The organism is Methylobacterium sp. PvP105 (genome assembly GCF_017876975.1).
Lineage (GTDB): Bacteria > Pseudomonadota > Alphaproteobacteria > Rhizobiales > Beijerinckiaceae > Methylobacterium > Methylobacterium radiotolerans.
Genome location: NZ_JAGIPA010000001.1, coordinates 951,072 through 1,064,971, shown reverse-complemented (window position 1 = coordinate 1,064,971; position 113,900 = coordinate 951,072). Strand labels below are relative to the sequence as shown.

General features: G+C 69.6%; 101 protein-coding genes, 4 pseudogenes and 1 other annotated feature (1 of these 106 only partly in view). Of the genes and pseudogenes, 40 read left to right on the top strand and 65 right to left on the bottom strand.

The genetic code is table 11. The annotated features are described in order from the left end of the window. Positions 1–375: 375 nt before the first annotated feature. From J3A75_RS05000 to J3A75_RS04980, 5 genes are all read right to left on the bottom strand, one after another. Positions 376–2,433: an AAA family ATPase gene (locus tag J3A75_RS05000; RefSeq protein ID WP_122160795.1), complete on the bottom strand. Its 2,058-nt coding sequence runs from the start codon at positions 2,431–2,433 to the stop codon at positions 376–378. Beyond that, positions 2,430–2,960, bottom strand: a complete 531-nt coding sequence (locus J3A75_RS04995) for a hypothetical protein (RefSeq protein ID WP_122160796.1) — start codon at positions 2,958–2,960, stop codon at positions 2,430–2,432. The genes J3A75_RS05000 and J3A75_RS04995 overlap by 4 nt, the downstream gene beginning before the upstream one ends. Further along, positions 2,960–4,243, bottom strand: coding sequence for an SIR2 family protein (locus J3A75_RS04990; RefSeq protein WP_122160797.1), 1,284 nt, complete (start codon positions 4,241–4,243; stop codon positions 2,960–2,962). The genes J3A75_RS04995 and J3A75_RS04990 overlap by 1 nt, the downstream gene beginning before the upstream one ends. Before the next feature lie 312 nt (positions 4,244–4,555). Next, positions 4,556–5,224 carry a uracil-DNA glycosylase gene (locus tag J3A75_RS04985; RefSeq protein WP_050735148.1) on the bottom strand — a complete coding sequence of 223 codons (669 nt, stop codon included), beginning with the start codon at positions 5,222–5,224 and terminating at the stop codon, positions 4,556–4,558. Then, entirely contained in the window at positions 5,221–6,372 is a 1,152-nt protein-coding gene (locus tag J3A75_RS04980; RefSeq protein WP_209649745.1) for a nucleoside triphosphate pyrophosphohydrolase family protein, read from the bottom strand. Before J3A75_RS04980 ends, J3A75_RS04985 begins: the two co-directional genes overlap by 4 nt. A 204-nt stretch (positions 6,373–6,576) precedes the next feature. Between J3A75_RS04980 and J3A75_RS04975 the strand changes: the two genes are divergently transcribed. Then, entirely contained in the window at positions 6,577–7,104 is a 528-nt protein-coding gene (locus J3A75_RS04975; protein WP_122160799.1) for a hypothetical protein, read from the top strand. A gap of 7 nt (positions 7,105–7,111) precedes the next feature. Then, positions 7,112–7,705, top strand: a complete 594-nt coding sequence (locus tag J3A75_RS04970) for a hypothetical protein (protein ID WP_122160800.1) — start codon at positions 7,112–7,114, stop codon at positions 7,703–7,705. Between the two features lie 617 nt (positions 7,706–8,322). On the opposite strand, the gene J3A75_RS04965 is transcribed toward J3A75_RS04970, so the two are convergent. The 3 genes from J3A75_RS04965 to J3A75_RS04955 form a co-directional block, all read right to left on the bottom strand. Further along, positions 8,323–11,616 carry an efflux RND transporter permease subunit gene (locus J3A75_RS04965; RefSeq protein WP_122160801.1) on the bottom strand — a complete coding sequence of 1,098 codons (3,294 nt, stop codon included), beginning with the start codon at positions 11,614–11,616 and terminating at the stop codon, positions 8,323–8,325. A 3-nt stretch (positions 11,617–11,619) separates the two neighbouring features. Next, positions 11,620–12,846, bottom strand: coding sequence for an efflux RND transporter periplasmic adaptor subunit (locus tag J3A75_RS04960; RefSeq protein WP_122162802.1), 1,227 nt, complete (start codon positions 12,844–12,846; stop codon positions 11,620–11,622). A 70-nt stretch (positions 12,847–12,916) separates the two neighbouring features. Further along, a complete protein-coding gene (locus J3A75_RS04955) occupies positions 12,917–13,228 on the bottom strand; it encodes a hypothetical protein (protein WP_122160802.1) in 312 nt (103 codons plus the stop codon). Positions 13,229–13,335: 107 nt separating this feature from the next. Here J3A75_RS04955 and J3A75_RS04950 point away from each other — a divergent pair, with 107 nt between their 5' ends. Continuing rightward, a complete protein-coding gene (locus J3A75_RS04950; RefSeq protein ID WP_122160803.1) occupies positions 13,336–13,608 on the top strand; it encodes a metal-sensing transcriptional repressor in 273 nt (90 codons plus the stop codon). Positions 13,609–13,616: 8 nt separating this feature from the next. Then, entirely contained in the window at positions 13,617–14,951 is a 1,335-nt protein-coding gene (locus tag J3A75_RS04945; protein WP_122160804.1) for an MFS transporter, read from the top strand. Between the two features lie 299 nt (positions 14,952–15,250). Here the strand turns inward: J3A75_RS04945 and J3A75_RS04940 are convergent, their stop codons facing one another. Both J3A75_RS04940 and J3A75_RS04935 read right to left on the bottom strand, forming a co-directional pair. Next, positions 15,251–16,375: a nickel/cobalt efflux transporter gene (locus J3A75_RS04940; RefSeq protein WP_122160805.1), complete on the bottom strand. Its 1,125-nt coding sequence runs from the start codon at positions 16,373–16,375 to the stop codon at positions 15,251–15,253. A gap of 13 nt (positions 16,376–16,388) precedes the next feature. Further along, complete coding sequence (locus tag J3A75_RS04935) at positions 16,389–16,667, bottom strand: metal/formaldehyde-sensitive transcriptional repressor (protein WP_050735140.1); 279 nt, start codon at positions 16,665–16,667, stop codon at positions 16,389–16,391. A gap of 45 nt (positions 16,668–16,712) precedes the next feature. Between J3A75_RS04935 and J3A75_RS04930 the strand changes: the two genes are divergently transcribed. After that, on the top strand, positions 16,713–16,958 hold the full coding sequence (locus J3A75_RS04930) for a DUF1289 domain-containing protein (protein ID WP_306424667.1): 246 nt from the start codon (positions 16,713–16,715) through the stop codon (positions 16,956–16,958). A 93-nt stretch (positions 16,959–17,051) separates the two neighbouring features. Here the strand turns inward: J3A75_RS04930 and J3A75_RS04925 are convergent, their stop codons facing one another. From J3A75_RS04925 to J3A75_RS04850, 16 genes are all read right to left on the bottom strand, one after another. Then, on the bottom strand, positions 17,052–17,267 hold the full coding sequence (locus J3A75_RS04925) for a hypothetical protein (RefSeq protein ID WP_122160807.1): 216 nt from the start codon (positions 17,265–17,267) through the stop codon (positions 17,052–17,054). Between the two features lie 233 nt (positions 17,268–17,500). Then, the gene (locus tag J3A75_RS04920; RefSeq protein ID WP_245364368.1) at positions 17,501–19,495 is read right to left on the bottom strand and encodes a TniQ family protein; all 1,995 of its coding nucleotides are present in this window, start codon (positions 19,493–19,495) and stop codon (positions 17,501–17,503) included. 123 nt (positions 19,496–19,618) lie between these two features. Further along, a complete protein-coding gene (locus J3A75_RS04915; RefSeq protein WP_122160808.1) occupies positions 19,619–20,749 on the bottom strand; it encodes an ATP-binding protein in 1,131 nt (376 codons plus the stop codon). A 10-nt stretch (positions 20,750–20,759) separates the two neighbouring features. Further along, positions 20,760–22,994, bottom strand: coding sequence for a DDE-type integrase/transposase/recombinase (locus J3A75_RS04910; RefSeq protein WP_245364369.1), 2,235 nt, complete (start codon positions 22,992–22,994; stop codon positions 20,760–20,762). Positions 22,995–22,996: 2 nt separating this feature from the next. Beyond that, positions 22,997–23,218 (bottom strand): hypothetical protein, encoded by a 222-nt coding sequence (locus J3A75_RS04905; RefSeq protein ID WP_122160809.1) that lies wholly within the window; start codon positions 23,216–23,218, stop codon positions 22,997–22,999. Further along, a complete protein-coding gene (locus J3A75_RS04900) occupies positions 23,215–23,910 on the bottom strand; it encodes a TnsA endonuclease N-terminal domain-containing protein (protein ID WP_122160810.1) in 696 nt (231 codons plus the stop codon). Before J3A75_RS04900 ends, J3A75_RS04905 begins: the two co-directional genes overlap by 4 nt. Next, positions 23,910–25,109: a hypothetical protein gene (locus J3A75_RS04895; RefSeq protein WP_122160811.1), complete on the bottom strand. Its 1,200-nt coding sequence runs from the start codon at positions 25,107–25,109 to the stop codon at positions 23,910–23,912. Before J3A75_RS04895 ends, J3A75_RS04900 begins: the two co-directional genes overlap by 1 nt. 108 nt (positions 25,110–25,217) lie before the next feature. Further along, complete coding sequence (locus J3A75_RS04890) at positions 25,218–25,388, bottom strand: hypothetical protein (RefSeq protein ID WP_163006047.1); 171 nt, start codon at positions 25,386–25,388, stop codon at positions 25,218–25,220. Positions 25,389–25,852: 464 nt separating this feature from the next. After that, positions 25,853–26,362, bottom strand: a complete 510-nt coding sequence (locus tag J3A75_RS04885) for a hypothetical protein (protein ID WP_122160812.1) — start codon at positions 26,360–26,362, stop codon at positions 25,853–25,855. Positions 26,363–26,906: 544 nt separating this feature from the next. After that, the gene (locus J3A75_RS04880; protein WP_245364370.1) at positions 26,907–28,532 is read right to left on the bottom strand and encodes a hypothetical protein; all 1,626 of its coding nucleotides are present in this window, start codon (positions 28,530–28,532) and stop codon (positions 26,907–26,909) included. Positions 28,533–28,822: 290 nt separating this feature from the next. Beyond that, a complete protein-coding gene (locus J3A75_RS04875) occupies positions 28,823–29,698 on the bottom strand; it encodes a 3'-5' exonuclease (protein ID WP_245364371.1) in 876 nt (291 codons plus the stop codon). Between the two features lie 68 nt (positions 29,699–29,766). Continuing rightward, positions 29,767–30,747 carry a hypothetical protein gene (locus J3A75_RS04870; RefSeq protein ID WP_122160815.1) on the bottom strand — a complete coding sequence of 327 codons (981 nt, stop codon included), beginning with the start codon at positions 30,745–30,747 and terminating at the stop codon, positions 29,767–29,769. Beyond that, entirely contained in the window at positions 30,744–32,687 is a 1,944-nt protein-coding gene (locus J3A75_RS04865; RefSeq protein ID WP_122160816.1) for an AAA family ATPase, read from the bottom strand. The genes J3A75_RS04870 and J3A75_RS04865 overlap by 4 nt, the downstream gene beginning before the upstream one ends. Before the next feature lie 84 nt (positions 32,688–32,771). Then, complete coding sequence (locus J3A75_RS04860; RefSeq protein WP_053620337.1) at positions 32,772–33,557, bottom strand: metallophosphoesterase; 786 nt, start codon at positions 33,555–33,557, stop codon at positions 32,772–32,774. Between the two features lie 54 nt (positions 33,558–33,611). Next, the gene (locus J3A75_RS04855) at positions 33,612–34,043 is read right to left on the bottom strand and encodes a hypothetical protein (RefSeq protein ID WP_122160817.1); all 432 of its coding nucleotides are present in this window, start codon (positions 34,041–34,043) and stop codon (positions 33,612–33,614) included. An 89-nt stretch (positions 34,044–34,132) separates the two neighbouring features. Continuing rightward, positions 34,133–35,161: a hypothetical protein gene (locus J3A75_RS04850; RefSeq protein WP_122160818.1), complete on the bottom strand. Its 1,029-nt coding sequence runs from the start codon at positions 35,159–35,161 to the stop codon at positions 34,133–34,135. A 645-nt stretch (positions 35,162–35,806) separates the two neighbouring features. Here J3A75_RS04850 and J3A75_RS04845 point away from each other — a divergent pair. From J3A75_RS04845 to J3A75_RS04820, 6 genes and pseudogenes are all read left to right on the top strand, one after another. Further along, a complete protein-coding gene (locus tag J3A75_RS04845) occupies positions 35,807–36,592 on the top strand; it encodes a hypothetical protein (protein ID WP_122160819.1) in 786 nt (261 codons plus the stop codon). Positions 36,593–36,720: 128 nt separating this feature from the next. Further along, a complete protein-coding gene (locus J3A75_RS04840; protein WP_122160820.1) occupies positions 36,721–36,942 on the top strand; it encodes a hypothetical protein in 222 nt (73 codons plus the stop codon). A 617-nt stretch (positions 36,943–37,559) separates the two neighbouring features. Beyond that, entirely contained in the window at positions 37,560–37,865 is a 306-nt protein-coding gene (locus tag J3A75_RS04835; RefSeq protein WP_122160821.1) for an ArsR/SmtB family transcription factor, read from the top strand. A gap of 217 nt (positions 37,866–38,082) precedes the next feature. Further along, a pseudogene (locus tag J3A75_RS04830) lies at positions 38,083–38,605 on the top strand (transposase); the annotation flags it as partial. Beyond that, positions 38,360–38,476, top strand: a sequence feature (AL1L pseudoknot). (Overlaps the previous pseudogene by 117 nt.) Positions 38,606–39,079: 474 nt before the next feature. After that, a complete protein-coding gene (locus J3A75_RS04825) occupies positions 39,080–39,730 on the top strand; it encodes a sigma-70 family RNA polymerase sigma factor (RefSeq protein ID WP_238248293.1) in 651 nt (216 codons plus the stop codon). 168 nt (positions 39,731–39,898) lie between these two features. Next, positions 39,899–40,162: a hypothetical protein gene (locus tag J3A75_RS04820; protein ID WP_163006048.1), complete on the top strand. Its 264-nt coding sequence runs from the start codon at positions 39,899–39,901 to the stop codon at positions 40,160–40,162. A 466-nt stretch (positions 40,163–40,628) separates the two neighbouring features. On the opposite strand, the pseudogene J3A75_RS36375 reads toward J3A75_RS04820, so the two are convergent. Next, positions 40,629–41,118 (bottom strand): annotated as a pseudogene (locus J3A75_RS36375) (transposase); the annotation flags it as partial. Positions 41,119–41,619: 501 nt separating this feature from the next. On the opposite strand from J3A75_RS36375, the gene J3A75_RS04815 reads away from it, so the two are divergent. Beyond that, positions 41,620–42,405: a GGDEF domain-containing protein gene (locus J3A75_RS04815; RefSeq protein ID WP_163006049.1), complete on the top strand. Its 786-nt coding sequence runs from the start codon at positions 41,620–41,622 to the stop codon at positions 42,403–42,405. Positions 42,406–42,946: 541 nt separating this feature from the next. Here the strand turns inward: J3A75_RS04815 and J3A75_RS04810 are convergent. The 6 genes and pseudogenes from J3A75_RS04810 to J3A75_RS04785 all read right to left on the bottom strand — a co-directional run bounded on the left by J3A75_RS04810 (position 42,947) and on the right by J3A75_RS04785 (position 50,011). Next, a pseudogene (locus J3A75_RS04810) lies at positions 42,947–45,072 on the bottom strand (catalase). Positions 45,073–45,150: 78 nt separating this feature from the next. Next, entirely contained in the window at positions 45,151–45,801 is a 651-nt protein-coding gene (locus J3A75_RS04805) for a cytochrome b (protein ID WP_209649743.1), read from the bottom strand. Positions 45,802–45,810: 9 nt separating this feature from the next. Further along, a complete protein-coding gene (gene mbfA / locus J3A75_RS04800) occupies positions 45,811–46,767 on the bottom strand; it encodes an iron exporter MbfA (protein WP_122160826.1) in 957 nt (318 codons plus the stop codon). 79 nt (positions 46,768–46,846) lie between these two features. Further along, positions 46,847–47,758 carry a Dps family protein gene (locus tag J3A75_RS04795; protein WP_122160827.1) on the bottom strand — a complete coding sequence of 304 codons (912 nt, stop codon included), beginning with the start codon at positions 47,756–47,758 and terminating at the stop codon, positions 46,847–46,849. A 127-nt stretch (positions 47,759–47,885) separates the two neighbouring features. After that, positions 47,886–48,365, bottom strand: a complete 480-nt coding sequence (locus J3A75_RS04790; RefSeq protein ID WP_163006050.1) for a HAMP domain-containing sensor histidine kinase — start codon at positions 48,363–48,365, stop codon at positions 47,886–47,888. A gap of 542 nt (positions 48,366–48,907) precedes the next feature. Next, on the bottom strand, positions 48,908–50,011 hold the full coding sequence (locus tag J3A75_RS04785) for a glycosyltransferase (protein ID WP_122160829.1): 1,104 nt from the start codon (positions 50,009–50,011) through the stop codon (positions 48,908–48,910). Between the two features lie 398 nt (positions 50,012–50,409). On the opposite strand from J3A75_RS04785, the gene J3A75_RS04780 reads away from it, so the two are divergent. Both J3A75_RS04780 and J3A75_RS04775 read left to right on the top strand, forming a co-directional pair. Then, a complete protein-coding gene (locus tag J3A75_RS04780; protein WP_163006052.1) occupies positions 50,410–50,706 on the top strand; it encodes a hypothetical protein in 297 nt (98 codons plus the stop codon). Between the two features lie 219 nt (positions 50,707–50,925). Next, a complete protein-coding gene (locus J3A75_RS04775; RefSeq protein WP_122160831.1) occupies positions 50,926–52,248 on the top strand; it encodes a type II restriction endonuclease in 1,323 nt (440 codons plus the stop codon). Between the two features lie 424 nt (positions 52,249–52,672). Here the strand turns inward: J3A75_RS04775 and J3A75_RS04770 are convergent, their stop codons facing one another. After that, entirely contained in the window at positions 52,673–53,797 is a 1,125-nt protein-coding gene (locus J3A75_RS04770; RefSeq protein ID WP_122162804.1) for a DNA-binding protein, read from the bottom strand. 485 nt (positions 53,798–54,282) lie between these two features. Here J3A75_RS04770 and J3A75_RS04765 point away from each other — a divergent pair, with 485 nt between their 5' ends. Beyond that, positions 54,283–55,719 (top strand): transposase, encoded by a 1,437-nt coding sequence (locus tag J3A75_RS04765; protein WP_281035523.1) that lies wholly within the window; start codon positions 54,283–54,285, stop codon positions 55,717–55,719. On the opposite strand, the gene J3A75_RS04760 is transcribed toward J3A75_RS04765, so the two are convergent. The 4 genes from J3A75_RS04760 to J3A75_RS04745 all read right to left on the bottom strand — a co-directional run bounded on the left by J3A75_RS04760 (position 55,703) and on the right by J3A75_RS04745 (position 59,856). Next, complete coding sequence (locus J3A75_RS04760) at positions 55,703–56,437, bottom strand: DUF4396 domain-containing protein (protein WP_122160832.1); 735 nt, start codon at positions 56,435–56,437, stop codon at positions 55,703–55,705. The genes J3A75_RS04765 and J3A75_RS04760 overlap by 17 nt on opposite strands. A gap of 8 nt (positions 56,438–56,445) precedes the next feature. Then, positions 56,446–58,869: a heavy metal translocating P-type ATPase gene (locus tag J3A75_RS04755; protein WP_370877500.1), complete on the bottom strand. Its 2,424-nt coding sequence runs from the start codon at positions 58,867–58,869 to the stop codon at positions 56,446–56,448. Between the two features lie 101 nt (positions 58,870–58,970). Continuing rightward, entirely contained in the window at positions 58,971–59,441 is a 471-nt protein-coding gene (locus tag J3A75_RS04750; protein WP_238247508.1) for a DUF305 domain-containing protein, read from the bottom strand. 82 nt (positions 59,442–59,523) lie between these two features. Further along, a complete protein-coding gene (locus J3A75_RS04745; protein WP_122160835.1) occupies positions 59,524–59,856 on the bottom strand; it encodes a four-helix bundle copper-binding protein in 333 nt (110 codons plus the stop codon). A gap of 787 nt (positions 59,857–60,643) precedes the next feature. On the opposite strand from J3A75_RS04745, the gene J3A75_RS36985 reads away from it, so the two are divergent. Beyond that, entirely contained in the window at positions 60,644–60,772 is a 129-nt protein-coding gene (locus tag J3A75_RS36985) for a hypothetical protein (RefSeq protein WP_281035524.1), read from the top strand. A gap of 36 nt (positions 60,773–60,808) precedes the next feature. On the opposite strand, the gene J3A75_RS04740 is transcribed toward J3A75_RS36985, so the two are convergent. The 7 genes and pseudogenes from J3A75_RS04740 to J3A75_RS04710 form a co-directional block, all read right to left on the bottom strand. Further along, positions 60,809–61,021 carry a heavy-metal-associated domain-containing protein gene (locus J3A75_RS04740; RefSeq protein WP_122160837.1) on the bottom strand — a complete coding sequence of 71 codons (213 nt, stop codon included), beginning with the start codon at positions 61,019–61,021 and terminating at the stop codon, positions 60,809–60,811. A 55-nt stretch (positions 61,022–61,076) separates the two neighbouring features. Continuing rightward, positions 61,077–61,386 (bottom strand): annotated as a pseudogene (locus J3A75_RS04735) (nickel/cobalt efflux protein RcnA); the annotation flags it as partial. A 144-nt stretch (positions 61,387–61,530) separates the two neighbouring features. Further along, on the bottom strand, positions 61,531–62,007 hold the full coding sequence (locus J3A75_RS04730; protein ID WP_122162805.1) for a DUF411 domain-containing protein: 477 nt from the start codon (positions 62,005–62,007) through the stop codon (positions 61,531–61,533). A 20-nt stretch (positions 62,008–62,027) separates the two neighbouring features. Next, on the bottom strand, positions 62,028–65,189 hold the full coding sequence (locus J3A75_RS04725; protein WP_209649741.1) for an efflux RND transporter permease subunit: 3,162 nt from the start codon (positions 65,187–65,189) through the stop codon (positions 62,028–62,030). Then, on the bottom strand, positions 65,186–66,748 hold the full coding sequence (locus J3A75_RS04720) for an efflux RND transporter periplasmic adaptor subunit (RefSeq protein WP_122160839.1): 1,563 nt from the start codon (positions 66,746–66,748) through the stop codon (positions 65,186–65,188). The genes J3A75_RS04725 and J3A75_RS04720 overlap by 4 nt, the downstream gene beginning before the upstream one ends. Next, the gene (locus J3A75_RS04715; protein ID WP_122160840.1) at positions 66,745–67,140 is read right to left on the bottom strand and encodes a FixH family protein; all 396 of its coding nucleotides are present in this window, start codon (positions 67,138–67,140) and stop codon (positions 66,745–66,747) included. Before J3A75_RS04715 ends, J3A75_RS04720 begins: the two co-directional genes overlap by 4 nt. An 81-nt stretch (positions 67,141–67,221) precedes the next feature. Further along, complete coding sequence (locus tag J3A75_RS04710) at positions 67,222–67,626, bottom strand: hypothetical protein (RefSeq protein WP_122160841.1); 405 nt, start codon at positions 67,624–67,626, stop codon at positions 67,222–67,224. Positions 67,627–68,000: 374 nt separating this feature from the next. Between J3A75_RS04710 and J3A75_RS04705 the strand changes: the two genes are divergently transcribed. Further along, positions 68,001–70,484: a PAS domain S-box protein gene (locus tag J3A75_RS04705; protein ID WP_238247620.1), complete on the top strand. Its 2,484-nt coding sequence runs from the start codon at positions 68,001–68,003 to the stop codon at positions 70,482–70,484. Between the two features lie 412 nt (positions 70,485–70,896). Here J3A75_RS04705 and J3A75_RS04700 read toward each other — a convergent pair whose 3' ends face one another. The 3 genes from J3A75_RS04700 to J3A75_RS04690 form a co-directional block, all read right to left on the bottom strand. Further along, positions 70,897–71,130, bottom strand: coding sequence for a hypothetical protein (locus J3A75_RS04700; protein ID WP_163006053.1), 234 nt, complete (start codon positions 71,128–71,130; stop codon positions 70,897–70,899). Between the two features lie 171 nt (positions 71,131–71,301). Beyond that, complete coding sequence (locus J3A75_RS04695) at positions 71,302–71,952, bottom strand: NrsF family protein (RefSeq protein ID WP_122160843.1); 651 nt, start codon at positions 71,950–71,952, stop codon at positions 71,302–71,304. Continuing rightward, positions 71,949–72,503, bottom strand: coding sequence for a sigma-70 family RNA polymerase sigma factor (locus J3A75_RS04690; RefSeq protein ID WP_163006228.1), 555 nt, complete (start codon positions 72,501–72,503; stop codon positions 71,949–71,951). The genes J3A75_RS04695 and J3A75_RS04690 overlap by 4 nt, the downstream gene beginning before the upstream one ends. A 524-nt stretch (positions 72,504–73,027) precedes the next feature. On the opposite strand from J3A75_RS04690, the gene J3A75_RS04685 reads away from it, so the two are divergent. The 11 genes from J3A75_RS04685 (at position 73,028) to J3A75_RS04635 (ending at position 82,986) form a co-directional block, all read left to right on the top strand. Beyond that, entirely contained in the window at positions 73,028–73,786 is a 759-nt protein-coding gene (locus tag J3A75_RS04685; protein ID WP_122160845.1) for a DUF2231 domain-containing protein, read from the top strand. Between the two features lie 209 nt (positions 73,787–73,995). Next, positions 73,996–74,442: a hypothetical protein gene (locus J3A75_RS04680; RefSeq protein WP_238247621.1), complete on the top strand. Its 447-nt coding sequence runs from the start codon at positions 73,996–73,998 to the stop codon at positions 74,440–74,442. A 172-nt stretch (positions 74,443–74,614) separates the two neighbouring features. Further along, complete coding sequence (locus tag J3A75_RS04675; RefSeq protein ID WP_122160847.1) at positions 74,615–74,911, top strand: hypothetical protein; 297 nt, start codon at positions 74,615–74,617, stop codon at positions 74,909–74,911. Between the two features lie 47 nt (positions 74,912–74,958). After that, the gene (locus J3A75_RS04670; protein WP_122160848.1) at positions 74,959–76,497 is read left to right on the top strand and encodes a TolC family protein; all 1,539 of its coding nucleotides are present in this window, start codon (positions 74,959–74,961) and stop codon (positions 76,495–76,497) included. 41 nt (positions 76,498–76,538) lie between these two features. Beyond that, complete coding sequence (locus tag J3A75_RS04665) at positions 76,539–77,957, top strand: multicopper oxidase family protein (RefSeq protein WP_122160849.1); 1,419 nt, start codon at positions 76,539–76,541, stop codon at positions 77,955–77,957. Between the two features lie 164 nt (positions 77,958–78,121). After that, positions 78,122–78,412, top strand: coding sequence for a copper-binding protein (locus J3A75_RS04660; RefSeq protein WP_122160850.1), 291 nt, complete (start codon positions 78,122–78,124; stop codon positions 78,410–78,412). 76 nt (positions 78,413–78,488) lie between these two features. Then, positions 78,489–79,199, top strand: a complete 711-nt coding sequence (locus J3A75_RS04655; RefSeq protein WP_122160851.1) for a copper-binding protein — start codon at positions 78,489–78,491, stop codon at positions 79,197–79,199. After that, positions 79,199–79,909 (top strand): transglycosylase SLT domain-containing protein, encoded by a 711-nt coding sequence (locus J3A75_RS04650; RefSeq protein ID WP_122160852.1) that lies wholly within the window; start codon positions 79,199–79,201, stop codon positions 79,907–79,909. The genes J3A75_RS04655 and J3A75_RS04650 overlap by 1 nt, the downstream gene beginning before the upstream one ends. A gap of 121 nt (positions 79,910–80,030) precedes the next feature. Beyond that, the gene (locus J3A75_RS04645) at positions 80,031–80,897 is read left to right on the top strand and encodes a GNAT family N-acetyltransferase (protein WP_122160853.1); all 867 of its coding nucleotides are present in this window, start codon (positions 80,031–80,033) and stop codon (positions 80,895–80,897) included. Beyond that, positions 80,894–82,198: a multidrug ABC transporter ATPase gene (locus J3A75_RS04640; RefSeq protein WP_122160854.1), complete on the top strand. Its 1,305-nt coding sequence runs from the start codon at positions 80,894–80,896 to the stop codon at positions 82,196–82,198. The genes J3A75_RS04645 and J3A75_RS04640 overlap by 4 nt, the downstream gene beginning before the upstream one ends. A gap of 332 nt (positions 82,199–82,530) precedes the next feature. Continuing rightward, positions 82,531–82,986: a MerR family DNA-binding transcriptional regulator gene (locus J3A75_RS04635; RefSeq protein ID WP_122160855.1), complete on the top strand. Its 456-nt coding sequence runs from the start codon at positions 82,531–82,533 to the stop codon at positions 82,984–82,986. A 90-nt stretch (positions 82,987–83,076) separates the two neighbouring features. Here the strand turns inward: J3A75_RS04635 and J3A75_RS04630 are convergent, their stop codons facing one another. The 3 genes from J3A75_RS04630 to J3A75_RS04620 form a co-directional block, all read right to left on the bottom strand. Further along, the gene (locus J3A75_RS04630) at positions 83,077–83,355 is read right to left on the bottom strand and encodes a hypothetical protein (RefSeq protein ID WP_163006054.1); all 279 of its coding nucleotides are present in this window, start codon (positions 83,353–83,355) and stop codon (positions 83,077–83,079) included. A 194-nt stretch (positions 83,356–83,549) separates the two neighbouring features. After that, entirely contained in the window at positions 83,550–84,344 is a 795-nt protein-coding gene (locus J3A75_RS04625) for a copper resistance protein B (RefSeq protein WP_122160857.1), read from the bottom strand. Beyond that, complete coding sequence (locus J3A75_RS04620; protein WP_245364373.1) at positions 84,344–86,098, bottom strand: copper resistance system multicopper oxidase; 1,755 nt, start codon at positions 86,096–86,098, stop codon at positions 84,344–84,346. The genes J3A75_RS04625 and J3A75_RS04620 overlap by 1 nt, the downstream gene beginning before the upstream one ends. A 607-nt stretch (positions 86,099–86,705) precedes the next feature. Between J3A75_RS04620 and J3A75_RS04615 the strand changes: the two genes are divergently transcribed. Continuing rightward, entirely contained in the window at positions 86,706–87,371 is a 666-nt protein-coding gene (locus J3A75_RS04615) for a hypothetical protein (protein ID WP_122160859.1), read from the top strand. A gap of 13 nt (positions 87,372–87,384) precedes the next feature. On the opposite strand, the gene J3A75_RS04610 is transcribed toward J3A75_RS04615, so the two are convergent. The 3 genes from J3A75_RS04610 to J3A75_RS04600 all read right to left on the bottom strand — a co-directional run bounded on the left by J3A75_RS04610 (position 87,385) and on the right by J3A75_RS04600 (position 89,573). Beyond that, positions 87,385–87,561, bottom strand: a complete 177-nt coding sequence (locus J3A75_RS04610; protein ID WP_163006055.1) for a hypothetical protein — start codon at positions 87,559–87,561, stop codon at positions 87,385–87,387. Between the two features lie 375 nt (positions 87,562–87,936). Further along, positions 87,937–88,389, bottom strand: coding sequence for an ImmA/IrrE family metallo-endopeptidase (locus J3A75_RS04605; protein WP_281035528.1), 453 nt, complete (start codon positions 88,387–88,389; stop codon positions 87,937–87,939). 42 nt (positions 88,390–88,431) lie between these two features. Further along, positions 88,432–89,573, bottom strand: a protein-coding gene (locus tag J3A75_RS04600) for an IS3 family transposase (RefSeq protein ID WP_122160860.1) whose coding sequence is annotated in 2 segments (ribosomal slippage) — positions 88,432–89,306 and positions 89,306–89,573 — 1,143 coding nt in all. Because the reading frame shifts where the segments join, the coding sequence is not laid out codon by codon here. A gap of 123 nt (positions 89,574–89,696) precedes the next feature. Between J3A75_RS04600 and J3A75_RS04595 the strand changes: the two genes are divergently transcribed. From J3A75_RS04595 to J3A75_RS04575, 5 genes are all read left to right on the top strand, one after another. Next, complete coding sequence (locus J3A75_RS04595; protein ID WP_238247510.1) at positions 89,697–89,834, top strand: hypothetical protein; 138 nt, start codon at positions 89,697–89,699, stop codon at positions 89,832–89,834. 152 nt (positions 89,835–89,986) lie between these two features. Next, positions 89,987–90,226 (top strand): hypothetical protein, encoded by a 240-nt coding sequence (locus J3A75_RS04590; protein WP_122160862.1) that lies wholly within the window; start codon positions 89,987–89,989, stop codon positions 90,224–90,226. A gap of 72 nt (positions 90,227–90,298) precedes the next feature. After that, positions 90,299–90,523: a hypothetical protein gene (locus J3A75_RS04585; protein ID WP_122160863.1), complete on the top strand. Its 225-nt coding sequence runs from the start codon at positions 90,299–90,301 to the stop codon at positions 90,521–90,523. 258 nt (positions 90,524–90,781) lie between these two features. Then, entirely contained in the window at positions 90,782–90,973 is a 192-nt protein-coding gene (locus J3A75_RS04580; RefSeq protein ID WP_122160864.1) for a hypothetical protein, read from the top strand. Further along, complete coding sequence (locus tag J3A75_RS04575) at positions 90,973–91,371, top strand: response regulator (protein ID WP_122160865.1); 399 nt, start codon at positions 90,973–90,975, stop codon at positions 91,369–91,371. Before J3A75_RS04580 ends, J3A75_RS04575 begins: the two co-directional genes overlap by 1 nt. A gap of 10 nt (positions 91,372–91,381) precedes the next feature. Here J3A75_RS04575 and J3A75_RS04570 read toward each other — a convergent pair whose 3' ends face one another. The 3 genes from J3A75_RS04570 to J3A75_RS04560 all read right to left on the bottom strand — a co-directional run bounded on the left by J3A75_RS04570 (position 91,382) and on the right by J3A75_RS04560 (position 93,891). Next, positions 91,382–91,615 (bottom strand): hypothetical protein, encoded by a 234-nt coding sequence (locus J3A75_RS04570; protein ID WP_122160866.1) that lies wholly within the window; start codon positions 91,613–91,615, stop codon positions 91,382–91,384. A 200-nt stretch (positions 91,616–91,815) separates the two neighbouring features. Then, positions 91,816–93,540 carry a sensor histidine kinase gene (locus J3A75_RS04565; RefSeq protein ID WP_122160867.1) on the bottom strand — a complete coding sequence of 575 codons (1,725 nt, stop codon included), beginning with the start codon at positions 93,538–93,540 and terminating at the stop codon, positions 91,816–91,818. 51 nt (positions 93,541–93,591) lie between these two features. Further along, entirely contained in the window at positions 93,592–93,891 is a 300-nt protein-coding gene (locus J3A75_RS04560; RefSeq protein ID WP_122160868.1) for a hypothetical protein, read from the bottom strand. Between the two features lie 49 nt (positions 93,892–93,940). Here J3A75_RS04560 and J3A75_RS04555 point away from each other — a divergent pair, with 49 nt between their 5' ends. After that, the gene (locus J3A75_RS04555) at positions 93,941–94,144 is read left to right on the top strand and encodes a hypothetical protein (protein ID WP_122160869.1); all 204 of its coding nucleotides are present in this window, start codon (positions 93,941–93,943) and stop codon (positions 94,142–94,144) included. A 54-nt stretch (positions 94,145–94,198) separates the two neighbouring features. Here the strand turns inward: J3A75_RS04555 and J3A75_RS04550 are convergent, their stop codons facing one another. After that, on the bottom strand, positions 94,199–98,227 hold the full coding sequence (locus J3A75_RS04550; RefSeq protein ID WP_245451062.1) for a PAS domain S-box protein: 4,029 nt from the start codon (positions 98,225–98,227) through the stop codon (positions 94,199–94,201). Positions 98,228–98,755: 528 nt separating this feature from the next. Then, positions 98,756–98,956, bottom strand: a complete 201-nt coding sequence (locus J3A75_RS04545) for a hypothetical protein (protein WP_163006056.1) — start codon at positions 98,954–98,956, stop codon at positions 98,756–98,758. Positions 98,957–99,157: 201 nt separating this feature from the next. On the opposite strand from J3A75_RS04545, the gene J3A75_RS36370 reads away from it, so the two are divergent. Next, entirely contained in the window at positions 99,158–99,526 is a 369-nt protein-coding gene (locus tag J3A75_RS36370; RefSeq protein WP_238247513.1) for a hypothetical protein, read from the top strand. 308 nt (positions 99,527–99,834) lie between these two features. Here the strand turns inward: J3A75_RS36370 and J3A75_RS04535 are convergent, their stop codons facing one another. The 4 genes from J3A75_RS04535 to J3A75_RS04520 form a co-directional block, all read right to left on the bottom strand. After that, a complete protein-coding gene (locus J3A75_RS04535) occupies positions 99,835–100,209 on the bottom strand; it encodes a response regulator (protein ID WP_122160872.1) in 375 nt (124 codons plus the stop codon). Positions 100,210–100,306: 97 nt separating this feature from the next. Then, on the bottom strand, positions 100,307–102,544 hold the full coding sequence (locus J3A75_RS04530; protein ID WP_209649739.1) for a PAS domain S-box protein: 2,238 nt from the start codon (positions 102,542–102,544) through the stop codon (positions 100,307–100,309). Between the two features lie 1,032 nt (positions 102,545–103,576). Then, on the bottom strand, positions 103,577–105,028 hold the full coding sequence (locus J3A75_RS04525; RefSeq protein WP_122162806.1) for an ATP-binding protein: 1,452 nt from the start codon (positions 105,026–105,028) through the stop codon (positions 103,577–103,579). Next, positions 105,021–105,698, bottom strand: coding sequence for a response regulator transcription factor (locus J3A75_RS04520; RefSeq protein ID WP_122160874.1), 678 nt, complete (start codon positions 105,696–105,698; stop codon positions 105,021–105,023). The genes J3A75_RS04525 and J3A75_RS04520 overlap by 8 nt, the downstream gene beginning before the upstream one ends. Before the next feature lie 277 nt (positions 105,699–105,975). On the opposite strand from J3A75_RS04520, the gene J3A75_RS04515 reads away from it, so the two are divergent. From J3A75_RS04515 to J3A75_RS04505, 3 genes are all read left to right on the top strand, one after another. After that, positions 105,976–107,238, top strand: coding sequence for an efflux RND transporter periplasmic adaptor subunit (locus tag J3A75_RS04515; RefSeq protein ID WP_209649737.1), 1,263 nt, complete (start codon positions 105,976–105,978; stop codon positions 107,236–107,238). 4 nt (positions 107,239–107,242) lie between these two features. After that, a complete protein-coding gene (locus J3A75_RS04510) occupies positions 107,243–110,380 on the top strand; it encodes an efflux RND transporter permease subunit (RefSeq protein ID WP_122160876.1) in 3,138 nt (1,045 codons plus the stop codon). Between the two features lie 103 nt (positions 110,381–110,483). Then, positions 110,484–110,708, top strand: a complete 225-nt coding sequence (locus tag J3A75_RS04505) for a hypothetical protein (RefSeq protein WP_238247514.1) — start codon at positions 110,484–110,486, stop codon at positions 110,706–110,708. A gap of 439 nt (positions 110,709–111,147) precedes the next feature. Here J3A75_RS04505 and J3A75_RS04500 read toward each other — a convergent pair whose 3' ends face one another. Next, on the bottom strand, positions 111,148–112,512 hold the full coding sequence (locus J3A75_RS04500) for a sensor histidine kinase (protein ID WP_122160878.1): 1,365 nt from the start codon (positions 112,510–112,512) through the stop codon (positions 111,148–111,150). Further along, on the bottom strand, positions 112,505–113,185 hold the full coding sequence (locus J3A75_RS04495) for a response regulator transcription factor (protein ID WP_122162807.1): 681 nt from the start codon (positions 113,183–113,185) through the stop codon (positions 112,505–112,507). Before J3A75_RS04495 ends, J3A75_RS04500 begins: the two co-directional genes overlap by 8 nt. Positions 113,186–113,749: 564 nt before the next feature. Here J3A75_RS04495 and J3A75_RS04490 point away from each other — a divergent pair. After that, positions 113,750–113,900 carry the beginning of a hypothetical protein gene (locus J3A75_RS04490; protein WP_209650961.1) on the top strand. The gene runs 254 nt beyond the window's last position, so the window shows 151 of its 405 coding nt (coding positions 1–151); the start codon lies at positions 113,750–113,752; the stop codon falls past the right edge of the window.

Sequence of the window (113,900 nt, the reverse complement as noted above, 5' to 3'; positions counted from 1 at the left end):
CCTCACGCCCGGGATGTGCTTGAACCCGGTGGCCTCCGCAGAGGGGCGCCCGTGACCGCGCGCCCCTCTGCGGACATGATGATCCCCGTGTCGGGCTTGAGCCAGGACCGCTGGCCGGGACGAAACCTTTTCGATTTCGCGGCCTGATCGGGCATCCACTCCCCGGAATTGCCGCGCGCAGGAATGCTCTCCGCTTTCGGCGGGCAGGGCGCCACCCACGTCGGACGCGGTCTGCGGAGAGCGGGGAGCGTTTGCGAGGCGGTCGTCGAGCTCCCTGCCCTCTTCCCTCGTCGAGGTCACGAAATCGGGGACCGCGGGTCGAAACACCGGTCCGGGGCGGGCACAGTCCCGACGCCGTCGGTAATCAAGGCCGTTTCAGCTCGCCGCGCTCAGGTCCCTTGCCCTCCTGAGCACGCCGACCATGGCTGGTGCGATGTCCGTCGAGCGAGTGACCGAGGCACCCCCGCCGGGAACAAGATCCAGGTCGTGGCGGCGACCGAGCGCCGTGGGCTCGCTCATGAGGCGCCGGCACAGCAATTCCGCCAACGACGGATCCTCGACGGCACAGACGATCTGCCGCCCCGACCGCTGCAGGGCCGACAGGACCTCGACCAAGTGCAAGGCCCGGAAATCATCGATGTGCTGGACCGGATCGTCGAGCATGAGCGTCCGCCAATTGCACCAAGGCCGGGACAGGTGAACGGAGAGGAGGAAGGCCAGCCCGGCCGCGCGCCTCTGCCCGCTGCTGAACACGAATTGCGGGTTCAAGCCGTTGCCGACCCGCAGGCTCAGGAAACGCCTGACGTCGCCGCGTATGCCGTAATCGATGGACCGCCACTCGGAATGCGGGCGAAGCCGCTGGTACAGCTCGTTCAGCAGCGGGCTGATAACCGCCAGGCGCTCGTCGATGATCTCGGCATTCGTCCTGCGGACCGTACGGTCCAGCGTCCGGGTGGTCCTCACCGCAGCGTGGGCGCGCGCGAGCCGGTCGCTCGCGTCGTCGGCCTCTGCCCGGAGCGCTTCGAGGCGCGCTTCGAGCTCCGTTACGCGTTCCACCGCCTGCGAAGCTTCCAAGGTGAGGATGCTTCGTTCCAGGTCGATCAACCGACTCCGTTCGGCCTGCACCACCTCCTCCAGGGCCTCTGGGTCGTAGGCCAGCCCTCCATCCAGGGAACGTCGCACGAGCTCGGCCGAAAGCGCCTCTTCCCGGGCTTCCAGTTCGGCTTGGGCGGACGCGAGCCGATGGACGACCGTCTCGGCCTGCTTCAGGATCTCGCCGGCATCCTCGACCCGGGTTCGGGCCGCCGCGACCTCGCCGCGCGCCTCCGGCACTGCCGACCGCCGGGCGGCGAGGCGCTCGCGCGCGGATGCGAGCCCCTTCTCGAACTCGGGGGCGCCCTGCGGCGCGCGGCATAGCGGGCAGCGGTCGTCATGCAGGCCGATCCGGCTGCCGTGATCGACCAGGATCGCGAGCGACGCGGCGAGGCCGTCGCTTTCCTGTTCCCGGTCCAGGCGCGCCTCGGCGGCCTGCAGCTGGCGGCGGGCTTCCTGGACCGCGATCTCGGCTTCGGCCACCGCCGCCGCGTCACGGCCTGCGCTGTCGCCGTGTCGCGCGACCGTGTCGCGCAATGCGGCCACCGCGCGAGCCTCGTCGGCGACCCATCCCATCTCGCCGAGGTTCGACCGGCGCCTGGCCAGCGCCTTCCGGGCTGCCGCGACCCGAGCTCCCAGGTCGGGGCCGGCCCCGGGCGTTAGCTCGTCCAGGGTGGTAAGGACGGCCGCGACGTCCCCGGCCTGCAGGGCGACGTCCCGGATCTGCTCCAGGTCGGTCAGCGCCGCAGTCAGACGTGCGCGCGCCTCCTCATAGGACTGCGCGGCGGCATTGTGCACGGCCTCGGCGGAGGACAGGGCCTCGCGAGCCTTGGCGGCGTAATCCGGACCCTCGATGGCGCCCAGCGCCGCGCGCACGAACTCGAACCGTTGCGTTTCCGTCAGGTCGAGGCTGAGCGCAGCGATCCATTCGTCGCGAATGATGGATGTCCTGCAGACCTGCTGGAGCGCCCGCTCGGGCTTCGCGCCCGGAACGCAGAGCATCGCCTCGATGCGTGCCGCGTCCCGGTCGGCGCCGGTCTCGCGCGAGCGCGTCACCGCGAAGCCGCTCCCGTCATCGGCGCGGAATCCCACGGTGACGAAGTGCGCCTCCGGGTGGCCTTCGCCGCGCCACCAGACGTAGTCGTCGAGGCTTTCCTTCGCCGCCTTGTCGACGAGGTACTTGTCGATTTGGCCGGTGAGGGCGAATTCGACCGCGTCGCACAGCGTGCTCTTCCCGACGCCGTTGCGTCCGCAGATCACGGTGAAGCCAGTGCCGAAATCGACCCGTTGGCGCTCCAGGAAGCCCCGGAAGCCGCACAGTTCGAGGTAGTCGAGCCTCATGGCGCATCCACCAGGATGCGCGCCACCTCGGAAGCGCTCGCCGCGCCCAGGAACGCGGCCACCGCGTCGTCCGGAAGGTCGCTCAACCGCGCCCGCAGACGGGCCCGGTAATCGGCCCCGCCGATTACGGGTGCGCTGAGGACCGGCAGGAGGGGCAACAACGTCCTTCGCAAGTCGGCCACCGTGCGCAAGTCGCCCCGCGCGATCTTGCGGGTCATGGAGAAATCCTCCTCGATCCGCTCGATCCGCCGCGCGAGGGCCGGTTCGGAGCCGCAAGCCAGGAACAAGGCGTAAACGTTCCAGGCCTTCGTGCCTGCAGAGCGCAACGAGGCCGCATGCCGGCCGAGCGTGGTCTGCTGGATTTGCTGCCAATCGGCGAGCAGGCTCTCGCCGCTCGCGAAGACGTGCAGGAAACCGACGACCGTTGCGTTCTCGAAGCAGACGACCGGCACGCTGCCGCCCGGCCAGGTCCACGTCTCATAACCTGCCGACCGAAGGAGCACCTCGGACTGGGTCGCTATGTCCATCACACGTCGAGCTCCCTGCGGGCGGCAGAAAGGTCGAGCCATGCCGCGGAGGCGCTCGGCCGGATTATGTCGCCCGGTCGCCCTTCCCGAACGACGTTCAACGGCAGGCCGACGTCGGTGGCTCCGGCGCAGACCACGATATCGGCGACCTCGAACGGCGTCTCCCTGAACCGGTCCTGCACCGTCTGGAGCAGCATGCCCGAACCGTTCACGACCCTGATCCGGCGGCCCGCGAGATCATAGCCGACGGGGGTCTGGCTGGCACCGGCACGCCTCAGCAACAGGTGCGCGTAGCCCAGGACCTCGGACGGCCCCGGGTTCCGCAAGGTCGCCGCGGCGGTGGCCGGCACGCCCTCGGCGTCCCGTCGAAGGTCGTAGAGTTCCTCGCTGCCCAGGTCGGGCGGATCGAGCCAGCCCGCCTCGCACTCCGCCCCGAGCTCGCTCTCCAACGCGGCGCGCCCGGCGTGCAGGACCTTGCGTAGGTACGCCTGGGAAAACGCCCTCCGGAGTTCGTCCAGGACTTCGGCCCCCGAACGCTGGACATGCGTGAACCGGACGTTCTCCGAATTGGCCAGGGTCCAGAGTTCGGGCGCCTTGGCCTGCAGGACGTCCTCGGGCGCCAGGTCGACCAGCGTCACCGACAGCGGCGCGACGCCCGTCAGCGCCTCGGCGAGAACGGTGTTGAGATAGGACCAATCCGACCAGAAGCCGACCACGAGCAGGTCGCTCTCGCGGAGGTGGTGGGCCATCCACGTCTTCGTCTTCTCGATGCGCGCGGCGATCACCCGGTCCTCGGTGAGCTGCGAGGCCGTCCAGACCGTGGCTCGCCGCTCGCGGACGGAGCAGCCATGAAACTTGAGCAGGGGCGCGTGCTTGCGGGCCTGGACCTTTGCCTCGTCGCCGTCGAGGGAGGCGAGGAGATCGAACCCGTATTCCTGCGCGCGGCGCTCGATCAGGGTGTCGTAATTCGCCGACACGACACCGGCGGCCAAGCGCGTGATCAGGAAGTCCGCCACCGCGGCGTGCCCGACGTTGGGCGGCCGGACGAAATCCTCCCAGGGCACGAGAGCGTCGATGAAGACCGACCCGAGCATGTCCTCCTTGGCGAAGATCTCCGCCAGGGACTCCAGGTCGCCGCGCAGTTCCTGCGGGCACGCCGGATCGATGCTCATGACATAGCGGTCGTAGCACCTGGCGGCCACGGTCCAGGCCGACGGCAGGGAACTCGGCGGCGCCATCGACAGGCCGGCGCCGCAGAGGAGGACGAGGCGCCCGGCTTCCATGGAGGCGAGCAATCGCGCACGAACCGCCGCGTCCAAACCGCCCCCCTTCGTCCGCCGGATCTTCGCCAAGGCGATAGACCGGAGGCACGCCTAAGGTAAAGCAAGGTGATCCGGCTTCCCCTTGCCCACTCCTAGGGTTCACCGGTGCGTCGCACCCTGGAAGTCTCGCCGGCATAGGTGCGCGTGGCCGCCGGCGCGATGGGAAGGTTCGAGGCGTCTCATCCCGGGCCAGCATACGATCACGTACTGGTGCATCATGCCTGACCTGGAGGCCCGCCAGACCAACGTCGGGAAGACCCGGCTGCGGTTTCCTTACGGCAGCGTGAGTTGCACCGCGTGCGGAGCTTTGGCGGGTAGGCCGTACAACTCGCCCATCCGAGCGACGAACTCGGTCTGACCTCCGTAGCTGGGGTGCCGGACCCGCTCGGCCGCCATACCCAAGTCCGCCAACGCCGCCTCGGCATCCCTCCCGATGGCGACCAGGACCCGGGGCCGCAATTCCGACACCAGCCATTCGAGGAGGTGGCGGGACGCCTGCCGTTCCCGACGGGTGTGGCAGCGATTGGACAGCGGGTCGCCCGACGCGTGCGGATGGAGCGGGAAGACGTTCCAGAGGAAGATCGGACGTCGCAGGTCCCGGAGAACCTGCCAGATCACCGTCGCCGTGCGCTCGGTCATCGCGGGGCCGCGGGTTGCCCGCGCCAGCGGCAATTGACCGTAGAGGCCGGCATGGGCGGAGAGGTGGGCCTCGTCCGTGAGCGCCAGGCCCGTGCGCCGCCCGCCACGGTACCCGAGGTCGCGCGCGATCCAGATCGAGTCGACGCCTCCGGCGAGGGCCGCCTCCAGCACGAGGCGCAGGTTCTCACGCCGGACCTGGGGCGCACCGACGCCGTCGTGGTCCGGGCAGGCCTCGGCGTAGGGGTTGAAGGTGTCGCTGAAGCGAAGCGCCGCGAGGGCCTCGATGAAGGCGCCAGGTGTCATGTCGGCAGGTCCTCGACCAGCATCTTCCGCCCGACCAGATCGAGCCGAAGGCGCCCGCGGCGTTTCTCCCGCAAGAAACGAAACGCTTCGTTACCGGCGAGGATGGCCTCTTCCCAAAGCCAGAGCGGGCAGGCCTCGACCTCGTAGCCGCGCACGAATTGCCTCACCGATTTCAGGAAGGCGAAGCCCAGGTCGCCCGGGCGCTGTCCTTCGAAGAAGCCGAGCTGCTTCGCCTCACCGAAGACGAACGTCGCCACGCCCTCCTCGATCAGGATCGCGCGCGCTCCGTCCTGCCCCTCGTCGACGCGGGCCTCGCTTTTCCTCTTCAGGCGGAACAGCGCGCGCGTCACCGGCGACCAGCCGAGGACGGCGGCGTAGGCATAGTGGAAGGCGTCGTGGAACCGGTAATCGTCCGGCTTCATGATGTTGTCGGTCAGGCGGTCGCCGATGAAGATGCCGTTGCATCGCTGCACGACGTACCGCGTGTCGTTCCCGCCGGTGCGCTCGAAGATGTCGATGGTCAACGCGCGGGGCAGGCGTTCCTCGTCCGGGAACGCCTCGTCGAACAGCGGCGGGGCGACGCGCGTCGCCGGCCAACGGTCCTCGGCCTTCGCGAGGTTGCGCATGGCGGCCTGCTCCAGGGTGACGCCGGCCTCGTTCGCGGCCGAGACGAGAAGGCCGAACACTGCGGAGAGACGCTCCAGGAGGTCCGGGCTTCCCGCGAGGTCGCCCCGCGCCCCCAGCGCGGCCAGCCGGCCGACGGCCCCGGCCAGCTGTAGCAGGGTGTGCTCGAAGGCGACGGTCGGGACGTGCAAAGGCAAGGCACGCTGTGGCTGCACGTCCGCGAAGGTCGGCTCGGGTCCCCCGGCGAGGTCCCGGCCGGCGAGATCCCCCAAGCGCAGCCCGGCGTGATCGGCGATCACCGCCAGGTACCAGAGCGCGTCGCCCATCTCCTCGACGACGCTCGCCTCGTAGCCGAGATAGGACCGCGCGTCGCGCTGCTTCTTCTTGGTCTCGCTCAGCAGGCTGCCCGTCTCGCCGAAGAGGCCGAGCACGGCCAGGTCGAGGCCGGTGCCCTTCCCTCGCGTCCGGTCCGTCCGGATCGCCGCGGCTTGATAACCGTTCAGGCTAAGCGGCGCCGTATCCATGTCCCCTCCCCGCTCCGGGTTGGCATATCCTCAGGTTGCCATCGTCGGACCTTTCCGGCGCTCAGTCCAGGGTTGCCTGTATCCACACACGCGGCGGACGCACCCTTGCCATACCGACCGCGGCTGACCACCTAAGCTTTACTGAGCCAGGCTCCCGGGCGGAATGCGCGACGGAAGGACCTGGGCACCGGGGAGAAGCCGCACATGCCGAAGGTTTGCGTGCTCGGTCCTGTCGACGACGAGGAACGCACGGCCCTGCTCAAGCTCTTGGCCGAGGCGGGCTGCGAGGTCGTGGACGAGGAGGTCGCCGTTGTCGAGCCCGACGAAGAGGAGGACGACGAAGGGGAAGACGGCGAGCACGTCGAGGATCCCGTTGCACCGGAAGACGACGAGCCCGTACCCGCAAATGACGAGGCGCCGGCCGGTCACGCCGAGACGCCGGACGAGGACTTGGGGGTGATCGTGCTGTCTCCCGATTGCCTCGCGGACGAGGAGCTGGGGCGCGTGATGCAGCGGGCCGCCGCCCAGGGTCGTCGCGTGATCGGGATCTGGCCTCCTGGAACCCAGGACGAAACGCTGCCGCGCGCGTTCGAGGATTACGGCGGGGATACCGTTCCCTGGGATGCGGGCAGCCTGCGCGGCGCCCTACCGCGGAGGAACGCGAAGCCCGAGTGGTTGAAGCCCGACGCCCAGCCGCGGGCGGAGCGCCAGACCAAGCGGAACAAGTGCTGAGGCCGGCGTGCGCGTCCACTCCTACGTGATCGACCACGACCTCGGGTTCGCGCCCAATCCGTTCCACCGGGTGTGCACGCTGAGCGCGTGCAAACCGCTGATCCGGCAGCACGCGAGCGTCGGGGACTTCGTGGTCGGGACCGGCTCGATCCCGAACGGGATCAAGGACCGTGTCGTCTACTGGATGCGGGTCGACGAGATCCTCACCTTCGACCGGTACTGGGACGACGCTCGGTTCGGCGCCAAGCGACCCGTGATGTCCGGCAGCCGCATGCAGATCTACGGCGACAACATCTATCGCCGCTCGGCCGACGGCACCTTCGTCCAGGCCGATTCCTTCCATAGCGAGCCGGGGGGCGTCACCAGCCTGCCGAACCTGGTGCGCGACACCGGTCGGACGGACAGGGTGCTTCTCGGGCGCGAATACGCCTACTGGGGCGGGTCGGGCCCGCTGGTCCCCCAGGAACTGCGCGATCTCGTGCACAGCACGCAGGGCCATCGAAACCAGTTCACGCCCGAGCGGGTGAGCGCCTTCGTGACATGGCTCCGCGGCATGCCAGGCCGCGGCTTGCTGGGTCGGCCGGCGAACTGGCCAGCCTGAGAGCCGAGCGCCCCGGCGGCCCCACCGCCGGCGAGGACGGCCGGCGAACCCGGCCACGAGGCCATGGGCGTGACTCGCGGCGAGGTGGCCTCACCCCGGTCCTTCTGCGACATCGACGCCGCGCGCCGGCTGCCCCCGACGGGCGGCTGGGAAGGCGCGGCGCCTGCCGGAATGAGCCTGGCTCAGAAGCCTCTACCGCCGAGTTGTCCCGTGCGATGCCCAGGGGCTTTCGAGTAGGGGCGACGGACGGCGACCTTTCATCCAAGCCGGTCGGAAGCCCGGGCGGACAGCCGCTCGTGGCCCCCGATCTGGCCTCGATCCGTCGAGCCACGGTGGCGGCACGCGATCAGAGACAGGGCGTTCCCAAAGGCGAAGAATGACGGCGGCACGCATCGGGTTACGCCGTCCCGCCGCTTGGGCGCCGTCTCATTCGGTCCGGGCAGCCTCGGTGATGCCGATCCATCCGCGCGGCTGCGCAGGACACGCTCTCATGAAAGCTTGTCCCGTTTTCGGCTCCGCGACAGCGCCGCTCTCAACACAGCTTGTCCCGATTTGCCCGGGACCTTGTCCCGCCGTGATGCGGTCGCCCAGATCCGACCGCTCACGAGGTCGTCCGGCTAAGGTGTTGGTGGGTCGGTCCACGACACGACATGGCCTCGTGGAGCGGACCGGAAGGACGTCTTGGCCTTGCCGAACCGGACGTAAAGCGCCGGAAGAACAAGCAGCGTCAGGACGGTCGCGCTGGCCAAGCCGCCGATGACGACGGTCGCCAGCGGCCGCTGCACCTCCGCACCCGTGCCCGTCGCCAGGGCCATCGGTACGAAGCCCAGGGCGGCGACCAAGGCCGTCATCGCCACCGGTCGCAGCCGGGTCAGGGCGCCCTCGCGGACGGCATCCGGAATCGCCGTTCCCTCCTCCACGAGCGCGCGGATGTGGTTGAGCAGCACCAAGCCGTTCAGAACCGCGACGCCCGAGAGCGCGATGAACCCGACCGCCGCCGAGACCGAGAAGGGCATGTCGCGCAGCCACAGGGCCGCCACGCCGCCGGTCAGGGCCATCGGCACGGCGCTGAACACGATCAGCGCGTCACGCCCGGACCCGAGCGCCCCGAGGAGCAGGATGAAGATCAGCGCGAAGCAGGCCGGCACGACCACCGCCAGGCGCTGGCGAGCGGCCGTCAGGTTCTCGAACTGCCCTCCCCACTTCACCTCGTAACCGGGCGGCAGCCGCACCTCGGCGGCGATGCGCGCCTGCGCATCGGCCACCAGCGAGCCGATGTCGCGCCCGCGCACATTCGCGGTGACTACGACGCGGCGGCGTCCGTTCTCGCGGCTCACCTGGTTCGGCCCCTCGCCGAAGGCGAACGAGGCGAGCTGCCGCAGCGGCACGCTCGTCCCGCCGGCCGGCCCGGGAGCGGCCGGGCCCCCGGTGCCCGCCCGTGCGGGCGCGGCCTGCGAGGGCGGTAGCGGCACCGGCAGGTTCCTCAGCGCCTCGACATCGCCCCGGACGTCGTCGGCCAACCGGACCACGATGGCGAAGCGACGGTCGCCCTCGAACACGAGCCCGGCGTCCTTTCCGCCGACCGCCGTGCCGATGACGTCCTGCACGTCCGCCATGCTCAAGCCGCGCCGGGCGATCTCGCGCCGGTCGACCTTGATCTCCAGGAACGGCAGCCCGACCGCCTCCTCGACCTTCACGTCGGCGGCGCCCTCCAGGCCGCGCAGGATGCCGGCGATCTTGCGGGCGCCGTCGACCATCGGGCCGAACTCCTCGCCGAACACCTTCACCGCGAGGTCGTCGCGAACGCCCGCGATCAGCTCGTTGAAGCGCATCTGGATGGGCTGCGAGAACCCGAGGAGCGTGCCCGGGATCAGCTTCGCCTCGGCGTCCATGCGGGCGATCAACGATTCCTTCGCCTCGGACGGGTCCGGCCACTCCGCTTGGGGCCTCAGGATCAGGTAGGTGTCACAGGCGTTCGGCGGCATCGGGTCGGCGGCGATGTCGGGCGTGCCGCAGCGCGAGTAGACGAAGGCCACCTCCGGGAACTTGCTCATGGCGTCCTCGACGCCGAGCTGCATGGCCTGCGACTGCGTGATGGCCGTCGAGGGGATGCGCCGCGCCTCCATGACGATGTTCTTCTCGTCGAGCGTCGGGGTGAACTCCTGGCCGAGCCGCGTCGCCAGGGCCCCGGCCAGCCCGAGGACGACCACCGCGCCGCCTATGAAAGCCAAGGGCGTCCGAATCGCCCCGCCCATCACCGGTCGATAGGCCGCCTTCAGTCCTCGGATCAGCAGGTTGTCGCCCTCGCCGACCCGCCCGGTGATGAAGGTCGCGACCATCGCCGGGACGAAGGTCAGGGACAGCACGAAGGCCGCCACGAGCGCGATCAGCACCGTCAGCGCCATGGGTGCGAAGGTCTTGCCCTCCACGCCGGTGAAGGTCAGCAGCGGCACGTAGACCAGGATGATGATGGCCTGCCCGTAGACGCTCGGCTTGATCATCTCCTCGGCCGAGACGCGGACGGTCTCCAGCCGCTCGTCCAGGCTCAGCTTCCGTCCCAGCGCGTGCTGCCGCTCCGCCAGGTGCCGCAGGCTGTTCTCGGCGATGATGACCGCGCCGTCGACGATGAGCCCGAAGTCGAGCGCGCCGAGGCTCATCAGGTTGGCGCTGATGCGGCCCGCCAGCATGCCGGTGGCCGTCAGCATCATGGCGATCGGGATGACCAGGGCCGTGATGATCGCCGCGCGGATGTTGCCGAGCGCCAGGAACAGCACCGCGACGACCAGCAGCGCGCCCTCGGCCAGGTTCCTGGACACCGTCCGGACCGTGGCGTCGACGAGGTCGGTCCGGCTCAGCAGCGTCCGAGCCTGGATGCCTGGCGGGAGAAGCTTGTTGATCTCCTTGATCTTGGCGTCCGCGGCCGCCGAGACGGTTCGGCTGTTCTCGCCGATGAGCATGAGGGCGGTGCCCAGCACGACCTCGCGGCCGTTCTCGCTGGCCGAGCCGGTCCGGAGCTCGCGGCCGATCCCGACCTCGGCGACGTCCCTCACCAGGATCGGTATCCCGGCCCGGGTCGCCACGACGACGTCGCGGATCTGGTCGACGTTCTCGATCAGCCCTCTGGCCCGGACGACATAGCCCTCGCCGTTGCGCTCGACGTAGTTGGCGCCCCGGGTCACGTTGTTGGCTCCGATGGCCCGGGTCAGGTCGGCGAAGCCCAGGCCGTAGCCGACGAGCTTCATCGGGTCCGGCTTGACCTGGTACTCCTTGACGAAGCCGCCGATGGCGTCGGCGCCGGCCACGCCCGGCACGCTCTTCATCTGTGGCCGGATGATCCAATCCTGGACCGTGCGCAGGTAGACCGTGCGCTCGAAGTCGGACCTCAGCCGCTCGCCCTCGGGCGTCAGGTAGCTGCCGTCCGACTGCCAGCCCGGCAGGCCATCGCGGACCGGGGCGCCGTCGCCGGCGGCCTGGTACTCGACCGCCCACCAGTAGATCTCGCCGAGGCCGGTCGAGATCGGCCCGAGCCTGACCTCGACCCCGGGTGGCAGGGTGTTGCGCACCTCGCCCAGGCGCTCGTTCACCTGTTGCCTGGCGAAGTAGACGTCGACCTTGTCGCTGAACACGGCCGTGAGCTGGGCGAAGCCGTTGCGCGAGAAGGAGCGCAAGCTCTCCAGGCCCGGCGTGCCGGCGAGCGCCCGCTCGACCAGGACCGTGACCTGCTTCTCGATCTCGACCGGCGTCAGCGCCGGCGCTATGGCGTTGACCTGGACCTGGTTGTTGGTGACATCCGGCACCGCGTCGATGGGCAGCCGCGCGAGCGACCAGGCCCCGAAGGCGGTGGCGATGAGCGTCACCAGGATGACCGCGTAGCGGTTGGCGACGGAGAAGGCGAGGATCGGGCGGATCACGGTTCAGTCCTCCGCCGCGGCCTTGCCGAGCTCGGACTTCAGCGTGAAGGTGTTGGCCACCGCCACGGCCTCGCCGGGCTCCAGCCCCTCCGTCACCTCCACGGCGGCGTCGTCCGACCGCCCGAGCTTCACCGGCCGCGCCTCGAAGCCCGCGGCCACCCGCACGAAGACGTTCGGTCTGCCCTCCAAGGTCTGGATGGCCGAGCCCGGGATGAGCACCCGCACCGGCTTGTCGGAGATCACGATCTCGGCACCCACGAAAGACCCGGGCCGCCAAGTCTCGTCCGGGTTGGCCAGTTCCGCGACGACCCGCGCCGCGCGCGTGGCCTGGTCGAGGACGGGCACGATGATGACGATGCGACCGCGCGCGGCCTCGCCGGTCGCCTCGGCCCGCACGGCCACCGTCTGGCCCTCGCGGACCAGCGGCAGGTCGCCGGGGCTCACCGCGAGATCGACCCAGACCGTCGACAGGTCGACGACGCTGTAGAGCTCGGTCTCCAGGTTGTCCCGGCCGACGGCCGCCCCGAGGTCGACGCGCCGCTCCACGACCTTGCCACCGAGCGGCGAGCGGATCTCCTGGCGCTCGAACTGCGCCTCCGGCTGGTTCGGCAACGCCTGGATCTCGGCTTGGCTGAGGCCGAGGAAGGTCAGCTTGCGGCGGGCCGCGTCCTCCTTGACCTTCAGGTCCTGGTAGCTCGCCTGCGAGCGCAGGTACTGCTGCTCGGACGAGATGCGCCTGTCCCAGAGCTCCTTGTCGCGCTCGTAGAGCGTCTTCTGCAGGGCGGCCGACACGCGTGCCGCCAAGTATTCCCCCTTGGCGTCGGCGATCTCGCGGCTGTCGAGGAGCGCCACGACCTCGCCCTTGGCGACCTTGTCGCCGAGCCCCTTGCGCAGCTCCACCACCGTGCCGGTGGTCTTCACCGCGATGCGGGCGGTCAGGTTGGCGTTCGGGACGATTGTGCCCGGCACGTGCAGGTGGCGCGAGAGGTTCCCGCCACCGACCCAGTCCGTGCGGATGCCGGCCTTGCCGACTTGGTCGTCCGTCAGCTTGACGAGGCCGGATCTCTCCGGCTCCGGACCGGCCGCCGCGTGCGGTTCGGGCTTGGCGGGCGCGGCCCCCCTGGCGGCCGCCAGCATGGCGCGGACCGCATCGGGAGCGCCGGGCCACCAGGTCGCGATCAGGACGCCGCCGGCGAGGGCCAGCAGAACGGGAATGAGACGTCTGGACATGTCGGTGCCATGGACGGGCGGCCGCACGCGCACGGCGCCGTCGTTCGAGGATGGGAAGAGGCGGAAAGCCTCAGGCCCTCGGAGGCTCGAACGGTCCCTGCGCCCCGCCCCCGACTCGGAAGACGTCGTCAAGGCGGGCGAACGACCGCGCCGCCGACGTGGCCACGCTCGCGGGAGCCTTGGCGGCGACGGGCATCACGCCCTGCGCGTGCGATTGCGCGTGGTGGACCAGGTCATCGGCATCCTGGTGGGCCTTGGCGTCGTCCTGTCCCGCCACCGGCGGTATGGCGAGCGCGATGGAACCGGAGGCCGCGTGCCGGGCCTCGGCGAGCAATGGCATCACCGTCACGGCCGCCAGGAGCAACGCGACGGCCACCGTCATGAGACGCCGTCCGAATGACACCCGACACCCTCTTCCCGGCGAGCGCCGTCCATCCCGGCGCGTCGAACACCCTTCCCTTATCCCCTCCGGGGGGATAGCATGTCAACATGGATCACGTGCACGCCTCCCACCCGGAGATCATCAAGCGGCTGAAGCGCGCCCACGGCCATCTCGCCGGCGTCATCGCGATGATCGAGGAGGGCCGCCCCTGCGTGGACCTCGCTCAGCAGTTGCAGGCGGTCGAGAGCGCCATCGCCAACGCGAAGCGCACGCTGATCGAGGACCACATGGAGCACTGCATCGGCGACGGCGTCGCGGACGGCGGCAAGTCCGCCAAGGCGGCGCTGGCCGAGTTCAAGGCGCTGGCCAAGTACCTGTGAAGGCCCCGATGCTGAGCGTCCTCGCGAACCGCACCTACCGGCACCTGTTCGCCGCGCAGGTCATCGCCCTGATCGGCACCGGCCTGCTGACGGTGGCCCTCGGCCTGCTGGCCTACCGGTTGGCCGGGGCCGAGGCCGGGGCGGTGCTGGGCACGGCGCTCGCCATCAAGATGGTCGCCTACGTGCTGGTGGCGCCCATCGCGAACGCCTTCACCGGGCAGTTGCCCCGCCGCGCTTTCCTGGTTGCGACCGACCTCGTCCGGGCCGGCGTCGCCCTGATCCTGCCCTTCGTCGACCAGGTCTGGCAGGTCTACCTGCTGGTGTTCGTTCTGCAAGCCTGCTCGGCGGCCTTCACGCCGACCTTCCAGGCGACCATCCCGGACATCCTCCCGGACGAGCGTGACTACACCCGGGCGCTGTCGCTCTCGCGCCTCGCCTACGACCTGGAGAACCTGCTCAGTCCGACACTGGCCGCCTTGCTGCTGACGGTCATCGACTTCCACTGGCTGTTCGGCGGCACGGTCGTCGGATTCCTGTGTTCGGCCGCCCTGGTCGTCTCGGTGGCGCTCCCGTCCCCGACGCCGCCCGAGCGCCGGGCGGGGGTCTACGAGCGCACCACGCGCGGTCTGCGGATCTACCTCGCCACGCCGCGGCTGCGCGGGCTTCTCGCCCTGAACCTCGCGGTGGCGGCGGCCGGCTCCATGGTCATCGTCAACACGGTGGTGATCGTGCAGGCCCTCCTGCAACGGCCCCAGAACGACGTCGCGGTGGCGCTCGGTCTGTTCGGGGGCGGCTCGATGCTGGCGGCTCTGCTGCTGCCGCGGGTGCTCGACCGGCTGCCCGACCGAACGGTCATGCTCCCGGCGGCGGCGTTCCTCGGCGTCGTGCTGCTCGGCTTCGCCGCCACGACCTGGGGCGGCGTCATCGGCTGGCCCATGCTGCTGGCCGCCTGGCTGGCGCTCGGGATCGGCTACTCCGCCGCGCAGACCCCGACCGGACGGCTGCTCCGGCGCTCCGCGACGCCCGGCGACCGCCCGGCCGTGTTCGCCGCCCAGTTCGCGCTCTCGCACGTCGCCTGGCTCTTGACCTACCCGCTGGCCGGCTGGCTCGGCGCGAAGGCGGGCATGCCGGTCACGCTGGCGGTGCTGGGCGCACTGACCTTGGTCGCCATCGCCGCGGCGGCGGCGCTCTGGCCGGCCTCGGACCCGGACGTCGTCGAGCACGCGCACCCCGACCTCGAATCTGGCCATCCGCACCTGGAAGGCGTCGGGACGCGCCGGCATGCCCACGCCTTCGTCATCGACGACCTGCACCAACGCTGGCCCGCGGCCCGGCCGGGTTGAACCGAGCCGGATGTTCGTCGGGCGCTTCGGTCACGAGGCCGTGGACGCCACGCGCCGCGGCTTCGACCGAATGGCGAAGGTGCGGCGCGATGCGCCGCCGGAACCCCGCCATGCGGGTCTTCGCGGTGGCAGCCCGGTCAGTCCGTCGGCTTGACCCACGCGTACTGAGGCTCGACCGGCTCGCTCCGAGCGGGCAGCCGCGTCCATCTCGCCCACATCCGCCGATGCACCGGCGCCTCGACGGCTGTGGGCTTTCGCGGCGAGGACCGGCGGGGCGACCAAGCCCGCCGGGACCGCGCTTACGATGGGCTGACCGACGGGGCGATCCCGACCGCGTACGCCGCGGGGTCGGGATGGATGCCCTGCCAGCCAAGCCAGCCGGTGTAGAGGCCGACGAGCACGATCAGGGCTGCCGAGGCGTAGGGCGCCCGACGGGCGAAGGCACCGAACCCGGACCACCGCGACGCGACGTGCTTGACGCTGAGGGCGGCCAGCACCCCGGCCGAGACCATCGTGACCGCGAGGCCGATGCCGAAGCAGACGACCAGCGCGAAGCCGAGGCTGAACTGCTTGAGCTGGATGCACAGGAGCAGGACGGTGATGGCGGCCGGGCACGGGATCAGGCCGCCGGTCAGCCCGAACAGCACGATCTGTCCGGTCGTCGCCTGACGCCCGGCGAAGCGTCGCCGAATGTCCTCCGCATGCGCCCGGGCATGGGCGTCGTCCTCGTCGCCCAGGTTCATATGACCGTGGTCGTGATCGTGCTCCTCGAACGCGACCTCGTGGGTTTCCGCACCCGCGGACCCGTCAAGGTGCAGTCGCGCCGTGAAGGCGTGCGGCTCGGGGATCTCCTCCAGGCTCTCCAGGAAGTCGCCCCCATCGGCGAAGGCGAACGTCTGCCGCCCGCCGTCCGGACGGACCGTCTCGACGGTGACCGCACCCGGCGCGGGCAGCGGACCCGTCCCGGCCCGGAGGCGCCAGCGCGGCGGCACGTCGTCCTCGTACACCTCCAGCGTCAACCGGCCGTCGCCGGTCACGACGTGCCGGTGCTCGCCATGGTGATGATGGTGACCGTGGTGCTGCTCGCGCCAGGTCCGCCACGCCATCCAGAGCGCGATGCCGACGATGAGAACCGCCGACGCCAGCTGGAAATACGGCTCGGCCGTCTCGCCACCCCATTCCTGGCCGAGATACTGTCCGCCCAGCGCGATCACCCAGACGACCGCGGTGTGCGAGAGCGTCGCCGCCAGCCCGAGCAGGACCGCCTGCGTGACCGTGCCCCGGACCGCGATGATGAAGGCGGCCATCATCGTCTTCGAATGGCCGGGCTCCAGGCCGTGCAGGGCGCCGAGCAGGATGGCGCTCGGCACGAACAGCCAGGCATGCGCGGTCCCCTGCTGCAGCAGGTCGGCGAACGGTGTCATGGGGCGGCTCTCGTCATTTGAGGTAGGTCCGCACCACCTCGATCAGCTCGGCGGCGCCCCGGGCGCGCTCGGCGTCCGGCTCGGCGTCCGGGTTCACGACGTGGTGGCGGATGTGGTCTTCCATCAGCTCGGCGGTCAGCCCGTTGATGGCCCCGCGCATCGAGGCGACCAGCATCAGCACGTCGGCGCAGCCGTGCTCGGCCTCCAGGGCCCGTTCGACGGCTTCGGCCTGTCCCTTGATCCGGCGCACCCGCGCCAGCAGCTTGGTCCTGTCCTTGATCGTGTGAGCCATGAATGGCGTCCTCGTCCTCGCAATACATAGGGGGGTACCCTATTTATGTCCAGCGGCCGATGCGTCGCGTGGCGGGGAGGCCCTAACATGAGGAAGGACGACCCCTGCATAGGGGTTTGCCAGTGGGACGGGCGGACCGGCTGGTGTCTCGGTTGCGGCCGCACGGTCCCGGAAATACGCGCGTGGCGGAAGATGACGCCGTACAGGAAGGCCGCCCTCGCTCGCGAATTGCCGCGTCGGATAAGGCTGGTCGCCATGGCGCAGACCGAAGCCGAGCCTGGCAAGTCTTGAAGCCGCTTGTAGATCGCAGGGTCCGCACCGCGGAACGGGGCCACCGCAAGCCTATCGCGACGTGATTTCCGTCGAGCCGGCTTGGACGCCCCGTCAGGCCGCGCCGGGATAGGCAAGCCAGAGGAAATAGACGCCGTAACCCGTGACCATCACCGCTGCGATACCGTCCAGCACGTCAGGCGACCCGCGCCGGAAGTTGACCGCATTCCTCAGCAGCAAGCCCAGCGAAGCGGTGACAGCATGCCCCGCCCCAACTCCGGCGGTCGCGGTCGCCGACCCCTCGCGCGGCGACATGCCCATCCAGACCACGAGGATCTCCAGCCCCTCCGATGCCGATGCCCAAGCCGCGACCCCGCCCCGCAGGCATTGACCGGCAGGCGCCAGCCTGTACCGCGAGGCCGGACGTCGGAACCGTGTCGTTCTCGCAAGCCGGTGACGAACCCATAAGCGAGGCAGAGGCCGCCCCGACCAAGTGCAGGGCGGCGATCCAATCCAGTCAATGCAGGGCGATCCGATAGGCCGCCACCCGCAACAGCGTCACGTCATTCCTCCGTCGACGCCGCGCGCAGACCCTCATCACTCCGGGCATAGCCTGGCGCCGACGCCGCTTGTGCGGCACGGCGGTCTCGTATGTACTCCCAGGGCTGCGGCGCATGCGTCCTGGTGATGCGGCGCCGAAGGTCCATTGGGACATCCACTCGGCGCCATACCGTCGTAGTCTTTCGGCCCGTGATCGCGAAGGCCGGCTCGACCGCGGCCCGGTCCAGGGCCTCCCGCACCCACCGCGCGCCGGATGCCATCTCCCTGGCGAGCGCACCCGTGGTGACGTACTCGGCCTCGTAAGCCGCGAGCGCGTCGTCCCTGACGAGGATTTCCCCGCACGGCATCGCCGTCCCCGCCATGAGGCCTGCCCGGACGATCAGGCCGACGCTGTCCGTCGGGACCCTGAGCCGTCGGCCGACCTCTTCGAGAGTGAGGCCCCCGCCTTCGCGTGAACGCCGCGCGGCCCTGATGTCCTCCGGGTCGACGAGGAAGCCCGCGAGGCCTGGCACGTCCCGCAGCACCGCCCTGACCCGAACCTGACCGGCCAGGATCATGTCGCAGGTGCCGCGCACGCCGTCGACCTTGCCGTGCTGGCTGGCGCGCGCGAGCGGTAGGAGGCCTGCGGGGGTGGCCTCGACGGTCGGCGCCGAGCCGCGGATCCGGGATAGCACGGCGGCTACGGCATCCCGGTCGAAGACGTCGGCCTTGATGCCGGCGCGCGTGTGGATCTCGGCGGTCGGGACGATCCGCGCCGCCACCAGCATCCTCGTCTGGCGCTTCGCCAGCCCGAGCGCCGCAGGCAGATCCTCGGCGCGGACCGCGCGGTCGAGGATCGCCCGGATCTCGGCGGCGGTCCCGCGGGCGATGCCGATGGGCGTGCCCCTCTTGGTTCGTTCCGGCCAGGCCCCCAGGGCCTTGACGTAGCCGGCGATGAATTCCGGCCGGCGGCCGCATTGCACAGCGATGTCGGCGAGGCTGACCGAGGGGACGTCGGCATGCCGGATCACCACGGAGGTCTTGTGAACCGGACCCCGGCCGGCGTGATGCGCGTAAAGCGCCGCCCTGACCGCGTCGCCGCTCGCTCCTGCCGGCAATCGCTTCGCCCAGAGATACAGGTAGCCATAGACCTGTTCGGCGCCCCAGGCGCCGAGCCCGACATGGTCGGCTCGGGCCATCCCGTCGAGCAGAGCGTCGAAGGCGTGCGGCCAGTCCCGGGCGGTGGCGAGACCAGCCGAAAACACCTCCGGATGGCGCTCCGCCGGAAACTTCGAGAGGGCCCCGTCGGCGCCCCCGAGGAGGGCGACGCCCAGCCGCTCCATGGCATCGCAGGCCTCGGCGAGCGTCAGGCCGTCGAGGAGGGGCACGCTCGTCCGGGCCGTGCCGCCGAGGCGGCCGACCACGTAGGCATCCGCCAGCGTCGTCGCTGGTGGGACCGGGACGCCGTCGCAGGCGAGAAGGGAATGGCCGTTCTTGCAACGCGTCAGCGAGCCGGCTTCCCAGGTGACGCCCGTCCCGCAACTCAGGCACGAGGTCGCCAGACGGACATGATGAAGGGGGCAGGTGCCGACAGCGGCCACGTCCCACCAGAAGCGCCGGTGGATGTTCCAATGCGCGTGTCGTCCAGACGGCGCCCTGCGGAGATCGTCCTGCCAACAGCAGGGACACCACCGCCGCACGTTCGTCGTCCAGTCATCCCGGTGGATCACCTCGCCCGCGATCACGACTCTCCTCTTGGTGATCTCGGTGGGCGTCCAACTCCGGAAGGCGTCCTCGCCCCGACCGAGCCGGTCCGCGAGGGGGCCGGCGGCGCGGCCGTGCAGGATGTCGCTCATGGAGTGGCCCGCGGTCCTGAGGCGTTCGCGGCTCCACGGCTCCCCGTTGACGTCGAAGGCGCGCAGCAGGTGCGCCGCGGCGGATTCCCCGTCGATGACGGGCGGAATGATGGTCAGCCGCACCGTTGTCCTCCGAGTGGGCAAAGTCCGACGGCAGAACATGCCGTCTGAGCATTTCGAGCTTGGTTTCCCCTGCGCTCATCGGGGCAGCATAGCCGACCCGCTGCCAAAAATCCCGGCATCCCCCGCCCGCCGTCGAGGCGGGTACCGAGCGTCAGGTTCGAGCTACTGGGCGTCATCGTCTTGCGTCTCCGCCCCGGCTTCGGCGGTCCCCATCAAGCGCGTGAGCTTCTCGAACTCGATCTCCTTCATCTTCGGCAGGGTCGAGATGTCGGTGACCAAGAATGGGTTCCTGCGCGGGCCGAGCTCGAAGATCTCCTCGAAGACGAAGCCGAGATGCTCGACCTGCCCGATGCTCGGTGCGCCCGCCTGGATGGCGCGGAAGGCCGCCTTCTTGACGAAGTGCATCATGCGACCGGTGTAGCCGTTCGAAGCCTTGAGCATGCGCTGCACCATATCGTGCTCCGAGAGGCCGCACGGGGCCGGGAAGCCGAGCCTCGGCTCGACCAGCGCCAGGAATTTGGTGGCCTTCTTCACGCAGGCGTTCGAGTGACCCAGCGGCGTGATCGGCTTGAAGACGCAGCGCCGGAGAAGCTGGAAATCCTCCTTCAGCACCCTCTTGAGCCAGGGCATGCCCGAGAGCACGAGCGAGATCGGGCGCAACTCCGCGCCGGGCGGCCGAAGCGGATCGTTCGGATCCGGGATGACGAGGTTCTTGAGGGTCTCGACCAGGGTGCGCCGCTCGTCGCTGGTCCGTCCGCGGAAGGCATGGTGGAACTCGTCGATCATGATGATGGACACGAGCTGGGCGTGCATCTGGTGGCGCACCCTGGTCCAGATGTCGTGCTCCTTCAGGTTGGCGCTGAGCTCCTTCTCCGTCATGGCGAAGTACAGCGCGAGCCCCAGCGTCTTCAGCGTGCAGGGGCTCGGCGCCTTGATGTAGACCAGCGGGCGCACGGGGCCGAACTCGTCGCGGAACGGCACGAGCGCCGGGCGTAGCTGCAACCGGGCGAGCAGGTGCGACTTGCCGGCCCCGGAAGCGGCCGGGATGACGAGGCACTGACCCTCGACATCGTCGCCGAGGTCCTTGAGCATCTCGTCGAAGCGCGCGACGGTCTTGATCACGACGTCGGTGTTGACGTGGATCGTATCCACCCTCCGCTTCCAGGCCCGCCGTTCGAGGTCCAGCGGGCTCAGGCGGATCGCGAACCGCTCACGCCGGACCGGGACGGCCTGGGCGACCGGGAGGATGGTGACGTCGGGGCGGAAGATTTCCCCGTCCTGGCTTTGCGGCATGCAATGGCCCTCACTCGGCAGTCCAGTTGTCGGGATCGTCGGGGTCGAGCTCGGCGCCGCCGTCCGCCGTCACGCTCGGCGGATCGGCCTCGGCGGCGAGGGGCGTCGAACCGGCCGGGCGGGCCGCCGGCGCGGCGTCCTCCGCGGCGCGGACCGGGCGCGGGGCGGTCTTGCGGCCACCCTGCCCGACCCGGGGCGCGCGTGCCGGCTCGGCCTCGGCCGCAGCCGTTGGCGTGGCCCTCCGCGGGCGTCGGGTCCGCAGCCGCTCTTCCTCGTGGGCGCCCTCGTCTGCGACGTCCCAGGCCACCTCGAACATCGGGTCGTCGGCATGGTCGCGGAACCAGTCGACGTCGGCGCTGGCCAAGCGCTGTGGCTTGACGCCGGCCTTGCGGCATTCGGCGCGCAGCAGCTCCATCGCACGGACGAGTGTCGCGCGAGCGACGCGCTGGCCTTCCTGCGTCATCTGACGCGCCGTACGGACCACGTCGCGCCATTCCGCCAGGGACGTCCCGTCGGCCAACCCGTCTTCGCAGGGAACCTTGATCCAACCGGCCTGCTCGTCCACCAGGACGAGGAGGTGACCGAGGTCGGACGCGTCGGCCTTGACGAGGAATTCCTCGCCGAAGTGGAAGCCCTTCCTGCGACGGACGCCCTTCAGTTCGTCGGACTGGTAGGTGAGGCCGAGGAAGGTGATCCCGTTCCGCTGGATGGTCCGAGGGACCACCAGGGCGATGAGCGGGTCGAGGTCGTCGGCCGATGGCGGGAGGCGCGTGCCGTAGCCCGCGAGGTCAAGCCAGCGCAGCAGGGGCGTGCGCCCGAGCAGGCCGCCGTGCTTGCGGTTGTGGTAGATGTCGACCACCCAGATCGTGAAGAACTCGATGAGTTGGGCTAGGGTCAGGGCGGCCTGCGCGACGCTGTCGTAGTCGCCGCGTTCGCGCACGTCCCGGAAGGTCCGGCCGGGAAGGTAGGCGCAGAAATCGCGCGCGATCGTGCCGAGCGCGCGCTCGACCTTGCCCTTCAGGTGGGGCTTGCGCCGGGGCATGTAGCGGAGCTCGAACCGCAGCTGCCCGGCTGCCGCCTTCATCGACCGGGAGTGGAATTCCTTCCCGTTGTCGAGCTTGACCACCTCCGGCACGCCGAACACGGGCCAGGTCGTGTCGACACGGATGCCGGTCAGGTCCTTCGGCAGCACCGCCATGCGCAGGCAGTGCATGACCGATGTCCAGGACGGGCGCTCGTCGCTGAGGTGGAATCCCACGATCATGCGGGTCGCGGCGCAGATGGCGATTGTCAGCCAGACCCGCTTGGTGCGCTTGTCCTTGCGACGCCGGTCACGCGCCGGCGTGCCGTCGCCCTCCAGGACGAGCACGTCGAGCGGCGTGTGGTCGATCTCCACGATTTCGAGCGGCCGCGTCGCCTGGGGGGCCTTCTTGACGTGCCGGAAGGCCTGCTCCGCCGCCGCGGGGCCCTCACGGTGATAGATCACGTCGAACTGGCTGACGTTCGCCTTCACCCAGCGCCGGATGGTCATGCCGTCGGGCACGTCGAACGGCACGATGCGCGTCTTGTTCTCGCGCTCGATCCTGCCCTGGACGAAGAGGATGACGTGGCTCAGCGGCGGACCGTTCCGGGTGAGCCAGTCCTCGCGCACCCGCTCGGCGATGATCATCTCGACCTCGGGGTCGAGGCGGAAACCCGCCCGCCCCTTGAGGTCGTCGAGCGGGATCAGCGCCACGATGGACTTGCCGCCCTTGCGCCAGCGCCCGTACCAGCCCTTCAGCGTGGACCCGCTCACCCGTTCGAGCGGCACGTCGTCGGGATGGGAGCCCTCGTCCTCGATGGTCCGCTGCCGGCGCTCGGTCGCGACGAGCTTGGCGATGTCGGCGTAGCCCGTCGGGACCTTCCTATGGGTCCGCTCTGCGAAGCACCGGTCGCAGGCCTGCACGTAGTCGAGGCGCATCAGCGCCGCGTCCTGCTGGCGGACGTCGAAGGTGTCGATGCTGCGCAGGAGGTTGTCCACGACGCCTTGGGGCAGCCCGGCGGTGGTGTCCTCCACCAGTTGAAGGCGCCTGGGCTCGCCGAAGTAGAGGTCGGCCAGCTCGGCGTGGGTCTTCGTGACCGTGACCGGCCTCGCCCCGAGGGTGCGCAGGGTGACGCCGCTCTCGTCGCGCGAAAGCACCTTGTGGTAGACGCCCTCGACGATGACGAGCGCGCCCTCGTGGACGCGGATCTGGCACGCGCCCATGTTCAGCGCCGCCCCCCGCAGGCATCGGGTTCCGCCATGCGCATCCTCCCGCCACGGTGGAGGTCCAGCAGGACGGCGTCGCACAGGACGACGGTCTCGCAACCGCCCGCGAGCCGGCGCAGGGTAAGGCCCGCCCGTTCGCGGGTGACGAGCGCGTAGGGGACGCCGTCGATGACGACGACTGCGTCGGTCGGAAGGTGGAACTGCTGGGCGATCCTGTTCAAGGTGTCCTCCTGGGGTTCGCGGGACGGCGGATCACGGCGTGGTCGTCGAAGGGCCGGCCGGGGTCGGCCAGCTCGGCCTCGCCGCGGGCGACCAGGGCCACGACGGCCCGGAAGGCGCGGTCCTGGAGCCCCGACGCCGCTCGGAGTTCCCGGACGCGACCCTGGCCGCCGCAGCGGTCAAGGACGACGCGCATGGTGTGCTGCTCCGCCTCGTCGACCACGAAGGTGCGCTCGCTCGCGAGGAGCGCGGCGTTCGCGACGCGGAGCGCGTCGATCTCGGCCTCGGTCCAGAGCTCGAAGCCGTCGTAGCCGGCAGCCCTGGCGCCGGCCTCGATGCGGGGCCGGATCCCGTCCCAGCCCAGCCTGATGACCCGTTTCCGCGGCTTGACCTCGACGGAGATGCGCCGCCCGTCGTCGATCTCGACGGCGAAGTCGGGCGTGTAGCGGCGCCACCGGACGCCGTCGTGCCACCGGAAGGGAACGGGCTCCTCCTGGTAGCGCAGGACGGCATCGTCCTGCTCCAGGATCAGGATGAAGTCCCGCGCGAGCAGTCCCTCGTAGGCCACCATGCGGTAGCCCATCCCGACCTTGCCGGAGGGGACCTCGCCCGTGATGCAGTCCCGCCGGCCGGTGACGATCCGGCGCGACGGGGTCGGCTTGCCGACGTGGCGACTTCGAAGGGTCGGCGGCATCAGGGCCTCCGCCGAGCATCGCGGCCGCCAGGCCCCTCGGCGCCGTCGGCGCCACCCGATTCCTCGCCGGTCTGGATCGCGGGAGCGACCCCCGGCGACAGCCGAATGGGATAGCGCGCGACCCCCTCCTGCCAGCGGTCGAGCGGGGTCCGCCGGTCCGCTCCGGAGCGGCGGAAGTCCAGATCGGCGAGCCAGGCGTGCGCCCCCGCCATCAGGCCTCCTGCGTCCTCGACCGCCTCCCCCCGGGCCGTCAGCCAGCGCTGCAGGCCCGCTGCCCGGCAGGGAGCGCCCGGATGGTCGACCCCGGCGAAGTGCAGCCGGATGCCGAGCGCCGCCGCGGAATGCTGGAACGTGGCGCCGAGGAAGGCGGGATCATGGTCCAGCACGATCACCTCCGGCAGCCCCATGCACAGGCGGGCGGCGCCGAGCGGCTCCGCGGCAGCCGTCGCGGTCCGCGCCCCGAACAGGCCGAGCAGGTCCTCCCCGTCCGGCGGCGCAATGCCGAGCGCCGCCGCCACGATCACGCCGCTGTAGCTGTCGCGCGCGGTGACCAGGTGGACGCGGTCGGCGCCGAGTTCCGGGATGGCGAGCCGCAGGACTTCCCGGGCGACGACGACCGCGGCGAGAGGACGCCCGCACGAGAGCTGCCGGTACCGATACGCCTGCTGCAGGGAACGCAGACGGTCGCCGACCATCCGCACGAGGGTCCGGAAACCGGGAACGTGGGCGGCCGCGCCGCCCCGCGCAGGCGCCGCTTCCAGGCACCTCGCCTGTGCGAGGCGGGCCATGGCCGTCAGCGTGACGCCCAGGCGCGGGTCGGCCTCGGCCACGACCTGGTCGACAAGCTCGCCGATCCACGGGGCCCAGTGGGTCTGCTGCCGGGGCAACCGCGCCATCCGCCGGTCGGCGAGGCCGGCCGGGTTGCCGCCGGCCTCCCTAAGCCGCGCTTCCCATGTCCTGACCTGGCGCGGCGTGGGCGGATCGACGTCGCCGCTCAGCTCGCAGACGGCGCGGATCGCGGCCCGCAGGTGGCGGTCACCCCGCCGTCCCTGCGGGAGGTCCTGGACCGCCCGCACGTAGCGGTGGCGGCGCAGCGCGGCGGCGCGCTCGCGCTCGGTCATCTCGTCGAGGGCCTGGATCTCGGCCCGGAGCCGGTCAGCGTCGGCAGTCGTCGACGGAAAAAGTTCGAGCTGCTTCATGGTCGTATGGGTCCTTGAAAGGCGGACGGGGCCAGCCTTGTTGATGGGATGGGATGGGATGGGATGGGGCGGTGGCCCCGGCCCGGAGGCCGGGGCTTCGTCGGCGGCTCAGATCTCGGTGGGCTCGCTGGCCTCGGTCTCCGGCTCGAACGTCTCCCGCGGGACGCCGAGCAGCGCGGCGACGTCCCCGTCCCAGGCATCGAAGGCCCGGTCGATCAGGGGGGCGAGGGGCGGCTGGAAGTCGGCCGTGAGGGGCTCGACGCGGTACGGCTCGTTCATGATGCTCTCCTCGGATGGGGTCGCGCGGGGCCGGTCCGGATCCGTCGCGGGGACGGTCCGGGCGCGGCCGGCTTGGGCCGGCGGATCCCGAGGAGGCGGAGCGCAGCCTGCTTGCTTTCGCAGGCGAGAGCTGGCATACGTCGTCGGTCTCGAATGTCGGCCTTGATCCCGGTGGTTGGCCGGTCTGGTTTTCGGCAATCGTGATCACGAGGTCTGGCAATGACGCGGTTGAGAGGGCTCAAGCTCTCGGCCGACGGGCCAGTCCTAACCTGCTACGGCTTCGCAGCTCGGTTGCGGGCAAGCTCAAAGCGTGCGGTCCGGATCGGACCGTGCGCTTTTATTTTGCCGCTCCGATCACTTCCCGACCCGGTGGCTCGCGCGAGCGCGCGCGGAGGGCTGCGCGAGATATGTTGCGCATTGCCATTCTCCTCGATGATTGATGAGTTGTTGGATCTATACTGGTCTTATGACGCCGGGGCCTTCGTTGGATCTTTCAGATACCAATGTTGTGCCTTGCGATCATGGTAAACGAGGTTTTTATTCTTAAGGCGGGTTTTGTTTTTCTCCGAGGCATCGAGCGTGAAGCCGGCGTCCCGAACCGCGTCATTGACTTCACTTCCCGACAGTCCCTTGGCGCCCGCCCGCGCAAGTGCGTCGACGATCACCTGGGCGACCAGGCCCGAGACTTGCGGCACCGGCATCTGTTCGGCCCCGCCCGAGACCTGATCGTCGGCCGGCGCCAGCCGGACCGGCGCTTCCTTCTCGGCCGGGGCCGCCCCCTGGGTCGGTTCCGGCGCGTATGCAGCCCCTTGCTGCAGCGTCGCGATCACCTGGTCGAGGCGGGCCGCCTTGGCGGTCTCCGCCGCGATGGCGCCCACGTATTCCGACACGAGCTCCTGAAGCTGCCGCGTCTTGTCCGCGGCGGCTTGCCGTGCCCGGTCACGCTCCTCGCGCATCTGGGTGATCACATCCACTTGGCACCCCCGACCAGGTCCAGGTCCTCGCTCAGGTCCGGGAGAACCCCGCGGCCTGATGATCGGACCTTAGACCCGGTCCGCTCCATGCCGCAAGTTCTTTCGCCCAGGTCCACCGGACGTGGTAAACGGAAGCTGACCCGGTTGCCCCGGCCGATCGAGGCGCCTCGGCGGGCCAGGACCGGGTCGACTTCCGGGCCGCACCAGGCCCTGCCCGTCCACGGTGCGGACCCCCGGTCGAGTGCGGCGCAGGACGGGCGGCTGGCGATCAGTGACGTCACCACCGACGCCCGTCGGCACGAAGCCCTCGCCCGAAAGCGGCCTTGTCGAGGGGGTCCTAGATCGTATGACGGCTCCCGGTCCGAAGCTCGGCCTGCGTCGTCGGCCCGCGTTCTCGCCGAGACTGAGACACCGGCCCCGATATATCAGGCTGCGTCTCAAGGGTCTGCAGAGGTCGGGGAAATCCCACTGGCCGAGCGGCCCTGACGGAGACCTGGTCGCCGACACGGACGCCAACCTGGTCGGGACATGCCGGACCGGGTTGTCATGGGCCCGGCCGCCTAGTGGGCTCGACCGGGGTGCGTAGGAGGTACCGCCGACCGGCGGGCCCGTCTTGCCACGCGAAGCCGAGCTCGACCAGGCTGGACGCCAGCACCAGGTCGCGGACGGGATCGAACCTGATGGCGCTTCCCTCCTCGTCGGCGGTGCGAACGAGCTCCTCCAGCAGCCCGGCATCCTGCTCCCGACCGGCCTCGGAAGCGACCTGGAGCTCCCCGGTCCCGTTGACGTGCATGTGGGGAACGGGCGCGCCGTCCCGCCGCGAGAGGCGGCGCATCGCGCGATGGGCGGCCGTGTCGAGTGTGCCAGGGATGGCGGCATCGAGGATCGCATCGGCGTCCTCGGGCGCGAGCGCCGTCACAGCGCCGTCCTGCGAGACGACGGCGGACGATTGCTCGAACCGCCCGGCGGCGATGTCGAAGCGGACCGACAGGAGCAGCCTGACGCCGGCGCGGGACAGAGTGAGGTCCAATCGGCCTCCGTGTCCCTCGCCCCGCACATAGCGCGCATCCCCGATCTCCAGGCCGGCATGCCGGCGTAGCACGCGACCTGCGGCCGGCGCGAGCGCCTCGTCGACCAGATCGCGTGAGAGCGCGTTGGCGAGGCTCCGGCGCCATTGCGGACCGCCGCGGTCCGATCGCCGGCCGCCGCGCGCCGGCGGCGCGAGGAGCGCGGCGGCCGTCCATCGTAGCGCGGGGATGTCGGCGCCGCCCAAGGGGCCGCGATAGACCAGGTCGGCGAAGTCCCGGACCAAGGACGGAAGGCCAGGCGACAGCGCCGCCTTGAGCCGGCTTCGGACCAGTGCGGTGGCGGCGGCGAGGTCCGCGGGGCCGGTTTCGGATGCGGGGCGGCCCGCTCGGGCGGCGCCGGGCGCGAGCACTTCGAGATCGGCGAGGGCCTGAAGGATGAGGGGCAGCATCCGCAGGTAATCGAAGGCCCGCCCGAGGTGCTCCCGTGTCCCGTCGGCATCCTCGGGGACCCATCGGGCGATCCGTTCCAGGGCGGCCTGCACCTCGGCGTGGGCCTTGAGGGCGAAGTCCTTCGGGATCGCGTCGAGCACGGCGCGGTCGGCCGGATGGCGCGACCGGGCAAGGGGGGCGATGATGCCATCCATCCAGGCCTGCCTGACGTGCTTGCGGATGGCGCTCTGCAGCCCGGGGATCTTGGAGACCTGGAGACCGCCTCCGGACAGCGCCGCATGCAGGGTGCCCATGGCCGTGTCGACGATCGACCGGGTGTCGGGGTGGGTCAGTGCGGAGAGGGCCTGCCGCGCCCTGGCGAGTTCGCGCACGTCCGCGCGCACCGGAGGGACGTCGGCGGGGGAAGCCGGAAGATCGGGGGTGGGATGCATGGCCGGACGGTGCCCCAGGCGCGCGGGCGTCCGGTCGAGGCGCGCGACACGGCCTCGCGCCGCGACTGCGCGCGGAAGCCGGGCCGGGTCGGTCCTGCCTTTGGACGGCGCCCGGGAATCGGACGCACAGCCCATTGTGCGAGGCGCGGGGCAAGGCACAAACGCCGCCCCCGGCCCTCCCGGAACGTGCCGCCGCGCCGCCGCAGGCCGCGACGTTCCCGACGGCGAGGCCGGTGAAGTTTCGCTCGCGCGTTCCGCCATGTCCTTCCTCAACCTCCACGAGTTCCCGACGACAGGGCCGCCCCAGGCGGCACGGCGCGAACGCACCGGGCGCCGAACCCCGGCGCGCAGCTTCGGCATCCGTCGCACGACGGCGCTCCCGGCGGGCGCCGCGGGTCCCGGTTCGCCCGTCGCCCTGCCGCTCGCAACGTGGCCGGTCCGGTGTGGCGGCTAGCAGGGCGGGCCCATGGCGCGATGATCCGGACCGGGACCCGAACCTGATGCGGATGCCCCCCAGGTCGGGAAACCAGGCCTGGACCCGAAGGCGACGGTCATCCGCGCCGGCGGTCCCGGTCGGCGACGAACGCCGGCCGCGTGTCGGACAGCCGTCGCCAGGCGTCGAGGTACGTGCCGAGATGCGGACGGCGGGTCCGCTCCCGCTCCAGGTAATCCTGAAGGCCCGCGATCGCCCTGTCGTGGGCCGCGGCGTCGGTCCGGCCGGCGAGATACGCATGACGGACGTAGATGCCGAAGGTGGTCATCGTGTCGGTCTCGCAATACGCCCGGACGCGCCCGATCTGGCCGGAAGCGACCATGTCGGCCACCAGCGACCCGTGCTCGCCCAATTTGCCCGGCATGCCGACCAGCGCGGCGGCCTCCTCCAGGGTGAGCCGGTTGGCGCAACCGAACCCCGACATCTCGTCCATGAGGTCGACGTGGGCGCCGCCATACCGGTTGCCGTAGCCCGACCATCGCGTGCCGCGCCGGAACCAGGCTTCCGCCGAGATGCCGTGGAGCATCGTGCGGTGGAGCAGCGTCGGCATATCGAAGCCCCTGCCGTTCCAGGTGACGAGCCGGAAATTGCCGGACGCGAAGTGCCGCCAGAAGCCGCGCAGGATGCGGGCCTCGTCCCAGCCCTCCTCGCCGCCGCTCCTGCAGGCCACGACCCGGTATTCCTCCAGCCCGGTGTCGGCGTCGCGCAGGATGTCCGCCTGCACGAAGCTGACCGCCACCACGGCGTGCCATGCGTTTTTCGGGAACTTGTCCCGGGGCCACGCCGCGGGAGGCGGCATCAGGGATTCGTCCGGCACGGTCTCGATGTCGACGACGAGGAGCGCGTCCGGAACCGCGCCGGGTTCCGCCGCCGGCCGGCGGTCGTGGCGGGCGGCGGCGCGCGCGCCGGCCGCCGGTGCGTTCGCGGCGGGCATGGAGGGGAGCCGAAGCCGGGGCGACGGGGAGCGGGTTTGGTGCATGGGGTGGTTCTCCAGGGCGGCTTTCAGACCAGGATCGTGCGGCGGGCGTCGTACCCGTTCGTCGGATCGCCCGGGTCGTAGGGATTGCTCACCACCCGCGTGCGTCCGAGCCGGAGGTCGCAGGCCTGCGGCACGTTCCCGTGGATCCAGACGACCGGGGCGCCCCAACCCTCCATCACGGCGTCCAGGGCGGAGGCGTGCCAGCAGACCCGCCACGGGTCGAGCACGGGCCGGGCCAGGGTCGGTGGCAGGCAGGACCGCGATGGCGCGAAGCCGGTGACGACCGCGGCCCGGTCGCCCGGGCCGATATCGCGCAGGACCGGATTCGGCATATGGCCGTACAGGCCGGCACCGACGGCGACGGCGTTGAGCCCGTCCTCGATGAAGGCCCGCGAGCGGGCGTGCGCGCCGGCCGCATCGTGCGGGTAGAAGGGCACCCCGGGCGCGCTCGCCGCCTTGTCCGTCACCGTCCAGCGGCTCCGGGCGTGCGCGCGGGCGGCCCGGGCGTTCTCGACGCCGTCGAGGGCGAAGTCCGTCCAGAGCGTCGCTCCCAGGATGACCAATCCGGGACTGAGCGGATCGCCGAGGCGAACGGCGCCGTCGTGGAGCACGGTGATGCCCAGCGCCGCCCCGAGCGGCAGGGCCTCGGCGAGCGCCTCGCCCACGGGTTCGCCGTCGAGGTACTCCGCCGGTCCCGGGACGAGGACGACCGGCCGCCGACCCTGGCGGCCGCCGAGCGCGTCCGCCAGCCAGCGCACGGACCGACACAGGCCGGGTGCGATCCCGCCCGGGACGAGCAAGGCGTCGAAGTCCGGCAGTGGGTCCGGCAGCACGTGCGCCGCCCGGTCGACCCTGAGGTCGGACAGGATCCATAGACGGAACGGGGCGGGCCCCGACGGGGCGGACCGCGCCGCGAGGGCGGCCGGCACGGCGGCCGGGCCTTCCGGTCGTGCCGGTGCATGCACCTCGGCCCGGGCCTCTGGATCGGGAACGTGGAGCGTCATGCGTGGCCTCCGTTCGGGGCCGCATCGGCGGGCGTTGTGTCGGCGAGCAGTTTTCGGAGCGCGTCGCCCGACACCAGGCGCCGCTCGATCAGCAACTCGGCGACGGCCTGGACGGCGGTGCGGTTTGCCTCCATGACGGCCAAGGCCTGGCCGCTCAGCCGGGCGAGGTCGCGCTCGACCGCTTCGAGGAGCCTGGTGTCGAGCGACAGCGCGACCGCGACTTCGTGGGGGGCGCCGCGATACGCCAGCCGGTCGCCCAGGCCGAGGGAGGCATGGGCCCCGGCGATCAGGGTCGTCACGCGCGCGAGGTCCGAGCGGCTGTCGCCGCCCGCCCCGGCGCTGGGCTCCCCGAGGAACAGGATCTCGGCGGCCCGTCCGCACAGGAGCGCGACCGCGAGGCCCTCGATCTCCGCGCGGGTCGGCGACTGGCCGATGTGGGCCGCCACGGATGTGGCCCCCAGCGAATCCCTGCGCGGGACGAGGTCGACCTGGGCGACGCGAGCGCCGATCCGCTCGAACGCCACGGCGTGCCCCGCCTCGTGGAACGCGCTTCGACGTCGGTCGGCCGGGCTCCCCTGATCCGGCGGCGCGACGCGGCCGAACAGGTCCTCCGGCCGCATCGGTCGTCCGGCGGCACGCGCGTCGGCACGGGCCTCGGACACCCACCCGGCGACCTGCGCGCCGCTGGCGCCGAGCGCGAGCTCGCCGAGCGGCGCGAGGTCCATGCCGGGCACCTCGCCATCGTCGAGGTGGTGCCGGAAGATGACCGCTAGGTCGGCGGCCGAGGGCGGCTTGATCTCGATCACCCGGCTCAGCCGTCCGGGCCGGACGAGGGCGGGGTCGAGCCTGTCGCCGTGGTTCGTCGCCGCGATGATGCACACCTCGGGGGCGCCGGGCGCGTTGAGCGCATCGAAACCGAGCAAAATGCTCGTGCACAAGGGGGTCCACCACTCGCGCGCGTGGTTGTCCATCGTCGCCCTGTTAGGAATACTATCAGCCTCGTCTAGGAATAAAATGCTAGGCGCCAGCGCGCACGCGTGCGTGTACGCGGCATCCCAGGCGCGGAGCACGCCACCCAGGTGTCCGTCGGATCCGGTGAACCAGGCGCCGACCGAGGTCGCGACCAGCGGCAGGCCCGCGGCCTTCGCGAGCGAGCGGACGAAAGAAGACTTTCCTAGTCCTGGAGCGGAAGTGAGGGCGACGTGTCGGTCGAGCCTCTGGAATGCGGTCGTGCCGCCGGAGGCGCGCCAAGTTGCGAGTTCGTCGATGAGGCGCGTGCCCCAGGCATGCGCCTCGCCGTAGCCGACCAGGGTGGCGAAGTCGGGCGCCGACCCGACGGTCGGATCCGCGGTGGCCTTCGAGCGCGCCGCCGCGGCGAGACGCGCCACGCAGGCCCGCGCCGTCGTCCCGCGCACCGCGGCGGCGATCTCGAAGTAGTCCAGACCGCGCGCGATCCCGGGCGGCAGGGTCGGACGCCGCCCGGTGGCCGCCCGCACGACGCGCGCGACGACCGCGTCGGTCGCGCCCGGAAGCCGCACGTGCAGGTCCGCCGCGGCGACGAGGGCCGAAGGCAGGTACCGCGTGGGCGATTGCGAGACGCCGAGCACCCGGTCGCCGCGGGCGAGCCGGTCCGCCACCCGGTCGTTGCCACGGTCCGGACGATCTTCGGTTCTCGACCCGCCGGAGCGCGCCGCCACGAAGCCCCAATCCGCCAAGCGCCCGCACGCCTCGCGGATCGGTTCGACCCAGTCGGCGGCCGGGACCTGGACGACGAGGGCGAAGGCGGGATCGGCGGCGATGCGGCGGCGCTGGGCGGGCGAGAGCGCCGCTTCGAGCGCGAAGGCCGCGAGCGTCTCGGTCGCGGGACGGCGCTCGTCGGCGGCGACATCCCCGGTCTCCGCCTCGTTCAGGTCGTCGCGCAGGAAGGTCAGGTGGGGCATGGTCGCCTTGCTCCGAGGGGGGGTCGGGGTCCGGGTCCGGGTCGCGGCGGGTCCCGTTTCGCGGCACGCATCCGCGGGGGCGGCCTACGACGGCACCTCGACGACGCAGGCCGGGTCGAAGGCGGGGTTCTCGCCGTCGTAGCCGAGGGGGTTGCACAGGATCCGGGTCGGGCCGATCCGGTGGTCGCGACGGGCGTGGACGTGGCCGTGAAGCCAGAGGTCCGGGCGGCCGGCGGCGATGAGGTCGCCGAGGTCGCTCGCGAAGGCCGGGTTCAGCACGCTTCCGGCAAAGCTCGGGTCGAGTGAGGCACGGGCCGGGGCGTGGTGCGTGACCACGACGTGCGGTCGCGCCCGCGCGTCCGGCGGGTCGACCTCCAGCAGCGCGCGGTGCAGGAAGCCGCGGGTGGTGGCGTGCAGGGCAGCCGCATCCCCCGGCCGGAAGGTGCGCCAACCCGGATTTCGGGTCGTCGCCACGCAGCGGTGGTCGTTGAGACCGGCCTGCGCGGCCGCCATGGCCCGCCGGCGGTCGCCGTCGAGGCCGTAGTCGGTCCAGAGCGTGCCCCCGGAGAAGGCGACGCCGCCGATCTCGACGGTATCGTCGTCGAGCAGGGTCACGCCGTGCCGTTCCGCGGCCCGGCGCCCGAGCGCGCGCTCCTCGTCCACGGCCGAGCCGTAGAATTCATGGTTTCCCGCGACGACCAGGACCGGCATGAGCGGACGGATGGTTTGGCCCAGCCAGAGGACGGTGTCCGCCAGGCCCTGCCCGACGTCGCCCGCGACGACGGCGACGTCGGCGTCGGGGATGTGCGCGGGTGTCCAGGGCGCCCGCGACAGGTCGCGGTGCAAGTCGCTGAAAGTCCAGATTCGCACGTGTTTGGCTCCTGGGTTCTCAGGATCGTCTCGCTGTTCGGGAGGCGGCGGCGGTCACCGCCGCGGCGGGGGGCGGCGCCTGGGCCGCGACCTTTCGCGTCGGACTGGACCACCGCCGCGCCGGTCGGGCGACAGCCTGGCGAGAACGTGGGCGAGGACGGTGCGCGCCGCCGCATCCCCCCGCCAGGCGGCGACGAGCACCGCTGAGAGCGCGAGGTCCACGACGGCGGGATCCGGTTCGGTGCCCCGGGTGAGGTCGAGCGTGACGGCAATGGCGGCCGCGGCCTCGCCTCTCCGGGCCGCGGGCCAGGACTTGTGATGCAGGCAGACGCCACCGGCGAGGGCTCGGCGGACCTCCTGGATCGCGGCGGCCGCGATGTTCGGAAGCGGTTCCGTGCGCCAGAGCGCGAGCGGGTGGCATCCCCGGGCCAGCTCGCAGCGCAGGGAAGTCGGGTCGGAGGGCTGGGTGTCGTCGCTCGGGCGCATGCGTCCTCCGGGCTCGCGATGGGCAAGACGGCCCCGCTCCCGCGTGCCGAGGCGCGCGGGCGGGGTTCGTCGGACGGGATGTCGGAGGGCTAGTGCCGGTCGAGGCGCTCGGCGCCGGCGTCGGGGTGTCCCAGGACGAAGTACCTCGACAAGGTGCGCGCCCAGCGCCGGCCATCGGAGGCATACAGGTCGCTGGTCGTGATGCGCCGCCCATCGGGGAAGTTCGGATGGCCGTAGACGTCGCCGGTGAGCACCCTCACGGACCGGGTGGCAGACCGCCACCGCTCCAAGCGTGGGGCGCCCTGCAAGTCATCCGGCGTCGGCTTGACCTGATCGCGGATGCCCTGGAGTTCGTCGGCGAGGTCGCGCAGCCGATCGCCGGCCTCCCGTTCGTCCGGGCTTCGTGCCTGCTCGGCGTCGACGCCGAGGGCGGCGGCGTAGGCGGCGGGGTCGACCGCGTCGGCGCGCGGCTCCTCGGCGGCGGCGCGCAGGGCCGCGAGCAGGGCCACGGAGGCCACGAGGCTGCGGCTCGTGCGATCCCCTTCGGCGATGCGCTGTGCCTCCCCGCGGCCGAACGCCGGCACGACCATCGGCAGAGTCCGGACACGACCTCGACCCGGCACGAGCGCCTCGTGCCCGCGCATGACGCGGCCGAACGCGTCGGCGGCCGAGGCGCCGCCGCTGCGGCCGCAGCCGAGAAGCCAGGGCGTCGAGACGACGTCCAGACCGAAGTCCTCCGACGGGTTCATGCCCGCGAGCGCCGACGCCGCGGCATGCTCCTCGAAGGGGGTCGGACCAACCGGCAGAACCGGCGCGTCGATGCGCGCCCTCAGCCCGAGGTTCCCCAGGCACGCCGCGGGCAGGTCGAGGACGAGATCATCGTCCCGCCCCACGGCCTCGGCCGCAATCTCGCCCGCCTCGCGTGCGTCGCGCGCCTCGCGCTCGATCACGGTGAGGCCCTCCTCCGTGACGGTCCGGACCGGCAACGGCGCCTCCTCGGGGAACCTGACGCGGAGGAGCGTGACGGGCCGGCTGAGAACGCCATAGGCGTCGGCGAGGAGGAGCGCGGCGTAGGCGGCATGGGTCCGGCCGGCGGAGCCAAAGAAGGCAGAGATCAAGGGCAATCTCCATGACGGAATCCGGACGTCGCACGCCCGGTGGAATGGCCACCGGGCGCGCGACGTCGGACGGGTTGTGATTGATCCGTGAATCGTAAGGCAAAAGAGCGGAAATGAACAGCATATTCTGCTCGTTATCAAGAGCCTGATTTCCGTCATGGTTAACGGCAGCGTAGTCTTACTGATTTGGGTCCGCAGGATTACTTACGCATGTGCGCGAGGTGGCTCGGTGCCGCCGCTCCGGGGATACGCTCGCCACGACCGGCACGAGGCAGGTCCGCACCCTCCGAACGTGCAAGGCGGCGGCATCGGCTTATCCCGCGCGAAGTACGCCGGTCCTTGGAGCTTCACGCGCCATGCATTGTCGCACGGATGACCCGGAGCGCCGGCGAGAGGCGGCTCCGTCCGGCATGCCGGTGCGGCGGGCGCCCGGAACCGAGCCGGTGCCGGGACGGGCCAGCGGTGCGACACAGGGGGAGAGCGGGACGATGACGGTGATCGGCACGACCGTGGGAACGCGAGTGACCCGATAGACTGTCAGCGAGCGCGGCCAGGGATCCGATAACCAGTAATTTCGGTATTTCTAGACTTACAGAAATAAGGATGGCAGGATTCCCTCGATGCATCGGCCCAAAGGAGGACGCCGTGATCGCGACCATCCATTCCAACGACCGCACCGGCCTGCTGGCCGCAGCGCTGGTGGCCGGCGGCCTGACCGCCGCCGGTACCCGTCCGACCGTCGTCGCGGTCGGCGCCAACGGCGCCCAGGCCTGTGGCCTGGCACGCCTCTCGGGATCGTTCGACCTGCTCCGCCCCGATCCCCGCGACGCGGCGGCCGTCCTCTCGGGACTGGCGGCACGGTCGGAAGGCGACGTGATCGCCGTCCTGCCGACGGACCTGCTTCGCGAGGGCGGTCCGGGCAAACCCGGACACCTGCGCGTCGTGGCCACGGCGTGCCGGCTGACCGCGGCCCAGGCCCTGCACGCGACCGCGTCGGGGGCGTGGCACCTTCGGTGCGACAGCGAGCTCGGCCAGCCAGCCTGGCGGATCGCCCCGCGCGTCCTGCCGCTCAGGCTGCCGAGGCTCTCGCCGCTGGAACAGATGCGGCTGCTCGCGGGCGATCTCGGCGAGGGCATGCGGTACGCGGCGGTCGCGCTCGCGGCCACACTCCTCGCCGTCTCGGCGGATCCGGACGCCGAGCGCTTCGAGGCGGGTGACCTGACCGCGCTCATGTCGCCGCTCTCCCCGGCTCGGGACCGTGACCTGCACGAGCGGCTCCTCGACTGTGCCGCCGCCCTGGGCGACCCGGCCCTCCAGGGCGCGGCCGTCGGGACCACCGTGGCCGCCGGCGGACGCCTCCGCAATGCCCGCCCGACGCCGGTGGCGACCGCTCGCCTCCGCGCCACGCAACCCGCCCGCCTCCGCGCCTGACGGAAAGGACCAGAGCGATGTTGAACCGCACGAAGCCGAACCGCGTCTCGCTGGCTCCCCGGCCGCGCGTCGCCTCACCCGGGACCGGTCGTCCCGGTCGCTCCGGAAGCGCCCGGCGAGCGCGCGCGGTGGCGAGTTCCCCGCGGGCCCGGATCGGCCGGGGGAACGTCCCCCGGGACGAGCCGCCGACGGCGGCCCCGCGCTGGGACGCGAACCCCTACGAGGCGTTCTACGCCTTGTCGGCGGACGGGGTGGGCCTGCTCGATCCCGGGTTCGACGACTGGGACTTGGACCCGTGCGTCCTCGTCGGCCTGGCGCCGAACGGTGGCGACGAGCGGGACGACACGTGACCGTTCTTCCGAGCGGCCCGTGCGACCGGCGCCCGGACGCGGCGGGCCGGGACAGGCCGGCTTCCGCTTCGCCGCGGGAGCCGCGGCCCGGCGAAGGATCAGCCTTCCGGGTTCCGGAATCCGTATGGCACCCGTAACGGGTATCGCTACGCGTAATCCGTTATGGGTCGCGATCCCCGGGCATGATCCGAGAGCCGGAGACTGGGAAATTTGCCGCGAGCGGAGAGCGCTCGGTCGTGCGGCCCGAGCCGTCCCCATAAGGGCACTTCGGGGTCGCCGCGTCGGGATTGCCGCTATGCCGCCAATAATCGAAGTAAACGGTGGAACCGGCGACGGTTCGAGTCCGCCCGGCGTGCCGGAGGATGGAGCCGGGCGGCGTGGTCACGCGTCGCCTCGCGGCCGATCTCGACGCCGATGTCGGTGGATCCGACACCCTCACGACGTCGCGCCGAGCTGATGGGGCGAGACTTCCGAACGCGAAGGAGCCCCGCCGCGGTCGCGAAGGATCGCACCCTCCGGCATCGACGCGCCTCGCCGAATGCCGATAGCGGTGCGGTCGTGCTCGACGCATCGAGTCAGGGGTTGCGCGGCCCGTTACGCTTCTTCATGCTAATTCCATGGAGATCGAATTAGCGGCACGACAATTGGAGGCGCTCGGCAATCTGACCCGCCTAAAGGTGTACCGTACGCTCGTCCGGGCGGGCCATGACGGTTTGCCGGTCGGTGCCCTCCAGCAGCGCGTCGACGTCCCGGCCTCGACGCTCTCCCATCATCTGCACCGTCTGATCCATACCGGACTGGTCGTTCAGGAGCGCCGAGCCACGACCCTGATTTGCCGGGCGGCCTATCCGGCGATGACCGATCTGGTCGGCTTCCTCGGCGAGGGAGGGCACGGCGGGGGATCGGCCGGATCCGCATCGTGAGGACGTGATAATTACGAGACGACGACGGGGCATGGAAGCGTCGTTCGGACGGCGCTGTTCGACCCCGGTGGCCCGTCGTGGCCCGCGCAATTTCGCGCGCTGGCGGGCGGCCCGAACCTTGCCCGGCGCGAGATGCTCGCAGCGGGGGTCGCAAATCCCGAGGCCGAAGCGGTCCGCGCCGAGATCGAGCACGCCGACCGTCGTCGGGCCCATAGCCATGACGAAGCGTACCCCACCCTTCTCCCTTCAGGCTCGCGAGCGGACCGTCCGGCTGGTGCGGGAGCACGAGAGCGAGCACGGCTCGCGATGGTTTGCGGTCCCGTCGATTGCCGGCAAGATCAGCTGCTCGGGTGAGACGCTGCGCAACTGGATCCGGCAAGCCGAGCGGGGCCAAGGCGGGCCGGTCCCACGAGCGAAGAGCGCGAGCGGATCAAGGTGCTGGAGCGGGAGGTGCGCGAACTCCGGCAAGCCAACGAGATCCTGAGGAGGGCATCGGCGTGTTTTGCCCATTCGAAGCTCAACCTCCGGTTCAAGCGATGATCGCCTTCATCGACGGTCACCGCGCGCTCTACGGGGTCGAGCCGATCTGCAGGGTGCTGCCGTTCGCCCCGTCGACGTACCACGCCCATGCCGCGCGGCGGGCCGATGCCGGAAGGCTGCCGGCTCGGGCCAAGCGGGACGCAACGCTCGTGGTCGAGACCCGGCGTGTGCACGCGGCCAAATTCGGCGTCTGCGGGGTTTATGGCGCGCCGTCTGTTCCGGAGGGGCGCCTCTTCGTACGCTGGAGGATGGTGCGGATCGCGGGCGCGCCGCACCTGCTGATCGAGTTGGCCGAGAACAGCGGCCCGCCCGTCACGCTGCCTACACCGGGGGGCGGCTCCCGCCTGGTACAGCGTGGCCTCGCGCAGGAACTCGGGGGCGAGATCAAGCTCAACTTCGCAGCCGCCGGCCTGTTCTGCGTCATCACCGTCCCGCTCGGCGGGACGGCCGTGCCGGAAGCCGGGGGCGCAGCCATCCCCGCGGCGCCGGGGCCGTGACGCCCGGCAGGGTGCCGACCTGAACGGCGGCCTCAGTCTCCGTTCATCGACGCGTCGCCAGAAGGTCCCGGCTTGATTGCCGCCTCCGAGAAAGGCCGGCAGGCGTCAGGAGGGGGCTCTTCGATGCGTTCCGGGAAACACTGTCGCCGACCCGTCGCGGGCGAAGACGCGTCTGCGATGTCGGCTCGCAGTTTGCCTGCGTCGGTGCGCGACCACATCGGCGCCGAGTTGCGGGCAGCCTACGCCGGCGTCGAAGCGGGCGACCTCCCGGGCCGCGTGCTCGACCTGCTTTCCCGTCTCGACGGCGCCCTCGCGCGCGAGGCGGCGGCGGCCGGAGCCGCCTTCCGGAACGGGCTCATGAGCGCCGTTCCGGGCTTGCGGGCCTTCGCGCTATCGCTCGGGGTCGACCCGACGCAGGCGGAGGACCTCGTGCAGGAGACGCTGCTGAAGGCGTGGGCCAACCAGCACCGGTTCCAGTCCGGCACGAACCTGATGGCTTGGCTGTGCACTATCTTGCGCAACCATTTCTACACGGAGTGTCGCAGGCGCAGGCGCGAGGTCGAGGATGCCGACGGTGCCATGGCCGCGCAGCTGACGGCGCCAGCCGCCCAGGAGCACGGCTCCGACCTCAGGACGGTCTGGAAGCACCTCGGCGGGTTGCCCCCGTTGCAGCGTGAGGCTCTGATGCTGGTCGCGGCCCGGGGCATGACCTACGAGGCCGCGGCCGAGGTGATGGGGTGCCAGGTCGGCACCATGAAGAGCCGGGTCAGCCGTGCCCGCTCGTTCCTCGTCGAGTCTCTCGGCTTGGCGGAGACGTCCGCCGCGTAGGCCCTGGACGCACCATCAGGCCAGGCTCGCCCGCGGTCAGAGTTCCCCCCACCGAGCCGGGCATCTGGCCGCACAGGCTCGCCGGGTGGCCCCGCTGCGGTCCGCGATGTCGATGCCTATCTGCCACCGGCCGCCAGCCAGCCCTTTCCCTCAACCCGTGTTATGCGAATGACCGAGAATGCCGACGACGAGATCACGTGGCTGGTGCTGACCCTGGCCGAAGAGGCAGACGTCTCCGGGGCAGCCGTAGGCCTGATGGTGGAGCGGCTGCGCCGCATGGAGGACGAGGCCCGCCTGGGTGGGGCCGACAGCCAAACGTTACAGCGGATCATGTCCGGTCGCCGCGTTCTGGGTGACAGGGTGGATTTCGGGCTGGCTCCGCGGGTACCGGGCGACCGACAGGGAGTCGCCGAAGGGCGGCGTGGATCCTGAACCGGCCTCAAGGCACGGGAGGTAACGAGTCGTCGACACCCGCAAAACCGACTGCTCGACGTCAGACGTAGGGGTAGAAAACCGGACCGTAGTCATAGCCCACCGGGCGATGCCCGAACCGTCGTGGCCCATGATAACCGCTACGCTCTTCCGCAACCTCGCGGACCACTCGACCAGGCCGGTAGTTGGCCCGGGTCGCCTCCAGGGGCTACGTGGGGTGCCGGCTGGTCTGCATCAGGCAGCCCACCCCTGCCGCCACCAGCAGCGGTAGCCGGCCGCCTTCGAATAGCTTCAGGGTGTAAGCGCTGAAGAAGGTTAGGTTTACAATCAGTCAGAAGCCATTGCATCCCGGCTCGAACAATGGGTTCAAGCTCCAGCGCAAGGCGATCAGCCCCGCCAAAACGCTTTTGATCGTCATCATGAGCGACACCGCAATGCCGTAGGCGCCCGAAACTGCAGGGCCCGATCAGCCGGAACAACAAGCATGATCCTCGGAGACGGCAGCCGTGAAGTGGTTGCGGTACTTCTCCGCCTGGAAGCGAAGAAGGCTTTGTGGATCGTCTCACGAAGATCGCCGTCGGTCTCGGTCGCCGCGCTGCGCAGGAGCGCTTCCGGTTTCTCGCAGGTACATTCAATCGGTTTGAACTCAGGGGAGTATGGCGGGAGTACAGGAGCCAGGCTTCGGCTGCCTCGATGGCCTCGCGTACGCCCGCGACCTTGTGAGCGCCGAGGTTGTCCAGGATGAGTGTGTCGCCGCGTCAGGCTTTGGACCAGCGTGTCGGCCCCGTAGGCGCGGAAGCGCTCGCCCGCCACGGGCCCGTCCGGTGACGAGACCGCCCTTGGCCCACTCGTGCGCAGCCATCCGATGACAGTGGCGGTTCCAAGTGCCCGGCTGGCGCCGCGATCCGGCAGTGTTCGCAGCGCGAAGCCCAGTCGTAACGGCGAACCATGCCGGTCAGCGGTCGGATTGCTCCAAAATCCGTCCTGAGCGACGCCGTGGCTTTCGATTCATCGCTGCGTGGGTGCACCACGGTTCGACGACCATTCGCCTAGCCGCTCGCCGCTCGCCGCCGAACAAGCGCGTCCGGAGACGTGCCCGTTCCGGCGGGTGACCAAGGTGAGATCCCGAACACGGGCCGGAATCGGGACGGCGGTCGCGGGCGGCCTCCAGGACGGATCGGCGCGAGGATCCGAAAGGCCAGGTAAAAGGCGCGGGTCCGGGCCGTTCGGCTGATGCGCCCAGGATTACGTTAAGATTTCGCTCCGATCGTCGTGTCGCGATGGCGGGTGCCGCCAAGGATGATCCAGCGGGAGCGGCAACCATGCCCGGCAGAGAACCGACGCCACGAGATCCGCTCGACACGCTCCAAGCTTGGCGGAAGGCAGGGATGTGGGCCGCGCTGGTTGCGGCCTGCTTGATCCTCGCCGCCGCCGACCGAGGCGTCCCGGAGGCGGGGATGGCGGCGCTCTTCATCCCGCTCATTACCTTCGCGGGCTGGCGGCTCGGTCCGCGCGAGGCCTGCAGCGTTGCGCTCGCCGCGGCGCTGCTGAACGTGTCCACGCCGCACGCCGGCGACGCGGGGCTACCACCGGTCCTTGCGATCCTCCGGGGCATCCTGCGCCTGGGCACGAACGCGTTCGTCGTCTGGGCTGTCTGCACCCTGCGCTCGGCATACGACCGCGAGCGGACCGCGGCCCGGCACGACGGACTGACGGGTGCGCTGAACAGGGCGGCCTTCGAGGAGCATGCGCGGTCGATTCTGGAGGCCGAGCCGTGCGATCAACGCGTCACCGTACTGGCGCTCGCTGACATCGACGACTTCAAGGTCGTCAACGACACGGGCGGGCATGCCGCGGGCGACGCGGTGCTGAGGGCGTTCGCTGAAATCGCCGCAGCGTCTCTCGACGGCCGAGAACGGCTTGGGCGGCTGGGTGGCGACGAGTTCGTGCTGCTGCTGGAAGCCGATACGGCGGAGGCCGCGCGGTCCAGGATCGAGGCCGTGCACCGGCGATTAACGGATGACCTGTGGTCCGCGCCCGTTCCTGCGACCGCCAGCATCGGTGCGCTGGTCCTGCAACCGGAACGTCGTCACGACTGGGTCTCTGCGCTGAAGGCAGCCGACCATGTCATGTACGCGGTGAAGGCGTCGGGCAAGAACGCATTGCGGGTCGAGATCTCCGGCATGGTTGCCGCCTCCCCGGATATGTCGCGCCTACCGGCTCGGGCCTTCGCGGTCGCTTGATCGTCGGGTCCGAGCGAACGTGTCGCCCGGCGGCTTTGGGCTGGCATAAAGGTAGGCTGTAACACCATCCATCCGCACGCCGGCCTGCGCATGCTCTTGTCCAAGAGTTGCTCAGCCGAAGTGCATCGCTCCACCCCACCGTCAGACCGGTCAAACAAGGTGCATCCCGGTCACGTGCTGTGTTCGTCGTGAGCCAGCACGGCGGAGCTTGAGCGCATTCCGGATCAGACTGGAGTCGTTCTAACCCGTTTTACTCACGAGGGCAGTGGACCTCGGGTGGCGAGCGTAGCGTAAGGCATTGATAGGGCTTAGGGGTTGGGTGCTGACGCCAAGTCCTCAAACCAGATCGAGCCCGCCACGCCCGCCATGTCCGACCCTACGGTGCTCCCGTTCCCGTTTCGATCCGTAGCCAATTTTCGAAGGTCGTTCGGGCGGGTGTCTCGCGGCCCCAGCTATGGCCCTCGCTAGCCAAGGTCTCACGAACGGACGGGACCGGTTCGGAGGGGCCGACGGCCTGCTGCCGATGGGCCTGCTGCCGATGTCACGGACAGCCGGCATGCACCACCGGCTCGCGTTCCCAGTACCGCAGCTTGCCACACCGCAGAACGAACGCCGTGATGTCGCTGGGACTTTTCAACTCGATGCAACCGTCATCCAGCTCGGTGACACCCGCCTTCTCGAAGAGCGGCTGTGCGGTCTCTACCCAAGCGATGAACTTGGCGTGCGCGAAGGCATCGCTGACGAAATCTCGCGCTGTGGCCTCCTGCGCCAGCAGCGTTCCGCCCGCACCGGAGGGTAGAAGTGCCACGGCATCGTACAGAACCGAAGGACCGCCGTTGATCTTCTGCTGCGTTGCAACGGTACTACCGTCGCTCGCCGTTACACCGCCGACGGTCGGCGCGACGAGTTCCAGCATTGCGCCCTCCGCCGCGAGAGCCTTCTGCAAGGTCTTCAACAGTTCGGCATCGACCCCGTCCGTGACCAGAGCTCCCACCTTGCGTCCCTTGAGGTGCGTCGGTCCGTTCTGAACGATGCTCAGGGCCGGCGAGGCCGGAAGGTCCTTTCGAACCGGACGCGCCGGTTCCGCCGCAGATGGCAGCGTCTTCAGCCCAAGACCGTCGGCAACCTTCCTGGCCAGTTCCTCGTCGACATTCAGTAGATGTGAGATCATCCTCGCACGGATGGCGGGTGTCTCGACCTTGCTTAGTTCGAACACGAATGCATCCTTGATGTGGGTCTGCTCCGGCAGCGTCTGACTTACGTAGAACTGCCGCGCCTGGCTGTAATGGTCGGCAAACAGCTCGGCCCGGATGCGCAGTTTGTGGCCACTCTCCTCAACCGGAGCGCTGCGGAAGCCGCGATCCGGGGCCTCCCGGGGCCCGCCCGCCGTCCCGCCCCAGGAATTCGGCTCGTAATTTGCCCGGCCCTTCGGTTGTGCAGGGCCATGTGACCATCCTGCTGGAACGTATGGAACGGGCACTTGGGCGCATTGATCGGGATGTGCGTGAAGTTCGGGCCACCCAGCCGCTTCACCTGCGTGTCAAGATAAGAAAAGTTACGCCCCTGTAGGAGCGGGTCGTTGGTGAAATCGATGCCGGGCACGATGTTCTGCGTGCAGAACGCCACCTGCTCGGTTTCGGCGAAGAAGTTGTCCACGTTTCGATCGAGGACGAGCCGTCCGACGCGCTGGATCGGTACGAGCTCTTCCGGAATGAGCTTCGTGGCATCGAGGACATCGAAGGCGAACGACTTGGCGAAATCCTCGTCGAAGAGCTGAAGGCCGAGCTCCCATTCGGGAAAATCACCGGCCTCAATCGCATTCCACAGATCACGGCGGTGATAGTCGAAATCTGCTCCATTTACTTTCACGGCCTCATTCCAGACCACCGACTGTAGGCCGAGTTTCGGTTTCCAGTGGAACTTGACGAACGTGGATTTTCCCGTCCCGTTCACCAGCTGGAAGGTATGGACCCCGAATCCTTCCATTAAGCGGAAGGAGCGCGGGATCGTCCGGTCGGACATGATCCAGAGAGCCATATGCATGGCCTCCGGGCTCAAGGAGATGAAATCCCAAAAGTTATCATGCGCCGTCTGTGCCTGCGGAAAGCCGCGGTCCGGCTCCTGCTTGGCGGCATGCACCATGTCGGGGAACTTGATCGCGTCCTGGATGAAGAAGACCGGGATGTTGTTGCCGACGAGATCCCAATTGCCTTCCTTGGTGTAAAACTTGACGGCAAAGCCGCGCACGTCACGCGCAAGGTCGGAGGATCCCTTGTTGCCGGCGACCGTGGAGAAGCGCACGAAGACCGGTGTGCGCTCGCCGACACGCTGGAAGAGATCGGCACGCGTGATCTCAGACAGCGTCTCGGTGGTCTCGAAGTAGCCGTGTGCGCCAAAGCCCCGAGCGTGCACGACGCGCTCCGGAATGCGCTCGTGGTCGAAATGGAAGAGCTTTTCGCGAAAGTGAAAATCCTGCAGCAGGGTTGGGCCGCGGGCGCCGACCTTCAGGGAGTTCTGATCGTCGGCGACGGGGACGCCCTGCTGCGTGGTCAGGAACGGAACGTCACCACCGGCGACTTGATGAGTCTCACCACCTGGGCCGCGCAGGATCTTCGCGTCACCAATGTGAGCGGGTACGAGCTTGTGGGCGTTTGGATCGGCAGCCATTTGGATCTCCCGTTTGGGGCAGAGCAATGCAGGGGCATCGGCAAAGGGGGCAGGCGTTTCCTGATCGCGCCAGCGGTCCTACGGCTGGCGCTGCGGCGTTCGGCCGGCCTGTGACGCTGCGCTTGTCGCAATACCTTCGGGCTGAGATTGCGCACCGGCCGCGGAAAGGACGGGCGTGGGACGGCGAGCCCAGCTCCCCGGCAGCATGCGGCCGAGCACGTCGTCTCTCCAGACGTAGCGGTGAATCAGCGCCGCTGCGGCGTGCAAGCCCGCCAGCGCCAAGATCATCCAGCCGATGGTCCCGTGCAGTTCCTGCACCTGGTGGGACAGGGCTCGGTTTCCGGGATCGTAAGCGGGGACACTGTACAAGTTGAAGAGGCTGTCGCCGCGCACCCACACGAGAAACATGCCCACGAGCACCATCATCACGAGCAGGGCATAGAGTCCCCAGTGCGTGCCCTTTGCGAGCAGGTTCAGGGCGCCGGTATCCGCCGGCGGCAAGCGACGCCCGCGTGTGGCGCGCCAAGCGAGCCTCATCAGGAACAGCACGGCCAGGAGCAATCCTCCGGTGATGTGCACCGAGCGCGCGTCGACGCGGGGAGAACCAGCCGGGAACAGGTCGATGACCTGAGCCCCGATCCACTGAGCCACGACCAACACAGCCGTCGCCCAGTGGAACGCGATGGTGACGGCATCGTAGCGGTCCGCACGAGGGTTCACAGGTTGCATGGCGAAACCTCACGCGTTGCCGATGAGGATGCCGGTGGCGAGCACCAGGGTTCCTCCCAGCATGACCTTGGCCGCAGCCGCGAAGGGCGGCGTCTCCATGAACCGCCACTGCACCCAGGCGATGGCCAACAGCTCGATGACCACGACGACGCCTGCGGCGATGGTGGCCATCACGAAATCGTTGATGAGGTAGGGCAGCGTGTGACCGATGCCGCCAGCGATCGTCATCAGGCCGCACACCAAACCTCGTAGCAGCGGAGTGCCCCGACCGGACAGCTTGCCGTCGTCGGCCAGCGCCTCGGCAAACCCCATACTGATGCCCGCCCCTAGCGAAGCCGCTAAGCCGACCAAGAAGGCGTTCCAGGGATCACGCGTAGCGAAGGCCGCCGCAAAGACCGGCGCGAGCGTCGAGACCGAGCCATCCATTAGACCGACAAGGCCGGGCTGGATCACCTGCAGAACGAAGCGGCGTTGCGCGCTCTCATCCTCGGACGCCCGGCCTTCGCCGGGCAGGCGCTTTTGCTGGATCTCCTCGGCCGCTCGCTCGTGCTGGAGCTCATCGGCGGCCAAGTCACCGAGCAGTTTGCGTATGCCGGCATCCGAGGCGCGGGCTGCCGCCTGCTGATAGAAGCGCGCGGCGTCGTGCTCCATTTGCTGCACGTGGCGGCGCACGGCCTCGATACCTTGAGCGCGGACCTGCCAGACAGGCTTGCGCTGCACCCAGCCCCGCACGTCCTGGCGTCGCACGAGCGGGATGTGCGCGTCGAAGCGGGACTGGAACAGGTCGATCAGCTTGCGGCGATGCTCGTTCTCCTTATCGGCCATGTCGCTGAACATCTGGGCACTGTCGGGGTAATCGCTTCGCAGTTCATGGGCGAAGTCGGCGTAGATGCGGCCGTCCTCCTCCTCGCTGGCGATCGCCAGGGCGAGCAACTCGCGCTCGGTCAGGTCGATGAAGGCACGCATGGATGGGGCCGTCCTAGCTTAGGCGTTCGGTGACGAACGGCAGCCCGGTCCTGGCTTGCAGGACCGGGCTGCCTGTTTGTCAGCGCTGGTTCGGGCTGCCCGCCGGGGCATGGGACGGAAGTTCGACGGGCTTGTTGTTGTTGAGATCCCAGCCGGTATTCGGGTCCGTGCCCGTGCGCTGGAGCTGGGCCCGCATCTGCCACTGGTACTTGGCGACCCCGTGCTCAACCTCCTGCAACAGGTTCGAGGTGGTGGGATCGACCTTCTCGGTGGCCTTGATGGCGGTATTCACCTCCTCGCCGACCCGCTTGTAGGCGTTGGTAAACCACACCAGGATCTGGGCATCGTCGAGGAAGCCGCCGGGGATCTCCGGCACACCGGAGGTCTTCACGATGGTGTTGGGCCGCCCGTCCGCCGAGGCGCCGACAGCCAGGAGCCGCTCCGCGATAGTGTCGGCGTATTTCGACAGGCCCTCGTAGTGCTCCTGCAGCAGGAGGTGCAGGGGGTAGTATAGGGTACCGGAGGCGTTCCAGTGCGCCTGCTTGGTCTGAAGCTGGAGCTGCTGCAGCTCGGTCAGGGTCTGCTGCAGGGCAGCCACGTCCTTCTTGCGTCCCTCTTCGCCGGCCCCGAGATCGATCCAGGGCTGCTGGCTGATCTCGTTCGTCGGGAAGGGCCCGATCGGTTGCTGGCCGGTCACCTGCGTCTGCGACGATTGACGGATGTCGCCGATCTGACCGCCTGCCCCCTGCTGTCGCTCGGTTGGCGACTTCTGGCCGCCCGGTTCGGTCTGGCTCGCCTGTGCAAGCTCGATACGCGAGAACACCGTCATGGCGTTCTGCGCCGACGAGGGAGCCGAGCGTACCCCGGTGCGAGGGCCGCCAGCACCCGTGCTCACGCCGGAGTCCGATGTCGCTCCGGACAGTGCAAGGGCCGGCGTGCAGAGGGCGGATCCGGCAAGCAGAACGACCGGGAGCAGGCGGAAAAATTGCATGAAAGGACTCGCGGCTGATGGCGGAGGCTTGTGCTCTGCTCACGCACCAGGGCAGCAGCAACACAGGCCGAAAACCGGCGCTAGATCAGAGCCGTTCCAGACTAAACCAGAGTTTAGCTGAGCTGACCTAGACGGACATATCGGCGGCGGTCGGCAGATCACCCCGATCGATCGTCGCCGGGCAGAGAATTTCGAAACCGCAGCCACCTCCGGGCGCGTCGGTGATGACGGCCTGGAACCCGTGCAACTCGACGATAGCGGCTACGAGCCCAAGGCCGAGGCCGTTGCCGACGGTGTGACGTGCGGGCTCGGCGCGATAGAACCGCCGAAAGACCTGATCACGTTCCGCCGGAGGAGTGCCGGGCCCCGTATCCTCGACGGCCAGGATGCAGATCGCGCCTCGCCGCGACACCTCAAGGCGTACCAAACTGCACGCCGGTGTGAACTTGACAGCGTTGTCAATGAGGTTGGTCACGGCTTCGAACAGGAGGTCGCGGTCGCCGGTGAGGAGCGGAAACGGATGAGTGACCTCAAGGCAGATCCGGATGCTCTTGTCCTCCGCGATCGGCTCATAAAGCTCGGCGGCCTCCGCCAGGACTTGCGCCACGTCGACTCGCGAAAATGCGGCACAGCGATGTTTGTGCTGAATCCCGCCGATGCGCAGGACGGCGGTGATGATCGACAGGGTCTGATCGAGCTAGACGAGGCTCTGGTCGATCACCTCCTCAAGCTCCGCCGGGGAGTGCGCGCCCGTTCGGCTGCGTTCCAGTCGCGCGCGTAGACGCGTCAGGGGCGTTCGGAGATCGTGCGCGATCGCATCGCCGCCTATCCCGAAGCCGACCTGATCCGCCATCTTGCCACTGCGCTCGCCCCGGCACCGGCCGGAACGACGGGGCTGCGACGCCCCGACGAGCCCGCTCCCCTTCCTCCAGCGCCGACCGAACAATCCCGATCCACACGCGTCAGAACAGACGCGGGATCCCGCGCGCCATCAGCCCAAAACACAACGTACGCCGATGCCCGTTGAATAAGTCGGGCTAATAGTGATGCGCCGCAGGCGTCTGGCCATCTGCGTGCGTCATCCGCCCCCTGGGACGGATTGGTATCAGCGATGTGAAAAGCGGCTTGCAATCAGGGCGAGCGCAATTTTCAGACAGTAAATTTTTGCGAAAGTTGCGCTTCGAAGTCGGAGATCTTGCGGAGTTGCGCAAGTTTTGGGCAATAGTTGAAAGACCAGCGTTGATCGGTGCGCGCGACCTGGTTTCCTCGCAAGCCATCGATGAAGGTGTTGAAGCGCTCTCGTTCGATTGCCATCAGGCGCAGGGTTGTAGAGCGCGTGAAATCTGCCGGAATGGCGCGCGCCTTCATCGCAGCCACGCCTTCTTGGACTGCCCGAGGATTGTCATCCACGATCAAGGTCGTGTCCGGGTGAAAGAACGTATCGCGTCCGCCTTTGCTGCGGGTTGAAACGACAGGCAATCCGGCCAAAAGATACTCGATGCTCGCGTACATGGCGCCCTCCAGCTTTGAGAGACATAAGCCGACGTGAGCCGACGCCATTGCTTCATTCACTTGGACGTGATCCATGAACACGACATTGTCGGCCTCGATTTCGTTGATGATTACGTGGCCGCGGGGCAGCCCGTGGACGAATTTATGGAGCTGTGCCTTCTTCAGATGTGGAGACCAGCGACCGAACAGTTTTGTCACATAGGCGCAGCTTGGCACCAGCCGCGCCAATTCATGCCGCTTTATCGGGACGAGCTGCGCATTATAGATTGCATCGTACGTCCGCGGTCGGTCGACGATCGGGTGGAACATGGTCTCGTCCACGAACATGTTCTGCGGCGCGAGGTATACGTCGACGCCGAACCTGCGCAGCAATTCTTCTTCCCCCGGCGTGTTCGCCATGACGATCAGGCGCGCTCGGCGATGGGCTTTGCGAAAACGTCTGTAGTGTTGAGCGACTGATAAGGCGAAGGTCGGTCGCTCCAGGCTGTGGGTGACCGCATGAAGGAAAACGAATGGCGTCTCGGGAAAGCGCGCGGCGAGGTAGCTTGCAGCCCCGAATGGCCTCGGTTGCGGTTGGGCGCAGAAGATTGGGGGATCGAGAGACAAGAACAGGCCCGCGACTTGTAGGTCCCTGGACCATGTGCGCGGTTCTCGAACGAAGCAATCGACCAGGCCGACTGCTTCTGACAGGACCGGTGTTCCGAAAAGATATGGATTGCGGAGGGCGTGCCAACTAAGCATGCGCGGAAATTCGATCCAAATATCCGAGCAGAGCCAAGACCGCACCAGTCGGCGGCTGACGCTCGCACAAGCTTGAAAAGGACGGGCGAAAGGCAGTCGTGCCTACGTAGGCGCACGTGAGATCGATGCTACTAAAAAATTGTTCACGCTTTATCTGTCGCAGGTCTGGCGTCATCGCGAAGCCCAATCTGTTGTTGCTTCGGACCGTGCCGCCTTGAAGCAAGCGTTGATGTGCTAACCGTCTCGACATATCGGCGCAGCGATAAACAACACTTCGCTCGTCGTGTCCGCTCCATGCTCAGTCAATAGTCTTGCCCTTCACGTCGTGGGCAATTCGAACGTTTCAGATCCACCATACGATGCGCGCTTACTCAAAGCTGACCAGGCGTGAGCTAGCGTTGGCTGACGCCAACGAGGAGGAGGACGGTCGAGGCTACGATGACTTCGCTCGCGACCTGCAAAACGAACAGCTCGACGGTGCCCGCATGTTCGGCGACATGGCTGAGGAGGAGACTGAATACTGCCAGCGGCTCATCGATCTGTTGTCGAGCGCTTTGACCCGCACACTCCGTTGGCGCAGCGGCAGGAGCCGCGCCAACACCATCACGCAACATCGTCAGGCTTGTCCTTCGGCGCGGATTGGGCCGAGGTTGAGGCACATGACCCTGGTCGTGCGGACGGGTTCGGTGAGATAGCCGGCGACCTTTAGCGGACGCTCGACGGCCACTCGGTGCCGGTGGCCTCAATTAAGGAGGCGCCGTTCGAGTCCAATCGGCTCGACGGCCAGTCCGTGGCAGAGATCGCCCGGCTTCGCTCGGCGTGAACCGCGCCCGTGAGACTTCCCGATGACAGCGGCAACCGTGGCTTGAATGGTATGCTCCGAACCGAATTCGGATTTCGGGAATGCTGCGCCGATGCGCCTGATAAATGACACCGGGGCGGAACACGCCCCCTTGGACGACGCCTGGATCGGCAACCTGATCCGGCATTGGCGCGAGGACCCCGGCGCCTCCTACCGAACCTGGTTCCTGTGGGAGGAGCGCATCAAGAACTTCCGCTCGATCCGGCGCGGCCTCCAGGCGGTCATCGACGAGATCCGCGCCGACGCGTTCGGCAACGCCTATCGCGGTTCGTCGCTGGAGACGGTCGTCCACTCCATCGCGGAGCAGCGCCAGGTCTTCAAGGGCGCCGACCACGCCTTCCTCTGGAAGCCGAAGCTGCGCATCCCCGACATCTACGAGGACCGCGCCAACCAAGTCGCCTTCGGCCGGTTCCTCGACGCCTGCCTGTGCTGCAGCGCCGAGGACGGGGTGCTGTCCGCCATCCACGCCCTCGACCGGCAACGCATCAAGGGGCTGGGCCCGGCCGCGGCGAACCTGCTGTACTTCCTGCACCCCACCCTCGTGACCCCGTTCAACACCGCCATCGTGAAGGGCTACAACGCCGTCGCCGGCGCCAACGTGAAGCTCGGCAAGTGGGACGAGTACCTCGCGATGCGCCGAGGCATCGTCGCCCTCAACGCCGCCCATCGCGGCCTGCTCTCCAACGATTACGGCGCCATCGCGGGCTTCCTGTTCGACGTCGGGTCCGGGCGATACCCGCTGCCGGAGCGCGACGGGGCCGCCGCGCTCGCCCGCTGGCGCGAGGACCTCGACCGCGTGCGGTCGGAGGCCGCCGCCACGGCCTCCAAGGCGGCGCTGGCCGCGCGCGAGGCGGACCACACCCACACCGAGGTCCAGGGCTGGCTGCGCGACCTCGGCCTCGCCCTCGGCTTCGACGTCTGGATCGCGTCGAACGACGGCAACCGCCCCTACGGCTCGGGCCGCCTGTCCGACGGCTGCCTCGACCGCCTGCCCGGGCGCGTGACGGCGAACGGCTCGGCCGAGACGGTCCGGCTCATCGACGTGATCTGGCTGGACAAGGTGGGCGGCGACGTGGCGGCCGCCTTCGAGGTCGAGCACACGACGAGCATCTACTCGGGCATCGTGCGGATGCTCGACCTGGCGCTCGGGGTCGAGGGCGGGGCGGCGCGCAACTTCTTCCTGGTGGCGCCCGACAACCGCGAGGATGACGTGCGCGCCCAGTTCGCCCGGCCCGCCTTCTCGCGGGTGGCCGAGCTCGACCTGCGCTACCTGCCCTACAGCGAGCTGCGCGGACACAGGGAGACGATCGCCCGTTTCGGGAGCGGCCTGAAGGGCGTGCTCGCCATCGCTAAGCCCGTCGGGCGTCCGCGCTGACCGGCGCGACGAAGCCGGCCGGAGGGATTCGGTCGTCGTTCCAGCGGCTGGCCGAGAGCGTCCGGAGGTCGCGCAACCGCATCGGCCACCATCGCGCCGTCCTCGACGAGGGACCGACCAACCACCACGCCGACGCCCTGGACCCGACCCGCTCGTGCCGTCCGACCATCGCGCGATGGGCGAGCACCGTGTCACGGGTGGCCGCCGTCGTCGTCGGGCGTCCGGCCGCGGGCGCGGGCTCCCAGAGCCCCGGACCGCTCGCGCTGATCCCGACGGTTGTTGAAGGCGTTCGCGGCGCGGCCAATGCACCGCCGACGGCCAGGATGCCGGTGGACCCGCGACAACGAACCCTGCCCGTGCGGCCGAGCCCCGCAGCGTAGTCTCCGGGCGGGCGTCGGATAAGTCGGCTGCCGCGCCGCGGGCGTCATCCGGCCCTCGCCGCCGGGGCCCCGGCCGGGCTCTCACCGTCCCAGGGAGCCTCGCCCACGAGGGCGGCGAAGCGGCCGTCCGGGAGTTCCTCGAACGGCCTCCGCTCCGCTATGCGCTGGCGCAGCTTCCACCGGAGCAGCCGGGGCGTGATCCTCTGGAAGCGCCCCGTCGCCGCGACCAACCCAGGGTCCAGGCCGCCGAGGATCTCGTCCGCCGTCTGCGCCCCGCCCCTGGCGAGCAGGGCGTGGACCTCCCGCATGAACAAGCGCCAGAACGGCCGCTTCCCCAACGCCGCGACCGCCTCGGCGAGTGGCGGCTCGGGCATCGCCGCGACGTCCGGCTCGGGCTCGGGCTCGGTCAGCCCGAACCGGTGACCGACGAGGGTCAGCCCGTTGCCGTCCTCCACCAAGCGCAGGAGGTGATAGCGCAGCCACGCCTCGGTGAGCGGGAAACCCGCCCGCTCGCCCTCCTCCTTGAGCCGGGTCGGGAGCGCCCTCAGGAGCGGGTGGACCGCCATGGGACCGCGTTGGCGCACCGCCCCTTCGACCGCGTCCCGCACCTGCCCCCAGAAGTCGTTCGCCTCCCGCGCCAGCTTCAGCCCGTGCGCGGTATCGACGAACCCGGCGCCGGCGCGACCCTGCGGGAGAGAGCCCACCTCACCCGCGGCGGAAACGGGCGGCGCGGCCCCGCCGGCCGGGGTGCCGGCGGCCCGCACCCGGTCCAGCTCGGCCTGCAACGCCGCGACCCGCTCCTCCAGGAGGTCGACCCGGTCCAGCGCCTCGTCGAGCAGATCCCTCGCCGCTGCCCGGCGGTCCTCCGCGCCGACGAAGTCCGCCAGACCTGCCCGGGCCGCCTCGACCCGAGCCATCTCAAGCAACTCCCGCCCGATCACCGCGAGCCGCCTCTCGAACGCCTCCGGCAGGTCCGCCCGCTCGATGGCCGGCCGGTAGTCCTCCCTGTCCTTCCACGTCCTGAGCTCGCGGGCGATGTCGCCGAACGACCCGCCGCCGAGTTCCCTCCGGACCGTGCGGACCGAGACCCGCTCCTTGGTGCCGCCGGGCGGTGCCGGCCTGGCCCGTATCCGATCCGCGGCCTTCCAGACCCCGTTCTCCGTCACCATGCCCGCCATCCCAAGCCGTTGCCGGCATCATCGCCGCGAGCGGTGAAGAAACGGTCGCGGCCCGCGTGCACGCTCGGTGCGGGCGCGGGCGCGAGCCGGTTCCGAGGGCGACCGGAGAGATAACCCGCGGGAGGCCTTCGGAGCGAGGAGCGCCCGGCCGGCGAACGCCCCCATCGTGTAACGCGTCCGGATGACGTTACCCGTTATGCGTACGCCTCGGAGCCGCATACCAACAGTCGGCGGCAGCCGCCGCCATGCCGCCTTGAGCCGGCGGAAACCTCGCTACCCCCGAAGACGTACTTCGTCGGCCTGTCCCGCCGCACTACGAAGGCATTCAGGACCGTCGCGGCCGGCCAGAGGGTTGATCCCGTCGGTCCGTACGCAGGGCCTGACCGAGGCGCGTCGGCACGCGCGGTCTCGGCACGGGAGTGGAGGGGCGCCCACAGAATCCTCGCAGGGGACCGTCTGCCTCAGCTGACGGGGGAATGCGAGCCGCCCCTGATGCGGCGTTGACGCGGAGAACGGAACGCGTACAAACGGGCGGGACGCAGATCCGCAGCTACAAGTACCGCCTTCGTCCAAGCAGATCCCAAGCCGCCCTGCTTGACGCGATGCTGCGGGACTTTTGCGGCCTGTACAACGCGGGCCTGCAGCAACGGATTGAGGCGTACCGCCGTCGCAAGCTGAGCCTGCGCTACGGTCATCAGGCCGGCGAGCTGAAGGCGTGCCGCCCCGCCGACCCGGACGGTCTCGGGCGCTGGTCGTTCTCGGCCCTGCAGCAGGTGCTGCGCCGGCTGGACCAGACCTACACGGCATTCTTCCAGCGCAGGCGCGGCTTTCCTCGGTTCCGGGCATCGCCCCGCTTCCACAGCGCGACGTTCCGGGTCGGCGACGGCCTGACGATCCGGAAGGATCGCCGCATCGGCATCGTCGGTGTGCCCGGCGGGATCAAGGTGGTCTGGCACCGCGACCTGCCGCAGGATGCCAAGCTTGGCGCTGCGATCCTGACCCGCCAGCAGGGCAAGTGGTACGTCGTGCTGTCGGTCGAGGCGGCGTTCGCCGAGACCTGCGGCGCGGGCACCGTCGGCATCGACCTGGGCCTGAACAGCCTGATCGCCACGAGCGACGGCGCGACGGTTCCGATGCCGCGCTTCGCTCGGCGCGCGCAGAAGGCGCAACGCCGGAGGCAACGGGCGCTCGCTCGGTGCCGGCGCGGATCGAAGCGCCGTCTTAAGGCCAAGGCGTGTTTGGCGGCCGCCTCGGCCCGCATCGCCCGCCAGCGGCGCGACCACCTGCACAAGCTGTCGCGATCCCTGGTCTCCCGCTACCGGGGCATCGCGTTCGAAGACCTCAACATGGCTGGGCTCACGAAAGGAATGCTCGCCCGGTCCGTCCACGATGCCGCGTGGTCTCTGCTCGTCCAGCTCACGGCGTATAAGGCTGAAAGCGCCAATGCGTCCGTCGTGTTGGTCGATCCGCGCGGTACCTCTCAAACCTGCCCCGCATGCGGGACGATCAAGGCCAAGACGCTGGCCGAGCGCCGACATCGCTGTGAATGCGGTACGGACCTCGACCGTGACGTAGCGGCGGCGAGGATCGTGCATCAGCGGGCCTTCGGCTCCGGCCGGGATATCGGCCTTCAGCGCTCAAGCCAGCGGATTGCCGCAAAGCTGCGCCGAGAAGCCGCCTGCTTCAGCAGGCGGAGTTGTCACGCTCTTATCCAAGTGCGGTTGCTGCGGGCGGACGGTTCACGCCGACGCGACGAGGTGCCCGAGCTGTCGCGCCGCAACCGGGGCGGGCATGCGCCCTGCCCCGAGCGAGGCGGGATACCGGATCTGCATGCTCGCGACCGCGTGCGCCGTCCTGTTCTGGCTCCTCGTGATCCGCGGTTAGGCGTCGACCGGCCTACATCCGCTCCTTGATGCCGGAGCCGACGAGCCACCAGTTCACCGGGTAGCTGGTCAGGAATCCCGCCACCATCGCGACCTGCATGGCGAACCAGAACTCGACCGAGTTCACCGGCGCGCGCTGGCCGGCCCAGTGCGGGAACAGGTAGAACTGGGCGAACGCCATGAAGCCGTACATGCCGACCTGCCAAGCGATCAGCGAGACGGTGTCCGCCTTCACGGCCGCCACCAGACCCCGGCCGGGGGAGAGCCCGCGCATCGGCACGATGGCGTAATACTGGAACGCGATCCCGAGCGCGTAGGCGAACACGAAATCCAGGACCCAGACCGCGTACATCTTCTCGTCGAAGAGGGAGTGCCAGCCGAACCAGACCGCCACCGTGGGCACCAGGAACGCGAGCCACTCGGCGGCGACATCGCCCAGCAGGCAGCCGCTACCGCAGTGGAGCGCGCCCTTGCCGACCATCACCGGGAACGGCGTCCCCGTCACGTTCGGCGGCTTCTCGCCCCGCTCCTTCGCGTGATGGTGCGCCTCCATGGTCGCGAGCCGGCCATAGCGGAGGTAGGCCCAGACCACGGCCACCGTTCCGAACAGGGCGCTGATCGGCCAGACCACGTTCATCACGGTCATGTGCTGCGGGTGACGGATCACCTGCGCCGACAGCAGCAGCGAGCAGGCCGCCCCGAGCAGCAGCGCGGCGATCGAGATGGCATGAAGCCAGGTTGGGAACATGCGCGCTCCTAGCGGGCCAAGGACGGGTCGAGGTTAGCCGCCCTCAGGCGCAGGGCATTACCAATGACGCTCACCGAGGAGAGCGCCATGGCGGCCGCGGCGATGACCGGCGAGAGCAGGATGCCGAGGAACGGGTAGAGGACGCCCGCCGCCACCGGCACGCCGGCCGCGTTGTAGACGAAGGCGAAGAACAGGTTCTGGCGGATGTTGCCCATCACCGCCCGCGACAGCCGCCGCGCCCGCACGATGCCGACGAGATCGCCCTTGAGCAGCGTCAGGCCGGCGCTCTCGATGGCGACGTCCGTGCCGGTGCCCATGGCGATGCCGACATCCGCCGCCGCGAGCGCCGGGGCGTCGTTCACGCCGTCGCCGGCCATCGCGACCACCTGTCCCGCCGCCTTGTGGCGCTCGACCACGGCGGCCTTCTGGTCGGGCAGCACCTCGGCCTCGACCTCGTCGATGCCGAGCCGGCGGGCCACCGCCTCGGCGGTGGTGCGGTTGTCGCCGGTCAGCATCACGACCCGGATGCCCTCGGCCCGGAGCGCGGCCAGCGCCTCGGCCGTCGTCGCCTTGACCGGGTCGGCGATGGCGACGATGCCGGCCACCCGGCCGTCGACGCCGGCGAAGATCACCGTCGCGCCGTCGCGCCGGAGCTCGTCTGCCTCGGTCGCATGGGTCGATACGTCGACCCCTTGCTCCCGAAGGAAGGCGGCGTTGCCCAGTGCCACGTGCCGGCCCTCCACGGTTCCGAGCGCGCCCTTCCCGGTCGGGCTGTCGAAATCCGTGACGGGAGCGGTCGCGATCCCGCGCTTTCCGGCGGCCGCCACGATGGCCAGGGCGAGCGGGTGCTCGCTCGCCCGCTCGACGCTCGCCGCGAGGCGCAAGAGCGTGTCCTCGTCGAAGCCGGCCGCCGCCACGACCCGCGTCACGGCCGGCTTGCCCTCGGTCAGGGTGCCGGTCTTGTCGACCACCAGGGTCGTCACCCGCTCCATCCGCTCCAGCGCCTCCGCGTTCTTGACGAGCACCCCGGCCCCGGCGCCACGGCCGACGCCGACCATGATCGACATCGGCGTGGCGAGCCCGAGCGCGCAGGGGCAGGCGATGATCAGCACCGCGACCGCCGCGAGGAGCGCGAAGGTGAAGCGCGGCTCCGGCCCGAACGCCATCCAGGCGGCGAAGGCCAGCACCGCCGCGCCGATGACCGCCGGCACGAACCAGCCCGCGACCTGGTCGGCGAGGCGCTGGATCGGGGCCCGGCTCCGCTGGGCCTCGGCCACCATCTGGACGATGCGGGCCAGCATGGTGTCGCGCCCGACCTTGGTCGCCTCGACGACGAGCGAGCCGGACTGGTTGAGGCTGCCGCCGATGACGGGGGCGCCGGCCTCCTTGGTGACCGGCATCGATTCCCCCGTCACGAGGCTCTCGTCCACGGAGCTGCGGCCCTCCACGACCGCGCCGTCGACCGGGACCTTCTCGCCGGGGCGCACGCGCAGCCTGTCGCCGATGGCGATGGCATCGAGTTGCACCTCCTCGTCCTCGCCGTCGGGCCGGATGCGGCGGGCGGTCTTCGGCGCGAGGTCGAGGAGCGCCCGCAGCGCGCCGCCGGTGCTCTCGCGGGCGCGGAGCTCCAAGACCTGCCCGAGCAGCACCAGCACGGTGATCACCGCCGCCGCCTCGAAGTAGGCCGGCACCGCCCCGCCGTGCCCGCGCAGCGCCTCCGGGAACAGCCCCGGGGCCAGGGTCGCCACGACGCTGTAGAGGTAGGCCGTGCCCGTCCCGAGGGCGACCAGGGTGAACATGTTCAGGTTCCGGGACAGGACGGAGCGCCAGGCCCGGACGAAGAAGGGCCAACCGGCCCAGAGCACCACCGGGGTGGCGAGCGCGAACTGGATCCAGTTGGACGTCTGCTGCCCGAGCCGTTCGGTCAGGCCGAAGAGATGCCCGCCCATCTCAAGCACGAACACCGGCAGGGTCAGGACCAGCCCGACCCGGAACCGGCGGGTCATGTCGACGAGCTCCTCGCTCGGGCCGTCGTCCGCGCCGACCATCGCCGGCTCAAGCGCCATCCCGCAGATCGGGCATGCCCCGGGCCCGACCTGCCTGACCTCCGGGTGCATCGGACAGGTGTAGATCGTGCCTTCCGGCACCGGGTCCGCCTTGGCCCCGGCCTGGCCGGGGTCGACGTAGCGGATCGGGTCGGCCTCGAACTTGGTCCGGCAGCCGTTCGAGCAGAAGTAGTAGGGATGTCCGTCGTGCTCGGCCCGGTGCTCGGTCGCGTGCGGATCGACCATCATCCCGCAGACCGGGTCCTTCACGCGGTCGGCTCCCGCACCGTTCGCCGCCATGGCGGCATGGTCGTGCCCGTGCGACGCGACGGGGTCGTCATGCCGGTGTCCTCCGGAGCAGGCGTGGCCCGCCGGGGCGGGATGCATTTCCGACGAATTGGTCATGACCTGTCCCTTCGCGTAACTTCGATATCCGTGGCCCGCGACGGTTGACGCGATGCGGACCACGGGCAGGTTTTCCTTCGGGCTTACTGCTTGCCTTCCTTGCGGGCGTTCTTGTCGAGCCAGGCGGTGAGCTCCTTGATGCTCTTTTCCTGCTCCTGGATGCTTTTCTCGGCGATCTTCTTCGCCTCGGGATTATCGCCGTTCCTCAGGCCGACCTGGGCCATGGCGATTGCACCCATGTGATGCGGGATCATCGCGCAGATCCATGCGACGTCGGGGTCGCCGGCCATCATGCCCTGCATCATCGGACCGTTCATCTGCATCATGGCGTGCTGCAGGCCCTTCTGGGTGTCGGTCGCCTGTCCGGACATGCCCTGCATCGCCATCGACATGTGGCCCTGCATGTCCTTCATCGAGGCCTCCTTGCCGGCCGACGCCGCCTTGCAGGCCGCGGGCAGCTCGAACGACGGGGTTTGCATGGAGCCGTGGTCGTGGGAGCCATGGTCGTTGTCCGCGGCGAGGGCCGTGCCCGCGCCGGTCAGCGTCAGGGTCACCGCGAGGGTCAGGGTACGAACGCGCATATCGATCTCCTTCGTTGGACGGGTCGGGACGGCCCAAGCGGCCGCCCCGCAGGCCTCAGGCAGCCATCTTCCGGCAGCTCTCGGCGCAACGGCGGCACTGCTCGACGCAGTCCTGCATGTCGCCGACCTGCTCGCAGCTGCGGGCGCAGTCCTCGCAGACGTCGGCGCACTCGGCGCAGGTGTGCTTATGGTGCGCGGTCCCGAGCAGCATGACGTGCGCGGAGGTGCGGCAGATCTCGGCACAGGCCAGCATCAGCCGGAAGTGCTCCGGCTCGACATGCTTGCCGCCGGCCGGGAGGCAGTGGTTCGAGGCCATCCCGAGGCAGGTCTGATAGCAGCGAAGGCACTCGTCGATGCAGGACTGCATCTCTCCAGACAATTTGTGCATCCTAGTTCTCCTTTGATTGTGATTTCATCTCAGAAATGCGGATAATGAAGAGCACCATACTGTAAACTTGCTCATCAGTCCGCATTCAAGAACCGGACGAATTGGATTCGGTTCAAGGAAACGCGGAAACACTTCTCGCGTATGGTCGCGGCCTTGAAGAACGCGCGGCGGTGGGTCACGCCGAGGCGTCGCCGACCTCTCGATGGGCACGAGCGAGTATCCCGCTCAGAAGGCGGCGGACGGAGCCTACGGCCAGCGGCGTCAGGACGACGCGGGATAAGAGAAGGGCGTCGCCTCGGTTTGCCCTCGGGCACGCCGCAAAAGCAGTCGCACCTCGGCCGTCGCGCGCATCACGCGCGCCTCATCTCAAGCGAGGATTCGGGGCGGTCTGCGCAGCGCCTCGGGGCCGATGGCCACGCGCCCGGCGAGATCTTGGGGGATCAACACGGCCGCCCGGGACAGGGGGATGGCCAGGCATGCCGGTCCGGCGACGATGCCGAAGGTACAGCATAGCACCGTCCCGCAGCAGCAGCGCTTGCATCCACAGGCGCAGCAGCCTCGGTCGGGATCGAGTGCGCCGAGCGATGTCGTGGACCGGCTGGCCTTCGCGTGAAGGCGAGGCCCGGCCAGGAGCGTCACCGACACCTCCGCGATGCGCGACGGCGTTGCGGGGCCCAGGTTCGCCGCGGAAGGGGACGCCGTAGGAGCCCTGGAGGCCGCGCGCCCGTGATGGCCGCAGGGGACATGCCCCTCGTGAGCCTCGACGGCGGACGGAGCGACGTAGGCGATGATCGCGAGGATCATCGCCGCTATCGAACGCACGATGTGCCGGTCGAAACCCATGCCGATCGCTAATCTCGATCCCGAACGCCGGGACGATCCCGAACGCCGGGACGACGTCGCCCCTGGGACGTGAATGCGCGCATCCGGGTTTGGTTGCCGCCCGGCCGTCTCAAGCCGTCGCACCCAGCGGCTCGGCCGGATAGCCCGCGGCGACGATAGCCTCGGCGATGCGGTCTGCGGGGCCGGCGGCGTTGGACACGGTCACGAGCTTGGCCCCGAGGTCCACCGCGACCTGCGCGTCCGGCTCGATGCCGACGATGGCCCGGGTCACGGACTTGGCGCAGCCCCCGCAACCCATCTTGTCGACCTTGAAGCGATGCATGACGCTCTTCCTTCGATGACGCCACGCACAGATGGGGCTTCCCATGATGGGAAGGTCAATGGCGGGAAGGCGTCTGCCAGGCCGGGGCGAACAAGGTCGACGCGCCGGCGCGATCCTGGTGTTCGCGCCGGATGCCAATTCAGCCAAGCCAGCCGGTTTAGAGGCCGACCAGGACGACCTGCGCCGCCGAGGAGGCGTCGGGCGCTTGGCGTGCGAAGGCGCCGAGTGCCGCCAGCACCCCGGCCAAGACCATCTCGTGGGCGAGCCCGACGCCGAAGCAGGCGACCAGCACGAAGCCGAGGCGAAAAGTGCCTGAGCTGGATGGAAAGAAGCAGGACCGTGATGGCCGCGGGGCACGGGATCACGGTGTGCAATGGATTTCAGCCCCCGCATCCGCCCGCCTTCGAGGGACATCCGGGCCCGAAGCGGAGTGTCGGATTTTGCGCGGCAACCCGATGACGGTTCACCACCTCGGACGGCTACGGCGATCACCCGCACGACGGCCGCGCTCAAGCCGGCTCGCCGCCACGGTAGCGGGCGAAGGCGCCCCGCCCCTCGGGTCCGAACAGGACCACCGCGTAGGTGTCGGGCTCCCTGCCCTCGACCTCCATGCCGGGCGAGCCGGCCGGCATGCCCGGAACGGCCAGCCCCGTTCCCTTCGGGCGCTCCACCAGCAACCGTTTGATCGCGTCTGCCGGCACGTGTCCCTCGACCACGTAGCCGTCGACCAGGGCGGTGTGGCAGGAGGCGAGGTCCCGCGGCACGCCGAGACGCGCCTTGACCGGGTTCACGGGCCCCTCGGTCACCGTCACCGTGAAGCCGGCTTGGCGCAGGTGGTCCACCCACTTCGCGCAGCAGCCGCAACTCGGGTCCTTCATCACGGCGACGGTCGGCGGGCTCTCCGCCGATACGGGTCGCCCGAGCGCCAGTCCCGCCGCCACGCCCACGAGCACGGCTCGCCGGGACGGCATCATGTCAGACTTCATCATCCGCTCCTGTTCGTTCCTCATTCAGCCGCCAGAGGCACCCGGGCATCCTCCCCGGCCTCCGCGGCGGCCTGGGGCAGCCCGCGCCCTTTCACCAGGGCGTAGACGGCCGGAATCACGACGAGGGTCAGCACGGTCGAGGAGACCATCCCGCCGATCATGGGGACCGCGATGCGCTGCATGACCTCGGAGCCCGAGCCGGTGCTCCAGAGGATGGGCAGGAGACCCGCCATGATGGCGACCACCGTCATCATCTTGGGCCGCACCCGCTCGACGGCGCCGACCATGATGGCCCGGCGCAGGTCCTCGCTCGTGAGCGGGCGTCCCTCGCGCACGCACCCGGCCCGGACCTCGTCGAGGGCGTGGTCGAGGTAGACCAGCATGATCACGCCGGTCTCGGCCGCGACGCCGGCGAGCGCGATGAAGCCGACCGCCACCGCCACCGACATGTTGAAGCCCATCCACCACATCAGCCAGACGCCGCCGACGAGCGCGAACGGCAGCGAGAGCATGACGATGAGCGTCTCGGTCAGGCGGCGGAAATTGAGGTAGAGCAGCAGGAACACGACCAGCAGCGTCAGCGGCACCACGATCCTCAGGCGCGCCTCGGCCCGTTCCAGGTACTCGTACTGCCCGCTCCACTGCAGCGTCGTGCCCGGGGGCAGCGCGACCTCGCCGTCGACCGCGGCACGCGCATCGGCCACGTAGCCGCCGAGGTCGCGCCCGGTGAGATCGACGAAGATGTAGACCGCGAGCTGGCCGTTCTCGGTCCGGATCGAGGTGGGTCCGCGGGTGAGCTCGACCTTCGCGACCTCGCCGAGCGGCACCGTCCCGCCGGCGGGCAGCGGCACCTGCACCTCGCCCGCGATGGTCGTGGGATCCGAGCGGAAGGCGCGCGGGTAGCGCACGTTGACGGTGTAGCGCTCGCGGCCCTCGACCGTGTTGGTGACGCTCTGCCCCCCGAGCGCCGTGGCGATGACGTCCTGCACGTCGCCGACCGTCAGGCCGTAGCGGCCAAGCGCCTCGCGGTCGGGCGCGATGTCGAGGAAGTAGCCGCCGACGACCCGCTCGGCGTAGGCGCTCGACGTGCCCGGGACCTTACGCACCACCGCCTCGACCTGGCGGGCGACCTTCTCCATGGCGCCGAGGTCGGTCCCGAGCACCTTGATGCCGACCGGGGTGCGGATGCCCGTCGACAGCATGTCGATGCGGGCGCGGATCGGCTGCGTCCAGGCGTTCGAGACGCCGGGGAACTGCAGCGCCCCGTCCATCTCGGCCTTCAGGCTCGCGAGCGTCACGCCCGGGCGCCACTCCGCCTTCGGCTTGAGGCTGATGATGGTCTCGAACATCTCCATCGGCGCGGGGTCGGTCGCGGTGTTGGCGCGCCCCGCCTTGCCGTAGACCGAGGCGACCTCGGGAAACGACTTGATGATGCGGTCCTGGGTCGCGAGAAGCTCGCCGGCCTTGGTCACCGAGATGCCCGGGAGCGTCGTCGGCATGTACATCAGCGTCCCCTCGTCGAGCTCCGGCATGAACTCCGATCCGAGCTGGCGCGCCGGCCACACCGTCGCCGCCAGAACGCCGAGGGCGAGCAGGATCGTGGGCAGCCGCGCCCGCAGCACCCCCGCGATGACGGGCCGGTAGAGCCAGATCAGGAGCCGGTTCACCGGATTGCGATGCTCCGGGACGATCCGTCCCCGCACGAACAGCACCATGAGCGCCGGCACCAGGGTCACCGACAGGAGCGCCGCCGCCGCCATGGCGAAGGTCTTGGTGAGGGCCAGGGGCCCGAACAGCCGCCCTTCCTCGCCCTCCAGGGTGAAGATCGGCAGGAAGCTCACGGTGATGATGAGGAGCGAGAAGAACAGCGACGGGCCCACCTCCGCCGCCGCCGCGACCAGGATCTCGACCCGCGGCCTGCCCGGCGCCGCCCGCTCCAGGTGCTTGTGCGCGTTCTCGATCATCACGATGGCGGCGTCGATCATGGCGCCCACCGCGATGGCGATGCCGCCGAGCGACATGATGTTGGCCCCGATTCCGAGCGCTTTCATCCCGGCGAACGCCATCAGGATGCCGACAGGCAGCATCAGGATGGCGACGAGCGCGCTGCGGACGTGCAGCAGGAAGACGATACAGACGAGGGAGACGACGACGCTCTCCTCGACGAGCGTGCCCCGCAGCGTCTCGATGGCCGCGTCGATGAGTTGCGAGCGGTCGTAGACCGGCAGGATCTCGGTGCCGGCGGGCAGGCTCTTGGCGACCTCGGCGAGTTTCGCCTTCGCGTTCTCGATGACGGTGAGGGCGTTGGCGCCGAACCGCTGCAACACGATGCCGCCCGCGACCTCGCCCTCGCCGTTCATCTCGGTGATGCCGCGGCGCTCGTCCGGTCCGAGCTCGACCCGGGCGACGTCCCTAACCCGCAGCGGCGTGCCGCCCGAGGTCTTCAGAACGATGTTCTCGATGTCGGCGACGCTTCTTAGGTAGCCGCGCCCGCGCACCATGAACTCGAACTCGGAGAGCTCGACCGTGCGGCCGCCGACATCCGCGTTGCTCGCCCGGATGGCGTCCCGCAGCTTGTTGAGGCTGATGCCTTGGGCGCGCAGCCGGTTCGGGTCGACGACGACGTTGTACTGCTTGACGAACCCGCCGACGCCCGCGACCTCGGCCACCCCCTCGGCGCGCGAGGCCCCGAAGCGGATCACCCAATCCTGCAGTGACCGGAGCTCGGCGAGCGTCCGCTCACGCGCCACCACCACGTACTGGTAGACCCAGCCCACGCCGGTCGCGTCGGGGCCCAACGTCGGCGTCACCCCCGCGGGAAGCCGGCTCGCCGCGCCGTTGAGGTATTCCAGCACCCGGGAGCGGCCCCAGTACGGGTCGGTGCCGTCCTCGAAGATCACGTAGACGAAGGACACCCCGAAGAACGAGAAGCCGCGCACCACCTTCGCCTTCGGCACCGTCAGCATGGCGGTGGTCAGCGGGTAGGTGACCTGATCCTCCACGACCTGCGGCGCCTGGCCCGGATACTCGGTGTAGACGATGGCCTGCACGTCCGAGAGGTCCGGGATGGCGTCGAGGGGCAGGGTGCGCAGCGCGATGACACCCGCCGCCACGGCGAACGCCGTGCCGACCAGCACCAGGACGAGGTTGCGGGCCGACCAGCCGATCAGGCGCGCGATCATGGCTTGCCCTCCACATTCGCGGCCTGCCGGTCATCCGCCTTCGGGGCCGCCATGGATTGCAGCGCCGCCTTCAGGTTGCTCTCGGCGTCGATCAGGAAGTTCGCTGACGTGACCACCCGGTCGCCGGCGGCGACGCCGTCGCGGATCTCGACGTAGCCCGTGCCGCGAACCCCGACCCTGACCGCGCGGGGCTCGAAGCGCCCGCCGCCCCTGTCGAGCAGCACCAACTGCCGTGCGCCTGTGTCGATGACCGCGTCGTCGGGCACCGCCACGACGGGCTTGCCCGCCCCCGTTGCGATCTCGACCTCGGCGTACATGTCCGGCAGGAGCGTGCCGTCCGGGTTCGGCAGCTCGATGCGCACCCGCGTGGCCCGGGTGTCCGGGTTCACCTGCGGATAGATCACCCCGACCTTGCCCGAGAAGGTCCGGCCCGGTGCCGAACGCAGGCGCACGGTCACGGCCTGTCCGACGCGGACCCCGGCCAGGTCGCGTTCGGGCACGTCGGCCAGCACCCACATGACCGAGATGTCGCCGATCCGGAACAGGGTGTCGCCGGCCGCGGCCTTCATGCCCTCGACGGCCGAGCGCTGCAGCACCACGCCGTCCCGGGCCGACGACCAGGTGATGGCCATCGGCACCTTCCGGGTGCGCTCCATCTCGTCGATGACGGCCTCGGAGACGTTGAGGTTCTGCAGGCGTCGCCGAGCTCCGTCGAAGCCGGGGTTGGCGATGAGTTGCGCGGCGGCGGCGTTGATGTCGGGGGAGTAGATGTGGACCAGCGGCTGGCCCTTGCGGACGCGGTCGCCGGTCGTGACGTCCTCGACATGGTCGACATACGCGTCCGACCGGGTCGCGATGACCGTCACGCGCCGCTCGTCGAGGGCGACGGTACCGGGCACGCGCACCGGCTGGGCCACCACCCGCCGCTCCACGGTCTCGGTCCGGACGCCGGTGCGCTGGACCTTGCCGGGGGAGACGGTCACGACGTTGCCGCCCTCGTCCTCGCCCGCGTAGACGGGGATGTAGTCCATCCCCATCGAATCCTTCTTCGGGGTCGCCGAGGTGTCCGGCAGGCCCATCGGATTGCGGTAGTACAGAACGCGCCGGTCGCCGGAGCCGGGCTTGGCCGACCCGTCCGATTGGCTGCCCTCCGCCCTCCCGCGGGCGGCCATGTCGGGGGCCGACATCCCGTGGCCCGGCGCGTCGCCGGGCTTGATCTCGACCGCTTCGCCATCGAAGCGGACGTCCTCGCTGGCGCGGACTGCCCGGAACTGACGTCCGTCCGCGGTGACCATCGGCGCGAGCGAGTAGGCCGGCTTCCCGTCCGGGTCCTGGTAATAGACGACCGGCCCCGACGGGACGGCCCTCGCCGGACCCGCGGTGGTGGGCAGAAGGCGCGCGAGCCCGTCGCGACCCCGTTCGGCGAGCGCGGGCGGCAGGCCCGAGGCCACCCGGCCGGCGAGCGCCGACAGTGCGGGGCCGTCATGCCCGACCCCGTACCCGGCGGCCCCGGCCGCGAGCGCGGCGAGGGCCCCGGCAATCCACGCGGACCGGCTCATTTCGCGGCCTGGACGATCAGGTCGTCCTCGACCGTTCCGGTCTCGCCCTGGACCTTGGCGGCCAGCGACAGGCGCCAGCGGCCCTGCATCCCGAGATGCGCCTTGAAGCGGTAGATGCCGGGTTCGGTCGACGGGACCTGCTCGACCTTGGTGGCCATCTCCTCCATGGCGTCCGGCGCCATGTCGAGGCGCTTGGCGAAGATCACCGCGTCGGTCACCGGCTTGCCCGTGCGCCGGTCGACGAGCCGGACGGCGAGGACGGCGTCCCCGACCTTCGCCTCCGGCTGGACGAGTTGGAACTGGTAGTCCCTGATGCCGGCGAGCGTCGGGGCCGGTAGGGCGACAGCGAGCAGCGCGACCGCGAGGGCGCGCGCGAAGGGATCCTTGGTCACGGGTGTGGTCTCCTGAACGCGATGGACGGCCGCGCACGGACGCGCGGCATCGTGCCGGCGCTCACGCCGGCGGCATCGGGCTCAGGCTCGGGGAGGCTCGGGTAACGGCGGTCCGTGCACGCTGGCGAAGGACGCCGCATCGGGCCACGACCGGCTCGTCCGCGTCGCGACCGGCGCCGGGACGGACATCGCGGCCGGCGGGAGCGAAGCGATGCCCGCGAGGCAGAGCGCCAGCAACGGGCAACCCGCCTTCGCGCAATCGGGCTTCGCCGTCTTCTTGGGCGGACAGCAAGGCATTTCGGCCATGTCGATGGCCGCCATGTCGGCGGGGTCCACGGCCGGCATCGCCTCGTGCCCGACGCCTGCCTGCGCCATCACGGACGCGCGCATGCCCGCGACGGCCGCGGGGGCGGCCACCGGCGTCAGGGCGAGGCTGAGAACCGCGAGCAGCGGGAGCAGCCGCCTCAGGGCGAGCCAGAAGTTCACGGATCCACGATGCCAGCTTTTCGGTCCGGGCGGAAGGTCGACGGCGGTCCGTCCACCATGCGGAATGGTCGCGGCATGGACTGGGCCGCCCAGATCTCGCGCGCCCATTCCCGACGCCAAGCCCGTCCCGCCTTGCCAGCGAGCGATATCCCCCCGACAGCAAGTGGCCTAAATCCGACGTTCGGTACCCGCAGCGAGGGCCTCCTTCCGACCCTTTGCAAACCCTGAGGAGGCCCCCTGTCAGCCGCGTGGCGGCGGTGGCCTCTCACATTCCCTCTGCCTGTGGTGATCTAACAACCCTCCAGGCCGCTCCAAGAGCGTCTCCAAGCGCAGCTATTGAGGCCAACGCTATGTCTGGTACAGCCGGCCGTATCATGGACAAAGACCGCCCGACCTCGACGCCGGCGACCACCGAAACGGTCCGTCGTGACACGAGCCGCATCTTCGCTGAGATCGCTGGCGGCAAGGATCTCACCGACCCGTTCGCGGCGGCCGTGCGGGCGACGCGCATGCCGATGATCATCACCGACCCGCGCCAGCACGACAACCCGATCATCTTCGTCAACGACGCCTTCTGCCGCCTGACCGGGTACGACCGCACGGACATCGTCGGCCATAACTGCCGCTTCCTGCAGGGTCCGAAAACCGATCCGGATGACGTGACCCGCATCCGCAACGCCGTGGCGGCACGCGAAAGGATCGAGATCGCGATCTACAACTACCGCAAGGACGGCACGCCGTTCTGGAACCAGTTGCTGCTAGCCCCGGTCAAGGACGCCAAGGGCGAGGTCGCCTACTTCTTCGCCAGCCAGTACGACGTCACCTCAGACTTCGCGCAGGTAGCCCGCCTGCAGGGCGAGAACGCGGTGCTGGCGGCCAAACAGGCCGACAGCACGGAACGCCTGCACGCCAGCCAGGAACGTCTCAAAACGATCGTGAACACGATCGACACCGGATTTGCCATCGTCGAAGTGCGGTTCGATACCGACGACCGCCCGCTGGATTATCGCTTCCTGGAAGCCAACCCCGCCTTCGAGCGTCAGGCCGGGGTCAATCTGCGCGGCAAATGGGTGACGGAATTCGCACCGGACCTGGAACGGTTTTGGTTCGAAACCTATGGGCACGTCGCCCTGACCGGCGAGCCGGCCAACTTCGAGAATTACGCCGCGGCGTTCGGCCGGTGGTTTGACGTGCGGGCCATCCGGGTCGGTGATCCCGCAGACCGCCAGATCGCGATCTTCTTCAACGATGTGACCGGTCGCAAGCATGCTGAGCAGGAACTGCTCAAGCTCAACGAAACTCTCGAACAGCAGGTTCACGAACGCACCCAGGAGCGTGATCGGCTCTGGCGTAACACCCAAGACATTCAGGTCGTCATCGACGGCCGGGGCGTTTTTCAAGCTGTGAACCCAGCCTTCACGGTTATCCTTGGATGGACGGCTGAGGATGTCCTGGGCAGGACGGTCTTTGAATTCATCGTTCCGGCCGACGAGGGGCTGACCAACCAGGCGTTGCAGCATGCCCGCGTCCATAGCCTTCCCACCGTTGAGAACCGCTACCGCCACAAGGAAGGGGGCTTCCGCTGGATCTCCTGGGTCGCCGCGCCGGAAGGCGAGCTGATCTACGCGAGCGGGCGACACATCACCGCCGAGAAGGACCAGGCAGAAGCCCTGAGGCTGGCGGAGGAGGCGCTCCGGCAATCCCAGAAGATGGAGGCCGTCGGCCAGCTGACCGGGGGCTTGGCCCACGACTTCAACAACCTGCTGGCGGGCATCTCCGGCTCCTTGGAGCTGATGCAGACGCGCATGCAGCAGGGCCGGCTCACGGACGTGGACCGCTACATGACGGCGGCCCAGGGCGCGGCCAAGCGCGCCGCCGCGCTGACCCACCGTCTCCTTGCGTTCTCGCGTCGCCAAACGCTCGATCCCAGGCCCACCGACGTGAACCGGCTCGTCTCCGGCATGCAGGAGCTGATCCAGCGCACCGTCGGACCGGCGATTGCCGTCGAAGTGGTCGGTACGACGGGTGCGTGGCCGGCGCTGGTGGATCCGCCGCAGCTTGAGAACGCCCTGCTCAACCTCTGCATCAACGCTCGCGACGCGATGCCGGACGGGGGCAGCATCATCATCGAGACGGCCAACAAGTGGATGGACGAGCGGGCCGCCCGGCAGCACGACATGCCGGAAGGGCAATACCTGTCGATCTGCGTGACGGACACCGGCACCGGCATGCCCCCGGAGATCGTGGCGCGGGTGTTCGAGCCGTTCTTCACGACCAAGCCGATCGGCGAGGGCACGGGGCTAGGCCTGTCGATGATCTACGGGTTCGCTCAGCAATCCGGCGGACAGGTGCGCGTCTACTCGGAAGTCGGACAAGGGACCACCGTGTGCATCTACCTGCCGCGCCATTATGGCGAGGTCGCCGAGGACGAGGGGATGAACCCCGTCACCGACCTGCCGCGTTCCGAGCAGGGCGAGACCGTGCTGATCGTCGATGACGAGCCCACCGTGCGCATGCTCGTCAGCGACATCCTGGAGGACCTCGGCTACACGGCCATCGAGGCCGGCGACAGCGCGGCGGGTCTCAAGGTGCTGCAGTCCGACGTGCGCATCGACCTACTGGTCACGGACGTCGGCCTGCCCGGCGGTATGAACGGGCGGCAGATGGCGGACGCCGCACGCGTCGCCCGACCCGACCTGAATGTGCTGTTCATCACCGGCTATGCCGAGAACGCCATCCTCGGCAATGGACACCTTGCGCCGGGCATGGCGGTGCTGACGAAACCGTTCGCGATTGAGACCATGGCAGCGCGGATACGTTCGATGATCGAGGGCGGCAAAGGCAATAAGCGCTCATAGCCTTGGGTTTGCTCCGGGACAGAGCCTAGGATCTGATCGTTGCCGAGTGGGTTAAAATGCAGAACCGCTTTGGATATTTTCCCGATAAAAACCCGTCCAGACCCGAAATAGAGGCCTAAACTACGTGAAGATTGATCTCTATCAATGGTTGGGGCATGACTTGCAGAATATTGTTCTGCAAGTCATGCATTATTTCCCATTTTCACAACGCCTGCACCCTATGCAAACTCCGAGGGCAGGTAGTGCGCTGAGATCTCCGCCACTAACAGATTGTTAAAACAATCGAAAAGCGCCTCAGAAGATAGAGGCGACTTACTGCTGGTAGGTTGAGTGTCCATATGGCTGTACAAGATGGAGGCCCAACTTCTACCTCTCTGGACTTTTTCAACAACCTGTTAGGGCGCCCATAGTCTCAGTAGTCGCGTGCGGGCCGAACCGGCTTGCGGTTGGAAGGACGGCGAGTCATCTCGGTGAGCGACCCGGTCGTCGAGCCGACGTCCGTCGCTTCAACCGGATGGGGTGGCGTCCGATGCGTCTGGGGTATGAAGCGGGACGGGACGTTGTCCATCCATCCCGCGAGCGCGTGACCTGGTAAGGCGGCAAGCATCGCGAGGCCAGTGAAGACAGGAACGATCTTGGTTCTCATGGCGAACTCGATTTTTGTTCGGGAGCCTGCTGCTCGTCTCCTTAGATCCGTGCGTCCCGAGCCCATGGTTACGGAGCTACGAGAATTTTTGATGTGCCGCGGCCACTAGCGCGGTGGCTCGTCTCCATCGTCGACTGGCGAGGGGTTAGGAAGAGGCTCCGGGTCGGTTCGCTACCATCGCAGCAGGCGCGGACCCAGTAGCGCGCCCGCCAGCGTGCACAGCGCGAGGGTGCCCCCGTACCAGACGGCGACGAACGGCACGGTGTCATCCATGCAGTGCAAGGAGTAGCCGAGCGCGCTGACCGCGCCCGAGGCGAGGCCGACCAGGGCCCCCGCCCGCACGAGGTCCGTCGGCGCCCCGAACCGCCGGACCGCCCACGTGACGACGGCGAACGGCACGACGGCGATCAAGGGGATCGAGACGAGGCATTCGAGCCAGGTGTGGCCCGAGATCAAGCCGTGCCAATGCTCGCGCGGGGTCATCGACAGGCTCGCCCCCGCGAGCGCCCCGACCGCGACGAACGGCAGGGCAGCGACCCCAAGGTGGACGCGGCTCTCGCCGCCCGGCCTGGCCACCCTGACCAGATACCGGAGCGCGAGGCCACCGACCGCGGCCGCGAACGCGAACTTGAACGCGAGGAACAGCAGCGGCCTGGCCTCCATCAGGCCGGGGCGCACGCCAAGGACCACGAGTGCCAGGCAAAGCGCGGCCGCGGCGCCGACGGCCACCGCGAGCCCGAGCCGGCGGGTCATCCAAGGGGTCCGAACCGGCTCGCGCTCGAAGCTGCTCCCCAAGAGGCCGATGAGTTCGTCGGTCTTCATCTCGCCTTGCCCGCCACCAGGTTCGTCAGGGCCTTCAGGCCGCGATGTACGCTCACCTTGACCGCGGTCTCGGTCATGCCGGAGCGTTCGGCCGCCTCGGCGGTGCTCAGTCCCTCGACCTTCGTCGACCGGATCGCGTTCCTCATCTTGGCCGGCAGGTGCGCCAGGAGGCGCTCGACGTCGAGCGAGCTCTCCACCGCGACGTGGTCGTCGTGGGCCACCAGCACGCCCGCATCCTCGACCGGCACGTCCGTCGTGGACGAGCGCGTGCGCCGGAGATGGTCGATGAGCTTGTAACGGGCTATCGCATGGATCCACGGCGTCACCGGCTGCGCGACGTCATAGGTATGCCTGCGCGTGTGGATCACCATCAGGGTCTCCTGGACGAGATCCTCCGCCTCGGTATCGCTCTGCCCGGAGCGGACCAGCTTGCCCTTGTAGTACGCACGCAGATGCGCACCCAGGCGCACGAGGAAGCGCCGGTAGTCGACCGCGCTTCCCCCGAGGCTGGCGATGAGCAGCCCACGCAGCTCTTCCTCCGCCTGTGTCACCAGGGCTGTACGAGCCGGTTCATGGATGCCGGGCCAAAGCTCGAAGTACGTCGCATCGTCCGCCACCCGCAGTGCCCTTCGCGACCGCCGCGCCACGCCGGGTGGGCGCGCATGTCGTCCGGCGGTCCGCGTCGCGCGGCTGGTCGCCCGAAGGCGACATGAGACCGCCGCCACCGCTCGAAGGGTAGTCCGCAAGCGAGGTCCGAAAGGTTACAGCGCCCTGGGCATGCCCCCACCGACAGGCATGTGCGGCGAAATATTGCCAAGCCTTGGCGCCGTTCTTAGACCCGCGCCGGGTACGACGAGAGGGACGGGCCAGGGGCTCCCGAGCCTCCCTCCCGGGGTGCACACGTATGCGAGGATCGGTCATCCGAGGCCGCATCCGAGAGGGTGCCGCTCCCGAGATCCGGCGACGGCGGCGGGCTCGCCTAAGCGCGACGTCCCGCTCGACACCCATCCCGCATTCGAACCGGTCCGGGCGGCGACCGGCGTCCCGCCATCCACGCTTTCCTGGGAGTACGGTCATGATCGAGGTGATCCCGAACTGGCATCCGGTCGCGGTCCATTTCACGGTCGCCCTCCTCATCACGGCCAGCGTGCTGTTCGCCGCAGGGACCCTGTTCAGGACAGCGCCGCTCGGAGACGCGCTCACGACGGCCGCCCGCTGGAACCTCGCGATCGGCATCGCGGTCACGGTCGCGACCCTCGCCACGGGCTGGTCGGCCTACAACACCGTCGCGCACGACGCGGCCTCGCACGAGAACATGACAGTCCACCTCCGCTGGGCCGTCGCCACCGCCTTGATCTTCCTCGTCGCCGGAGGCGTAGCGTGGTCCGAGCGCCGGAAAGGCGCCGGCGCGGGCATCGTTTTGCTGGCGCTCCTCGCCGGGGGCTCCGGGACGCTCGCGGTGACGGGCTGGCTCGGCGGCGAGAACGTCTACCGCTATGGCCTGGGTGTCATGGCGCTCCCGAAATCGGGCGACCACGTCCACCCCGGAGGCGGCGGCCCTCCTCATGAGCATGGCCGCGACCATGTCCATGAGCACGACCATGCGCCTGTGAACGGTCCGGCCACGCCCGATGCCGCCGCGGGCAAGTCCGGGATGAGCCCGGCTCCGGATGCCGCCGCGCACGACCACGCCCACGGCCAAGAGCATGGCCACGAGCAAGGCCAAGGGCAGGTTCAGGTGCCCGCGGGCGGTCCAGCCACGCCTGAAGCCGCAGGCAAGGCCGGGACGGCGCCGGCCCCGGATGCGGCCGCTCCGCACGACCACACGCACTGATCGCCGCGTCGCCGCCGGTCCCGTTCGCGCTCCACCAGCTGGGTCGTCGCAAGCCGGCGCGCCTGCGACAGCCGTCCCGAACCTGGCTTGTTGCGCAAATCCAACAGAATGTCCTTCGAAGGCGTAAGATCGTCGCGATGGATTGCCGCTTCCGACGCGGCGTGCCAATGTCTCCCAAGATTAGGCCGGGGCCCTGATCATTGAACATCGTGCGCACATTTCTGCTCGCCGTGCTCGCTTTGGCCTTGGCCATCGCGCCGGCCGCGCCGTGCACGATGGGCCGGCCTGCCGCGGCGGCCGACCGCGCCCTTGCCGACGTCGCGGGGGCGATGCCCCACGCACGTCACGCGCAGTCGCCGCGGAGCCACGACGGTCCGGATGTTCCCGGGCACGCCGGGCTTCATGCGGGTTCCCAGGACGCGCCGGCCGCGACCGCCGGCGATGACGGCTGCCCGGGGCACCGGCACCGTTCGAAGCGCCCGGCCTGCCCGTCGCCGTGTTGCACCCTCGGTTGCCAGGCCGCGCTGCCGGCGGCGGCCTGGCTGGGCATGCCTCTGGATTACGCCCCGTTCGAGCGGGTCCTGATCGTCCAAGAGGACGGGAACGTCGACGCGCGTCCGCTCCGGATCGAGCGACCCCCAAGGCTCGGCGCCTGACGCGCGGGCGGCACTAGCGTCCGCCCGAGGCCGCTCCGAAGGGACGGCAAACCATTCCGTTCGAACACCCGACGCCTCGGTCGGGCGCGACCCCGTCGCCGGCTCCAGCCGCGCGGCCGGCGCCGCGCCGGGCCTTGCCCTCGGCCGTCCGCCTCAGTTCGGGAAGTCCACCATGTTCAAGTTGCCGAGACCGGCCGCGCTCGCGGCGGTCCTGCCGCTCGCCGGCTGCATTCCCGCCGCCGTGCCCGCCGGGCTCGTCCTGCCCTCCGACCCGGGCGTGCCGGTACCGCCGCCCCGCTACGCGAAGGTCACGCGGGGCGTGAAGGATTTCGGCGTCGTCGAGCCGAAGGATTGGCGGGAGCTCAACCGACAGGTCGCACCGAAGACCGGGTCCGGCGGAATGGGCGGCATGCCGGGCATGGACGGGATGCCGGGGATGGGCGGCAAGCGCGACTCGGGAGGCCGGTGATGGCGCGGCCCTGTAACCAAACGGACGCGCATCCCGGATTAACCGGCATGGGACGCACGTTGGCGGCGCCGGGACATGCCGGCAGGACGGAGCGCGCGCCGGGCGAGCCCGTCCGGTGGCGTCTTCTGCGCACGGCGACGAGCCTCATGGGCCTCGGCTTGGCCCTCGGCGGCTGCGCGAGCTTTTCGCCGGACGCCGGATTGTCGGTCGCCGGCGGCTATGCTTCGCTGGAACTGCGCAAGGACATCGTGAAGGCGGACGATCAGGGCATCGCGCCGACCGCGGAGACGCGGGTGGACGCGCTGCTGCGGCATCCCCTGACGGCGGATGGCGCCGTTCAGGTCGCGCTCCTCAGAAATCGGGGTTTGCAGGCCGCGTTCAACGACCTCGGCGTCTCCGAGGCGCAGTACGTGCAGGCCACGCTGCCGCCTTCCCCGCGGCTCTCCATCACCCAGTGGGGCCTGGGGTTCAACACGGAGATCGAGCGCTCCGTGGCCGCGAGCGTGCTGGAGTTGGTGACGCTGCCGGCGCGCGCCGAGATCGCGCGACAGCGCTTCGGGGCTGACCAGTACAACGCGGCGGATCAGGTCCTGCGGCTGGCCGGCGAGGCCCGGCGCCAATACTACCGGACCGTGGCCGCCAACCAAGCGACCGCCTTCCTGGAACAGGCGCTGGCCGGCGCCGAATCCGCGTCGACGCTGGCCAAGCAGCTGGGCGAGACGGGCGCGCTGAACAAGCTGGAGCAGGCGCGCGAGCACGCCTTCTACAGCGAGCTCGGGGCGCAACTCGCGAAGGCGCGGGTCCAGCAACGGGCGGAGCGGGAGCGACTGACGCGCCTCCTCGGGCTCTGGGGTCGGGACACCGAATTCCGCCTGCCAAACGGCCTGCCGCCCCTGCCCGGAAGGCTCGTCGAAGGACGCGCCATCGAGGCCGAGGCGATGACGAAGCGAGCCGACGTGCAGGCCGCCCGCTTCGAGCTGCAGTCGCTCGTCGGGCAGTTCGGGCTGAACCAAGTGAGCGGCTTCGTCAGCGTCTTCGACGTGGGCTTCGCGAACAGATTCTCGCAGTCGAGGACCCTCGGGAGCGGGGCAGAGGGCGGCGCCCCGAAGGTCGACAAGGCCAGCCTGAACGGGTTCACGGCGGACCTCGTCATCCCGGTCTACGACTTCGGGGCTACCGCCGTCCGGGGCGCGAGGGAGAGTTACCTCGCCAGCGCCAACCGCCTGGCGGAGCGCGCGGTCAACGCCCGCTCCGAGGTGCGCGAGGCATACCAGCGCTATCGCGGCCAGTACGACATCACCCGGCACTACCGGACGAGCGTCCTGCCCCTGCGGCGGACGATCCAGGACCAGACCCTGCTCCAGTACAGCGGCATGCTCCTGGACGTGACGACGCTCATCGTCGACGCCAGGGCCAGGATCCTGAGCAACATCCAGGCGATCGAGGCGCAGCGCGACTTCTGGATCGCGGCGACCGACCTCAAGGCCGCGACCGTCGGCGGCGGGTTCTCGGGGGGCAACTTCGGCGGCGAGGCCGCCGGGGGCACCCCGGGCACGAGCCTCGCCGTCGCGACGCCCGGCGGCTGAGGTCGGGACCGCGGCCCGTCCATGACATTCGGAGAGGCATCATGACCGACATCTCGCGCAGAGGGATCCTGGGAGCGGGCGGCCTCGTGCTGGCCGGCACGTCCATGATCAGCGGACGCATCCAGGCGGCCGGGCTTCCGGAGGCCCCGATCATGGACAAGGCGACCATGCAGCCGCCGCTCTATCCGACCAGCGGGCCGGACTACCAGCCGGTGGTCACGCTCAACGGCTGGACGCTGCCCTGGCGCATGCGCGGCGACTGGAAGGAGTTCCACCTCATCGCCGAGCCGGTCGTGCGGGAGATGGCGCCCGGCATGGACGCGCGGCTCTGGGGCTACAACGGCCAATCGCCCGGACCGACCATCGAGGCGGTCGAGGGCGACAAGGTCCGCATCTTCGTCACCAACCGCCTGCCGGAAGCGACCGCGGTGCACTGGCACGGCCAGACGCTGCCCAACGGCATGGACGGGGTCGCCGGGCTGACCCAGCCCGGCATCCCGCCGGGCAAGACCTTCGTCTACGAGTTCATCCTGAGGCGCTCCGGCACCTTCATGTACCACCCGCACTCGGACGAGATGGTCCAGATGGCGATGGGCATGATGGGCTTCTTCGTCGTCCATCCGCGCGATCCGGCCGAGCGGCGGGTCGACCGCGACTTCGTCTGGCTGCTGAACGCCTACGACATCGAGGCCGGGTCCTACGTGCCCAAGGTCAACACGATGCTCAACATGAACATGTGGTGTTTCAACAGCCGGGTCTGGCCGGGCATCGACCCGATGGTCGCGCGGCAGGGCGACAAGGTCCGGATGCGGTTCGGCAACCTGACCATGACCAACCACCCGATCCACGTCCACGGCGTCGACTTCAAGGTCACCGGCACGGACGGCGGCTGGATCAACGAGAACTATCAGTTGCCGGAGGTGTCGGTCGACGTCGCGGTCGGGCAGATGCGGGCCATCGAGTTCAACGCCGACAACCCGGGCGACTGGGCGATCCACTGCCACAAGTCGCACCACACCATGAACGCCATGGGCCACAACGTGCGCACCTACATCGGCGTGAACCTGAAGAGCACGGCCAAGCAGATCCAGAAGATCGCCCCGGGGTACATGCCGATGGGGTCCACCGGCGGCGGCATGATGTCCGAGATGGAGATGCCGCTCCCCGACAACACGCTGCCGATGATGACCGGCACGGGCCCGTTCGGGTCCGTCGAGATGGGCGGGATGTTCACGGTCCTGAAGGTCCGTCCGGGACTGGCGGCCGGCGATTACCGCGACCCGGGTTGGTACAGGCATCCGGAAGGCACCCTCGCCTACGAGTGGACCGGCGAGCCGATGCCCGAGCCGACCCGCGCCCCGGACACGCCCAAGGGCCGACGCGCGCGGCAGACCGACCTGCGGGTCGTGGACCCGCGCACCCGTCGCACCGCATCGAACGCGGTCGGCCACGAGCACTAGGCGGACGCCCGCAACTCGCCAATCGGCCTGCCGGAAGCGCCTCGCGCGCGGCAGGCGAACCCGTTCGGACCGGGAGCGATCCCGTCCGAAGTCCGCCGCGCCGGTCGCCGCAAACCCCTCAACGCGGCCGGTGCGGCGGTTCTGGACCGAAGGAGAAGAGACCCATGAGACGCAAGATCCCGCTCGCCGTCCTGTCGGCGGCCTTCCTGGCGGTCGCGGCGCCGGCGTGGGCGCAGTCCGTGAAGGGGACGGTGACGAAGGTCGACCCGGCCGCCGGCAAGGTCACGCTGGACCACGCCGCGATCCCGAAGCTCGACATGGACGCGATGACGATGGCCTACCCGGTCAAGGATCCCGCGATGCTCAAGGATCTCAAGGCCGGCGACAAGGTCGATTTCGACGTCGCCGAGACGGGCGGGGCCTACACCGTCACGAAGATCCAGAAGGCGAAGTAGCGCCCTGGAGGCGAGCCCTCGCGCGGCTTCCGCCCGGTCCCGCGCGAGGTCTCCGAAACCTTGAGATGGAGAGACCATGCGACGCCTGATCCTGTCCGCCGCGCTCGCCGCGGCCCTCGTCGGCCCGGTTCCGGAGCGCGCCGGAGCGCAGCCCGCGAAAGGCGCGCCGGCAGCGCTGGAACGGGCGCGCGAGACGATGGCGAACCGTTTCCGGGACACGAAGCTGACCGGTGATCCGGACCGGGACTTCGCCGAGCTGCTCATCGCGAGCTACGAGGAGACGCTGTTCCTGGCCAAGACGCAGCTGGACTACGGCGGGGACCGGCAGCTGCGCGAGACAGCCCAGAAGATCCAGGACGAGCAGCAGGCGCGGATCGACGCCCTGAAGCAGTGGCAGGTCCGCAGCCGCGAGGCCGGGTACCGGCCGCAGCCGAACCAGACGCCGTCGGGCGAGGGACCGCTCGACCGTCAAGCGAAAGGAGCCCCGGGCCAGGCTCGGCCCGAGCCGCCTTCCGCGGAGAAGGCGGCCCCGCAGTCGGCTCCGCCGGCGACGCCGTCCAACGCCCCCCTCGTCGCCGGGACCGTGAAGAAGGTCGACGACGCCGCGGGCAAGGTGACCCTCGATCACGAGACCATCCCGAACATCGGGATGGACGCGATGACCATGGCCTACAAGGTCCAGGACCCGGCCATGCTCAAGGGGCTGAAGCCCGGCGAGCGGGTGCGGTTCTCGGCCGACCGCGTGAACGGTTCGATCGCCGTCACCCGCATCCAGAAGGCCAAGTGATGGAAGCCGGCCGGCCTCGCCCGAGCCCGGCCGCGACGCCTCGCGCCCTGGGCGTCCTCCTCGGACTCGCCGCGGTCGCCGTCGCGACGACCGCGGCGGAGGGGGCGGGGGGCACCGCGGGATCGGTCGCCACGGGCTTGGCCGCCGCTGACCCCGCGGGCGGCGGTCCAGACGCCTATGGCGAACTCCTGGCGCGGGAGGCGGCGGCACGCGGGGTCCCGCCCGCACTCGCCGAGGCGGTCGCGTTCGTCGAGAGCGGCTACGACGCCGGGGCGGTCGGAAAGGTCGGCGAACTCGGACTGATGCAGGTGCGGCCGGCCACGGCTGCGATGCTCGGCCATCGCGGGCCGGCCGCGGAACTTCTCGATCCGGCCACGAACGTTCGCTACGGCGTCACCTACCTCGCACGGGCGTGGAGCCTCGCGGGCGGGAACGTGTGCCGTGCCCTCGCCAAGTATCGCGCCGGCCACGGCGAGGAACGCCTGACGCCGCGCTCGGTCGATTACTGTCGGCGCGCCCGCGCCCGGCTGGCCGCCATGGGGTCGCCGCTCGCGGCGACGGCCGGTCCTGGCATCCCGCGGACATCGGCATCGAGATCAGGCGCGGCGTCGACCGCCGTCGCGCTCCTCGTGAATCGGTTCTGGGCCGCGCACGTCGCGCGTGTCCGGACCGTCGAGATCCGGACCGCCCGGATCATGGGGGGCGGCTGATGCGATCCTCCTGGGCGGCGCTCCCGCCTTCGGTCCGAGTGCGGCGGAGGTCGCCGATGACCCGCGCGCGCCCACGCGTGGTCGCCCGGGCGCATCTCCGGCGAAACGAGCGAGGCTCGGCATGACGTTCAAGCCCTACCCGCACGCGCGCGGTGACGGCTCCCTCGGCGATGGACTGGCGATGTTGCGCGCCAGGGTGGCCCGGCGCATGGCCCTGGGTCTGTTCTCCGAGCGGATCTCGATAGGTTTTGGGCGGGACATGTCGGTCGCCGTCGAACCGCCGGCCGCCAGGATCCCGGTCCGGCTGCGCGAGTTCCAACCGGACGACCTTCCGGCCCTCTTTCCCGTCGGCGGCGACAAGGCGGCCGAGCGCGAATGCGACGACGTCAGGTGGCGATTGCGCGCCGCCGCACACGGCGTCCTGCCGAGCCGATGCTACGTGCTCGTCGACGTCGAGTCGGACCGACCCTGCCACATCCAGTGGCTCACCGACCCGGGTTACGGCGACGCGATCCGCCGGTCCGGCGCCCTGCCGGTTCTGGCGACCGACGAGGCCATGCTGGAGAACGCCTTTACGCCGATGGGCTTCCGCGGCCTGGGCGTCATGGCAGCCGCCGTGCACCTGATCGCCGAACGCGCCCGATCACTGGGCAAGCGACGCTTGGTCGCCTTCGTCGACGCCGACAACGCCGCCTCCCTCAAGGCGGTCGAGCGGGCGGGCCTCACGCCCTGTTCGGTCCGCACGAGGCGCCAGGTCGCCTTCGGGACATTCCGGACCGTCCGTTTCGAAGCGTACGCGGGGGCCGTGGGTCGCAGGGCGTGCCCCACGTCGAGGGGCGAGGGCGACGGCGCCCATGCCGGGGACGGCATTCCCTCGCAAGTGGACGCACGAAAGGCCGGGCCGCCGGGTGCCGCTGAGACCATCGCGAACGCCGGGCCGCGAAGCGCGCCCTCTCCTCCCCGAAATACGGACCCAGCTGCCCCGTGACGGCAATCGAAGCCTTCCACGCCCTTGCCCACAGGCTCACGGGCCTCGACTACCCGCACGGCCACTGGTGGATCGTCGCCGATGCCTTCCTCGTCTTCGTCGTGGCGCCCGCGTGGACCGCGTGGCTCGTCGGCCGCGCCGCGCTGCGCCGCCGTCGGCGGTCGGTGGACGGTCCCGGTGCTGCAGGACCCACCGATGCCCTGCCGTCCGCCCCGTCCCGCGGCCGTCGGCATCGCGGCTTCGGGTTCCGGCCGGGCCGGCGCTTGGAGGCATACGTCCTGGGTGCCACCCTGGGCATCCAGGTTCGCTTGGTCTTCCTGTCGCTCGCGACGCTGCCGGCCGCCTGGCTCACCCTTGAGATACCCAAGCACATCGTCAACCATGCGCTCGCCGATGCGCGGGGCGACGGGCATCCCGGCATGACGTTCCTCGGCCTTCCCCTCGGCCGCACGGAACTGCTGTTCGCCCTCTGCGGCGGCTACCTCGCCGTCCTCACCCTGAACGGGCTCCTGAAGTACGCGGCGAACCGGGTTCGCGGACGCGTCAACGAGCGCGTCGTGCGCCGCCTGCGCCTGGCCGTCCTGCGGCGCGCCCGCACGGAGCGCTCGGCCGAGCGTCGCACGACGCTCGCCGCCGTGGCGGTCCAGGAGGTCGAGCCCATCGGCTACTTCGGCGGCAGCTTGGTCGCGGTCCCCATCGTGCAAGGGGGCGTGCTGGTCACGAGCGTCGCCTTCCTTCTGCTCCAGGACGTCGCCCTCGGCTTTGCCGCGCTGATCATGCTGCCGGTGCAGCTCACGGTCCTGCCGCGCCTCCAGAGGCGCCTGAACGCGAAGGTTCGGCAGCGCGTCCTCGCCACGCGCACGCTCGGCGCCTTCGTCACCACGCCCGAGGTCGCCGGGCCGCCGGGCCTCGCCCCGTCCGCGGTGAGGCGCGATCCGCACGCCTCGTCGTTGCGTCGGCGGATGGCGCACGTCGAGGAGCTTGAGCGGATCCGGGTCGCCATCAACGACATGAAGGGCGGCATCAAGAGCCTGTACAACTACACGTCCAACCTCACGCCGCTCTTCTTCTTCCTGATCGGCGGCTATCTCGTCGTGCAAGGCCGCCTGACCCTCGGCGCCCTTGTGGCGGCGCTCGCGGCCTACAAGGAGATCGCGCCCGCCCTCAGGGAGCTGTTCGATTTCGCCCAGGATTGGTCGGACGCGACGACGCGCTTTGCCGAGGTCACGCGGGCCGTCGACGTCCCGGTTGCCGTTCAGCCAGGCATCGCGCAGCCGGTGTCGGCGCGGGAGGCGGCCTAAACGATGCGCGCTCACGCCATGCGTTTCCCCGACCGCGGACGTTCCCGTTCCGCCTCCCCTGGTCTCGCGCCCGACGACGTTCCGGTGCGACCGCCTCCGTTCGCGAACAGGGGCGCGGCCGCGGCGCTCGCGGTTCCGCCGATGGTGCTTCCGACCTTGGCGACGCTGCGGGGCAGGAGGCCGCCCAGGTCCGTTCGGCCGTCCGCGATGCGGCCGAGCCGCGGGTTTCCCCGGCGTTCGCCCGAGCGAGGCGGTCTCGGGGCCGGGTTGGTCGCGGCGGCCAGGCTCGTCCGGGCGCGCCGACGCGCCTCGACGGAACGGGAGGTGGCGCGATGAGGATCGGGGAGGCTGCACGCGCCTGCGGAATCTCGCCCAAGATGATCCGCTATTACGAGCGCGCCGGCCTGATCCGGTCACCGACCCGGTCGGCGTCGGGTCATCGGGTCTACGCCGAGGACGAGGTGCGCACGCTGCGATTCGTGCACCGGGCCCGCATCCTCGGCTTCTCGGTCGCCGACACCGCCGTGCTGCTGCGCCTGTGGCGCGACGAGGAGCGTGCCAGCGCTGGGGTGAAGGACTTGGCGATCCGGCGCGCGACCGACATGGAACGACGCGCCGCCGCGCTGGCGGACGCCGCAGCCTCGTTGCGGGATCTCGCCGAGACATGCCCCGGCGATGACCGGCCGGAATGCCCGCTGCTCGACGCCCTCGCCCGCGAGCCCGCGCGACCGGGCGAAGGGCCCGCTCCCGCCCCTTCGGCACGTATCGAGGCCGGTCCGGCGAGATGACGGGCTCGGTACGGGTCGGATGACGGTCCGGGGCCCCGGAGCGCCGCGGCCGCGCGCGCTTGGCCGACGTCGGCGTCGGGGGCCCTCGCGTCAGCGCCGTTGCGCCGTATTGCCCGGCTGGGTCCGGAGCGAACGCCGGAGTTGGTCGCACCGGGCGGCCAGCAAGGCCGGGGTCTCGCCCGACGCGAGGGAGGCCTCTCCTCGGTCGGCGGCGGCGCAGCGACCGAGCATCTCGGGAAGAGTTGCCCCTTCCACCGCCCTGATCCCGTAACCCTTCAACCCCGGCTCCGTGACGGCCTGTGCGTGCGCCGATCCCAGGCCGGCCAGGAGCATGAGCGCGGCGAGGAGCGGGCGAAAGGTCTGCGTCACGGTCGATCTCCACGGTTGGGCGAAGAGTGGCATCGCGGCCGGCGGGTCGGGCGAGCCCGATCAGGAAGACGTCCCGCAGTGCCGCAGGGTTCGAGCGATACGGTGCGGTCGCCGACGCCTTCGCGCGACCGCGCGGCGACCCGGCGCTTCCGTGGCGTGACGACGGGTGGTGCATCGACTGGCAGGGTAGCGTCTCAGTACCAGAGGCGCAGGCCGGCCAGCGCCCGCAGGTCGCCGCTGCCCTCTCCGGACCGGCGCCGGTAGTCCGCCGTGCCGCCCAGGAACTGCTGGTAGGAGAGGCCGACGTAGGGTGCGATCTCGCGGGTGAACTCGTAGCGCAGCCGTAGGCCCATATCGATGTCCGACACCCCCGAACCGAGCTCCCGGCCGCGGTCGGCCTTCGAGTAGGCGTTCATCTCGATCTGCGGCTGGAGGATCAGGCGCTGCGTCAGGTAGAGATCGTAGGAGGCGTTACCCCGGAATGCGAAGCGCCCGTTGTCACTGGCGTAGCCCGTGAGTTCGAGGTTCCAGAACCCGATGGCCAGCCCCTGGATGCCGAAGGCGGCCCAGGTCCGATTGCGCAGGCTGTCGATGTCCGAGCGCACGCCGACCTGCATATCGAAATAGGTCGAGATCGGTCGGGTGTAGAGGGCCTCATGGTCGCCGTCCGAGAAACGCCCACGATTGCCGGCGTTGTAACGACCCTCCGATTTCAGCCACAGCTTGTTGTAGTCGTCCCCGATCCAGGCCTGTCCGTCGTAACGGAAGTAGCTCCCGTCCCCGAAGCGACCCTCGAACTGGTTGAGGAAGGCGTGGGCGTACACTCGGTCGTCGAGGATCGGGTTGCCGTAGGGCGCGGCGCCCTGCAGCGTATCCGGCCCGAGGCGCGTGCCGCCGTTGAGCAGCCCCGTCACGCTCTGGGCCAGGACGCCGGAGGGCGCGAGTGCGATGAGTGGGACGATGAGCGCGAGGGTGGCAGGCGCGCGCATCACGCCTCCCTCGGCAGGACGCGCAGGGTACGGAACATGCCAGCCTCGAAATGATACAGGATGTGGCAGTGCAGCGGCCACTGCCCGGTCGCCACGGGGGTGACCAGCATCGACAGCTTCTCGGCCGGGGCGACGCTGACCGTGTGCAGGTAAGGTCGGTGCCGCCCCTGCCCGTTCTCCAGCTCCATCCACATGCCGTGCAGGTGGATCGGGTGGCTCATCATCGTCTCGTTGATCATCACGAGCCGGAACCGCTCGCCGACCGTCACGTCGATGGGTCCCACCTCGGTGAACTTCTTACCGTCGAAGCCCCAGATCATGCGCTGCATGTTGCCGCTGAGCTTGAGCACGATCTCGCGGGTCGGCCGGCGGTCGTCGACGCCGGGGTTGATCGAGCGCAGGTCGGCGTAGGTCAGCACGCGGCGGTTCAGCTGGTTCAGGCCGTCACCGGGGATGCGGGTGCGGTCGCTCAGCATCTTCGGCTTCATCTGGACCTCGACGCCGGTCTCATCGAGCTCGACGCCAGGCGGCGGCTTCGCCATGGGTTGGTGGCCGGCGAGGCGACGCTTGTCCGGCACGATCTCGTGGGCGTGCTCGCCGAGGATGCCGCCGATGCGCGAGCCGTCGGGATGGGAAGCGCCGATCTGGTCGCGGCCCATCATGCCCTGCATGCCCATGTCGGTCATGGTCCGCAGCGGCCGCGGGTCGAAGGGCGGGATCTCGGCCGCCATCCCGTCGCGTGGCGCGAGCGTGCCGCGGGCGTAGCCGGACCGGCCGAGGTCCTGCGCGAAGATGGTGTAGGCCCGCGCCTCGCGCGGGCGAACGATCACGTCGTAGGTCTCGGCCACGCCGATGCGGAACTGATCGACCGGAACCGGGACGACGTCGTTGCCGTGGACATTGACCACGCTCATGGTCAGGCCGGGGATGCGCACGTCGTAGTAGGTCGCCGCGGAGGCGTTGATGATGCGCAGCCGGACCCGCTCCCCGGGCCGGAACAGGGCCGTCCAGTTCGCCCCGGGCGGCTGCCCGTTCATCAGGTAGGTGTAGGTCTCGCCGGACGGCGCCTCCAGGCCGGACGGGTCCATGCGCGACTCGGACTCGTGCCAGCGCTCCTTGACCGTGTCGGCGAGCCCGCTGCGCTCGGCGTCGGCGAAGAACGTCCGAACCGTGCGCTTGCCGAAATTGTAGTAGTCGGCTTGGTACTTGAGCTTGTTCTGGATGCGCTCGGGATCCTCGTCGGTCCAGTCGCTCAGGAGCACGACGTAATCGCGGTCGGCCTGGACCAGGTCGCGGCCGCGCGGTTCGATGATCAGAGCCCCGTAGACGCCCTTCTGCTCCTGGTAGCCCATGTGGCTGTGGTACCAGTAGGTGCCGCTCTGCAGCACCGGGAAGCGGTAGGTGAAGGTCTCGCCGGGCTGGATGCCCGGGAACTCCAGGCCCGGCACGCCGTCCATGTCGTTGGGCAGGATGATGCCGTGCCAGTGCATGCCGGTCATCTCGGGCAATTCGTTGCGGACGTTGATGGTGACGACGTCACCCTCGTGCCAGCGCAGCACCGGTCCGGGCACGCCGCCGTTGATGGTGTTGGCCCAGGTGGGGGTGCCGGTCTTGTCGACCGTTCCGCGGGCCAGGGTGAGGTCGTAGGTCGCGGCGCGCGGCGCCGTGGCCTCGCCGGGGCTGGTCAGGGCGAAGGCGGGACGGCTGCACGGCGACAGGCCCGCGACGGCGCAAGCGCCGAGGCCGGAGACCAAGCTGCGGCGTGTCGGTGCCGTACGGTTCCTCGAATGCGATGTCACCTGCGCTCCCCCGGTTGGGCCGCGCCGAGGAACCGGGCGACATGTCAGGTCTCGGGAAGGCTGCCGCCTTCCAACGTGGGAGGATCAAGCCGGTCGACGCTCCGCCGGCGCGTTCCGCGTACGATGTGATCGCGTGGCAACACCGACGCGCGGACCCGCACCTGACGTGGCGCCGTGTATCACCGCCCGGCCTGATGCGTTCCGAGGTAGGCCCCATCGGCGCGCCGCCTCCCCTCCTCCATGTCGTGAGAGACCGGGCGGCGGACCGCGACGACTACCTTTTGGGGACCGGTCGACGAAAACCCGCGACCGTTGGAGGGGCGGCAAGCGGCCGATTGGGCTCCTTGTTGATCGCCGACCCTTTGATCCGCGTTGAGCACCTAGGGGGACAGGCGGCCCCCACACCATGGTCACCTGCTTCAGGCACCAAAGATCCGCACATCATTTTCCGGGTCGCATAACCTGACGTGCGGTGCCCCTGGCGGTTTGTGGGTTGCGACCCTGAACCGGAGAATTCCTCGACCGGCCGGCGCTGTCGCGGGCGGGGGGACGAGGCGTTGCCATGGGCTACAAGCATAGCAATCCGCAGAATCGGGCGAAGGCGGCGTCCATGCTCAGGCAGTTGAAGGGCAAGCTCGTGAACGTGACGGGCGTGCAGGTCGAGGCGCGGAGCAACGTCTTCGCGGCCGCCGAGGCGTACTGGCAGCTCTCCAAGGCGGCCGGCGTCCACCTCTACAAGGTCGGCGACGGCTGGCATGCCGACTTGGAGTTCAAGGGACTGCCGCCAGGCGTTCCCACAATCGTCGGCACCCCGGAGCCGGTCGCCACGCGGACGGACGCCATCGAGAGCGTCGTCGGCATGATGTCGATCTGCGCGCAGCGCGACAACGTCCCGCCGCCGGACCCGGCGACGGGACTGCGCTGGTTCCGGTTCGACGAGCACGAGGTCCCGGTCGATCCGGGGATGCTCGAAAGCTACGCGGCCCGCGTCCCGCACGTCGAATTTGACGCAACGCACATCCGACGGGAGCTCAACCTCCTCCGCTCCGAGATCTCCGGCGACAGGCCCGTCACGGCGGATGCCTGGGCCGCGGCCGAGTTCCAGACCCGGTACGACGCCTGCCGCATGTGCTGCGCCGCCATGACGTTCGGCATCATGCAGGTGTCGTACGATCCGTCGGCGGAGCTCGAACTGGCCGAGTCGCCGGCGGCGCCCGGGATGCACTGACCCCGGCGCCGGGTCAGGCGGCGTCGGCGACCAGCGGGCAGGCCGCCAGGTCGCGGCGCCTGTAGAGCTTCGTCCGGACCTGGTCGTAGCTCGCCGCGTCCGCGACGCCGGCTTCCCCCGCGGCGTTCCATTGCGCGATCAACGTCTCGTCGTGCTCATCGATGGAGGCGAAGGGGCGGCGGACGGCCATGCGCTCATCGAGGAGGGCTTCATGTCCGAAGTGACGGTCGCTCGACCAAACGGTCCTGGGTGACATCGGAGCCCCGCGGGATGCGGAGGCTCGGCACGCGGCGGCACTCCGGCGGTCAGTCGGTGGGGCGCTCGCCATGGGTTTCATGGCGGTGTCTCCAGAGGGTCAGGAACCGTGTCTCGGCGCTGGGTGCCCGTGCAAGCCCGGGGCGCCGGGATCCACAGGACCGCGACGCCGGAACGGTGCCGAAGGCCGTTCCGATTCGCCTGGCCAGGGTCCGAAAACGCGACTCAGAGGCGGGGTATCGGGTAGCGCTACCAGATACCCCACGTGCGAATGAAAGCCTTCTTTCGGGGACACGAACCGAGATGAGCTTCAGTCGAAAAGTGTCGCTGTTACAAGCTTGTCCGAGAGATAATTCAGCTTGATGAGGCGGATCTTCGCCGCCTCCCTGGAAACTGCGAAGGCGTCGGTAACTGCGGCAATCAATTGATCGGAAAGTTCGGTTCCGATGCGAAAGGGGGTGAGCTTGCCGCTTGCTACGACGAGGGGCCGAAGCAGGTCAGTGAGCGCCTCCCGAGGCATCAAGAAGGCACCGCTCGCGTAGGACGCCTGCCACTCCATCCAATCGACCTGAGGGGCATCCAGCATCGTTTCACGTTTGCAGATGATGCGTACCCCGCCTCGTTCGACGAACAGGTCTCCGGCCGCAAACCTCAACTGGAAAACTTCGTCATGGAAGACGGCATGTCCCAGTTCATGCGCGTGTGTTGTTCTATAACGGTTCTCTCTCGTTTCGCTCGCGGAAAGTGTCTGAGAGACCTTGATCTCTGTGACTGACCGGTATTCTGGACCGAGCCGATTGGGAGGCTACTGCATGGCCGCTGCCATGGGTAGCCGGAAGGCCAGATCCGGGTAGCTGACAGGCGCGGGCGGCCGATAGCCCAGGGACGAGTGCGGCCGGACGCGGTTGTATGTAGTTTTCCAAAGACCGATCACGATCTGCGCCTCCTTCAGCGAGTGGAAGATCTCCTGTCTCAGGTACTCATCCTGAAGCTTGCCATTGAAGCTCTCGCAGTACCCGTTCTCCCACGGCGAGCCCGGCGCGATGTACTGGATCTGTGCTCCAGCTTTGGCGACCCATTTGCGCAACGCCTTGGAGATCATCTCAGGACCATTATCGCAGCGGATGTGCTCCGGGATGCCGTGCAGGCACATGGCGTCGGCCAGCGCTTCGATCACGCCGACGCTGTTGATGCGTCGCGCCACCTTCAGCGCCAGACAAGCCCGGCTATGCTCGTCGATCAGCGTCAGGATGCGCAGAGAGCGCCCATCGTGCGTCTGGGCTTGCACGAAGTCGAAGCTCCAGACGTGATTGCGGTGGAGCGGTCGTAGCCGCACGCTGGATCCGTCGTTCAGCCACAGCCGGCTGCGCGGTCGGTGCTTCTGTGGGACCTTGAGCCCCTCACGACGCCAGATGCGTTGAACCCGATCCTTGCCCACCTGCCAGCCGTCTGCTTGCAGCAGCGCGGTGACACGGCGGTAGCCGTAGCGCCCGTACTCGGACGCCAGGGCGACGATGGCGCGGGTCAGCGCGTCCTCGTCGGCCGGCAGCGTGGACACGTAGCGCTGCGTGCCGCGGTGCTGACCGATGATCCGGCAGGCGTGACGTTCCGAGAGGCCGTACTTCTCCCGGATGCCGTCCACCGCCTGCCGGCGTCGCTCGGGGGCTACAAGTTTCCCGAGGCGACGTCCGCCAGCACCTGACCCACCAAGGATAGATCGGCCACCAGCCGGCGCAGCCGCGCGTTCTCGCGCTCCAAGTCCTTCATCTTCCTGGCCTGATCGACTTGGAGACCGCCGTACTCCTTGCGCCAGCGGTAATAGCTCTGCTCGGAGATCTCAGCCTCCTTGCACGCCAGTGACAAAGACTTGCCCTGGGCTGTCTGCACCTCGACCTGCCGCAGCTTCAGCACCACCTGCTCCGCGCTCGTCTTCTGACCTCGCCGCATGTCCGCCTCCTTCGGTCCGGGCTGATCCTCTCAATCAGCCCGGTCCAAAGCCAGCCGGTCAGGTCACTCCTGGTGGAGCGGGGCCCCCTAACGCCGGCCGAGATCCTACCGGAGCTCAGGGCCGTGACCCACCGCGGCGCCACCCTGCACAAGGAGCCCCTGACACCGGGCACGCTCAAGAAGAAGATGGACGTCCGCGTCTTCCACGGTCGCTACTTCGAGCCTCGGGACGAGGGACGCTACGCCCGCAAGGCGGGCTGACGCCGGGCCCCGGCACGCCACCGAGCCTGAGCCCTCGACGTCAGGGCGCGGTGATCAGGTCCTCGACGCGGCTGGCCTGCACCTTCAACACGAAGGGTGTTGATCAGCCTGGAAGGAACGTTCATCCGGTGTCTGCGGCGAATGGGGGCGGCATGAACGAGGGTCTGCGCAAGGCGATGCTCGGGCGGATGAAGGCCCTGAGCGTCAAGATCGCGGCGTTGAACACGACCGCGGACGAACTGGTGAGGTCCGCCATCCTGCTCGACGGCGAACCCATAGCCCAGACCTTGCTTGGTCGGGCCCAGCGACGCCGCGTGCAGGTTCTGGTCATGCAGGGCAGGCTTGCCGCACTGCGCGAGCGGTACGACACCCGGTTTCGGCCCATGCCGTAGAGCGAAACCGCTCCGGGCCTGTACCGCCCAGGTGCCGTATTGCGGCGCCGGCCGCCTGAGAAAGGCGGGGCCATGCGCCTCGAAATGCTGAATTACCTCAACACGCTCGACAGGGGCATCGTCGCCCTTGAGGTGGTGGCGGCCGAACTGGTCCGGGCTGCGTCGGTAACGCCCGACGAGGCCGCCGACATCATGCTGACCCTCGCCCGCCGTCACCGGGTGAGGATCCTGGAGATGCAGGGCCAGTTCGCGGCGCTGAAGGAGATCTACTCCGAGCGCTATAACAGCCAGACATGACGATGCCTCGGACGGTCAGACCCAGGCCGCCCTCCTCACTTTCGGTGTAAGTGGCACTCGGTCTCGGTGAGTTGGCCCACGGCCAACCGGCCCCGCACGCCCTTGCCGCGCCGCAGGCGTCGATGCCTTGGCAATTGGCGTTCCCACTAAAGCCACGCTGCAACCAACCGCGCCTGGGCTCATTGGTTAGGACAACTTATCACACGTTAAGGTGGGGCCGGGGCCGGCGGGACAGGCGCCGCCTCGGGACGGGAACCCATGCGCCAATGTCATCTGTGGCACCCCAACCGCTCCTCGGCAACCCAGGACCCCTGCCTTCACGGGGTCGGTAACGCGCTTGAGGACGCCTACTCCGCTCTTGTGGACGACACCCTGCCCGAGGACTGGAATAGGTTGATCGCTCAGCTCGCCGAGCGGGTCGACCACGTGGAACAACCCGAGGAGAACTGATGCGGAAGATGACCCACGCCGCCCCGCTGGCCCTCGTGGTCGACGATGACCAAGCCACGAGGGCCGAGGCCGAGACGCTTCTGGGCGAGACGGACCTCGACGTGATCACCTGCGCCAGCGGGGAGGCAGCGGTCGAGGTCTTGCAGCGCTGCGGCGACGACGTCGTCATGCTGCTGAGCACCGCGACGCTAAAGGGCGAGGTCGGCGGGCATCAACTCGCCACGGCGGCCGGCAGGCTCCGGCCAGGCATACGGGTGGTGGTGAGCACGGGGACCCCCGAGACGTGCCGGAAGCGGGTGCCCGTACAGACGGTATGCACCCGCCGGCCTTGGTTGCCGCTCGACATCCTGGCCCAGGCCCATGCAGCGCTGCGGGAGCCCCAAGAGAACCCGGCCTGAGCCGCGGCGTCTACTTGGTGGCTTTGGACGGCAGGATTGGACCGAGATCCGCCCTATCGCCCAGAAGGCGGCGTCCGGACATGATCCGCTGCAGGGTCTGCCTGTCCGCCCCGTCGAGCCGGGCCTCGTCCTCCATGCGCCGCAACCGCTCCACCATCAGCCCCACGGCCGCATCCGAGGCGCCGGCGTTCTCGGCCAGGGTCTGCACGAGCCAAGTGATCTGGTCGTCCGATTCATCGGTCATTCTTCACGCAGAGGTTGGGATGAGCCGCTTGGCGGCCGGCCGCAGATAGGCATCGAGCCCAGGGACCGCAGCGGCACGGCGTGCGGCCAGATGCCCGAACCGTAGCGGGAACCCCTGGCCCAGCGGGCCGCCAGGACGCGCAGACCGCCCTGGCCTGTCAGGTTGAAGATGAGGCCGGCATGGGATGTCCCCTTACGCCCTCAGGCCGTGCCGAACGGCTGGCCGCCAGCCACCTCCCGGAACGAGGTGAAACGGTCCTGCTCGTCGAGGGGCACGTCGAGCGTGCAGCGCAGGCCATCGGCGGCGAACTCAAGCCGAACCAGGCCGCCGAGCTCCCGGCTGACGCCGCCGGTGATCAGGCGGGTTCCGAAGCCGCGCCTGCCCGGTTCCTGGACGGGTGGCCCCCCGCTCTCACGCCACTCCAGCGCGAGCCGCCGGGCACCGCTCTCCCCCACGACGACGCGCCAGGTCACGTCGACCCGCCCGTTCTCCGTCGACAGGGCACCGTACTTGGCGGCGTTGGTCGTCAGCTCGTGGACCGTCATGCCGAGCGCCAGGACGTAGCGGGGCGGGAGGTCGAGGTCCGGCCCGTCCAGGCTGAAGCGGTGCGCCTGCTCGTCGCGGAACGGGGCCAGCTCGTTCTCCAGCACCGTGCGCAGGGAAGCGGCGCCCCATTCGTCCCGGGATAGCAGGTCGTGTGTCTTCGACAGTGCGAGGATGCGGCCCTCCAGCCGGTCGTCTCGGCGCGACTGCCTGGCCAGGGACTGCACGGTCGTCAGCGTGTTGCGCACGCGATGGTTCAACTCGTGCAGCATCAGCGTCTGCCGCTCCTGCAGCAGATGGCTTCGGGCGAGTTCAGCGCGCAACTCGCCCTCGTGCTTCTGCAGGGACGCCGCCATGGCATCGAACGCCTCGCCGAGCTGTCCGAACTCGGTCGGCCCGGAGATGCCGGTCCGCGCCTTGAGATTACCCAACCGCCAAGCGGACGCGACCCGGAGCAGGCGGCTCACTGGCTCGCGGATGAACGCCCGTCCGGCAAGCAGGGCCGCCGCAAGCGCCAGGGCGGCCCCCAGGCCGATCAGCACCAGCCCGCGCCAGGTCGCCGCGTCGATGTCGGCGAAGGCCGAGGCCGGCGACAGCCCGACGGCGACCGTGATGCCGTCGAGGTCGTCCGGCGTGGCGGCCGCGACGCCGGTGATGCGCATTCGGCCACGCATACCCCGCATGTCGACGACTTGGCCGCGGTTCTCCGAGAGCGCAGACCAGAAGGCGGGCGGCAGGGGTTTCCCGACCCATTGCGCGTGGTCCGGCACGCGGATGAGGATCACGCCGGCCTTGTCGGCGACTGTGAGCGTCGCATCGTATGGCAGGCCCGCCCGGGCCTGCTGGCCGGCCAGGTAGTCGAGGTCGATGCTGGCCACCAAGACGCCCTCCGGGTGTCCGTCCGGGCCCGCCAGCGCCTGCGCGAGTTGGATGGTGGGCTTGTCGGTTATGCGACCGCGGGTGTGCTCGCCGACCACGAAGCCGCCGGTACGCAGCGCGTCCTGGAAGTAGCGCCGGTTCGCCAGCGAGTAGGCGCTGCGTGCGGAACCGAGCGTGTTGCAGACCACGCTCCCGTCCGTGTCGACCACGGCGAAGAAGAAGGCGCCCGGCACCTTGTCGAGCAGCGTCCTCAGGTAGGGCGTGCAGACCTCGTGGTCCTTGCCGCGGATCTCGGGCACCTCCGCGAGGATGCCGAGGGCTTGGCGCACGCCGCGTCCGAACTGCCCGAGGTCCGCCGCGACGCTTCGGGCCGTGCGCATCGCCTCGGCGCGCACCGCCTCGCTCCGCGCGGCACGCAGGGCGTACTCGTTGTAGCCCTGGATGGCCAGCGCCGGCATGAGCGCCAGGGCCACCAGGCCGACGATCCGTTTGGTCAGCGACATCGAGGGACCGGCCCTACTCCGCGGTTCCCTCGGCAATGAGACAGGAGGAGTTTAACGGAAGATAGGCGGACCCGCCGCGCGGTCCAGGGCGTGCGGCGTCAGGAACGAGACGAGGGGCTGGCTAGGCGGCGACGAGTGGCAGACGAGGCCGGTGGCTGCGTAGGTGGGCTTGACCTTCCCTCCGACCTCGCCGGTGAAGCTGCGCTCGATCAGGCGCGAGCCGGAACCACGCCTCGCGGGCTGGGTCAGGATGGATGGGCCGCCTTGGTGGGACCAGCTCAGGCGGAACCGCGGCGCCTCGCCCTCGTGCACCACCTGCCAGCGCAGGTCCACGGCATCGGAAGCGGCCATCGCGTCAGGTCGGAGGGACGGGCCATCGCCGATCGGCTATGATGGCTGAATGGACCCAGAGGAATCCGAACTCGCGATGGTCAGACGGCATGTCCGCGAAGGCGAGGGACAGGTCGCCCGACAGCGCACCCTCGTGGCCCGCCTGCGAGCGGACGGCTTGCCCATCGAGGAGGCGGAGGCCTTGCTCGCCACCTTCGAGGAACTCCAGCGCCAGCACGAGGCCCATCTGGCCCGAGCCGAGGCGAAGATGTGAGCGGCGAGTGCCGGGGATGGCGAGTGATGCGCAGCGTGCGTCCCGGCGAGGACGTCAGGCCGCCGCGATGAGCTCCTTGATGCGGCTGGCCAGCACCTCCATGACGAAGGGCTTGGTCAGCACCTGCATGCCCGGCTCCAGGTGCCCGTTGCCCACCGCCGCGTTCTCGGCATAGCCGGTGATGAACAGCACCTTCAGGTCGGGCCGGTTCACCCGGGCCGCGTCCGCCATCTGCCGCCCGTTCATGCCGCCGGGCAGTCCGACGTCGGTGACGAGCAGGTCCATGCGCACGTCGGATTGCAGCACCTTGAGGCCGGATGCGGCATCCGCCGCCTCGATGGCGGTGTAGCCCAGGTCCTCCAGAACCTCCGTGACCAGCATCCGCACCGTCGGCTCGTCGTCGACCACCAGCACGGTCTCCCCCTGCTCGGCACGCGGGGCAGAGGCGAGGTCGGGCAGCCTCACATCGGTTTCCGCCTCGCCGTAGTGCCGGGGCAGGTAGAGGCACATCGTCGTGCCCTGGCCGACCTCCGAGTAGATCCGGACCTGACCGCCCGATTGCCGGGCGAACCCGTAGATCATGGACAGCCCGAGCCCGGTGCCTTGGCCGATAGGCTTCGTCGTGAAGAACGGGTCGAAGGCGCGGGCGATCACGTCCGAGGTCATGCCGGTGCCGGTATCGGTGACACAGAGCGACAGGTACTGGCCTGGTGCCAGGTCGCGGTCGCGGGCGCCATGCTCGTCGAGCCACTTGTTGGCCGTCTCGATGGTGATGCGCCCACCCTCCGGCATCGCGTCGCGCGCGTTGATGCAGAGGTTCAGCAGGGCGTTCTCAAGTTGGTGCGGGTCGACCAGCGCCGGCCACAGACCGGCCGCGCCGACCACCTCGATGTGGACGGAGGGGCCGACCGTTCGGCGGATCAGGTCCTCCATCCCGTTGACGAGGGCGTTCACGTCGGTGGGCTTGGGGTCGAGGGTCTGACGGCGCGAGAAGGCGAGCAGGCGGTGCGTGAGGGCCGCGGCCCGCTTCGAGGCGCCCTGCGCAGCGGTCATGTAGCGGTCGATGTCGGTCAGCCGGCCCTGGCTCATGCGGGTCTGCATCAGCTCCAGCGAGCCTGAGATGCCGGCGAGCAGGTTGTTGAAGTCATGCGCGAGGCCGCCCGTGAGCTGGCCGACCGCCTCCATCTTCTGCGACTGGCGCAGGGCCTCCTCGGTCCTGGCGAGCGCCTGGGCGGCCTCCTTCTCGGCCTGGATGTCGCGCCCGACCGCGTGGATGAAGTCCTCGTCTGGAACAGCCGTCCAAGACAGCCAGCGGTAGCTGCCGTCCTTGTGGCGGTAGCGGTTCTCGAAACGCGGGATGGTCGCCCCGTCCGAGAGATCGCTGGCCGCCGCCGCGGTGGCGGCCGCGTCGTCGGGATGGACGAGGTCCATGAAGGAGCGCCCGATCAGTTCCGCCGCGCTCCAGCCGAAGAGCGCCGTCCAGGCCGGGTTCACCGCCACGATGGTCGCCTCGAAGCGCGCCACCAGCATCACGTCGGTCGAGAGGCGCCACATCCGGTCGCGGTCGCGGGTGCGCTCCTCGACCTGCTGCTCCAGCGTGGCCGCTAGATGCTCCAGCTCGGCGGCTGCCCGCTTCCGGTCGTCGATGTCGGTGTTGGTGCCGACCCAGCGCGTCACCCGCCCCGCGGCGTCGCGCACCGGCTCTCCCCTGACCAGGAACCAGCGGTAGGCGCCATCGACCCGACGCACCCGGTACTCGGTCTCGTAGATGCCCTCGGCCTCGCGAGCCTGAGCCCATGCAGCCGTGGCCGGACCGACATCGTCCGGGTGGACGATGCGGGCCCAGGCATCGGGGCCGAGCACGCTTCCTTCCGGCGCGCCGCAATAGGCGTAGAACTGGTCGTTGAACCAGTACAGCGAGCCGTCCGGATGCGCGGCCCAGACTTGGTTCGGGATGGCCTGCGCGAAGACCCGGAACTGCTCCTCGCTCTCGCGTCGGCTCGCCTCGGCGCGGAAGCGCTCGATGGCGGCGCGGGTGCGCTCGGCGATGTCACGGATGAAGGCGAGCTTGTCGGTCCGCCAGTCCCGCACCTGCCGGTCGTGCAGGAAGAGCACGGCCACGATCCGCCCGTGCTCCATGACCGGCACGTTGATCAGGGCGCGGACGCCGATGTCCAGGAGGGGACCCGGGTTGCCCGCGGTCCGCGGGTCGAGGGTCACGTCCGGAATGACGATCTCGCGGCCTTCCTCCAGGCCCGCGCGCACCTCGCCGTAGTCGTCGAAGCGGTGGCGCCCGGCGACGCTCGCCACGCCCGGCGCCGTCCAGTCCCGCTCGATCTCGATGTGCTCCAGGGCTTCGTCGACCGTGCCGTAGCCTGCCCGGTCAAGGCCCAGCGTGCGGGCCATGATCTCTGCCCCGACGGCCGCCATCTCGGCCGTTCGGCGGCAGCCCTGGAGGCGGTCGCCGAAGGTGATCAGGGCATCCCGGAAGGATTCCTGCCTGCGGCGCTCGGTCAGATCACGGGTGACGGTGCCGTAGCCGGTGACGGCGCCGTGCGCGTCGCGGACCGGGAAGATCGTGTAGTGAACCGGGACGGCGGCGCCGGTCGAGAAGTTGCGGAACGAAAGGTCGCCTTCCCAGAAGCCGCTCTCGCGCGCCGCCGGGAGCGCCTCCTCCAGCACCGTCGACCTGTCGCCGGGCTCGAAGAAGTCCGCCACGTCGTAACGGCGGGCTTCCTCCAGGCTCGCGAGGCCCACGAGCCTGCGCCCCGCCTCGTTCAGGAACTCGGCCTTGCCGCCGAGGCCGGCGAGACCGATGAAGTCGCTCGACTGCTCGACGAGGGCCGCCAGACGGCGCGCGCTCGCCTCGGCGGCTCGGGCCTCGGTGATGTCACGGACCGTCCCGACGAAGCGCACCGGCCGCCCGTCCCGGAAGACGGTGTTGCCCCTCGCGGCCAGCACGCGCTCCACGCCGTCGTGCCGGCCGACGACGCGGTACTCGATGTCGAAGCCGTCGCGCGAGCCGATGGCGGCCTGGACGGCGCGGTCGGCCCGCTCGCGGTCGTCCGGGTGAACCCCCGGAAGGAAGGCGCCTTCGTAGGAGACCGGGTCGTCGTCGGAGAGCCCGAACAGGGCGCGGGTGCGCGCGTCCCAGGTCAGCATGCCGGTGACGAGGTCGTAGTCGTAGATGCCGGTGCCGGCCCCCTCCAGCGCGAGCCGGAGCCGGTCCTCCGCCTCCTGCAAGTCGGCCTGCGCGGCCTGGCGCTCCGCGATGTCGGTGACCATGACGAAGATGCCGTCGACGGTCCCGTCCACGGCCCGGCGCGGGATGTAGCGGATCTCCGATTGGCGGCTTGCGCCGTCGCGGTAGGGCATCAGCCCGTCGAAGGCGATGTCCTCGCCGGCGAGCGCCCGCGCCATGAGGGGCAGTCGCGCCTGGTAGACGGCCTCACCGACGACCTCGCGCACCCGCCGATCGAGGATCTCGCTGGCCGGGCGCCCAAACCAGGTCTCGTAGTAGCGGTTCACGAACCGGTAGACATAATCCCGGTCGATGAAGGAGATCAGCACCGGCAGCGCGTCGGTGACGACCTGGAGCTCGTCCCGGACACGGCGTGTCTCGCCCTCGCTCGCCGTCGCCTCGGTGCGGTCGCGCAGGATCTTGAGGAAGCCCAGGCTGGCGCCCTCGGGCGACCGGAGGGGCATCAGTTCGCCGCTCGCCCAGAAGCGGGTGCCGTCCTTGCGCAGGTGCCAGCGCTCGTCGTTGGCCCGCCCGGTCTCCGCGGCGCACCGCATTTCCGTCTCCGGCCAGCCGGCCACGCGGTCCTCGGGCGTGAAGAAGGTCGAGGTCGGCTGCCCGACCATTTCCCCTGCCGACCAGCCCAGGATGCGTTCGGCACCCGGGTTCCAGGCCGTGACCCGGCCATTCCGGTCCGTGGTGATGATGGCGAAGTCGACGGCGCTGCCGAATATCGCCGCGTAGTGTCCTGCCGGCGACGAGGAGCGGTCGTCCCGAAGCCGCGCCACCTCCGCCTCCAGCTCGCGCTCGCGTCGCCGCAGCCGCTCGATCTCGGCCCCGCTCACGGACGCACCCCGACCCATGCAAAGCATGGGACCCGGCGATCCGGCTCCCGAGAACGCAGGGGCTTGGCCAGGCAAGACGCGGAACGGGAGAACGCGGACGTGATCAAACCGGGTAACCGACGGCAGCGGCAAGGGTGGAATCGCCTGCCTAAGTAGGACGGGCAAGGCTCGGCGGTAGCAGGGGCGTAGGCCAGACCCGTCCCTTTACGCAATCATGCCCCGCCGGAAGCCGGCGCAGGTGTCTCGCGCTTCGGCCCTTGGGGAGGATCACCGGCCGGCCCCCGAGCCCGGCCGCCCTTCGCCTCCACAAGGGCTTGCGAACGGCGCGCCGCGTGGCGCGTTCAGTCCGGACCGGTAAGGCCGGCTCAACCGGTATTCTCGCCGGGGTAGTCCAGGGAGTCCGGGAGGGTTGGCGTTCCAAGGGTCAATCTGCGCCCGGTCGGGAGGGTGCTGCACGCGGCCATCGCGCGGAAGCCCAAGGTTCGCGCCGCGTCCACCAACGCTTGACCGTATCAGGATGGCGAAATGCTAGTCGCCGCTCTCCGCCACGGTGCCTACGGCGGCTTGAAGGACGGCCAGGTTGCCGCGAAGCGCCAGACCGTTGATGCGATGCCGGCGGCCCATGTGGCGGAGCATGTCCGCGGTGGCGTGGTGGCCGTCCTGCTCCAGCTCATGGGCTAGCCCAGCCAACTCGCGGGCCAAGCCCTCTTCCTCGACAATCTCCAGCATTGTCGCGTCCATAACCTGCCTTCGCGTGTCGGGCATGCGTCGTCGTCAGCGTGTGAGGATGCCTCGCGATCTGGGAATTCCCCATGACGGCTCCAATGCTTATGGATGACGACCTGTCCTGCCCCGGCGACATGACCGGCCCCCTGGACGGGACAGCCAAGTCGTAGGCCGGCTGAAGTCTGAACAAGCGGGAAGCCGGCCATGACCGACCGCTCGACCGCCCAGGCCGGGGCACCGGATCAGGGCGGCGGGCTCGCTGAGGAACTGGCCTACCGCCTGCGCCAGCAGCAGCTCACCGCCGAGTACGGGCGCTTCGCGCGCAGGACCCACGATGCCGCCATCTGGACAGGGGGCCGAGGCGGAGACATCCGAGAGCGAATGGCAGAAACCTCACGCTTGGCACCCGTCGCCGAGGACTGCTCGCGACCCATTGCCGGTTCTGCAGAGGCCAGCTTTGAGGCTATCTACGAGGCGGACGCCTACGATAGGTTAGTCTATGAGCAACGCTTGATCACTCAAGGCAAATGCCTACGGTATATCCGTGGCCCAATGCTGGGTGCTTGCGGTTGAAGCAGCGGCTTACGCGGGCCGCCCCATACCACATTGGTTTCCCCGGCCCGACCACCTTAATCGGGTAGATATCAGCGGTTCCGATTGCATTCACACAGGTTTAGTATCGGCCGCAACAGGCGCGAATACCACCTCATGAGAAGCTACTGACCTTTCGCCTATTGCCCGACGCGTCTCTGTTCTTTCGACCTCTGGTCGGATACTGATCGTCAGCCTACGGGCTTATTACCGAAGCCTCCTTTGCACCTTGAGCGGACCCGTGCGTTTGGGTGCCAAGCGCCAGGTTTCGACCATTAGGAAGGCGACGACTAGGCAGCCGTGTCGATGGCCTTCAGGAGCTGCGCCTGGCGGTAGGGCTTGAGCAGGAAGCGCCCGTCGTCCGGCATGTCGGCATCGCGTAGCCCGGCCCGGCCGGACGTCACGACGAGCCGGATATGGGGCCAGCGCTCGGCAACCCGGCTGGCGAGCGCCAAGCCGTCCATCGAGCCCGGCATGTCGATGTCGGTGAACAAAACGCCGACTTCCTCAGCCCTCTCAAGGATCGCCCAGGCGGCGTCGGCCGTGGCGGCCTGCAAGACGGGGAACCCGGCATCCTCCAGCATGTCGACGGCGATTAGGCGGACCAGGCTCTCGTCCTCCACGACGAGGACGGCGGATGGCGTCGCGGTGGGTTCGCTCGTCATTGCTGAGGTGGGGTCCAGGAAGCGGGAAAGGGAGAACCGATTTAACGAGCGTTAGTTTCAGCTTGGCGGATGCCTCGCCGACCCTGCGCGCCGCACCTCAGGCGACGGCCTCGTCGCGCGGCTCCTGCAACGAGGCGAGCGGCGCCTCCAGGCGGCAGGTCAGTCCGGTCGGCGCGTAGGTGAGCTTGACCTCCCCGCCGACCTCGGCCGCGAAACTGCGCTCGATCAGGCGCGAGCCGAAGCCACGGCGCGTGGGCAGGGCGAGGATGGGCGGGCCGCCTTGCTCGGACCACGTTAGGCAGAAGCGGGGCGCGTCGTCCTCGTGCACAACGTGCCAGCGCAGATCGACCATGCCGCGCTCGCTGGAGAGGGCGCCGTACTTGGCGGCGTTGGTCGCGAGTTCGTGCAGCGCCAGCGCCAGCGCGAGGGCCGCCTTCGCGGAGAGGAGCACGTTCGGACCGCTTGTGCGGATGCGGGCCGCGGCGGCCCCCCGATGCACGGCGAGGGCGCCCTCCACGACCTCGGCGATGGGCGCCTCGGTCCAGCTCGACCGCGTCAGGATGTCGTGGGCGCGCCCGAGCGAGATCAGACGCTCGGTGAACGCCTCGCGGGCCGCGTCCAGGTCGGCGGCGTTGCGGAAGGTCTGGCTGGCGATGGCCTGGACCATCGCCAGCGTATTCTTGACCCGGTGCTGCAGCTCGCCCGTGAGCAGGCGCTGCCGCTCCTCCGCCTGGCGCCTGTCGTGGATGTCACTGTTGCTGCCGAGCCAGCCGACCACCGCGCCGCTGGCGTCCCGCAGTGGCTCGGCCCGGATCAGGAACCAGCGATATGCGCCGTCGTGGCGGCGCAGGCGCGCCTCGGTGTCGTAGACGACCTCGTGGGTGCGGGCATGCTCCCATACCCCGAGCAGGCCGGGCAGGTCGTCCGGGTGGATGACTTCGCCCCAGCCGAGGGGCAATGCCTGCTCGGGCGTCTGGCCGGTGTAGGCGTACCAACGGTCGTTCAGGTAGCTGAGGCTGCCGTCGGGGTTGCCGAACCAGATGATGGCCGGCGCAAGCTCGGTGAGCGCCGCGAACCGCTCCTCGGCGACCTTGCGCTCGTGGATGTCGAGGGTCGTGCCGATCCAGCTCGTCAGCGTGCCGGCCTCGTCCCGCACTGGCTTCGCGCGCGACAGGAACCAGCGGTACTGGCCGTCTGCCCGCCGCAGCGGAAATTCGACCTCGTAGGGCCGCCCGCTCTCGGACGCCGCAAGCCACGCCGCGCGGGTGGCCTCGCGGTAGTCGGGATGGATGGCACCCATCCAGCTCGCCTCGCCGGTCTCACCGGGAGGCAGCCCCGTGTAGTCGTACCAGTAGGCGTTGCAGTAGGTGACGTTGCCCGCGGCGTCGCCGAACCACACCACCTGCGGGCTGACCTCGACGAGGGAGCGGTAGCGCAACTCGCTCGCCTTCAGGGCGGCGCCGGCCTCGCGCTGGCCGGTGCGGTCGCGCAGGATCTTGAGGAACCCGAGGAGATCGCCGTCCTCGGAGCGCAGCGGCGTCGTCTCGCCCGATGCCCAGAACCGGGTGCCGTCCTTGCGCACGTGCCAACGCTCGTCGGGCGCGCTGCCGTTCTCCAGCGAGAGCCGCGCCTCCGTACCCGGCCAGCCGGCCGCGCGGTCCTCCGGCGTGAAGAACGCCTCGACCGTGCGGCCCAGCATCTCGGTTTCCGCCCAGCACAGGATGCGCTCGGCGCCGGCGTTCCAGCGGGTGATGCGCCCCTGGGGGTCGGTGGCGATGATGGCGTAGTCGGTGGCGCTGTCGAGGATGCGCTCGTGCAGCAGGCGCTGCTCGGCCTGCTCGCGGAGCGACCGGCGCAGCTCCATCTGCACCATGGTTTGGCGCGCGAGGCGCATCAGGCCCTTGCGCTGCCGCTCGGTGATCGCGTGCGGCTTGGTGTCGAGGACGCAGACCGTGCCGATGGGCTGGCCCTCGTCCGTCTTCAGAAGGGCGCCGGCATAGAAACGCAGGCCGGGCTCGCCGGTGACGAGCGGGTTGCCCTTGAAACGGGGGTCCCGTGTCGCGTCAGGCACGTACAGGAAGTCCTCCTGCAGGATGGCCTGTCGGCAGAAGGAGGTATCGAGCGGGGTCTCGCGGACACCGAGTCCCACCTCGGCCTTGAAGAACTGGCGCCCTTCGCCGATCAGGTTGATCACCGCGATGGGCGCCTCGCACAACTCGGCAGCGGCCTCCGCGATCTCGTCGAAGTCCCGCTCGCGCGGGGTGTCGAGCAGACGGTAGCGGTCGAGGGCGCGAAGGCGTTCGGCTTCAGCCTCGCTGGTACAGGCGCGGTCCATCGTACAGACAGGCTTGAGGGGACTAAGTGGTTCCGTGAGATGAGGCGCCCGGCGGAGAATGCCAGGGCAATCCCCGCAATTGCCTGGGCGCCCGACCGGCCTTGATCCGACTCGATCCGTTAGGCCAGCCTAACTCGGTTCGCGAGGGCGAGCCCGCATGACGTTCGCGAAGCATGTGGGATGAGGAACGCCCTCAAGACGCCCATGTACATATCTGCGCTGTCGTCCTCGCTGACCAACGTGGCTCTCGCGCAGCTTTGGGACCGCGGGCCGACATGGGTCGCGCTACTAATTCGGGCTGCGAACCTCCACTGATTCGGTCGCCGGCAACCTTGAAAAGGCAGGGCCCCCCTCTTTCGAGAGCGGCCCCAGATCTACTCTAGGTTTCACTGATGCGGAACTTCGGTGTCCAAAACCACATCACTGGGTCGGCTATCACTTGTCGGTCCTGCCGCGATCCGCGTGGCCTGCCGGCGCTGTTGTCCACCACGCCGCGTGGGGCCGCCGCCGACATCGGCGAGGAGTTGGCGCCGCACGGTGGCGCGTGCCACGTCGTGGCCAGGCCGATGGCGCCGGCGGTTCCGGCCACTTTGCCGCGCCGGATGCCAGGATCCGGAAGGTTCCGAGCGACCGGGAGACGGAAGACTTGGGCGGCCTCGACTGGCAAGCCCGGCTTTCCAGATCAACTCGATCATCGGATGTATCTCATTTTGGGACCGGGGCGGGCGCTCGGCATCACTACCTCCGTAGCTCCGACCTCCCCGCACGAGAGGATCCGCATCGTCGTAGGCTCTGGAGCGACCGCCGTGTCGGCCGACGTGTTCGGCGGCCGGCGGCCGGAATCGGGCGAGCACCGGTGTAAGCGCGGTCGTGGCGAGTACAAACGCGACCGCAAGCGCGCGGGTTGGGCGGGTCATCGGTGTCGCTTCGATTTATTTGACACGAATGCTGCGCAGGACCGCGAAAAACATAGGCCTGCAAAGCCCGAAAAAGGCTAAACCACTAACCCCACGTTCCGGCATGACATCGAGTTTACGGTCGGATGCCGGCTCGCGGACCCGGCACACCATCGGGTGCGGGCAGGGGGCGGCCAACGAAGCCGCGCGCCCATTCCCGCCCATTTGCCTCTCCCTGATGGCATTGGACTGCGAAGCGGGCACCGCCACCGGGCGAAGCCCGCAGATCCACCGTGAACCCGTGCAGCTTTGCAATCGCGGCGACGAGGCCGAGCCCCAGTCCGTTGCCCGGCGTCCGGCGAGCGCGCTCCGCCCGATAGAAGCGTTGGAACACCTGATCGCGCTCGGCCGGAGGGATGCCGGGCCCGGTGTCCTCGACGAGGATGACGACGCCCCCCTCCTCACGCGCCAGGCCGATCCGGACGCGGCCGCCGGGCGGTGTGAACTTCACGGCGTTGTCGACGAGGTTCGACACGGTCTCGAAGAGAAGGTCGCGGTCGCCCTCGACTGGCGGGATTCCCGCCTCGACCGCGACATCGAGGGAAACGGTTTTTTCCTCGGCGACCGGCTCGAAGAATTCTGCCGCCTCGCGAACGACCTCGGCGAGGTCGACCGGCGCGAAGCCCGCGAAGCGCCGACCGTGCTCGATCTCGCCGATACGTAGCACGGCCGTCACCATCGCGAGCGTCTGGTCGATCCAGGCAAGGCCCTGATCCACCGCCTCGCGGAACTCCGCGACGCTGCTGGCTTGCTCACGGGTCCGCTCCAGCCTCGCCCGCAGCCTGGTCAGCGGCGTTCGTAAGTCGTGCGCGACCGCGTCGCTCACGCTGCTGACCTCGCCCAGCAGGCGCTCGATCTCATCGAGCATCCGGTTGACGTTGCCAGCCAGCCTGTCGAACTCGTCGTTCCCGCCGCCGACCGGCAGACGCTTGCGCAGGTCTCCGCGCATCACCTGGGCCACCGCGGCCTCCGTCGCCGCCAGGCGCCTTCGCGCCCGGCCCGCGAGCAGCAGTCCTCCAAGACCCGAGAGCGCGAGCGTCGGCATCAGGCCGAGGCCGAGCGCGCGCAGGGTGGTGGCTTGCACCCGGTCGATCTCGTCGGTGTCGTGTGCGATGACCACCGTCCTTCCGTCAGGGAGCGCGAGCGCGGCCGCCCAGATCTCGTCCCGCATTGCGCGGCCCGCGATGTCGACGTTGGCGCTGACCCGGTAGGCGTCACCGTCGCGCGCCAAGCCGTCGGGTACGGCGCCGAGATTGCCGGAGCGACGTTCGCCCTCGGATCCGAAAAGTCCGCCGAAATGCGTGGCGTGCAGGTCCATGGCAATCCAGGTCTCCACGCGCATCGCGGTCGCGGCCGGATCCGCCGCTGCCGCCCGGACCTCCAGCCGGAGCGTCTCGGCCAGCTCCTCCCGAAGATAGGCGGCCGTCTGCCAGTACACGAAGGAGAACGTCGTCAGCACGAGCAGGACGGACCAGATCGCGATGCCCAGCGCCCACCGGAACGTTGTGGAGCGCAGTAGGTCAGTCATCGGGCGCAAGGGTGAAGCCGATGCCGCGCACGTTGTGGATCAGGGGCGGCTCGCCCTCCGCCTCCAGCTTGCGGCGCAGACGGCCGAGATGGACGTCGATGAGGTTCGACTTCGGCGTGAACCGATAGTTCCAGACTTCCTCGAACAACAGCGTCCGGGTCACGACCTGTCGCGGACGCCGCATCAGGTATTCGAGGAGCTTGAGCTCGCGCGGCAACAGGTCGAGGTCGCGGGCGCCACGCCGGCCCGTGCCGCCGATCAGGTCGATCTCCAGACTACCGACCCGCAGGATCGTCTCGCGGGCGTCGACGGGACGGCGCAGCAGCGCCTCGATGCGGGCCGCGAGCTCCGCGAGCACGAAGGGCTTGGCAAGGTAGTCGTCGCCACCCGCCCGCAAGCCGCGGATGCGCTCGTCGACGTCGCCGAGCGTGCTGAGAACAAGGGCCGGCGTCCGGTTCCCTGAGCGCCTCAGGTCCTGCAGCACGCTCAGCCCATCGAGCCCGGGCAGCATGCGGTCGAGGATGATCGCGTCCCAAGCCTCGTCGCGGGCGTAGGCCGCGCCTTCCGGGCCGGTCGATGCCCAGCCGACGACGTGGCCGCGCCCGCGTAGGTCGCCATGCACCTCGCGCGCCGTCTCGGCATCGTCCTCGATCAGCAGCAGCCTCGCCACGTCCTTAAGCCTGCCTCGAACGCCCTTGCAGCCAACACACGATCCAATGCCGCAACGCGCCGCCGCCGTCCCGGCGAAACGTCAGAATGAACGCGAATTTAGTGGCGCCGGGCACCCTTCAACGTAGGTGTTGGAACGGCTCTAATCTAGCGGGACGAACGCGGGCGTGCTCTTGACCGTCGAGACAGTTTCACGCCTCGCCGGCGAAGGTGACCCCGTCTCCGACCCGTTCGACGCGAGGGCCCGGTCCGAGCCGGACCCTTCGACACAGGGTCCGATGGGAAAGCCGCCGGCCCGAGGCTGGGTTCTGCTGGTCGCGGCGGTCGCGCTCGCCTCCGCGGGCTGGTGGCAACGCGGGGCCGCGGAAGCCTATGTCGGACCTGCGCTCACCTGGCTCGGCGTCGAAGTCCCTTTCTCCGGTCAGGCCAAGCGGGCGGAACGGGCCGACGCGCCGCCACAGGCGAATCCGAACCTCGTGGTGCTCGACGGGGCCGGGCAGAAGCGCCTGGATCTGGCCTTCGCGAAAGCGCAGACCCGCAGGATCGTCCTGCCGGTCCGGTCACCCGGCACGGTCACCTTCGACGAGCGGCGCGTCGCCCGCCTCAAGCCGCGTACGCAAGGGCGCGTTCTTAGTCTGGCGGTCCAACCGGGCGATCCCGTGCGCGCCGGGCAGACGCTCGCGACCCTCGACGCCGCCGGCGTGCTCGACGCCCGCAACGGCCTCGCCGAAGCGAAGGCGAGCCTTGTTGAGGCGCAAGCGACGGAGAAGGTCGCCGAGACGAACCTGAAGCGCGGCCAGGACCTCCTCAAGGTCTCGGGCGTTGCCCAGGCCGACGTCGACCGGCGCCAAGTCGACCTTGCCAAGGCGCACGCGTCCACGCTCTCCGCCCAGGCCAAGGTCGAACTCTACACGGCGCAGTACGAGCGCCTCGCGCCCGAGCCCGGCGCACATGTCGGCACCAGCGCCATCGTCTCGCCAATCGACGGCGTCGTGACGAGCGCGAACATCACGCTTGGCGAGGTTGTCGATAGCAACCGCGACGCGTTCACGGTGGCCGATCCCTCTCGCATCCTCGTCCTTGCCAACCTCTACGGGCGCGACATCGGCAGGGTGGAAGCGGGGGACGTGGCCGAGGTCCGGGCGCCGGTGCCGGACCACCCCGCCTTCGAGGGCCGCGTGCGCTCGGTGAACGCCGCGCTCGATCCCGCCAGCAACACCGCCCCGGCGCGCATCGAGATCGCCAACCCGGGCGGATACCTCCGCGCCAACATGTTCGTCTGGGTCGAGATCGCCGCCGACCTCGGACGGGAGGGCGTGACCGTCCCGGCCACCGCCGTGCAGCAGACCGAGGGCGGCCCCGTCGCTTTCGTGCGCGCGGCGGAGAACCGTTTCGAGAAGCGCGTGCTGAAGCTCGGGGTGCAGCGGTCCGACTGGGTCGAGGTCACGGAAGGCGTGGCGGCCGGCGAGACGGTGGTCACCGATGGCAGCTTCGGCCTCAAGGCCGTCCTGCTGCGCGCGCTGCTCGGCTCGACGGATTGACCCGATGAAGGCTTGGTTCGCCCTCCTGATCCGCCGTCGTTGGCTCGTCCTCGTGGTCGCGCTCGCTGGGACCGCTGGCGGCATAGTCAACCTCGAAGGGTTATCCATCGACGCGGTGCCCGACATCTCGCCCAAGCAGGTGATGATCCTGACGCTCTCGCCCGGCCTCGGCCCGCAGGAGGTGGAGCGCCTCGTCAGCTTCCCCGTGGAGAGCGCGATGGCGGGCGCTCCGGGCCTCACCGGCATCCGCTCGGTCTCCCGCTTCGGCGTCTCGGCGGTCTACGTCACCTTCGAGGACGGCATGGCCGTCACGGAGGCGCGGGTCCAGGTCTTCCAGCGCCTGCCCCAGGCCAAGGCAATGATGCCGGCCGGCGTCGGCGAGCCGCAGATGGGGCCGATGGCGACCGGGCTGGGCGAGATCTACCAGTTCGAGCTGCGCGGGCCGGCCTATTCGCCGATGGAGCTGAAGCGCATCCTGCAATGGACTATCGCACCACGGCTGAAGCTGACGCCCGGCGTCGCGGACGTGAACATCTACGGCGGCCAGTTGCCGACCTACGAGGCCCGGGTCTCCGCCGAGGCGCTGCATCGCTACGGGGTGACACTCGGCCAAGTCTACGCGGCGCTCGCCGAGAACAACATGGCTCGTGGCGGCGCCTACATCGAGCACAACGACCAGCAGGAGGTGATCCGCGGCCTCGGCCTGGCGAAGGGACCCGCGGACATCGCCAACATCGTGGTGGCCACGAACGCGGGTGGCCTGCCCGTCACCGTCGGCACCTTGGGCGAGGTGGTGGAGGCGCCGAAGGTCCGCCTCGGCGCGGTGAGCCACGACGCGGCTGGCGAGACCGTCGTCGGCATCGCCATGATGCAGCAGGGCGAGAACGCGAGCGCCGTCGTGGAGCGGGTCAAGGCCGCCATCGGGGACCTGCGCCCACAATTGCCGCCCGGCATCGAGGTCGTACCCTACTACGACCGCTCGGCCCTGGTGGAGCGCACGATCCGCACGGTCGAGCACAACCTGCTGGAGGGTGCGGTGCTGGTCGTCATGGTGCTCCTCCTCCTGCTCGGCAACCTGCGCGCCGGCCTCGTCGTCGCGGTCGCGATCCCGCTCTCCATGCTGATGGCCTTCGCCGGCATGCGGCTCATCGGTCTCTCGGGCAACCTCATGAGCCTCGGCGCCATCGATTTCGGCCTCATCGTCGACGGCGCCGTGGTGATGGTCGAGAACGTGCTGCGCGCCCGTGGCGAGCACCCCGGGCGACCGGCCCTCGACGTCATCCGCGACGCCACCGCCGAGGTCGCCAGGCCCATCCTGTTCGCGGTGGCGATCATCATCCTCGTCTACCTGCCGGTGCTGGCGCTCGAAGGGGTGGCGGGCAAGATGTTCCGGCCGATGGCTTTGACCGTCATCCTGGCGCTCGCCGGGTCGCTGGTCCTGACCATGACCCTGATGCCCGCGCTCGCGGCCCTCGCGCTTGCGGGCCGCGGCGTCGGCGAGCGCGAGACGCGCCTCGTCCACGGGGTTCGGGCGCTCTACACGCCGGTGCTGCGGCTCGCCGAGCGCCGGGCGGGTGCCACGGCGCTCCTCACCATCGCCCTGTTCGCGGGCAGTTGCCTCATCGCCACCCGGCTCGGCGGCGAGTTCCTGCCCAAGCTCTCGGAGGGGTCGGTGGTCGTCACCTCGGAGAAGCTGCCCGGGATCAACCTCGACGCCTCGCTCAAGGCCGTCCACCGGATCGAGACGGTCCTGGAATCCTTTCCCGAGGTCAAGCGGGTCGTCTCGCTAACCGGCAGCGCCGAGATCCCCACCGACCCGATGGGAGTGGAATCGACCGACAGCTTCATCACGCTCGCGGATCGCTCGACCTGGACGACGGCGGAGACGCAGGACGGACTCGTGGCCGCCTTCGACAAGCGCCTGCGCGAGGAGGTGCCGGGGGTGGCCTACTCCTTCTCGCAGCCGATCCAGATGCGCATGGACGATCTGCTGGAGGGCGTGCGCGGCGACGTGGCGATCAGCCTGTACGGCGACGACCTCGCCGTGCTGAAGGAGAAGGCCGACGCCATCGTGCGCGCCGTCTCGGACGTGCCGGGCGCGGCGGACGTGAAGGCCGAGGCGCAGGCCGGGATGCCGGCCCTGTCGATCCAGGTCGACCGTGCGGCGGCCGCCCGCTACGGCATCAACGTCAGCGACGTCCTCGACACCGTCGAGGCCATCGGCGGCCGCCCTGCAGGCATGGTCTACCGCGACGACAACGCCATCACCGAGATCGTGGTGCGGCTCGCTGCCGCCGACCGCAGCGACGTCGAACGCATCCGCGCGCTGCCGGTCGGACGCAACGGCAAGGCCCTCGTCCCGCTCTCCCTCGTCGCGTCGGTCGACGTCGCCACCGGTCCGGCCCAGATCAGCCGCGAGCGCCTGCAGCGGCGGATCTCGGTCCAGGCCAACGTGCGCGGGCGCGACGTGCAGAGCTTCGTGTCGGAGGCGCAGGCGACGGTGAAGGCGCAGGTCAGCCTGCCGCCGCGCTACGCCCTCCAGTGGAGCGGACAGTTCCAGAACCTGCAGGAGGCGACGGGCCGGCTTTCCGTGGTGGTGCCGGCCGCCATGGCCGCGATCCTGGTGCTGCTCGTGGTGATGTTCGGCGACATCCGCCTCGCCGGGCTGATCTTCCTCAACGTGCCGGTGGCGGCCACCGGCGGGATTCTGGCGCTATACCTGCGCGGACTGCCGTTCTCGGTTTCGGCCGCCATCGGCTTCATCGCCACCTTCGGCATCGCCGTGCTGAACGGCGTCGTGCTGACGAGCTACATCAGGGACCTGGAGCGCAAGGGCCTCGACGCGGTCCAGGCGGCGACCGAGGCCGCGGAGATGCGGCTGCGCCCGGTGTTGACGACCGCCCTCGTCGCGACGTTGGGCTTCCTGCCGATGGCGCTCTCGACCAGCGCCGGCGCCGAGGTGCAGCGTCCGCTCGCCACCGTGGTGATCGGCGGCCTGATTACGGCGACGCTCCTCACGCTCGTCGTGCTTCCGGCCGTCTACCCCTACGTCTCCAGGCTGCGGCTGCCCATCGGAGGCCGCGGTTCGCAGCGTGACGTCCATCCGCCAAACGCCAAGCGCCGGGTCGGGTCCGATGCCTAGGAGGGCGGCATCGTACCCACTCGCCCTGGCCTTGGTCGTCGCCTGTGGCGTCCCTGCACCCGCAGCGGCCGCTGCTCCCTTCGCGTGCTCGGACTTCCTGCGGATGCATGGGCTGCTCCGGCGCGCGTCGGCGATCTGCGGCTACTCCGCCTACAACCCCGCCATCGTCGAGCGCGCGAGGCGTTGCTTCGAGGCGGTCGGTTCCCGGGAGGGCGCTCGCCAGATGTACGCCGGCGCGTCGGAGTACGACCGGATGGAGGCCGTTCGCAATCGGGACGCGCTCTGCCTCAGCCTGGCCAGCAAGTTCCCGATGGTGGTGCGCCCATGATGAACGCGTTCGAGGCGTTCGGAGGTTGCTCCGAGGCGGGCCGGCCCGGCCGCGGGCCTATCAGTTGCTTCGCGACAGCGAGATCGAACCCGGCGCCCGAGCCGGAACGGTCGTCCATGAGCTCACGGGTTGGGACTAAGGCTGCGCATCGGCCGACACGAAGACGACGGGATCCCTTTGCCGAAGCGTCAGCCTGCGGCGAGACGGCCAGCCGCCGTTCTTCGTCGTCCCGATCCAAGGCTCAGGCCCGGCCGTAACCCAAAGTGGCCGAACCGCCGAGGCGGGATGAGTTTCGATCCGGACGTCCCTACGACCCGGAAGAGGGCGGGGCCACCGTTCGCATGGTTCGAGCCGACCGTCGTGATCCCATGCGATCCGGAGGCTTGGAGCCGGCCACGGTGATTCGGGACGAGTGCCAGTCCCGAACGATGGTCAGGGGTCATCCCCCGAGCCGAAAATCCAGTCCGACGCGCAGCCCAGGCCGATTGTCCGACAGGGACATGCGCGTCTGGTGAAGGTCTGCGATGGCCGCCGCCATGCTGAGACCAAGCCCGTTTCCGGGCGTGGTCCGGCTTTGTTCCAGCCGGTAGAAGCGGCGGAACACCTTCTCGCGCTCCGGGGTGGGAATGCCCGGACCGGCGTCGGACACGCTTGCGTGGCCGAATCGACCGTCGTCGCTCCGTTCCAGTTCGACCCGAATGCCCGTTCCCGCCGGCGTGTGCCCAATCGCGTTCTCCAGCAGGTTGGCGAAGAGCTGCGTCAGCAATTCACGGTCGCCCTCGACCGTGATGCCAGGGGCCAGGGCGACCGCGAAGGGGCGACCGCCGTCCTCGATGGTCGGTGCGTAGGCCTCGCAGACGGTTTGGATGGTGTCGGTCAGGTCGACCGCCTGGAAGGCCGAGCGTCGGGCGCCGGCCTCGATCTGGGCGATCCGGAGAAGGGCCGAGAAGGTTGCGAGCAGACCGTCCGCCTCGACCATCGCCTTGGCCACGGCCGCGTCGTAATCCGCCATCGTCCCGCTATGCCGACGGGCATCCTCAAGGGTCTGGCGTAGGCGTGCCAGTGGTGTCCGCAAGTCGTGCGCGACGTCGTTCGAAACTTGGCGCACGCTCTCCATCAGCGCGCAGATCCGGTCGAGCATGAGGTTGAGCGTCGCCGACAGGCGGTCGAAATCGTCGCCCGATCCGGTTCGGGCGATCCGGCGCGACAGGTCGCCGGCGTTGATGGCCTCGGCCGTGCGCGTGACCGCATCCAGGCGGTTCAGGAGCGTCCGGGAGAGCAGCAGGCCGGTCCCGAGGCCGAGCGCGAGCGACATCGCCAGCACGACGTAGAAGGCACCGGAGACGACGTCCTCGACGTCCTCGACGCTGTCGAGGTCGATGGCCGCGACGAGCAGGCTGCCGTCCGAGAGCGGTCGGACCGCCGCGAGCATGGTGTCGTAGGGCTTGCGCCCGATCTCATGAACCACGCTGCCGCCGGGCCCGGCCTCGTCTCGGGATGCCTGAGCCAGGACTGGGTCGCCCGTGGCGACTTGTCCGTCGCGCCCCAAGATAGCGTAGTGCAGGCGGTTCTCGCGCATGGCGAACCGCGCGGAGACGAGCTTGCGGAGGTGCTCCGGCCCGCGCTCACGATACTGCGTGAAGAGTTCAGCCGCCTCGCTCTCGATGCGCGCGCGCGCCTGCCGCTTCAGCGCGTGGGTGACGAGGGCTTCGGCCGTGAGGCCGATGACGGCCACCAGGGCGACGAAGACGAGCGTATGGAGGAGGGCGAAGCGGAAGCCGGCGCTGCGCGCGGCTCTAGGCAAACGTGGCACGTAGCAAATACCCGGTCCCGCGCACGGTCTCGATCAGCTCGGGCTCGAAGCCCTTGTCGACCTTCGAGCGAAGGCGGCTGATGTGGGTCTCCACGATGTTGGTCCTGGGATCGAAGTGGAACTCCCAGACTTGCTCCAGCAACATGGTCCTGGTCACCACCCGGCCAGCGTTGCGAAGCAGGTACTCCAGGAGCCGAAACTCCCGGGGTTGCAGGTCGATCTCCCGACCCCCACGTCGGACCTTTCGGGAGATCAGGTCCATCTCCAGGTTGGCCGCCCGAAGGACCGTGTCGGCCTGCACCACCGGGCGCCGCCGACCGAGCGCGTGGACGCGGGCGAGCAACTCGACGAAGGCGAAGGGCTTGACGAGGTAATCGTCGCCTCCCGCTTCGAGGCCTGCGACCCGGTCCCCGATCCCCGCCATCGTCGTGAGGAACAGGACCGGCGTCTGCACCTCGGCGGCCCGCAGGGTCTTGACGAGGCCCAGCCCGTCGAGCCCCGGCAACATCCGGTCGACGATCAGCACGTCGTAGGTTCCGCCCGCGGCATGGAAGAGGCCGTCCCGACCGCTATTAGCCTGATCGACGACGTGCCCCTGCTCCCTCAGGCCGCGGCTGATGAAGCGAGCCATCTCGCCGTCGTCCTCGATCACCAGGACCTTCATCGTCTCGGCTCCCAGCGGCATACGGGATGTTGGACCGGGCTCGGCACGTAGGGGCGAATCGCCGGCTTTTCGACCGCAACCTAGAGCCGGTCCCCCTGAGGGTCGACGCACCTGTGCCCGCTGCGCCAGGTCACCGACTATACAAATCCGTATACTTGCGGTCACAGCCTCCCAAGGTCCGCTGCGCTTTGATCGGGCGCGCCGCATGAGCGGGAAAGGACCTTGCCCGCCGATGGTTGCGCCTTCCGGGACCAGACACGCCGACCGAGCCTGCACGCTTCCCGTGCCGGCCCGCGGCCAATCCACCGCAGCGTTCATGCTGAGCCTGTGCCTAGGGGCCATCACGGCAGCACTCCGCGCAGACGGCGGTCACATCCGCATCGGCCACGGCGACCGGACGCCCGGCCTTCCCGGCAAGGCCGACTGGACCTCGCGGACCTTCTCCCGCGGCGCGACGCAGGCGTCCGAGTTCGCGTCCAGGACGCATTCGGTCCGCCCGGCGCAGGGGCGATGAGGTCCCCGCCCGGCTACCGTCGGCGGGGCCGACTTGTCGGAACGGCCGTGTTGGCCTTCGGCATCCAAGCTGCTCTGGCGGGAACCGCCGGAGCCGGCGGCTCATCGCCAGCTAGCCTGTTGGATGGCTTGGCCGCCGAATGGGAAGCCTTCACCGGATCGGTCGCCCGCCGTTTGTCGGACACCGCACAGGCGGTCGCAG

Excerpts from the sequence above, each read along its gene's own strand:
- J3A75_RS05000 (WP_122160795.1), bottom strand. The coding sequence starts at position 2,433 with ATGAGGCTCGACTACCTCGAACTGTGCGGCTTCCGGGGCTTCCTGGAG.
- J3A75_RS04995 (WP_122160796.1), bottom strand. The coding sequence starts at position 2,960 with ATGGACATAGCGACCCAGTCCGAGGTGCTCCTTCGGTCGGCAGGTTAT.
- J3A75_RS04990 (WP_122160797.1), bottom strand. The coding sequence starts at position 4,243 with ATGGAAGCCGGGCGCCTCGTCCTCCTCTGCGGCGCCGGCCTGTCGATG.
- J3A75_RS04985 (WP_050735148.1), bottom strand. The coding sequence starts at position 5,224 with ATGACACCTGGCGCCTTCATCGAGGCCCTCGCGGCGCTTCGCTTCAGC.
- J3A75_RS04980 (WP_209649745.1), bottom strand. The coding sequence starts at position 6,372 with ATGGATACGGCGCCGCTTAGCCTGAACGGTTATCAAGCCGCGGCGATC.
- J3A75_RS04975 (WP_122160799.1), top strand. The coding sequence starts at position 6,577 with ATGCCGAAGGTTTGCGTGCTCGGTCCTGTCGACGACGAGGAACGCACG.
- J3A75_RS04960 (WP_122162802.1), bottom strand. The coding sequence starts at position 12,846 with ATGTCCAGACGTCTCATTCCCGTTCTGCTGGCCCTCGCCGGCGGCGTC.
- J3A75_RS04955 (WP_122160802.1), bottom strand. The coding sequence starts at position 13,228 with ATGACGGTGGCCGTCGCGTTGCTCCTGGCGGCCGTGACGGTGATGCCA.
- J3A75_RS04950 (WP_122160803.1), top strand. The coding sequence starts at position 13,336 with ATGGATCACGTGCACGCCTCCCACCCGGAGATCATCAAGCGGCTGAAG.
- J3A75_RS04945 (WP_122160804.1), top strand. The coding sequence starts at position 13,617 with ATGCTGAGCGTCCTCGCGAACCGCACCTACCGGCACCTGTTCGCCGCG.
- J3A75_RS04940 (WP_122160805.1), bottom strand. The coding sequence starts at position 16,375 with ATGACACCGTTCGCCGACCTGCTGCAGCAGGGGACCGCGCATGCCTGG.
- J3A75_RS04935 (WP_050735140.1), bottom strand. The coding sequence starts at position 16,667 with ATGGCTCACACGATCAAGGACAGGACCAAGCTGCTGGCGCGGGTGCGC.
- J3A75_RS04930 (WP_306424667.1), top strand. The coding sequence starts at position 16,713 with ATGTCCAGCGGCCGATGCGTCGCGTGGCGGGGAGGCCCTAACATGAGG.
- J3A75_RS04920 (WP_245364368.1), bottom strand. The coding sequence starts at position 19,495 with ATGTTCTGCCGTCGGACTTTGCCCACTCGGAGGACAACGGTGCGGCTG.
- J3A75_RS04915 (WP_122160808.1), bottom strand. The coding sequence starts at position 20,749 with ATGCCGCAAAGCCAGGACGGGGAAATCTTCCGCCCCGACGTCACCATC.
- J3A75_RS04910 (WP_245364369.1), bottom strand. The coding sequence starts at position 22,994 with ATGGGCGCGTGCCAGATCCGCGTCCACGAGGGCGCGCTCGTCATCGTC.
- J3A75_RS04900 (WP_122160810.1), bottom strand. The coding sequence starts at position 23,910 with ATGCCGCCGACCCTTCGAAGTCGCCACGTCGGCAAGCCGACCCCGTCG.
- J3A75_RS04895 (WP_122160811.1), bottom strand. The coding sequence starts at position 25,109 with ATGAAGCAGCTCGAACTTTTTCCGTCGACGACTGCCGACGCTGACCGG.
- J3A75_RS04890 (WP_163006047.1), bottom strand. The coding sequence starts at position 25,388 with ATGAACGAGCCGTACCGCGTCGAGCCCCTCACGGCCGACTTCCAGCCG.
- J3A75_RS04880 (WP_245364370.1), bottom strand. The coding sequence starts at position 28,532 with ATGGCGGAACGCGCGAGCGAAACTTCACCGGCCTCGCCGTCGGGAACG.
- J3A75_RS04875 (WP_245364371.1), bottom strand. The coding sequence starts at position 29,698 with ATGCCCGCCGCGAACGCACCGGCGGCCGGCGCGCGCGCCGCCGCCCGC.
- J3A75_RS04870 (WP_122160815.1), bottom strand. The coding sequence starts at position 30,747 with ATGACGCTCCACGTTCCCGATCCAGAGGCCCGGGCCGAGGTGCATGCA.
- J3A75_RS04865 (WP_122160816.1), bottom strand. The coding sequence starts at position 32,687 with ATGCCCCACCTGACCTTCCTGCGCGACGACCTGAACGAGGCGGAGACC.
- J3A75_RS04855 (WP_122160817.1), bottom strand. The coding sequence starts at position 34,043 with ATGCGCCCGAGCGACGACACCCAGCCCTCCGACCCGACTTCCCTGCGC.
- J3A75_RS04835 (WP_122160821.1), top strand. The coding sequence starts at position 37,560 with ATGGAGATCGAATTAGCGGCACGACAATTGGAGGCGCTCGGCAATCTG.
- J3A75_RS04825 (WP_238248293.1), top strand. The coding sequence starts at position 39,080 with ATGTCGGCTCGCAGTTTGCCTGCGTCGGTGCGCGACCACATCGGCGCC.
- J3A75_RS04820 (WP_163006048.1), top strand. The coding sequence starts at position 39,899 with ATGACCGAGAATGCCGACGACGAGATCACGTGGCTGGTGCTGACCCTG.
- J3A75_RS04815 (WP_163006049.1), top strand. The coding sequence starts at position 41,620 with ATGGCGGCGCTCTTCATCCCGCTCATTACCTTCGCGGGCTGGCGGCTC.
- J3A75_RS04805 (WP_209649743.1), bottom strand. The coding sequence starts at position 45,801 with ATGCAACCTGTGAACCCTCGTGCGGACCGCTACGATGCCGTCACCATC.
- mbfA (WP_122160826.1), bottom strand. The coding sequence starts at position 46,767 with ATGCGTGCCTTCATCGACCTGACCGAGCGCGAGTTGCTCGCCCTGGCG.
- J3A75_RS04795 (WP_122160827.1), bottom strand. The coding sequence starts at position 47,758 with ATGCAATTTTTCCGCCTGCTCCCGGTCGTTCTGCTTGCCGGATCCGCC.
- J3A75_RS04785 (WP_122160829.1), bottom strand. The coding sequence starts at position 50,011 with ATGCTTAGTTGGCACGCCCTCCGCAATCCATATCTTTTCGGAACACCG.
- J3A75_RS04775 (WP_122160831.1), top strand. The coding sequence starts at position 50,926 with ATGCGCCTGATAAATGACACCGGGGCGGAACACGCCCCCTTGGACGAC.
- J3A75_RS04770 (WP_122162804.1), bottom strand. The coding sequence starts at position 53,797 with ATGGTGACGGAGAACGGGGTCTGGAAGGCCGCGGATCGGATACGGGCC.
- J3A75_RS04765 (WP_281035523.1), top strand. The coding sequence starts at position 54,283 with ATGCGAGCCGCCCCTGATGCGGCGTTGACGCGGAGAACGGAACGCGTA.
- J3A75_RS04760 (WP_122160832.1), bottom strand. The coding sequence starts at position 56,437 with ATGTTCCCAACCTGGCTTCATGCCATCTCGATCGCCGCGCTGCTGCTC.
- J3A75_RS04755 (WP_370877500.1), bottom strand. The coding sequence starts at position 58,869 with ATGCATCCCGCCCCGGCGGGCCACGCCTGCTCCGGAGGACACCGGCAT.
- J3A75_RS04745 (WP_122160835.1), bottom strand. The coding sequence starts at position 59,856 with ATGCACAAATTGTCTGGAGAGATGCAGTCCTGCATCGACGAGTGCCTT.
- J3A75_RS36985 (WP_281035524.1), top strand. The coding sequence starts at position 60,644 with ATGATCGCGAGGATCATCGCCGCTATCGAACGCACGATGTGCCGGTCG.
- J3A75_RS04740 (WP_122160837.1), bottom strand. The coding sequence starts at position 61,021 with ATGCATCGCTTCAAGGTCGACAAGATGGGTTGCGGGGGCTGCGCCAAG.
- J3A75_RS04730 (WP_122162805.1), bottom strand. The coding sequence starts at position 62,007 with ATGAAGTCTGACATGATGCCGTCCCGGCGAGCCGTGCTCGTGGGCGTG.
- J3A75_RS04725 (WP_209649741.1), bottom strand. The coding sequence starts at position 65,189 with ATGATCGCGCGCCTGATCGGCTGGTCGGCCCGCAACCTCGTCCTGGTG.
- J3A75_RS04720 (WP_122160839.1), bottom strand. The coding sequence starts at position 66,748 with ATGAGCCGGTCCGCGTGGATTGCCGGGGCCCTCGCCGCGCTCGCGGCC.
- J3A75_RS04705 (WP_238247620.1), top strand. The coding sequence starts at position 68,001 with ATGGACAAAGACCGCCCGACCTCGACGCCGGCGACCACCGAAACGGTC.
- J3A75_RS04700 (WP_163006053.1), bottom strand. The coding sequence starts at position 71,130 with ATGAGAACCAAGATCGTTCCTGTCTTCACTGGCCTCGCGATGCTTGCC.
- J3A75_RS04695 (WP_122160843.1), bottom strand. The coding sequence starts at position 71,952 with ATGAAGACCGACGAACTCATCGGCCTCTTGGGGAGCAGCTTCGAGCGC.
- J3A75_RS04685 (WP_122160845.1), top strand. The coding sequence starts at position 73,028 with ATGATCGAGGTGATCCCGAACTGGCATCCGGTCGCGGTCCATTTCACG.
- J3A75_RS04675 (WP_122160847.1), top strand. The coding sequence starts at position 74,615 with ATGTTCAAGTTGCCGAGACCGGCCGCGCTCGCGGCGGTCCTGCCGCTC.
- J3A75_RS04670 (WP_122160848.1), top strand. The coding sequence starts at position 74,959 with ATGGGACGCACGTTGGCGGCGCCGGGACATGCCGGCAGGACGGAGCGC.
- J3A75_RS04665 (WP_122160849.1), top strand. The coding sequence starts at position 76,539 with ATGACCGACATCTCGCGCAGAGGGATCCTGGGAGCGGGCGGCCTCGTG.
- J3A75_RS04660 (WP_122160850.1), top strand. The coding sequence starts at position 78,122 with ATGAGACGCAAGATCCCGCTCGCCGTCCTGTCGGCGGCCTTCCTGGCG.
- J3A75_RS04655 (WP_122160851.1), top strand. The coding sequence starts at position 78,489 with ATGCGACGCCTGATCCTGTCCGCCGCGCTCGCCGCGGCCCTCGTCGGC.
- J3A75_RS04650 (WP_122160852.1), top strand. The coding sequence starts at position 79,199 with ATGGAAGCCGGCCGGCCTCGCCCGAGCCCGGCCGCGACGCCTCGCGCC.
- J3A75_RS04645 (WP_122160853.1), top strand. The coding sequence starts at position 80,031 with ATGACGTTCAAGCCCTACCCGCACGCGCGCGGTGACGGCTCCCTCGGC.
- J3A75_RS04635 (WP_122160855.1), top strand. The coding sequence starts at position 82,531 with ATGAGGATCGGGGAGGCTGCACGCGCCTGCGGAATCTCGCCCAAGATG.
- J3A75_RS04625 (WP_122160857.1), bottom strand. The coding sequence starts at position 84,344 with ATGCGCGCGCCTGCCACCCTCGCGCTCATCGTCCCACTCATCGCACTC.
- J3A75_RS04615 (WP_122160859.1), top strand. The coding sequence starts at position 86,706 with ATGGGCTACAAGCATAGCAATCCGCAGAATCGGGCGAAGGCGGCGTCC.
- J3A75_RS04610 (WP_163006055.1), bottom strand. The coding sequence starts at position 87,561 with ATGGCCGTCCGCCGCCCCTTCGCCTCCATCGATGAGCACGACGAGACG.
- J3A75_RS04590 (WP_122160862.1), top strand. The coding sequence starts at position 89,987 with ATGAACGAGGGTCTGCGCAAGGCGATGCTCGGGCGGATGAAGGCCCTG.
- J3A75_RS04585 (WP_122160863.1), top strand. The coding sequence starts at position 90,299 with ATGCGCCTCGAAATGCTGAATTACCTCAACACGCTCGACAGGGGCATC.
- J3A75_RS04580 (WP_122160864.1), top strand. The coding sequence starts at position 90,782 with ATGCGCCAATGTCATCTGTGGCACCCCAACCGCTCCTCGGCAACCCAG.
- J3A75_RS04575 (WP_122160865.1), top strand. The coding sequence starts at position 90,973 with ATGCGGAAGATGACCCACGCCGCCCCGCTGGCCCTCGTGGTCGACGAT.
- J3A75_RS04570 (WP_122160866.1), bottom strand. The coding sequence starts at position 91,615 with ATGACCGATGAATCGGACGACCAGATCACTTGGCTCGTGCAGACCCTG.
- J3A75_RS04565 (WP_122160867.1), bottom strand. The coding sequence starts at position 93,540 with ATGTCGCTGACCAAACGGATCGTCGGCCTGGTGGCCCTGGCGCTCATG.
- J3A75_RS04560 (WP_122160868.1), bottom strand. The coding sequence starts at position 93,891 with ATGGCCGCTTCCGATGCCGTGGACCTGCGCTGGCAGGTGGTGCACGAG.
- J3A75_RS04555 (WP_122160869.1), top strand. The coding sequence starts at position 93,941 with ATGGACCCAGAGGAATCCGAACTCGCGATGGTCAGACGGCATGTCCGC.
- J3A75_RS04545 (WP_163006056.1), bottom strand. The coding sequence starts at position 98,956 with ATGCTGGAGATTGTCGAGGAAGAGGGCTTGGCCCGCGAGTTGGCTGGG.
- J3A75_RS36370 (WP_238247513.1), top strand. The coding sequence starts at position 99,158 with ATGACCGACCGCTCGACCGCCCAGGCCGGGGCACCGGATCAGGGCGGC.
- J3A75_RS04535 (WP_122160872.1), bottom strand. The coding sequence starts at position 100,209 with ATGACGAGCGAACCCACCGCGACGCCATCCGCCGTCCTCGTCGTGGAG.
- J3A75_RS04530 (WP_209649739.1), bottom strand. The coding sequence starts at position 102,544 with ATGGACCGCGCCTGTACCAGCGAGGCTGAAGCCGAACGCCTTCGCGCC.
- J3A75_RS04525 (WP_122162806.1), bottom strand. The coding sequence starts at position 105,028 with ATGACTGACCTACTGCGCTCCACAACGTTCCGGTGGGCGCTGGGCATC.
- J3A75_RS04515 (WP_209649737.1), top strand. The coding sequence starts at position 105,976 with ATGGGAAAGCCGCCGGCCCGAGGCTGGGTTCTGCTGGTCGCGGCGGTC.
- J3A75_RS04510 (WP_122160876.1), top strand. The coding sequence starts at position 107,243 with ATGAAGGCTTGGTTCGCCCTCCTGATCCGCCGTCGTTGGCTCGTCCTC.
- J3A75_RS04505 (WP_238247514.1), top strand. The coding sequence starts at position 110,484 with ATGCATGGGCTGCTCCGGCGCGCGTCGGCGATCTGCGGCTACTCCGCC.
- J3A75_RS04495 (WP_122162807.1), bottom strand. The coding sequence starts at position 113,185 with ATGAAGGTCCTGGTGATCGAGGACGACGGCGAGATGGCTCGCTTCATC.